The following is a 111,141-nucleotide window of genomic DNA, read 5'->3' as shown; positions in this document are numbered from 1 at the left end:
GGCGGTCGAAGCCGCGGAAGGAATCGGTACCGACGGTCTCACTCCCGCGGTGCTGGCATCGGTCGGCTCGGTCGCACTCGCACTGTACTTCTACTACGTGCGCGGCGACAAGCAGCGCGGCCAGTTCGTCGGCTTCTGGCCCGTCACGATACTCGGACTGGCGTCCTACTTCAAGCTGGAGGAGATCCGGCAGATGCTGGCGGACGACGAGTAGTTTCGCACTCAGGCCCGTCCCGATCGGCGTCGGGACCGAAACGGAGTATAAAAGCGGCGAACCGACGGCGTCGGACCCCGGCTCCGACCCGCGGACGCGAGCGGCTTTTTCTGACAACGCCTCAGCGAAGACGCGGCCGCGCGGCGCGGGCGGAACCGGTCCGACCCGGGCGTTCTTTGCGCTCCGCTTCGAACGTGAGACATGGATCCGACCGACATCGACGCGGTCCTCGTCGCGGGCGCCACCGGGGGAACGGGCCGAGAGGTGCTGCGGCGAGTCGGACGGCGAGTGGACACCGTTCGCGCGCTCACGCGGTCCGCGGGCGCCACCGCCGACCTCCGGGCGGCCGGCGCGGACGAGGTCGCGGTGGACGACCTCCTCGACCCGTCCGACCTGGCCGCGGCCGTCGAGGGGGTCGACGCCGTCATCAGCGCCGTCGGGAGCACCAGCTCGACCGTCCGGAGCGGCCCGCCGTTCGTCGACGGGGCCGGGAACCGAGCGCTGGTGGAGGCGGCGGTCGACGCCGGCGTCGACGCGCTCGTGATGGAGTCGGCGATCGGCGTCGGCCCCGAGCCGTCGAGCCCGCTCGCGTCCGCCTTCGACGCGTTCATCGGTCCGTTACAGGAGGCCAAGGGCGAGGCGGAGGCCGCGCTCCGCGACGCGCCGATCCGACACACGGTCCTCCGCCCCGGAATCCTAACGAACGGCCGGCGGACGGGGCTCGTCACGACGGCCGAGCCGGGGGCGAGGCTGTGGGGAACCGTCTCGCGTGCCGACGTGGCGTGGCTCATGGCCGCGGCGCCGACGACCGAGGGCGCGGCGGACCGGACGTTCGAGGTCGTCTCCACGCCCCGGTTCCCCGACCGCGGCGTCGACGTGAACTGGACGTTACCGCGGTGACTCCGGGCCTCGCTGCCGTCACGGCGCACCGGGGCGGCGGTAACGATTATAACCCGGCCGTGAGTAGTGACAACGTATGACACACGACGTGCCGACCGAAGAGACCCGGGGGCGTCGGTGGTGTGAGACCTGCCGTATCAGCGTCGAGCCGGTCGCGGGCGACCGCGGTCTCGAGTGTCCGAGCTGCGGCGAGTCGCTCTGAGGGCGCCGACCCGCCGCGGGCCGCTCGGAGAAGACACGCAGAGACGTCTCACGCCTCCTCGCTGGCGTCGAAGTAGCCGTTGAGCAGTTGCGGGACGACGACTCCGACCGTCAACAGCGCTCCGATCAGGACGGTGTCGCTCAGTTCCGTGAGGACGCGGCCGCCGTAGGCCAGCGCCAGTCCGGCGGCCATACACAGGAGGATGACGGCGTTCTCGCGGGAGAGCATGCGGTCGGCCTTCGGCGTCCGGGTAAAAATCCCCTGTGACCGCTACTTGCCCCAGAAGGGGTCCCGCTTCCGCTTCGTGTCGAGATACGCCGAGAGCGCCTCGCGCTCGTCGGCGGTGATCTCCTCTTTCAGCTCCTGTTCGAGGATCTTCGCGTGCTTCTCGGGGACCTCGGTCCAGAGGGTGTCGCCCTCCTCGATTCCGCGCCCGACCGTGGGCCCGTCGATAGCGATGCTGACGCGCTCGCCGGCGCGCGCCTCGTCGACGTCGTCGCCCTGCTTCTGGATCCCGGAGAGCTGCCCGACGCGATCGAACTCGTTGCCCTCGAACATCCCGACGTTGCGGTTGTTCTGGACCGTGCCGGAAATGACCTCGACGCCGACGACCGCGGGGTCGTTCTGGCGGAACGTGTGGTCGGGGAGAATGCGGAAACGCGCGGGCCGGACGACCTTGTCCAGCACCGTCTCCTGTTGGGCGCGCTGGCGCTCCTCGACGAACGTCTCGTAGTCCTCGATCAGCTGGTAGATGACGTCGTTCGTGAACAGCTTCACGTCGGCGTTCTCCAGCTCCGTCTCGGCGTTCGCCAGCAGGTCGACGTTGAAGCCGAGGATCGCCTTGTGCTCGTCCTGGTTCGCGGTCTCGGCCACGGCGATGTCGCGGGGCGCGATGTCGCCGACCTCGGCGCGCAGGATTGGCACCTCCGCCTCGCGGAGCGCGTTCGCCATCGCCTCCAGCGAGCCGAGCGTGTCGGCCTTGACGACGACGCCGTCCTCGGCGGTCTCTACCTCGATCTCCGCGAGCTCGGCTTTCACCTCCTCGACGACCTCCGCCTCCGGTCGGTCGCGGACGACCCGGACCGGCGCGCCGGCCATCGCCCGGTCGAGGTCCGGCGCCGCGATCTTCACCCCGGCCGCGGCGCCGACCTCGGCCACCTTCTCGAACTGCTTCTCGGTGCGGATCTCCTCTAAGGGCCGCGGCTGCAACAGCGCGCGGATCTCGGTGACGATCGGCTCGTCCTGCCCGCCGACGACGATCCGGTCGCCGTTGCGCACGACGCCGTCGTACACCACCGTGTCGATGGTGGCGCCGAAGCCGCGCTCGTCTTTCACTTCGAGGACCGTCCCCTCGCCGGCCCCAAAGACGTCGATCGCCATCTCCTCTTTCATGAAGCGCTGGGAGAGACCCATCAGCACCGTGAGGAGGTCGGGGACCCCCTCGCCCGTGATCGCCGAGAGGGGGACGACGCCGATGTTCTTCTGGAAGTCCTGCACGCGCCAGTAGAGGTCCGCGGAGAAGCCGGCGTCGGAGAGCTGGCCGATGATCTCGTAGAGGTTCTCGTTGAGCATCGACTCGGCGCGCTCCGACTGCGCCTCCAGGCTCTTCTGGATCGGCTGGCCGTCCTGCGGGTTCCACCCCGGCGTCGTGTCCACCTTGTTGGCGGCGACGACGAAGGGAGTGCCGGTGCGTCTGAGGATGTCGATCGCCTCCTCCGTCTGCGGCTGGAAGCCGTCGTTGACGTCGACGACGAGCACCGCGATGTCGGCGAGCGCGCCCCCGCGGGCGCGCAGCGTCGAGAAGGAATGGTGGCCCGGCGTGTCGATGAACAGGAGACCGGGGAGGTCGAAGTCGGTCGGGTCGATGAGCTCGCCCGCCATCCCGGAGATGGTGTCGAGCGGGATGTCCGTCGCCCCGATGTGTTGGGTGATCGCGCCGGCCTCGCCCTCGCTGACGGCGGAGCCGCGAATCGTGTCGAGCAGGCTCGTCTTGCCGTGGTCGACGTGACCCAACACGGCGACGATCGGCGTCCGAAGGGTGTCCGCGTTTGTGTGGTCGGTCATAGGTGATCGCCCCGAGAAGGTCGGTTACCCGGTATTCCGCCCGGGCGTCAGTTAAGCCTTTCAAAATGCGACCGGCCGTTTCGCCCCGATCCGGGCCCGTCCCGCGTCGGCGTCCGCCGCCCGGCGACCGCCGTCCAGTGTCAGGCGATCGATGTCCGCCGGTCAATGGCCGTCGCCCGATGTCCGCCGGTCAGCGTCCGTCGCCCGTCGGACGCCCCCGTGGCGTTTAATACCGTTGCCACGGACGGTGAGGACATGGTAGACATCCTCGCGGAGAACCTCTCCGGGAAGGCGGTGATGAGCTCGGACGGGACCGAACTGGGCGACCTGTACAACATCACGATGGACCTGAAGTCCGGGGAGCTGAACGACCTGCTCGTCAGCCCGCACGAGCACCTCAGCCCCGAGCGCTCCGGGTTCGACGTCGACGAGATGGGCCGACTGAAAGTGCCGGTCGGGAACGTGAAGGCGGTGAAGGACTACATCGTCGTCGCCCGCTGATGGAGGTCCTCGACACCTCGGCGTTCATCCACGAGTACACCACCGACGACGACGTCGTCTCGGTGCCCGAAGTGCACGAGGAGCTCAATGGCGAAGGGGCGCTCCGCTTCGACGCGATGGAGGGGTCGGGGATGACGATCCACGTCCCGGCCCCGGAGGTCATCGACAACGTCCGGCGCGCCGCGCGCGGCTCGGGCGACGACGCGGAGCTGTCCGACACCGACACGCGGCTGATCGCGACCGCGCTCGAACTGAGCGCGACGCTGGTCACCGACGACTACGCGATGCAGAACGTCGCCGAGCGGCTCGACCTCGACGTCGAACCCATCGCCAGAGACGGGATCACGGAGGAGCGCGAGTGGCGCTTCCAGTGCGTCGGCTGCAACCGCACGTTCGACGAGAACAAGGAGCGGTGCCCGATCTGCGGGAGCGACCTGACCCGAAAGAACCCGGCGTGACCGGGCTCGGCCGACCGATAGAGGGTGCTATTCTCTCGCATTCGACCGACCGATTGAACAGGCGGCCCGCCGACCTCCCGACGTGAACGCATTCGAGACGATCTCGTCGGACGCGCTCCGGGCCGGCCGGGCCGACGCGCTCGACGACGCGGTCGCGAGCGCGCTGACCGCTCACCCGCTGGACGGAATCGAGACCGAGTACCCGCACTACCAGGGAGCGGTGGAGGGGCCGGACGCGCCGCCGCGCCCCTCTGAGAAGCACCCGGCCTTCTACGGCTGCTTCGACTGGCACTCGGCGGTCCACAGCCACTGGGCGCTCGTCCGGCTGCTGCGGGTCGCCTCGGACCACCCGGACGAAGGTGAGATCGCGACCGTCGTCGACGGGCGGCTGACACCCGAACACGTCGCGGGCGAGGTGGAGTACCTCGACGCGAATCCGAGCTTCGAGGAGCCGTACGGCTGGTCGTGGCTGCTGCGGCTCGCCGCCGAGTTGCGCCTGTGGGACGACTCCCGCGCCGACGCGTGGCGCGAGACCCTCCGCCCCCTCGAAGACCGGGTTCGCCGGGGGACCCTGGAGTCGTTCCTCGGCGTCGACCGCCCGCACCGCGTCGGCACCCACGGCAACACGGCGTTCGCGCTCGCCGGAGTCCTCGACTACGCGCGGGTCGTCGGCGACGCGGAGCTCGAACGCGAGGCCGAGACGACGGCGAGCCGACTGTACGCGGACGATTCGGCCGGCGTCGTGGGCGCGGAGCCCGTCGGGTGGGACTTCGTCTCGCCCGCCTTGACCGAGGCGGACCTCATGCGCCGGGTCCTCGCCCCCGACCCGTTCGCGGCGTGGCTCGACGGGTTCCTCCCGGACCTCACGGGGGCGCCGCACGACGCGCTGCTGACGCCCGTCGACGTCGAACCGGACGAGGGCGACGGCGCCGCGATGCACCTGATCGGGCTCAACGTCTCCCGCGCGTGGTGTCTCGCGGGACTGGCCGACGCGCTTTCGGGGCGGGAGGGGCCGGCGGCGACCCGACTGCGGGAGCCGCTGGACGCGGCGGCGCGCCGGCACGCCGAGGCGGGGGCCGCGGACGTGCTCACCGACGACTACGCGGGCTCGCACTGGCTCTCCTCGTTCGCGGTGTACCTGCTGACGCGGAACGAGGGCGGGATCGCGCCGGGGACGGCTTAGTTCGCGCCCTTCGACTCTTGGGGGTCGCCGTCGACCGGTCCGGCCGACTCGCTCTCGGCGATTCCGAGGGCGTCGTCGGAGAGCTCGTTGCCGTCGAGCCGAGGGACGCGCCCCCGAAGCCGTCGGGCGACGGCCCGGGCCTCGGCGATCTCCACTTCGGCGACCGCCCGGACCAGCGCGACGGCGCGCTCGGCGCGGGCGCGCTGCCACGACTCCTCGCGGGACTGGTAGGTCCGGATAGCGCGGAGGAACTCGCGCTGCGAGAAATCCGGCCAGTACGGCGCACAGAAGTAGACGGCGGCCTCGTTGCCGTTCGCGTGCCACGGCAGGAAGTTCGAGGTGCGCTCGTCGCCGCCGGTTCTGACGATGAGGTCGACGTCGCGGACCGGGCGGTCGTACAGTCGGTCCTCGACGGTCTCGACGTCGACGTCGGCCGGGTCGAGGGCCCCGGCGTCGACGTCCGCGGCGATCGTCCGCGCGGCGTCGAGCAGTTCCGTTCGCCCGCCGTACGCCAACGCGATGTTCAACCTGAACCGGTCGTTGTCGGCGGTACGGCGCTCGGCGTAGTCGACCGCGTCGCGGACGCGCGGCGGGAGCTGGGCGACGTCGCCGATGGCGCGGACCCGAACCCCCTGTTCGTGGACGCGGTCGGCGTCGGCGAACTCCCGGAGCTTGCGCTCCAGCAGGTCGAACAGCGGCGCCAGCTCCTCGTCGGGGCGCTCGAAGTTCTCCGTGGAGAAGGCGTACAGCGTCAGTTCCGCGACGCCGAGGTCGGCGCACCAGTCGAGCACCCGCTCGGTGGTGTCGGCGCCGGCGCGGTGCCCGTCGGGGGCGTCGGCGCCGCGCTCGCGGGCGTACCGCCGGTTCCCGTCTTGGATGATCGCGACGTGAGCCGGCACGTCCTCGATCTCGCGGCGGAGGTGGCGCCGGTAGGCGCGCTCGCCGAGGCCGCGGAGACGGTCCAGCATACGTTCTGATAAATTCGACCGAGGGATATGTACTTTTACCTTCCGATCCCGGATATCGACGTCTATGGACGCCGCCTACGTGTTCGCCGTCGCGTTCCGGCTCGACCCGGACGGAGCGACGGTGGACCCCGATCGGTTCGAGGCGACGATGGAGATACCCGCGAGCGAGCCCGGCACGGACGGGTGGCTGTTCTTCCGCGACCGGCTCTGGCGCGGCGAGATCGGGGACGACCCCTCGTTCCGAGGCCTCGCGAGCGACCGCCTCGGCGTCGAGGTCACCGAGGCGTCCTTCCGGGAGCTCCGGACCGACGAGGCGTACCTCGAGGCGCTGAAACGCGAGGTCGCCGCGGATCTCTCCCGGTTCAACGCCGACTCGGTCGACGCCGCCCTCGGCAAGTACCTCGGCTCGTCGATCCACGTGCGGGGAGAGTGAGAGCCTGACGGCGGGCGACCGGCGTGGCGCGGCACCGTCACCCGCGGCCCCGCAACGCACTTATCGGTCCGGGTTCTACTGACGCGCCCATGGCCGTCGTCGACTACGACTTCCACCTGTTCGACCTCGACGGCACGCTCGTCGACGCGGAGTGGTCGTACACCCGCGCGGTGTTCGACCGGGTCGGCGACCGGCTCGGCCGGCGCTTCTCCGACCGCGAGGCGCACGTCCTCTGGCACGGGTTGGGCGGGCCGCGCGGCGACACCCTCCGCGAGCTCGGCGTCGACCCGGGCGACTTCTGGCCCGCGTTCCACGCGGTCGAGGACCCGACGGCCCGCGCGGAGGCGACGTACCTCCACGACGACGCCGCTCGACTGCTCGACCGCGTCGACGACGCGGGCGGACCGACCGGGCTCGTCACCCACTGCCAGCGGTTCCTCGCCGAGCCCGTCCTCGACAGGGTCGACTTGGAGGGTCGGTTCGACGCGGTGGTCTGCTGTACCGACGAGACGGGGTGGAAGCCGGACCCCGCGCCGATCGAGCTGGCGATGCGCGAGCTCGGCGTCGACCCGCGAGGGGACCGCGGCTACTACGTCGGCGACGGCGAGAGCGACGTGGGCGCGGCGTGGAACGCCGGACTCGACGCGGTTCACGTCGAGCGGGTCGGCCACGCGGACCGCGGGCGGTGCGTGCTCGGCGACCGGCGCGTCGACCGGCTCGACGAGCTGGTCGAGCGGACGTGACCTCAAGAGCCGGCGATCCGTCGAACGCGTTCCGTACCGCACTTCGCACACGCCTCCACGACCTCGTCGGGATCGATGATTATCGCTTTGCGTTCGTATCGGTGGCGACAGATCAGTCGGTCGAGGTTCATCGTGTGTCACGGTGGCAGCATTCGCTCATAAGTAATTTCCGTGAACACACACTAATACACATAATATAGTGGCACATAATAAGTGAATCGCTGTTAGAAAATGTGAATGTCTTAATATAGCCGCGTATTTGAGTGTACGGTCAGTTTACTATGGCTACCAGCTGTATAACGCGCTGGAACCGTCCGCCCGCGACCGAAACGGTCGTGAGTCGCCGCACGCTAGCCGACCCATGACGAAGTGGTTCCACAGCGGTCGCCGTCGCGACCTCTGCGCGCTGCTGTACGACGCCGGCGAGCTGCGGGCGCAGTCGCTGAAGAACCGGTTGGAGAACCACTACGACGAACGCATCGATCCCGGCTCCTTCTACGCGACGCTCCGTTCGCTGGTGGAGTCGGGCTTCCTCGACCGCCGCACCGAGGGGATCGCCGACGTGTACGCCCTGACCGACGCGGGGGAGCGTGCGCTCCTCGACCACTACGAGTGGCTCTCCGAGCGCGTCGGCGTCCCGAGAGCGACAGAGCGGGCGAGACCGGAATCGGCCCAGGGGGAGAGACCGGAATCGGTCGCGGGGGCGGCCCCGGACGACGACGCCGACCTCAAGGATTAACAACATCGGCGGCGTGGGTTAATACATGACTGTCGTCAGCGTCTCGATGCCGGAGGAGTTGCTCGATCGGATCGACGGGTTCGCGGACGAACACGGCTACACGGGGCGCAGCGAGGTCGTTCGCGAGGCTTCGCGGAACCTCCTCGGCGAGTTCGAGGACGCCAAGCTGGAGGACAGGGAGCTGATGGCGGTGGTGACGGTCCTGTTCGACTACGAGACCACGAGCGTCGAAGAGCGGATGATGCGGCTCCGCCACGAGCACGAGGGGCTCGTCGCCTCCAACTTCCACAACCACGTCGGCTCTCGCTACTGCATGGAGCTGTTCGTGCTGGAGGGTCGCTTAGACGAGATATCCGCGTTCGTCGGGAAGATCCGGGCGACGAAGGACACGCTCACCGTCGACTACAGCGTGACGCCGGTGGACGAGTTCGGCGCCGACGCCGTCGCCGAGGCGACCCCCGACGACGTCGGTCGCGAGCGCGGCGAGGGATCGGGGCACGGCCACGGCGAGGGATCGGGGCACGGCCACGGCGACGAGTAGTCGGCGTCCGCGCGCGAGCGCGACTCACCCGTCGAGGACGACGCCGACGAGCGGGACCGCCACCCCGACGGCGTAGCCGGCGAGGTGCGCGAACACGTTGCTGCCGAACGGGACGATGACCAGCGACCCGATCACCCCGGCGGCGGCGACGCTCGCGCCGGTGACGTACAGCAGCTCCCGCTCGGGGGGCAGGTCGAGCCCGACCACCCGCGGGCGGCCGACGCCGACGTAGAGCCCGGCGGCGACGAGGGCCGCGCAGAGCGCGAACAGGGACCCGACGGCCGGTAGGGACGGGAAGTAGCCGACGCCGCTCGGGGCGAGGTACGCGAGCGCGAGCGACCCGAGCGCGGCGACGACCGCCCAGCGGGCGTCGACGCCGACCGCCGGGGCGGCGGACCCGTCGCCGTCGGCCTCGGTCGGTCCGTCGCTCTCGTCGCCGGTCGCCTCCGTCGCCAGCGCGGCGAACCAGACGACGACCACATAGCCGAGGAGCGCGCTGTTCAGGTCCGAGAAGCCGGCTGTCGGGGCGTTCGTCAGGCCGCCGAGCGCGACGATAGTCGCCCACGCGGACGCGAGCGGGACGACCGCCAGGTAGACCGCGGCGATCCCGAGCAGCCGCCCGCGCCACCCCGCGACGACCGAGAGGGGGTACGCGACTGCGACGAGCAGCCAGTAGTTGACGAGGTTGTCGAGGAGGTGCCCGGGGCTCGCGTGGACGAAGCTCGACGCGAACGCGGTCCAGAGCGCCCACCGGCTCTCGAAGACGCCGCCGGTCGCGAGCGAGAGCCGCCAGGCGTCGGTCCCCGGCGTGAGGCTCACGGCGACGAGCAGCGCCGGCAACGGGACGGCGAGGAGGAAGAGGTCCCGCGGGGGCTGCGTCCGGACCGCCGCGCGGACGCTGGCGAGGAGTTCGCGGAGAGTGGGCGGTTCGGGCGCGGAGTCGCCGTCGCTCGCCGGACCGCCGCCGTCCGAGCGCCCCGGGCCCCTCTCGGCGCTCATCGCTCAGGGCGTCGCGGGCCGCACCGTCTCCAGCGCCGCCGCGAAGTCGTCGCTCGTGATCCCGACCTCGTCGGCGTGGTCGTTCGCGGCCGCGCCGTGCTCGTCGGCGACGCGCTCGATGGCGACCAGCGCGGCCTCGCGGCACAGCGAGGCGATCTCGGCGCCCGAGTACCCCTCGGTCTCGTCGGCGAGGTGCTCCAGGTCGACCCCCTCCACGAGCGGCTTCTCGCGGGTGTGGACGTCGAGGATCTTCCGGCGCGCCTCGCGGTCGGGCTCGGGCACCTCGATGTGGGTCTCCAGTCGCCCCGGCCTGAGCAGGGCCGGATCGAGCGCGTTCCGCCGGTTCGTCGCCGCGAGCACGACGAGGTTCGGGTTGTCGCTGGCGCGGTCGAGCTCCGTCAGGAGCTGGGAGACGACGCGCTCGCCGACGCCGGAGCCGTCCCCGCCGGCACCGTCGCGGTCGGCCGCGATGGCGTCGATCTCGTCGAAGAAGACGATCACGGGGGCCGCCTGCCGGGCGCGGTCGAACAGGTCGCGGACCGCCTTCTCGGACTCGCCGACGTACCGGTCGAGCAGCTCCGGGCCGGCGACCTGTATGAAGTTGACGCCGCTCTCGCCGGCGATCGCCCGTGCGAGCAGCGTCTTCCCGGTGCCCGGGGGGCCGTGCAGCAGGACGCCCGTCGGCGGGTCGGCGTCGGCGGCGTCGAACAGCGGGCCGTACGTCAGCGGCCACGTGACGGCGCGCTCTAACTTCTCTTTGGCCTCCGGCAACCCCCCGACGTCGGTAAAGTCGGTGGTCGGCTGCTCGGCGACGTACTCCCGCATCGCGCTCGGTTCGACGTTAGCGTGAGCGGCCTCGAAGTCGGCCTTCGAGACGGTCACGTCGTCGAGCGCCCGCTCGTCCGACTCGCGGGCGCGGCGCAGCGCCGTCATCGCCGCCTCCTGCGCGAGCCCCTCGATGTCGGCGCCGACGAAGCCGTGCGTCCGGCTCGCGATCTGGTCTAACTCAACGTCGTCGGCGAGGGGCATCCGGCGCGTGTGGACGTCGAGGATCTGTCGCCGGCCGGCCTCGCCGGGGACGCCGATCTCGATCTCGCGGTCGAACCGGCCGCCGCGTCGGAGCGCGGGATCGAGGGTGTCGACCCGGTTCGTCGCCCCGATGACGATCACGTCGCCGCGGGCGTCGAGCCCGTCCATCAGCGAGAGCAGCTGGCCGACGACGCGGTTCTCCACGTCGCCGCCGTCGTCGCGCTTGCCCGCGATCGAGTCGATCTCGTCGAAGAAAATGATCGCGGGAGCGGTCTCGCTCGCGCGCTCGAACACGTCCCGGAGACGCTCCTCCGACTCGCCCTTGTACTTCGACATGATCTCCGGCCCGTCGACGGTGATGAACTCGGCGTCGACCTCGTTGGCGACGGCGCGGGCGATCAGCGTCTTTCCGGTGCCGGGCGGGCCGTGCAGCAGGACGCCCTTCGGCGGGTCGATGCCGAGCCGAGTGAACACCTCGGGCTCGGAGAGGGGGAGCTCGATCGTCTCGCGCACCAGCTCCAGCTCCTCGTCCAACCCGCCGATGTCCTCGTAGGTCGCGCCCGCGGTGTGCTCGGCGGGCGGGCCGCTCTCGCCGCCGGCGGGGGGCGTCCGGGAGCCCGGCGTCGCGCCGCCCGAGCCGACCGACCCGCCGGTCTGTCGGCGGTCCGGGTCACTCCGGTCGCCCCGGTCGGCGTCGGTTCGGCCGCGAGCGCCGTCGCGGCCCTCGGAGCGCGCGGGACCGTCGCCCTCGCCGTCCCCGTACGTCACCGAGACGTCGGTCCGGTTCGTCACGCGCACCGTGCCGGCCGGGCTCGTCTCGGCGACGACGAACCGGAGCCCGCCGAGCCGCTCGACGTGGACCGCCTCGCCCTCGGTGACGGGGCGGTCGCGGAGGTCGCGGGAGAGCGCGCGCTCGACCACCTCGCGGCTCACGTCGACGTCGGCGAGCCGCTCGGGCGCGGCGAGGGCGACGCGGTCGGCGTCCTCGACGGTGACTGGCGCGACGGTGACGGCGTCGCCGACCTTCACGCCGGCGTTCGCGCGGGTGTCGGCGTCGATGAGGACTGAGCCGTCCGTCGCGTCGGGGCCGCCGGGCCACACCTTCGCGACCGCGACGCGGTCGCCGCGGATCTCGACGGTGTCGCCGCTGAGGAGGCCGAGCCGCTTCCGGGCGGGTTCGGGGAGCCTGGCTATCCCCCGGCCCGCGTCCCGCTTCTCGGCGGCACGCACCGTGAGCCGGAGGCCTGCGGTGTCGTTCATGGGTCCCGTACTCGCCGATCGCCCTTTACCCTTGTCCGGGCGGTGGCGACGAGCGCCGTCGCCGACCGGATCGCCCCGCCGTCGACCCGTCCGCCGACCGCAACCCCCTTACCTCGTCCGGGCCCGCCTTCGGGTATGCAACCGACAGGGCACCTGCGCGGCGACGCGGTCCGGGTCGCCGGCGACGCCCGCCAGCGGTTCTACGACTCCCGGGGGTACGGCCGGCCGCTCGACGGGAACGAGATCGCGCTCTCGCGCGTCGAGGCGGCCCACCTCCTCTTCCGCGGCGACCTCTCCGGCGTCGCCCTCGCCCCCGACGCCGACCCGGTCGGATTCGAGCGGTTCTTCGTCGAGAGCGCGGCCGCCGCCGACCGGTTCGCGGTGCGCTACCTCGTCTACTCGGACCTCCGCGACCGCGGCTTCTACCTCTCGCCCGCCCGGGACCCCTGGCCCGGCGGGACCGCGGCCGTGCCCGACGCGGTCGACTTCGTCGCCTACGAGCGCGGCTCGACGCCCGACACGGGGAACGTGGAGTACCCGGTGCAGGTCGTCGGCGAGCGCGAGTCCCTGCCCGCCGCCGGGCTCGCCGGCCGCACCCTCGCGGTCGTCGACGAGGAGTCCGACATCACCTACTTCGCGGCGACCGCGGGCCGGATCGAGGGCGCGACCGACTACGAGCCCCCGGAGCGCCTCGACGGGGTCCTCCTCTCGGACCGCGTCGTCGTCTGGGACGCCCCCGATCCCCTCTACGAGCGCGGCTTCTACGGCCAGCCGCTCACCGGCCGCGCGGCGGCGGTCGAGGGGGCGCTCCAGCTCTCCCTGGTCGAGGCCGCGTCGCTCGCCGCCGACGGCGTCCTGTCGCTGTCGGCGTCGGTGGGGGCGGCGGGAGCGAGCTCCGGCGGCGGCACCGCGGACGGGACGGCGCCGGACGGCCCCGCGGCCGCGGTCGTCGCCCGCGGCCGCGACGTCGAGGGCGAGCGGTTCGACCGCCGGCTCGCCGTGTACAGGCGCCTCCGCGCGGCCGACGCCGTCCCGAAGACCGGCTTCAAGTTCGGCGCCGACTTCCGGACGTACCTCGACGTGGAGACGGTCGAGGACCTGCCGCACTCCGAGCACCTCGTGCGGGTCGTCGACGCCGACCACCGGTTCTCGCCCCGCGAGCTCTCGCTCGACGTGCGGCTCGCGGGCGGCGTCCGCAAGGAGATGGTGTTCGCGCTGACGGCGGCGGGCAACGAGGACCGGGTGGCGGCCGGCGACGCGAGCGAGGCCGCGGCCGCCGCCGAAGTGGAGTGGCTCTCGATCGTCCGTCTGACTCCCTGAGCGCCCCCCGGGAACCGGTGTCGCGTCGATCTCTGGCGTCCGTCCGGGTCCTCCTCGACCGGACCCACGCACCGAGCCGGGACCGCCGACCGGCCCGAAAGCCGACGCCGATCACCGGAGGATTAACACCGAAACGTCACGCTCGTCGACGATGTACTCGCCGATGGGGCCGAAGATCCGGTCGCCGAGGTCGCGCTCCGTTTCGCCCAAGACGATGAGGTCGTACCCCCGAGCCGCCTGACTCAGTTCGAAGGCCACGTCGGTTCCCGTCCGGACGGTCCGGTTGATCCGCATCTCCGGAACGCCGGCGTCGGCGAGCGCCGACGCCGTTTGCTTCAGGATCCGCTGGCCCTCCGATTCGCCATCCGGGTCGTCGGGGTCGGCGATGTGGACGAGATCGACCGACAGCAGTTCGTCCTCCGCGACGATGTCGAGCATCGTGGCCTTCCGCTCCGCGTTCGGCAGACTGCGGGCCGCTATCAGCACTTTCCCGAGCGTGTTCGCCGCTCCGGGGAGGAGGATCGCGTCGACGGCGTCTCGCTCGACGATCTGTTGTCGCGCCGCCACTCGGTCGTGACCGAACACGAGGTCGTGGTCGGCGCGGACGCCCTCCCGCTCGAACCGCTCGGCTATCTCTTCGAGCTCCGACGTGAATTCGTCCCCGCGTTCGGCCCGCGCCTCCTCGGGCGATTCCCCGTCGTCGAGGTGGTAGAAGCCGACCACCTCGGCGTCCGGATATTTGAAGCCCTTGAGGAAGCCCGTCGTCGGGACGTCGGGGTCGGGGAATTCGACGAACACGAGAACGTTCGGGTGCTCCATATTTGGCCATACAGATTCGATCCGGTAATAATTTTGTGTGAAAAAACGAGAAGGTCGTTGTGTTTGTCCTTCAAAAGAACTCTTAACCGTATTAGATGAGCGTTCGGATCGCATGGCTGGATGGGGCCAGGTCGGCCGGGACGGCGCAGGCGACCGGCTCCGTCCGAGCGAACCGAGCGGAACCGTTTTCCGACGCCTGACTCTCTTGCCGCCCATGAGCGAGTACTCCGTGTTCCCCTCCGACTCGGACGCCTACGACATCTCCACCGTCGACCTCAGCGACGACCGCTACGAGGTGAAGCAGTCGGCGATCCGGAACAAGTACACCGTTCGCGACGGGGCCGGAAACGTCGTCTTACGCGGGAAACAGAAGATGTTCAAGCTGAAAGAGGAGTTCCCGTTCGTCACCGGCGACGGCGACGACGCCTTCTCGGTGAAGGCGGGCGGCGTCATCGACATCGGCGGCAGCTACGCGATCGTCGACTCCGGCACCGGCGAGGAGGTCGTCGTCCTCGACGAGGACTACTCGCTGTTCGTCGAGAACTGGACGATCCGCGACCCCGAGACGGGGGAGGCGCTGGCGACCATCAAGTCGAAGAGCAAGCCGATGGCGGCGCTCCGGCATCTGATCTCGGTCGCGAACCTCGTCCCGAACAAGTACGAGATATTCGACGCCGACGGCGGCCACGTCGGCGACATCGAAGGGAAGTTCTCGCTGCGGGACGCCTACACGGTCACCATCGACGACGCGAGCGACGTGCCGAAGGAGGCGGTCGTCGCCGCCGCGTGCATCCTCGACGCCTTAGAGAACCAGTAGCCGCCCGGCGACCGGGGTCGCTCGGGCGGTCGTGCGAACCGCGCCGGAACCGTCGTCACCACGCCGTCCGGAGAGGAAAGAGCTATACTCGGATGCGCCGAGCGTCAGCCCATGCAGCTGCCCGAGTCGTTCGACCGGTCGCTGGCCCTCCGGCAGTCGACCGTGTACGTCGCGGCGTTCTGTGCGGTCTTCGCCGCCGTATCGTACGTCGCCGAGGGGAGTATTCCGCTCGGCGTGGCGACCGGGTTCGTGATGGCGGCCGTCACGATCGGCTACTACGCGTGGAACGGGGAGCTCGGCGTCCCCCCACAGCGAGGCTGAGTCCGCCCCGGCGCCCCTTCCGCGGCGACCGAGACGCGACGCGCCGCCTACTCCCCGCCCAGCTTCGACTCGCCGACCGCGTCGTGGCCCTCGATGACCTCGGTGCCGCCCATGTACGGGCGGAGCGCCTCGGGGACGGTGACGGTGCCGTCGTCGTTCTGGTAGTACTCCAGGATGGCGACAACGATCCGCGGGACCGCGAGCCCGGAGCCGTTCAACGTGTGGAGGTGCTCCGCCGACTCGTGGTGCTCCTCGCGGTAGCGGATCCCGGCGCGGCGCGCCTGGAAGTCCTCGAAGTTGGAGACCGAGGAGACCTCCAGCCAGCGGCCGCCCTCGGCGGGGCCCTCGTCCATGTCGTCGGCGGGCGCCCACACCTCGATGTCGTACTTCTTCGCCTGCGTGAACCCGAGGTCGCCGGTGCACATCTCCAAGATGCGGTAGGGGAGTTCGAGGCGGCGCAGCACCTCCTCGGCCTCGTCGACGAGGCCGTCGAAGCGCTCGTCGCTCTCCTCGGGCCGGACGAAGTTCACCATCTCCACCTTGTTGAACTGGTGGACGCGGACGATCCCGCGCGTCTCGGTGCCGTGCTCGCCCGCCTCCTGCCGGAAGTTCGGCGTGTACGCCTGGTACTTCAGCGGGAGGTCCTCACCGAGCAGGATCTCGTCGCGGTGGAGGTTCGTGACGGGCACCTCCGCCGTCGGGAGCAGCCAGAGGTCGTCGTCGTCGTACGCCTCCTCGTTCGACCCCTCGACCCGGTAGGCGTCCTCGGTGAACTTCGGGAGCTGTCCGGTGCCGCGCATCGACGCCGAATTGACGGGAATCGGCGGGAACACGTCCTCGTACCCCTGCTCGCGGTGGACGTCCAGCATGAACTGGATCAGCGCGTGCTCCAGCCGGGCGCCGTCGCCCTTCGCGACGTAGAAGCCGGCGCCGGCGACCTTCGCGCCGCGCTCGAAGTCGAGGATCTCCAGCTCCTCGCCGAGGTCGTAGTGAGGTTCCACGTCGTCGGGGAGCTCCCGGAGGTCGTCGAACCCCTCGCGGCGGCGCTCGACGTTCTCAGACTCGTCGGCGCCGACGGGGACGGAGTCCTGCGGGACCTGCGGGAGTTCGAGCAGCGACGCCTCCAGTTCCGTCTCCAGCTCTTCGGCGCGCTCCTCGACGTCCTGGAGTTCGGCCTTCAGCTCCTGGGAGCGCTCTATCGCCTCTTGGGCCGCCTCCTCCTCGCCGCGCTGTTTGAGCTCGCCGATCGTCGAGGAGACCTCGTTGCGCTCGTGGCGCAGGTCGTCCCCGCGCTGTTTCAGCTCCCGCCACTCCTCGTCGACGTCGAGTATCCGGTCGAGGTCCACGTCGACGCCCTTGTTGGCTAGCGCCTCGCGGACGACCTCTGGGTTCTCCCGGACGAACTGTCGAGACAGCATTTGTCGGGAATTCCGCGGGACGACCCAAAACCGTATCGGAGCGTCGGCATCGGTTGGCACGGATCGCGGGAGCGGTCTCGACGGAGGGTCCCCGAGGGCGGAGCTCGCGGGGGCGAACGGCGGCGGTCGGCGTCTCAGGGGATGAACGCGAAGTTCGCGACCACCATGAGGAGCGCGAGTCCGGCGACGACGACGCCCATGATCCGCATCAGCAAAATCCGCGTCTCGCTCGGCTCGATCCGCGTCGTCCCGTCGGGACCGTTGGCCTGCCAGCTCGTCATCCGGCGGGGAAACGCGGCCATCGCCAGCGCGCCGACGGCGACGAGGAGGGGGACGGCGACGAAGAACAGTCGGAAGGGTGCGGGGAACATGTCGAAGTACTGTCCCACGGCTCATCAAAATCTTACGGTTTCGACGGACGCGCCGTCAGTACCCGCCCGGCAGCGCCATGCCGACCGCGAGCGCGACCAGCGGCACCGCGGCGACGACCGCGTACCACAGCCCGGCGGCGACGAGGAGCGCCCACGTGGAGGGGCCGTACCCGGTCGGGTCCCAGTCCACGCCGAGCCGCGGGAGCCCGGCCGCGGCGACCGCCGGGGCGACGAAGCCGACGACGATCCCGCCGAACAGCGCGGTGTCGAGGAACCCCTCGCTCCAGCCGGGACCGGCCTCGCCGACGAGCGCGACGGTGAGGACGACGCCGGCGAGGTACGGGACCGAGAGCGCGAGCGCGACGCCGACGTACGAGGGGACCGGCCGCCCCGCCGGCGGGAGCGTGCGGAACAGCGCCCGGAACCGCGCCGAGAGCAGGAAGGGGGTCCAGCAGACGGCGGCGACGAGTCCGGGGAGGGCGAACAGCGCGATCAGTGAGAGCCAGGCGATCAGCGTGTCGACGACCGCGGGGACGCCGGCGACGCCGAGGGGACCGAGGGCCATGAGCGGACTCTCGGCGGACGTGTCAAACGCTTTGTGGTGGCGCGGATCACCACGGTTTAATCGTCGGGCCGCGAGCGCGTACCCATGCTCATCTCCGGTGCGGAGCTCGCCGACGGGCGGGTCCGCGACGTCCGTGTTCGAGACGGAACCGTCGACGCGGTCGAGCCGACGACCGCGGGGCTCGACCCGGACCCCGGCGAGCGCGTCGTCGACGCGCGCGGGCGACACCTCCTGCCCGGCGCCGTCGACGCCCACGTCCACTTCCGCGAGCCGGGCGGGAGCCACAAGGAGACGTGGGCCTCCGGCTCGCGGAGCGCGGCCGCGGGCGGCGTGACCACCGTCGTCGACCAGCCGAACACCTCGCCGCCGACCGTCGACGGCGACGCCTTCGACGGGAAGGCCGACCTCGCCGCCGACTCGCTCGTCGACTACGGGATCAACGGCGGCGTCACCGCCGACTGGGACCCGGAGAGCCTCTTCGAACGGCCCCTGTTCGCGCTCGGCGAGGTGTTCCTCGCGGACTCGACCGGCGACATGGGGATCGCCGTCGACCTGTTCGAGGAGGCGCTCGCCGAGGCGGCCGCCCGCGACGTCCCCGTCACGGTCCACGCGGAGGACGAGACGCTGTTCGACGACGGCGCGCTCGCCGGCGACCTCGGCGGCGTCGGCACCGCGGCCGACGCCGACGCGTGGTCCGCCTACCGGACCGCCGAGGCGGAGGTCGCCGCGGTCGAGCGCGCCCTCGGCGCGGCCGCCGAGAGCGACGCGCAGGTGCATATCGCCCACACGTCGACGCCGGAGGGGATCGACGCGGTCGTCGCGGCCCGGGAGTCCGAGACGGGCGACGACGCGGACGCGACGGCGGGCGCCGCTCCGCCCACCTGCGAGGTCACCCCGCACCACCTGTTCCTCTCGCGCGAGAACGCCGGCCGACTCGGCACGTTCGGCCGCATGAACCCGCCGCTCCGCTCCGAGGAGCGTCGGGCCGGGGTGTTCGAGCGCCTCCGCGACGGCGACGTCGACGTCGTCGCCACCGACCACGCGCCCCACACCGTCGCGGAGAAGCGGCAGGGCCTCGCGGAGGCGGCGAGCGGCGTCCCGGGCGTGGAGACGCTGTACCCGCTCCTCTTGGAGTCCGTGCGCAAGGGGGAGCTGACGCTGGAACGCGTCCGCGACGTCGTCGCCGCCAACCCAGCGTCGATCTTCGGGGTCGAGGCCAAGGGGCGAGTCGCCGAGGGCGCCGACGCCGACCTCGTCCTCGTCGACCTGACGAACCCGCGCGAGATCGAGGCGGGAGCGCTTCACAGCGCCTGCGGCTGGACGCCGTTCGAGGGGTTGCAGGGCGTCTTCCCGGAGCTGACGCTCGTCCGCGGCGAGGTCGTCTACGAGCGCGACCCCGTGACGGGCGCGGAGTCGTTCGGCGAGGCGGCCGGGCGGAACGTCCGAGTGTCGTAGTTCGGCCAGTCGCGGTTCGGACAGCCGCAGTCCGGGAGTCGCAGTTCGGACAGCCGCAGTCCGGGAGTCGTCGTCCGAGAGACGCGGTCCGAACGGGCGCCGGACCGACCGGGACCGGACGTGTACGGCCGGTGCCGCCCGGCGGAACGCATATGCCGTTGCTATCCTAAGCGGGGCCATATCGATGGTCGTGGGTAGCCTTGGCACGGGAGGCGATAGCGAGACCGGCGTACCGACGGATGATATCGGACGACTCGGTCGGGGCGCCGCGGAAGGGACCCCGACATGACTGACGCCGCGGAGACCGGTCCGGCAGGCGTCGACGCCGACGGAACGGGAGAGCCTGAGCGTCCCCCGATGGCGCTCGACGAGGTCGCCGCGCTCGCGGAGCGCGTCGTCGACAACGTCGAGGCGGTGATCGTCGGGAAGCGGGCGGCGATCGAGCACGTCGTGGTCACGGTCCTCGCCCGCGGGCACCTCCTCGTGGAGGACGTGCCTGGCGTCGGGAAGACGACGCTCGCGAAGGCGGTGTCGCGCTCGATCGACGGCTCGTTCAAGCGCGTCCAGTTCACCCCGGACCTCCTCCCCGCCGACGTCACCGGCGTCAACGTGTTCAACCAGCGCACGGACGAGTTCGAGTTCCAGCCCGGACCCGTGTTCGCCAACGTCGTCCTCGGCGACGAGATCAACCGGGCGCCGCCGAAGACGCAGTCGGCCCTGCTGGAGGCGATGGAGGAGGGACAGGTGACGACCGACGGGGAGACGCGGGCCCTCCCGGACCCGTTCTGCGTGATCGCCACCCAGAACGACGTCGAGCCCGGGCAGACGTACGAGCTCCCGGTGGCGGAGGTCGACCGGTTCACGAAGAAGATCCGGCTCGGCTACCCGAGCACCGAGGAGGAGGCCGAGATCATCGGCCGGATGGCGGGCGACCACCCCGTCGACGCCGTGGAGCCGGTCGCGTCGATCGAGGAGGTCCGGCGCGCCCGGGTCGCCGTCGCCGACGTCGACGCGACAGAACCCGTCCGCGAGTACGTCGCGCGGCTGGCGACGTACACGCGGCAGAACGCCCGGCTCGGGGTCAGTCCGCGGGGGAGCCTCGCGCTGCTCCGGACCGCGCAGGCGCGGGCCGCGCTCGACGGCCGCGGGTACGTGATTCCCGACGACGTCCAGACCGAGGCGCCGACCGTGTTCGCGCACCGCGTCCGCTCCGACTCCGGGACCGACGGGGAACAGGTGGTCGAAGACGCGCTGAACCGGACGAGCGTGGAGTGATCTCTCGTGCCGTCGCCGACCCTCACCCGACGGGGCCGCGTCGTCGTCGCGGTCTGCGTCGTCGGCGTCGGCATGGCGCTGGCCGCGAGCGGGCGGTCGATCGAGGCGGTCGTCCTGCCGAGCGCCGTCGCGCTCGCGGCCGGGTACGTCCAGCTCGCCCGGATCGAGGAGCCGGCGGCCAGGCGGAGCCTCCCGCCGGAAGGGTTCGTCGGCGAGACCGGCGAGGTGCGGCTCTCGTTCCACTCCCGGGGGGCGGGCGAGCTGTCGCCGACGTACGTCGCCGACGTCGCCGACGCGCTCGACGACGGGCTGGAGGGGCCGACGGAGCCGGTCCGCACCTCCGTCGGCGACGCGCCGGCGACGTACCGCGTCCGCTACCTGCGCCGAGGCGAGCGGGAGTTCGGCCCCGTCACGGTGACCGCGAGCGACGTCTTCGGGCTCTTCGAGCGGCAGGCGGTGATCGAGTCGTTCGACGCGACCCTCGCGTACCCGGCGTGCCGCGAGATCCCGACGTGGTTCCGCCGGGCGCTGTACGCCGACGACGCCGTCGGAGCGAGCCGGCGGCGAGAGGAGTTCGACCGCCTGCGCGAGTACGCGCGGGGCGACCCCCTCCGCGACGTCCACTGGCCCGCGACCGCGAAGCACGGCGAGATCGTGGTGAAGGCGTTCGCCGCGGAGACCGAGCGCGGCCGCGTGGCGATCGCCGGCGAGGCCGGAGGCGAAGGCGCGGGGACGGCGAGGGAAACCGAACGCGGGAGCGACCGAAATCCCGCCGACGACCTCGCGAGCGCGGCCGCCAGCCTCGCGCTCGCGCTGCTTGACGACGGCGTGCCGGTGGACCTGACGCTCCCCAACGGCGAGGTCTCGGCGGACCCGGGCGCGCGGGGGCGACGGGCGGTGCTCGAACTGGCCGCGCGGACGCGTCCCGGCACGGTCGGCGACGACGAGGCTGACGTGCGCGTCGTCGCCGACGAGCGCGGCGCCCGGTACCGCGTCGGCGACCGGGCGGTCGCGTTCGACGAAGTGGCCGGGGCGACGGTCCGCGGGGCGGGCGACGGCGAGACGAGCGTCGACGAGGCGGCGACCGGTCCCCCGGACGACGGCTCCGGCGCTGCGGTCGCCGACGACGGCGGGGCCGGAGAGACCGCGCCCGGCGGGGCGCCGTCCGCGGACCGGAGCGAGGTGATCGGCCGATGAGGGGCCGCCCGCTCGGCGGCGGGAGCGGGTCGGACGACGGGGAGAGCCCCGGCGACGGCGACCTCCGCGGGCGGCTGCGGGCGGTCGTCGACCCGCCGGTCCTCGGCGTCGCGGTCGTCACCGCCGCGTACCTCTCGGTGTTCCTCGCCGCGACCGACGTCGTCGGCGGGTCGACGCGGGCCGCGGTCGCGGTCGCGGTCGCCGGCGCCGCGGGCTTCCTCCTCGCGCGGTACGTCGGCGAGCGCGCGGCGCTCCGCCTGACGGTCGTCTTGTTCGCCGCGACGCTGGCGGGGTACTACTTCGCGATCCCCGAGAGTCAGCGCGCGCTGTTCTCGGTCCGGCGCGTCGCGATCGACGTGGTCTCGCTGTTGACCGGGCTCTCCATCCTCCGCCTCGCGCTCGCCGACGTCTGGGTCCTCGCGGTCGCGCCGGTCCCGACGTTCCTCGTCGGCTACCTCGTCGGCCGCGGGCGACACGTCGCGGCCGCCGGCGCCGCGGGCGGCACGCTGGCCTTCCTCGTGCTCACCGGCGACGCGGGCGGGACGACCACGCTCGTCGGCGTCGTCGGCGTCGCGCTCGCCGCCGGCCTCTCGACGCTGTCGATGCCGGGCGGGATCCGGGACCACGGCGACACCCTCGCCGCGGTCTTGGCGGCGATGGTCCTCGTGAGCGCGACGCTCACCCTGCTGCCGGCCGGCGCGGCCCAGCCCTGGGGGATCGACCGCGGCACCCCGACGCTGGAGTCGTCGATCGAGGCGGACGACGAGGTCGAGGTCGTCGGCCCGACGCGGCTCTCGCCCGAGGTGCGCTACACGATCGAGAGTCCGGTGGCGGCGAACTGGCACGCCGGCGCCTACGACACCTACACCGGGGACGGCTGGGTGCGGTCCGGCGAGCAGTCGCCGCTCGACGGACCGCTCGACGGGCCCCCGGGCAACGCGACGCGCGTGAACGTCACGATCACCGCCGAGACGGAGTCGCCGTCGCTGCCGGCGCCGTGGCAGGCGGTCGACGTGCGGGGGCCCGCCGCCCAGACCGCACGGGTGGACGAGCACGGGACGCTCCGGCTCGCCGAGCCGCTGGGAGCGGGCGAGTCGGTCACGGTCGAGAGCCGGGTGCCCGACGCCGACCCCGCCGCGCTCCGGAGCGCGGGCACCGACTACGACCCCGCGATCGAGGAGCGGTACACCCAGCTCCCCGAGAGCACCCCCGACCGCGTCGGAGAGCGCACCGAGGAGATCATCGCGGCGTCGAACGCGGAGACCCCGTACGACCGGGCCGTCGCGGTCGAGCGCTACCTGCGCGAGGAGTACGAGTACTCGCTGACCGTCCGGAAGCCCGACGGCGACGTGGCCGACGCGTTCCTCTTCGAGATGGACGCCGGCTACTGCGTCTACTTCGCGACGACGATGACCGCGATGCTGCGATCGCAGGGGATCCCGGCGCAGTTCGTCACCGGCTACTCGGAGGGCGAGCGGATCGGCGAGGACCGGTACGTCGTCCGCGGCCAGGACGCCCACGCGTGGGTCAAGGCGTACTTCCCGGGCCACGGCTGGGTCACCTTCGACCCGACGCCCGCGGCCGAGCGCGAGGAGACCCGGACCGCGCGCCTCGCCGACGCGCGCGCCGCGGGCGACGAGGACGTGGACGTCCCGGCCTCCGAACCCGCTCGGGGCGCGCCGTCGATCGTCCCCGAGGCCGGCGTCAATGACCCGTCGTCGACGACGGCCGACGTGCCGAACGACAGCAACGGGACGGCGGCGACCGGCGGCGACGCGGCCGACGCCGCCGCGCCCGGCGACACCGCGGTCGGAGCGAGACAGGAGGGACTCACCCGCGGCGCCGTCGGCGGCGAGGCGCGGCCGAGCGGGGACGGCTCCCCGATCCCGTCGCGCGAGACCGTCGCCTACTGGCTGGTCGCGGCCGTCATCGGCGTCACCGCCGCCCGCCGTTTCGGCGTCGGCAGGCGCGCGCGCCGCGCCGCGCGCCTCCGCCTTCCGTGGGTCAGTTCCGATCCGGCCACGGACGCCCGGCGCGCGTTCGCCGACCTCGAGTACCTGCTCGGCCGTCGCTACCGCGAGCGGCGCGCCGGGGAGACCCCGCGGGCCTACCTCGACGCGCTCCGGCTCCGCGGCCTCGACGAGCGGGCGCTCGCCGTCGGGGAGACGTACGAGCGGGCGACGTACGCCGGGACGGTGACGCGCGCGGAGGCGGACGAGGCACGCCGGACCGTTCGGCGGCTCGCGTTGGAGGCGACGCCGGTTCTCGGGCGGCTGTTCGACTGAGGCGGCCGAGCGGCGCCGACCCCCATTCGCGTGCTCGATCCGGTCGCTGGCCCGAAAGAACGGGCGATGGACGTCCGACGCGGCCGCACTCCCGACACTATTTAATACGGTCACCCTGTAAGTTCGGCTGTAATGTCGGAAGTCTGCTCGACGTGCGGACTGCCCCAGGAACTCTGCGTCTGCGAGGACGTCGCGAAGGAGTCCCAGCAGATCAGCATCCGCATCGACGAGCGCAGGTACGGTAAGGAGGTAACGGTCATCGAAGGATTCGACCCGAAAGACGTCGACCTGAGTTCCCTCTCGTCGGATCTCAAGTCGAAGTTCGCCTGCGGCGGCACCGTCGAGGACGGCGCCATCGAGCTGCAGGGGAACCACTCGGGCCGCGTGGAGGACTTCCTCCGCGACAAGGGCTTCAACGTCGCGTGACCGTCACCTGACCGTCCGCCGTCGAGCGATACACGGATTCGGTTCTTCGAACGACCCCGTCCGGCGAGCCGCGGCGCCGTGAGCCGAGGCGCTCTACGACCGGCCTTTTAAACGAGGAGCGCCGCCCGGCCGACGACGAACGCGGCCGCCGCGAGGAAGGTGCCGTACTTGAATCGCCGTTGCGCGCTCGTCGGGTCGGCGAACCCCTCGTAGCAGGCGTACAGCATGACCGCGTCGGCGACGGCGACGAGCAGGAGGTAGACGCCGCCGAAGGTGCCCGTGAAGTACGGGACCGGGCTCGCCGCGACGGCGACGAGGAGCGCGCCGGTGCCGATCCAGAGGGCGCGGTCCTCGCCGACCGCGATCGGGAGCGTGCGGAGCCCCTCCTCGCGGTCGCCGGCCACGTCCTCGACGTCTTTGATCACCTCGCGGGTGAACGTCGAGAGCCCGGCCAGGAGCGCGAGGACGGCGACGGCCGCCGGCTCCCCGACCGCGGCGCCGCCGAACAGGAACGTCGAGCCGACGAGGTAGGAGACGAGGGCGTTGCCGAGCCCCGGTGTCCCCTTAAATATCGTCGTGTAGGTGACGAGCGCGACGAGGTTGACCGCGGCGATGGCGATCGCCAGCGGCGGCAGGAGGGCCGCGAACGCGACGGCGACGAGGAACCAGACGGCGGCGACGCCGAGCGCCCCCCGCGCCGAGACGGCGCCGCGCGGGATCGGGCGGTCGGGCCGATTGACGGCGTCGATGTCGCGGTCGAAGTAGTCGTTGATCGCGTTGCCCGCGGCGACCGCGAACGCGGTGACGACCGCGGCGACGGCCGTGGGGACGACGGCGCCCGCGGCGCCGGCGACGAACGCGCCCGTCCCCGTGAGGACCGCGGCGGCGACGCAGTTCGCCGGCCGCGCCAGCTCCGCGACCCCGCGCGCTGTGTCGTTCACGTCGTCTCGCATCACCGCGGCGCGGCACATAAACGACCCGGGATTCGAGTCGGGGGTCGCGGCGGCCGGAGGCCGTAGCGGGCTCGGGCCACCGAGGGTGCCCGCGGCGCGGCCGCGATTCTCTCGGCTCGGAATCGGCCACGAACGTTTATGAAGTGTGCAATGATACGGACGTGTATGGCTAAAGGCCTGGACGTCGGCACGATGAACATCCTCTCCGGACGACAGGAAGGCGCGGAGACGGTGTTCGTACAGCAGCGGAACTCGTTCGTCGAGATCGAGTACAGCGACATGGCAGAGCAGATGCTCTCTCGCAGCGACGTCCTCCACATCCGCAAGGACGACAAGGTGTACGTCGTCGGCGACGACGCGCTCAACTTCGCGAACATCTTCAACAAGGAGACGCGTCGCCCGATGCAACACGGAATCTTATCCAGCGACGAGGCCTCCGCGATCCCGATGATCAAGCTCATCACCGAGCAGGTGGTCGGCGAGCCCTCGAAGCCGAACGAGCGCCTCTTCTACTCCAGCCCGGCCGACCCGATCGACTCCGGGCTCACGACGCTGTACCACGAGAAGACGCTGGAGTCGATGCTCGGCGACATGGGGTACGACCCCGAGCCGATCAACGAGGGGATGGCGGTCATCTACTCCGAGCTCGCGGACAACAACTTCACCGGGCTCGGGATCAGCTTCGGCGCGGGGATGACCAACGTCTGTCTCGCCTACTACGCGGTGCCCGTCATGAAGTTCTCCATCGCCCGCGGTGGCGACTGGATCGACGAGCAGACGTCGCAGGCCACGGGGACGCCCGTCGACAAGGTGACGAGCATCAAGGAGGACGACTTCGAGCTCGACTTCCGCACCGACGTCGGCGGCGTCGAGGGCGCGCTCGCCATCTACTACGAGAACCTGCTCGACTACGTCATCGAGAACATCAGCCGCGAGGTCGACGAGGAGGACGTCGAGGAGGGGCTCGACGTCCCCGTCGTCGTCACCGGCGGCACCTCCAGCCCGAACGGGTTCAAGGACCTGTTCGCCGACCACCTCGAGGACGCGAGCATCCCGTTCTCGATCAGCGGCGTGCGCTCGGCCGAGGAGCCGATGTACAGCGTCGCCAGCGGCGCGCTGGTCGCGGCCCGCTCCGAGGAGGGCGAGGCGGCCGACGAGAGCGCAGGGGAGCCCGCGGCGGAGGAAGCCGCGCCCGAGTCGGAGGACTGACCGGACGGTCCCCGGCTCCAAGAACTGACCGGACGGTCCCCGGCTCCAAGAACTGACCGGACGGTCCCCGGCTCCAAGAACTGACCGGACGGTCCCCGGCTCCAAGAACTGACCGGACGGTCCCCGGCTCCGAGAACTGACCGGACCGTCCCGGCTCCGAGCTACCCTCGCCGTCCGCCCCCGCCGCGCGGTCCCGCTTTTTTGATCCGTGAGGACGCGCCGAACGCCTAAGCCGACGGCCGACCGATCGACCGCATGGTCGAAGTCGCGGGTGACGACGGCGACCGACGGCTCCGCGTCGACCTCGAGGTCGACCCGTCCGACGAGTGGGACTGCCCGATCGTCTCGCAGTCGGAGCGCGCGTCCGACGTCACCGTCAACGCGGTCGGCGACGAGTGTACGGTCGAAGTGCAACCGCCGGGCGAGGAGGGGATCCGCCGCGCGCGCGGCCAGATCAGCGAGGACTGCCTCTGTCGCGTCTTCCAGGAGTTCGGCTACGTCCCCCGCGTGCGACGGGTCGACGAGGGGACGGTGTCGGTCACGACGTACGTCGACGACCGCGACGCCGTCCGCGAAGTGGTCGCGACGCTCAGGGAGACGCTCGACCGCGTGCGGCTGCTCCGGCTCGCCGTGGTCGCGGGTCCCGAACCGACCGAGCAGGCGACCGTCGACCTCTCCGCGCTCACCCCGAAGCAGCGCGAGGGGATGGAGCTCGCCGTCGTCCGCGGCTACTTCGACGACGCCGCCGACGTCTCCCTCGGCGAGCTCGCCGGCGAGCTGGAGATCAGCAAGTCGGCGCTCTCGCAGCGGCTCCGGTCCGCGCAGGCGAAGCTCGTCACGGACGCCTTCGAGGGAGTCGACGACTGACCGCCGATCACCGAGGGGTTCCCGAGTCCCGTCGGGTCAGTCCGCCGCCGATTCGCCGCGGATCCGCCGTAACGCCTCCGCGCCGTCGCGCTCCGCCTCCGTGAGGTAACACTTCGGATCGGGCGCGAACGGGTCGCCGTGCGCCGAGAGGGCGCGGAGCCGCGAGCCGCCCCGACAGACCTCCTTGTACGCGCAGTCCGCGCACCGCCCGGTGAGCCGTTCCTCGCGGTCGCGGAGCCCGGCGAGGAGCGGGTTCGACTCGTCCGACCAGATCGCGCCGAACGAGCGGTCCCGGACGTTGCCGGGGGAGTACCCCTGCCAGAACTGCGTGAGGTGGACGTTGCCGACGGGGTCGACGTCGGCGACGCGCTCGCCGGTCGGGTCGCCGCCGTTGCGCCGCAGGTGCTCGTGGATGAGCCGGGCGCGGTCCGTGCCGATCTCCCGGTCGGCGTACTCGACGAGGTGACCGGCGTCGGCGTAGTTGCCGACGAGCAGCGTCTCGATCTCCTCGCCCGCGGCGTGGTACTCGCGGGTGAGGTCACAGAGGTCCGTGACCGCCTTCCGGGTCGCCTCCGGGCTCAGGTCCACGTCCGCGATCTCGGCGCCCCGCCCGCCGTAGTCGAGGTGGTAGAAGCAGAAGCGGTCGACGCCGACGTCGACGAGGAGGTCGACGACGCCCGCGAGGTCGTCGACGTTGTGCTCGGTGATCGTGTAGCGAAGCCCGGTCTTGAGCCCGACGTCGAGACAGGCCTCTATCCCGCGGACGGCGGCGTCGAACGCCCCCTCCTCTCCCCGGATCCGGTCGTTGCGCTCGGGGAGCCCGTCGACGGAGACGCCGGCGTACTTGAGTCCCGCCGCCTTCAGCTCTCGGGCGTTCTCGCGGGTGAGCAGGGTCCCGTTCGTCGAGAGGACCGGACGGATCCCGGCGTCGTCGGCGTACGAGACGAGCTCCGGGAGGTCCTCGCGGACGAGCGGTTCGCCGCCGGAGAAGAGGAGCACCGGGACGCCGAACTCGGCGAGGTCGTCGATGAGCGCCTTCCCCTCCGCCGTCGACAGCTCGTTCGGCGCCCCCTCCCGATCGGCCGCGGCGTAGCAGTGTTCGCAGTAGAGGTTACACCGCTTCGTCGTGTTCCAGACGACGACCGGGCGGCGCTGCTTGTCATCGGTTATCTGCGGCTTCTTCGAGTCCCCCGCGGCGTCGTACCGGAGCCCGTCGCTCTCGGCGTCGAGCCCGCAGAGGAGCTTGCTGACGGAGATCATCGGTCTCCCTCCGGGGCCGTCTCGTCCTCGCGTGCGGGGTCCGAGTCGTTCTCGACCGGTGCGCTGCCGCAGGCGACGGTGGGCGTCCCCTCGGTCTCCTCGTACACGCGCGGTTCGTCGCTCGCGTCGTCACGTGAGGCCGACTCGTCGCCGGACCGCTCGTCTGCCGCCAGCGACTCGGCGGAGTAGCGGTGCGTCTCCTCGGCGGGGCAGACCCACACGTCGCGGGCGTACCAGGCGAAGAGCTTGCTCGCCTCCTCGTGAGCGACATCCGGCGTCGGCGCCGCGACGGTGCCGACGTGACGGAGCGGATCCGCCTCTTCCTCCCGGACGAACACCTCGAAGCGCCGGCCGTCCGCCGAGCGTGGGCCCCCCGCTCCGGCGGTTCGGTCCGTCTTCTCGACCATACTCGGCGTACGAACGACCCCCCGAACTCGGTTTCGCGCGTTCTCACGGGGGCGAAACCCGCCCGAACACGTTCGGACACCAGAAGAATAAACCGCATGAAGATATAGCAAACCGCGATTTGCGGTCGACTCCGCGAGCGCGGCGCGCACAGATTCACCCGCGATCGCTGGATTCGGCCGCGAAGCTCGAAATCGAGCGCAGACGCGTCGCGGCGGCGGAGCGCTGGGGCCGAGGCCACCTGTTATGTCCGACAGTCACCTACGGGCCCCCATGCGCGAACTCGTCTTCGCCCTCGAGTACGAACCGGGGCGCAACAGGGTGGCCGACGCGCTCGCCGCCCACCCCGGGGCGCGGGTGCGGTCGCTGTCGCTGCACGCCACCGACGACCACCTCTGGCGGGTCGACCACGCCACGGGCGCGCCGGACGCGCTCGCGGCCGTCGAGGCCGCCTTCACCGACGGCGACTACTACGCCGACTGCCTCGCGACGGAGGACTGCGGCGCGACCCAGACCACCCGGGTCCTCGACCGCACCGACGACACGCTCGTGCTGTACACCGACTGGGAGCCGACGCCGGTCTGCGCGTCCGTCCCGCACATCGCTCGGGATCACCTCGGCGACGGCGTGCTGTTCGAGACCCGCCACGAGGGACGCCACTACACGTGGCGGCTCATCCACTCCGGCGAGGGCGACGTGGGCGCGTTCTTCGACGCGCTCCGCGCGGCCGTCGGCGACGCCGCCCGCACGGAGCTGCTCAGGACGGCGCACGCCGCTGCGGGCGACGAGACGCGGGCCGACGCGGACGGCGTCGGGCTCTCCCCGGAGCAGGAGGCCGCGCTCAGGGCCGCGGTCGAGCACGGCTACTACGAGTCGCCGCGGGCGGTCGACGCCGGGGAGCTCGCGGCCCACCTCGACGTGCCGCGCTCGACGCTCACCTACCGGCTCCGTCGGGCCGAGGAGCGCCTGGCGAAGGCGCACGTCGCCCGGTCGGTCGCGGGCGACGCCGCCCCCGCGTCGTTCGATTGACCGTGCCGCCGCCGTCGATCGGCGCCAGTTGGAAATATCCAAACAAGGCTTATCGATATGAGGGCCCTCTCTCGACGTAATGAGTGACGAGCCGGACGGACGCGGAGACGCACGCGGGGACGAGGCCGCCGATACCGGCGCGGACGGCGGACGACGCGAGCTGACCGCCGGCCTCGCGGTCCCCGAGATGGACTGCCCGTCGTGCGCCGGGAAGGTCGACAGCGCACTGGGGCGCGTCGACGGCGTGACCGACGTCGCGCTCAACCCCACCGCCGGGACCGCGACGGTCGCCTACGACCCCGATCGCGCGGACGAGAGCGATGTCGTCGCGGCGATCGAAGGAGCCGGTTACGAGGTCACCGGCGGCCGATCGGGCGGCGAGGGGAGCGCCGACGGCGACCGCGGTGGGACCGCCGACGGGGCGTCCGGCGACGTCGCCGTCGCGCCCCCGTCGGCGGTCTGGACGACGCCGCGCGCGAAGAAGACGTGGCTGGGCGCGGTCCTCGTGGTCGCCGGGCTCCTGTTCGAGTTCGTCCTGACGGGGCGGAACCCCGCGGTGGCGAGCGTGCTCGGCGTCCCGCTCGCGCTCGCGGACGTCCTGTTCGTCGGCGCCGTCGCGGCCAGCGGGATCCCCGTCGTCCGCGGCGGCTACTACTCCGCGCTGAACCGGAGCCTCGACATCGACCTGCTGATGGGGACGGCCATCGTCGCCGCGACCGGGATCGGTTACTTCGTCGAGGCCGCCACGCTCGCGGTCCTCTTCAGCGTCGCCGAGCTGCTGGAGGACTACGCGATGGACCGCGCCCGCGACTCCCTGCGCGAGCTGATGGAGCTGTCCCCGGACGAGGCCACCGTCAGGCGAGAGGGCGGCGAGACGACCGTCCCGACCGACGACGTCGCGGTCGGCGAGACCGTGATCGTCCGCCCGGGCGAGAAGGTCCCGCTCGACGGGACGGTGATCGAGGGGGAGAGCGCGGTCGACGAGTCCCCGATCACCGGCGAGAGCGTCCCCGTCGACAAGGCCCCGGGCGACGAGGCGTTCGCGGGCGCGATCAACGAGGAGGGGTACCTGGAGATCGAGGTGACCTCGACCGCGGGCGACTCCACCCTCTCGCGGATCATCGAACTGGTGCAGGGCGCGCAGGCGGAGAAGACGGAGACGGAGCGGTTCGTCGACCGCTTCGCGGGCTACTACACGCCGGTCGTAGTCGTCTTAGCGATTCTGACGGCCGCGGTGCCGCCACTGGTGATCGGCGAGCCGGTGACCGTCGACCTCGCCGGCTACCCGTTCGTCTTCGCCGCGGACTGGGGGACGTGGTTCGTCCGCGGGCTCACGCTGCTCGTGATCGCCTGCCCCTGCGCGTTCGTCATCTCGACGCCGGTCTCGGTCGTCTCCGGGATCACCAGCGCGGCGAAGAACGGCGTCCTGATCAAGGGCGGCAACCACCTGGAGGCGATGGGCCAAGTCGACGCCGTCGCGCTCGACAAGACCGGGACGCTCACCCGGGGCGAACTCGCCGTCACCGATCTCGTCCCGCTCGGCGGCGCCGACGAGGAGACGCTGCTCCGTCGGGCCGCCGCGCTGGAGCGCCGGAGCGAACACCCGATCGCCGCCGCGATCCTCGGCCGCGCCGAGCGCGCGGGCGTGGGAGCCCTCGCGGAGCCGGCCGGGTTCGAGAGCCTGACCGGGAAGGGCGTCCGCGCGGATATCGACGGCGAGACGTACTACGCCGGGAAGCCGGCGCTGTTCGAGGGGCTCGGCTTCGACCTCTCGCGGGCCCGTGCAAAGACCGACGGCGGGGTCGCGGACGGCGGGGTCGTGACCGAGGGCGACGACGGCGGGCCCGGAGGAGCCGGCGACGGCGCGTTCGCCGAGGGGTCGCTCGCCGCGTTAGAGAGCGAGGGGAAGACCGTCGTGCTCGTCGGGACGGCGACGGAGCTGACCGGGGCGATCGCCGTCGCGGACGAGGTTCGCCCCGACTCGAAGCGGGCCGTCGAGCGCCTCCGCGAGCTCGGCGTGGAGCGCGTCGTGATGCTGACCGGCGACAACGAGGGGACGGCGCGGGCGATAGCCGAGTCGGTCGGCGTCGACGAGTACCGCGCCGAGCTCCTGCCGGAGGAGAAGGTCGCGGCGGTGGAGTCGCTGCGGGCCGAGTACGGCGAGGTCGCGATGGTGGGCGACGGGATCAACGACGCCCCCGCGCTGGCGACGGCCGACGTCGGCGTCGCGATGGGCGCCGCGGGGACGGACACGGCCCTGGAGACCGCCGACATCGCGCTGATGGGCGACGACGTGGCGAAGCTCCCGTACCTCTACGCGCTCTCGCACACGGCCAACGGGGTCATCCGCCAGAACGTCTGGGCGAGCCTCGGGGTGAAGGCGCTGCTCGCGCTCGGCGTGCCGCTGGGGCTGGTGAGCGTCGCCGTCGCGGTCGTCGTCGGCGACATGGGAATGAGCCTCGGCGTCACCGGCAACGCGATGCGGCTCTCCGGGATCGAGCCCGAGTCGTACGAGTAGTCGGGGGCGCGAGGCCGACGCTCGCGGCGCGACAAACAAACATGAACTATTATTAAGGATGCCCGTCTCGGGAGAATCGTGCCACCCGTAGTACACGACTGACGCAGGCTCGGAATCGGCGGCGACGCACCCCGAGGGTCCGAGTACGCGCGAGACGAGCATCGAAGCGGAGACGCCGGACCGCGACGACGAACTGCCGACCGCGGAGGAAGCGATCGCGCAGTGCGCGGCGGCGTTCGACGCGACGGACGACGGGCGACTCCCCAACGGGATCGACCGATGGAACGCGTACGCGGGGTCCTGTCACGGCGGCGACTGACCGCCCGCCGACCGCGTTTTTCCAGATGCCGACGACGACCGAGCGGCGACGCCGCGAACCCGTTCGAGCGGGGCCTCAGGTCGCGGGAACGAGGCGGCCCATTCAAACCCGCGGCGCTCGTCATCAGCGGGCATGTGCCCGAGCGAACGCGGAGGCGATCCGCCGTGGAAGTGAGCGACCGGGACCCCGACGCGTCGGCGCCCGTAGCGGCGTCGGTCGAGGTCGAGCTGTCCGGGCTCGCGGACGGGGTCGTCGCGTGCGACGAGTTCGACGACGGGGCGCTCGAATCGGTCGCCGAGGAGTTCCTGTGCGCCAGCGGCGAGCGGTGGGGCGGCGCGTGGCGCGGGGTCGCCGTCGGGTCGCTGCTGGACCGTCCGGACGTGACGGTCGCCCCAGACGCGACCCACGTCCGCGTCGCCGCCGACGGCTACGCCGTCTGCGTCCCGCTGAAAACGGCGCTCGACGCGGTGCTGGCCGTCGAGCGCGGCGGCGACCCGCTGCCGGCCGCCCGCGCGCCGCGGTTCGTCGCCCCCGTCGACGCCGGCCGGACGGTGAAGAGAGTGCGGGAGCTCCGGTTCCTGCGGCTGGCCCCGGGAGAAGACCCCCAGGAGTACGAGGATCTCGGGTATTGACCGCGGCGACTCCGACCCGGTTAGCCCCGCCGCCGACCCGTCGGCTTTAGTCCGCGAGGCGACTACCGTCGAGCGGCCGATGACGACGCACCGCTCCGAGCTGCCTCGGCACCAGCGATGACGAGCCCTATGAGTGCCGAGGCCACCGATTTACGTCGACAATACATTCAGACTCATACACGACCCCACAACTGAGTGCTATTGCCTCGTGTTTCGGCCCTAGCGAGATCCACGGTTATCGATCCGAGACTGCTGTCCCATATTCGAGTTCCAGTCCACTACAGCTCACCCATGTCGGTGATGTCGACGACCGTCTCGTTTGCGAGATCGATTTCCGCGCGGTATCTGGCGTCTTCCCTGCCGGCGCGCCCGATCCGGACGACTGCCCGGTCCTCGACGTAAGACGGTTCTCTGTCGACTGTCACGGTGTCGTCCGATTTCTCGACTGTGAGGTTCCTGATCTTTACCGTCTCCCCGGCGGAGAGGGTGCTGTTTGTCTCTTCGACGTCGAATGTGAACGTCGCGGTCTGTGCCTCCCCGGAGTCCAGCTTTCTTATAGGTTCGACCGTGAGTTCCTCGTTTTCGACAGTTTCGAGGTACGACGCGACGGTCCGGTTGGCCCGGACAATCTCGACAGCGCGTCCCCGTTCGTGCCGAGTAAACCGGTCGTTCTCTCGCGTCGTGATCAAAATATCGCCTCCGTCTTCGGTGAGTTCGATATCACTCGTCTCCGAGACATTCGTCACCACCGCGGTGTCACTCCTGTCGCTGGAGGCGGTCACGTTGGTACCAGCGATGCTGACTTCTCCCACCTGGTCCCTGTCGGCGATGGGGTCCCCGACCCCGAGCGCGGCGAGTGTGCCCGCGAGACCGACGCCGACGCTCGCGAGCACGAGGAGGACGACGAGGCCAGTCCGGGCGTCCTCATTCATACGTGACCGTTGGGTGAAAGAGCTCATGAGTACTGGGATGAAACGCGTTCGAAACGCGTTTCGCAGGCGTTTCAACCCGGTTTCGGGCCGAATTTTGCCAGTCGATATCGACGGAGATTAGGGAAGGGATTCGAAGTATCAACCTATGGATTTGCAGGCCCTCCACGGTAAGCAGCTCCTCGCTGCGGTCGTCTTCGTCGCCGCCACAGTCGTTCTCGCGGTACAGCTGATAACCCCCACACCAGTCGTCGTCTCTGTCGGTGAAGGCGGTACGGAGGTCGCGGAACTGGGCGGGTACTTCCAGTACCGTGATGTAGCGGTCATCACCGTCTCTGCGGTCCTGCTCGGTTCGAGCGGGACGTACCTCGTTACAACGGATTGGTCGGGTAGAGATGCCAAATCACCGGCTATCGACCGGAGACCGCCGGATTCCGCCGGCGGCGCGGTGCGGACGGATGGGAACGACGGGCTCGCACCGAGCGGGGACCTCCTCGACGCGCGCCGCGAGGAGTGGGAGGAAACCGCCGAGCGCCTGGCGAAAAACGAGCGTGAGATCTACGAGACGATCCTCGACGAGGACGGCGTGATGGCCCAAAGCGACATCGTCGACGCGACGGATCTCTCGAAGGCGACGGTCAGCCGCACGCTCGACAGCCTGGAGACGAAAAACCTCGTCGAGCGCAGACGCCGCGGGATGGGTAACATGGTTTTGCTCCTGTAGCCGAAACCCGTTTCGAAACCGTTTCAAACGCCTTCTCAACGGGTCTCTAAGGGGTTTTTCTTACAAGGTCCAGGTGGAGCGATCCTTCGAACGGATCACTCCGATACACAATGCGAACGAAGCTAATCGCGCTCGCCCTCGCGGCGATGCTCACCGTTGGAGCCGGTGGCGTCGTCGCAGCCGGAGCGAGCTCTGGTGACGCATCCGGAGAACAGCTTTCAGATGACTACACGGTCGAGATAACCGATCCGTTTGACGAACTGTCCTCGGACGAGGTCGACGAGGCCATCGAGACAGCCTGGTCCGACGAGCAGGTCCAGAGCAGCCTCGATGCCGGTGACGGCGTCCACTTCGACGTCGTCGCGGGCACGGAGAAGGTGCAGGTCGCCGTCGCACCCGGCTCCGACGCCGAGGATCAGGTCGTCGCCAGGATCGATTCCGATGGAACCGTGACGGACGTCTTCGAGCCGTCGCTGACGGCCGAAGATTCCGAGACGCTCGATATCGCTGAACCGGTCGACGCCTCCGGGGACGGCACTATCCGTGTCGAGGACGAGGACCACGAGTACGACGAGAAACTATCCGCAGACCAGGCGATACAGGTCGAAGTGAAGAACATGAGTCTCCTCGAGGATGGCGAGAGTGTCAGCGTCGAGGTTGCCGATGAGTAGTCGGTGAGGACAGCCGTCCAGCCCGTGGCGGAAATCGCGATCCGCGGCCTGGTCCCCACGCCGTAGGAACCGACGCCCGACGCGGAAACGTCACTGCTGGACACTCCGCGACACGCTCCGTACAGGGTGTCCCTCCGATTCGGCACCACGACCCACGAACAGTATTTCCCCGCAGTCTGTCACCCCGCGGACATTCTTTCAGACCCCTGGGAGCACCGTCATCAACCAAGTTCCGCGTACCGACGCTCGATATCGATCACCGGCCGCGGGTAGTCGACGCCGAGTTCGACGCCGTAGCTGGCCTGCTCGTCGTCGCTCAGCCGCCACGGGCGGTGAGCGTACTCGGCCGGCAGACCGTCGAGTTCGGGGAGCCAGGTCCTGATGTACGCGGCCGCGTCGTCGTGGTACTCGCCCTGCGAGAGCACCTCGAAGCGGTTGTCCCGCGAGTCGTTGCCGACGCCGGTCTGGTAGACCCAGTTCCCCCAGTTCGAGACGATGTCGTAGCCGACGAGTTTCGGTCCGCAGAGTCCGCACAGGCATGAGGCCGTAGTACTGTGACGAGAGTATCTGGTTTCCTGTCGCAGATTGGCTCCATCGTCGTGGCTGGACAGTGTATACCGCTCGCGGCGAAGACCGATTCGGTGACCCGGATACAGAACATCTCGCCTCCCGCGATAAGAATGATAGAAGTATTCAGCACTGCTAGATAATCGCAGGCCGAAGTCGGTTGGTACTGGTAAGTCGTCGGGGTTCGAGCGTCGAGGCCACGTTTTCGCGTTCGCCCTGACGCACTCCGGCGACCGCCCGGTCGCCGCCGGCGAGTGACGCACCGATACGCGGCAGACGCGACCCGTGCGTCGGACGCGGCCATAGAGTTATGATACCGGGGAACACGCCTCCTGTATGCCAGTTGTCTCGTTGCTGTCGGAGACGTACTTCGGAAGCACGATCCAGCAGTACTTCCTGTTTTTCGCCGTGCTGTGCCTCGGTGCAGTGGTCGGCCGGTCGCTGAGCTTCTTTTACCGGCGTAGACTGCGGCGGAAAGTCGAAGCGACGGAGACGGAGGTCGACGACATCGTCGTCTACGCGCTCGGGCGGCCCGTCGTCCTCCTCGGCGTCGTGTTCGGTGCGGTCGCGGGACGACGCATCCTCTCGCCGGTCGAGCCGCTGGAGTCGGTGTTGAACGCCTCGGTCGAGATTCCCGTCATCGTGGCTATCGCGTGGATCGCAGTCCGGTTGACGGACGGGTTCGTCGAGACCTACCTCATGAGGTACGTCGAACGCACAGAGTCCAAGCTCGACGACGAGCTCGTTCCGATTGTCAGCCGGATCGCCAACATCGCCATCGTCTCCGTCGCGGGCATCGTCGTGCTGGACTCGCTGGGGTACGACGTCGTGGCCGTCATCGCCTCACTCGGCGTGGCCGGGGTCGCAGTCGCCTTCGCTTCCCGCGAGACCATGGCCGACATCTTCGGCGGCGCGCACATCCTCTCGACGAAGCCCTTCCTCGTCGACGACATCGTCGATATCGAGGGGACGACCGGTACCGTCGAAGAGATCGGGCTCCGGACGACGCGCATCCGAGATTTCGACGGGCGGGTTGTGACGCTCCCGAACGCGTCGATCGCGAAGGCCGAGGTGCGAAATATTTCCGCAGAGCCGACCCGACGGGTGAAGACCTTCCTCGGGCTGTCGTACGACACGACGCCGGCGGAGATGGAATCCGCCGTCGAACTGGTCGTCGACACGACGAACGAGGTCGACGGCGTCGACGCCGAGCGGACTGGCGCGTGGTTCTGGGACTACGGGGACTCGGCGATGCGGATCAGGCTCGAGTACCACATCGAGGCCCTCGACCGCTGGAAGGAGGTCAGAGGGGCCGTGAACGGCGAGATTCAACGGGCGTTCGCGGACGCCGGGTTCGACATGGCGTTCCCGACCAGGACGGTCCGGGTCGAACGCTCAGACGGGGACGAGGAACCGATCCGTCTCGGGAAGGTCGACGACGGGGGTTGAGCCCGGACGCGGCGCCGATTGCCGACCGGTCGGACCGACCGATCGACTGGCTTTCGACCGCAATCGGCCTTCTCGTCGGAATCGGCGGAGTGCACTATTCACCGCCGGTAGCTCGAGAGTCACGAGCGCCGAGGCGGTTTCTCTGACGGACGCGTTCGCCCCAAAGTCCGGGCTGCGGGAGAGACGTTCCGACGCTCTGCCGCGGTCAGAACTCGATCGGTGACCGGTCCGCCCTCGCCACGTTCCGGTCGCGCACGGGGAACGTCCCCTCAGAGCGGGATCGAAGTTAGGGCCGGCACGAGGGAGGCGATGACGAGCCCTATGAGTGCCGAGGCCAGCTTTCTATCCATACATTTTCGAGGAGAAGTGCACGAACGTCTGAGAATCGCGTCTGCTGCCCTCTAAGAGGGGACAGTCGTCATTTGAGGTCGAATAGAGTACAATTTGAGCGGTTAGAGACGACGTGAGGCAATGGTCCGTACGACTCTGTCTCAAGAGCTATACGAATTAGCACAGAGACAGAGAATATGTCCGACGATGGATTCAGAATCTCCGAAAAGAGTGAGAACGATTAGTTGCAGAGGAGGTTGATGAACTCCCGATTAACACTCCACAGAGACAGGTTGTAGTTTTTGAACGTACAGGCCGTATTTTCTCGAACAGATGATAGCCTCGAGGGAGATTCCGGCGGAGCGTGGCTTAGAGGTTCCACTCCGGGTTGACTACGTTGCAGACGACCCGGCCGAACCCACGTCCATGGTATACTGTACCGATATCGAGGGGACGGAGCTACGGGTGGCAGTCCAAGAGCCATCGGCTACTGAATCGTCGTTGGAGACGGGCAAATGGTACCGGTTCGACCGGGTCGTCCGGTCGAGGTCACTCGGGGCCCAGCTCCTGTTTCCATCCGGTAACAGTGGCGTGGAACGTATCGAGGCACCGGAGCCTCAGACACACCCGCCACTGGCTGAACTTGACACCCCGTGGCTGGTCCAGCTAGGGGCAAGCGACGAACGTATCGCTGTGACCGTCCAACCCCGGCCGACGGATGAGACGGGGGGTATCCGGGTGGAAGACCCGGAGACGTACGAAATCGCCGCCGTTTGTTTCGCATACTGTGACCGGTCCAGTGATGCGACGGTATATCATCGCGAGGAACCCGACACGCGAGACGAACAGCTCCTGCTCGAGCACGTCGTCGAAGACCTTTCAGAGGCAGAAGGCGCAACGCTTGTGACGCGTGGATACGACCGCTTTCCGCTCGAAATGCTCTATCAACGTCTCGCGCAAGCATCGGGGGGCGATGTCGTTGGGACCGGAGCAGAGCGGGTGCTGAACGGGTGTTTCCACGCAACCCCGGAGAGCGTCCCGGTCAGATCGGAGGCTGACACGGTTGTCGAAGCGGCTCGTCAACTTGGCATCGAGGTCGATCCGGTTCTACTCAGCGACTACGACATCGGGATCGACCGGGCAGACTGGCGCGGCGAGGTCGACACCATGCCGCTCTCGGACGTATCCGACCCACGGATGACCGACGGTGACTATGCGACGCTCGTCGAGCGGTATCTCGGTCCCGAGGACGGATCGGTCGATTCGGCACAACTCGCTCACTGCCTGAAAGCGTACGCGAGCGCAGATCTTGGTCTACTCCGTGAACTCGTAGCGCACGGCACGATGGACCGACTCGGCTGTCCGCGGCTCTCCGAGCGCCGTCTCAAACGATAGTCAAGCCGGGCCTACCGGGATACCGTACCAGGAGTCGAACCCGGGACGGTCAGATCAAGCGAACCGACTGCGAACGGTCCTTGCACTGACCGAATACCGTCACTCCTCGTTAGTCGTCTGCGACGACGCTGTCTTCCCAGCCTTCGCTGTGAATTCGCTCGTCGGGCGCTCCAAGCTCGGCCAGTCGGTTTTTCGCCTGGACGACCATCGGCGGGACCCCGCACACGTAGAAGTCCCGCTCGGTGAACTCGTCGAACAGGTCTTCGAGGTGTTCCTGTGCGTATCCGATCCGCCCGGTCCATTCCCAGTTGGGGTCCGAGAGCACGAAGGTCAGGTTGAGATTGGGATTGTTCGCCGCCAGTTCATTGAGCGTCTCTCGGTGAATGATGGTCTCCTCTCGCTTCTCGCCGAGGAGGATGTGCGCGTGGCCAGTGCCTTCGCGCAGATACTGCCGGAGCATCGCCATCATCGGTGTGAGGCCCGTGCCGGACGCGAGGAAAGCGACGTCTCGGCTCGTGTCGACGAGTGATAACGCGCCCTCTATCGAGCCGATCTCGACCGTGTCACCCGGTCGCTTCTGGTGCATGTACGACGACGCCAGTCCGTCGTCGTAGCGTTTGATCGTCAGTGCCAGCTCTTCGCTACCGGGCAGATTCGTCGGCGTGTACGGGCGGACGATTCGCTCGTTGCCCGATTCGAACCGGATCGTCGTGTGCTGTCCCGGGTCGTACTCGAACTCGTGACCGGGTACTCGCAGACGGAACCCTTTCACTCGGGGCGTGATCTGATACGTGTCAACAACTTTTGCTTCGTGTGTCATGGTGAACGAGAGCGCTGTGTGGTGCAGCCAGGCGTGCGCTGCTCCGCTGAGGCGGTTCGGCCGTGTCGAAACATGATATGTCGGTGATCTATTAGTTTCGTCAAACGGTGTTTTGCCAGTCTCCGCGATGCGTTCCGGCAGGAACCGAGCGAAACGGTTCGATAAGGGGGTTGGCGCCGGAATCGGGCAACGCTGATGTATTGATTTTTGTTTATATATGTATGGTAGAAATACACAGGCATAAACAGCGCGGCTGGTCAGTAGTATCGAGAAGCCGTACGGCATGTCCGAGCTTCCACGTAGGGTCGACCGCCCGAAGAGTGGTAATCGAAAGTGAACAGATAATTGACTGAGCGGCGTCTATAACTGTGTTAAGTACATTCACTATGGATAGGTTGTGAGTCGTGAGTGCCGAGGCCACCGTTTCTTCCGATGCCGCCCGTCTCCCGGTCACCCGTCGGGACGCTCGCCGGCGTCGATGTCGACGCTCCCCGTCAGAACGGCGTTCAGGGCCGCCCCGGCGAGGAGCGTCAGGCCGCCGACGTACAGCCACGTCAACACCAGAAGGACGCCGCCGGCGACGCCGTACAGTCTGACGCTCTGTGAGGTCGAGATGTACAGCCGGAGCCCGACGGCGCAGAGCGCCCACGCGACCGCGGCGAGCGCCGCGCCCGGAAACGCCTGCGAGAGCGTCGTCTCCGGGGCCGAGAACCGGTAGTACATCGGCAGAAACCCGGCGAAGAGCGCGACGCACAGCAGCGGAGCACTGACCGCCCTAACGACGGAGACGTCCGTCGCGACCGTCAGCGCCACCACGAGCAGCGACCCGACGGGAACGAGGACGATGATCGTCGCGAACACGATCAGACTGTCCAACACGGTCTCGACCACCGAGTGCTCGTGGCGCACGCCGTGTATCGTCTGAAACGACACGTTGATCGCCTGCACCAATCGCAGCGAGCTCCACAACAGGATCAGACCGGCGATGACGACCGCCCGTCGTCGGTCCGCGTCGTCGCCGACGATCGAATCCAACGAGGCGGCGAGCGCGCCGGCGTCGATCCCGGCCACGGCTCCGAAGAGGCCGACGGCGGGGCCGAGCCACCCGGCCGCCGAGAGCCCGATAAACGCGAACAACAGCAGCGGCACGAGGGAGTTGAACAGGTAAAACGCGACGCCCGAAGCGACGACGCCGATATCGTTTTTCCGGGCGAGTGCGACGACCGCCGCCGCGAGTTGCCTTACCGACGCGCGGGAGGGGCCCCTCGCGTCGTCGGATCCCGACGGCCTCATGCGCCGACGGAGGCTCCGTCTTCAGTCATCGAGGGCGTCGAACGGGGGTCGAGGCCTCACGGTCGACGGCGGGCGTCGGTCGACCGGTGTCGCGAGTGACGCGGTGTCCATGCGGGTAGTGGCGGAGACGATTCATTAGTTATACTGTCGCAAAACCGGCGAGGTGTCAGCGGTTCACGAGTAGAGGGCCCTGGCCTCGTCGCTACGCGGGTCGCGAGCGTCCGGACCGGTTTCTCACGTGTCGTGAGTCGGTTTTAACTCCGATAGCGTCGAGCGTTGCGCTCGATGTCGGACCGCTCGGTCGAATATGTTCTCCGTTACTGATCCGTAGCAGGTGATTAGTAAAACGCATCTGCCGCGACTGGCCGGTGTGAGACTCGTTCAGGTTTTCGTCCCGAAAGACGACCGCGACGCCGTCCGAGAGGCGCTCTCGGAGATGGAGGTGGAGTTCGTCTTCACCGACGCGAACGGTGGTCGAGAGGGGAGTCTGGCGGAGATACCGGTGCCGTCAGGCGCCGTGGGCGTGGTCCTCGACCGGCTGTACGAGGCCGGACTCGACGAGGACACGTACACCGTCGTCACGGACGTCGAGGAGGCGACGGTGCCGAACGCGGACGAGTTGGAAGACCGGTACGTCGAGGGGCCGAAGGGTAAAAGAGGCGCTCCGAACGTCGAAATCCGGGCGCGCGCGGAGGATCTGACGCCGGACACGGCGACCTACCTCGCGTTCGCCGTCGCGAGCGCCGTCGTCGCGGTCGGCGGCCTCCTCCTGGACTCCGCGATCGTCATCGTCGGCGCCATGGTGATCGCGCCGTTCGCCGGATCGACGCTCTCCGCGAGCGTCGGCGCCGTCATCAGCGACCACGAGATGGTCGTCGACAGCGCCACCTCGCAGGTGACGGGACTCGTCGTCGCGTACCTCGGCGCGGTCGCGATGAGCGTGTTCCTGCAGCGGAGCGGATTCGTCCCGTCGACGCTGGACGTCGCGACCATCGGGCAGGTGGGCGCGTTCGTCACCCCGAACCTCCTGACGTTCGCCATCGCCGTCTCCGCCGGGTTCGCCGGCGCGCTCGCGATTGCGACCGACCTCCCCGTCTCCATCGCCGGCGTCGCCGTCGCGGCGGCCATCGTCCCCGCGGCGGCGGTGGCCGGCATCGGCACGGCCTGGGGCCAGCCGCTCGTCGTCGCGGGCGGAACCGTCCTGCTCTTGATGAACATCGTCTTCATCAACCTCACCGCGTACCTCACGCTCGTCGCGCTCGGCTACCGTTCGTCGGTCATTCCCGCCGTCCGCGAGAGCGCCGACGTCTCGCTGCGGTCGGGCGCGTACGCCGTGATCGTCCTGTTGTTCGTCGTCGTCGTCGCGGTGACCGCCCTCGGCACGTACCAGCACCTCGTCTTCGAGCAGGAGGCGAACGACGGGGTCCAAACGGTCCTCGACGGCGAGGAGTACAGCGAGCTGGAGCTCGCCGGCGTCGCGACCGAGTACAACGACGCGGGCGCGTTCAGCGACGAGGTCTCGGTGACGGTAACTGTGGGGCGCTCCGGCGACAGCGAACACGAGCGGCTCGCGACCGATCTCCAGGCCGAGATCGACAACCGGACGGCTCGATCGGTCCGCGTCGACGTTCGGTTCGTCGACTACCAGCGCGCGCCGGCCACCGGCGACGGCGAGCGGGGCGTGCGGTGGCCGTTCGATGAGTGGAGACCGTCGCTCGACGAATGGATTCCGACCTCGGCGAGGACCTCAGTCGCGTAAGCGTCGCCACAAGCTCCGACACTTGCGGCGGAGCTTTGTCAGGAGCGACCCGATCCGACGCGATCCGGTGAGGAGCCGTAACGCGCGCACCGAGCGACCGACGCGGAGGAGTCGGAACGGACGGAACCACGGGACCGCGGTGAGGACGAGAACCCAGTTCGAACGGACGAATTCCCTCGGGCCGCTGTCCGACCACCGATAGAGGAGCACGAGGTCGAGGAGGAAGACGACGAGGAGCCACTGCAGCGCGCCGCGGACCGCCTTCTCGGTCCCCGCGGAGGCGACGAGCAGATCGACGCCGATCGCGAGGTCGGCGAGGAACAGCGCGATCCAAGCGATCGCCGCGAGCTCGACGAGCGGCGGCCACCAGCGTTGGGCGTCCATCTATCGGAGACCCGGACGCCGCGATTCGAACCGCGTCACCGGGTCGATCGCGGACCTCACGGAGCCGAGGCCCGCGTTCGCGCGCTCTCTGCTCTCGGCGACCACGGTCGGGACCCCCTCAGAGCAGCACCGAGATGATCGCCAGCACGACGAAGACGATGACGAGCCACTTCGCGGCCGCCATCGAGACCCCGGCGACCCCGCGCGCGCCGAAGATCGCCGCCACGATCGCGATGAGGAAAAACACCACCGCCAGTTCGAGGAAGTCGCCCGAAAACTGGAGCGGCGGGGCGCCGATTCCCGACGACGGGGAGAGGTCGAACGACGGTGTGAGCGGAGTAACGGCCATACGGTGGATGGCAGTCCCGATCGGTTAGTTATGGGGTTGCAAAGGCGGTACGACCGGCTTACTCCGAAGAGGGGGCGAGAGCGCGCGACCGAGGTCGAGACCCCGGCGGCGAGCGCCGAGCGGCGTCGGACCGGAGCGACGCGTGAGTCCGCGGCGATCCGTGACGACCCGTTATTGATATCGCGGATGCGGGTTTACGAACGCGACACGGCGGCGTTTTGGATGGGCCGATCGACGGCCGCCGGTGAGTCCGACGGGGTCGCTTCGGCGAACCCACCGCCCAGTGAAATTCGGGAGCCCGCGGTCTCCCTCCGCCGGTCAGAGGGGAGCGTCGACGGCGGCGTCGACCCGCTCGATCCCCGCGAGCGCCTTCGGGGCCATCGCCGCGACCGCCGCGTCGTCGTATCCGCTCCGGTCCTCGCCGGCGAGGAGCTCTCGGAACTCCGAAAGCGCGGACCCGACGTCGAACAGCCGATCGTCGGCCGGTTCCTCCTCGCCGTCCTCCGCGGCCGCGACCGCGCCGTCGGCCGCGCGCCGGGCGCGGCTGAGCCGGTCGAGCGCCGGGTCGTGTTCGCCGTCGGAGTCGTCGCGGGCGGACTCCGAGAGCGACTCCGCGAGCCCGTACAGCTCGGCGACCTCGTCGCGGAGGGTCCGCGCGAGCGCGAGCTTCCCGGTCCGGACCTCCTCGCGGACCGCCTCCCCGTTCGCGTCGAACGAGTCCGCCGTCACCCGGTAGGCCCCGAGGCGACCGTCGCGGTCGACCACCTCGACCGTGTACTTGCCCTCGCGGTGAACCGCGACCGCGAACCGGTCCGTCTCCGCCGGCGCTCCCTCGTAGATCACGCCCGCGTAGTCCTCGACGACTCGGACCCGGTCGATTCCCCCCGTCTCTCGCCCGTCGCCGCGGATCCACCCGGCGTCCTCGGTCGCCACCGCGACGAGTTCGCCGTCGCCGCCGGCGCGGACGAGTCCGCCCTCGTGGACGAACCGTTCCGCGATCGGGGCGAACCCGGGGCCGTTGACCACGAGGAGGTGCGGCCCGGGCTCGACGCGGAGGAAGCCGAACGCCCCGCCGCGGGTCGCCGTCGCCGTGGGATCCTCGCTCGCCAGTCGGACGGCGAGCTCCGTCTGGGGCGCGAACAGCGAGACGCCGGCGACGCCGGCGACCGCGTCGCGCGCCGCGTCCGAGACGCCGTCGAGTGCGCCCTCGGTGCCCGCGCGGAGCTGTCGCACCCGTCCGACGACCCGATCCGTGAGCCCCGTCGGTTCGGCGCCGTCGACCCGCCGTCGGTGGGCCGGGTCGGTCACGTCCGAGAGCGGATCCGCGAACCGGTCCTGCTCCCACGGGACCCCGACCGAGGTTATGTGACTCGCGATCGCGTCCTCGGCGAACCCTGGGACCGCGAACTCGAAGCTCAGCTGAGGGCCGACGAAGTCGTCGATCGCCTCCCGAAGCGGCGCGATCGGTTCGAGCGCGTAGGTGGCGTCGGCCGCGGCGTCGCCGTCGCCCTCGCCGGTCGCGAGGCGGCTCTCGGGGTGCGCGAGCACGAGTCCCGGCTCGCGAAGCGGAAGGTCGCCGGGCGGGACTGGGAGCCCTCCCCACGATCCGACCGTCACCCGCTCGTCGATGAGGTCCGTCCGGTCGATCGAGAGCGACGGGTGCTCGTGGAGGGGGACGCCGTCGAGTTCGGGAAGCACGAACGGGAGCCGCGCCCCCTCGTCGCGGGGAAGCCCGTACGCGAATGGCGCGCGGAGCGACGCCGAGACGTCGACCACGTCGTTGGTCACGTCGGAGAGCAGGTCGGCCGTCGGGAGCCGCTCGAAGGTCGGCACGAGGCCGTTGACCTCGCTCGCGCTCGAGTGCGAGCCGACTTCGGAGAGGATCCCGGGACGGGCCCCGTCCGGGATCTCCGGCTCGAGGAACTCGTTGTTCGGGCTCGCGCGGGAGTGAGCGCTCGCCGAGAGCAGCAGCGGCTCGCCGGTCTCGCGCTCGACGAACACCTGCAACAGCTCCCAGTCGTGCCAGTGGAAGTTGACCGCGAACTGGTCGAACGCGGAGTAGAGCCAGTACTGCAGGGCGTCGACTCCCTCGGCGGCCTCGACGACGCTGTAGAACACGGTCGGCGCTGGCGGCGCCCCCGCCTCGCGGAACGCCGCCGCGTAACCGTCGAGCGCGGTGAATCCGTCGACGACCGAGCCCGCAGCGGTCTCGACGACGTACGGACGCGGGTCCGTGGGGTACCACTTCTCGAGGGCCCCGAAGTAGAGGTCCGGCGCGTACCGCCGGACGATCGACGGGGCCGTCTCGCCGTCGTGGTCGACCTCGTCCGGCGCTCCCGTCTCCTCCGGTTCCCCGTCGTCGGGCTCCTGCGGCGGCGCCGGATCGTCGCGTGAGACGTACCACGCGCCGGCGGTGCCCGTGCCCGCGAGCGCGGCGAGTCCACCGTACACCAGCGCGCGGCGCCGGCGGTCGTCGACCGACCGGTCCGGGGCGTCCGCCGTCGCGTCGTCGTCACCCGTCATGCGATCTACCGACCGGACGACACCGGCCACGTTAAACGTTCCCACAGTAATCGCCACCGCGGCCGGCTCAGATCCCCGCCACCGAGGACCGCGGATTCCGAAGCCGTCATCCCGCTCGCTCGTGAACGACGGGCATGGACGAGCAATCGACCGAGGAGTACACGCGACTCGTCGAGGAGAACGGGCTCGCGCTCCTGTTCGCGAATCGGGTGCGGGCTCGGATCGTCGCGACGCTGTTCTACGCCTCCGAACCCCTGTCAGTCGAGCGGATCGCCGCGGGCGCCGGCGTCGATCAGACCGTCGTCCACGAGGGGCTCGACGGGCTCGAACCGTTCGGACTCCTGGCGATCGACCGCACCGAGGGCCGCGAGCCGAACCGGTACGCGCTCGACGAGTCGGACGAGCTCGTCGAGTCGCTCCGGACGGTCGCGGAGCTCGCGACCGAGCGGTATCATCAGGAGGAGATCGACATCCCGAGCGACGCCGACGAGTAGGCCGGCGGCCGCTGGCCCACGGCCCCGGTCACTCGATACGCACTGTCGTCTCGTCGTACACGCCCTTTCCGGCCGGGTCGTCCACGGCGAGCCCGGCTCCGATGGTGTGTTCGCCGCGTTCGGCCGGCTCCCAGTCCCTCTTCGAGACCCGGAAGCTCTGCTCCCACCGCCGGGTGAACCGACGGCGTTCGCCGCGGTCGAGCGTGAACCGAGTCTCCGACTCCGGGAGCGGTTCGGGAACGTGCGAGGCGTCGCGGTGGCCGTCGACGTGCCACGTCCACGGGACCGGCGACGTAGTCCGCACCGTCACCGGGACCGGCAGCGGGTTCCGGAGTTCGATCGCGACCGGAACCGGTTCGCCCCGCTCGTACGCCGCCGCCGGCGTGTCGACGCTGACGGAGACCGCCCAGCGGTGGAGCCGCGCCGGGAGCAGCCACCGGGTCAGCGTCGCCGCCGGAAGCGTTCTGGCGGCCTGAGGGCGGTGGCGCTCGGCGGACTCGTTCGGTCGGAACGGGTCGTCGTCGGAACGGTCGACCCCGTCACGCCCGCGTGATCGACGCATGAGTGAGGGTACCCGTCGGGAGGAATAAGCGTGTCGTCGGGGCGGGCGAGGTCGACGCCGAGCCGAACGGGCTCAGTCGTCGCCGCTCGCCGCCGCCCCGTCCCCGGTCACTGCCCCGTCGTCGGTCCTCGTCCCGTCGGTCGGTCCGCTCTCGTAGGCCGGGTCGAAGAGGTGGCACGCGACCCGTCCGGCGTCGGTCCGGCGGAGCGCCGGCTCGTCCGTCGTGCAGGGGGTCTCGAACGTCTCTCTCAGGACGCTCTCCGCGGCGGCGAACTCCTCGTCCGCGACCGACCGGAGCGCCTCCTCGACCACCCGCTCCGCCTCCGGGTCAGTCAGCGACGACGGCAGGTCGAGCTCGTCGCGGAGCGCCTCGGTGAGCGCATCGTCGTCGTCGCCGAACGTCTCGACAGCGATGTCCTCCTCGCGGGCGCGGTGGCGGAAGGACATGACGGCGCGCCACTCCTCCTGTTCGAACTCGTAGTCCGACGGCGGAATGACGCGCGGACACCGCGTGTGGAACTTGCACCCGGAGGGCGGGTCGATCGGCGAGGGGACCGACCCCTCCAGGAGTATCCTGTCGCCCTCCCACAACGGGTCCGGCTCCGGAATCGCCGACAGCAACGCCTCGGTGTAGGGGTGTTGCGGCGGCACGAACAGCTCCTCGGGGGTGCCGATCTCGGCGATCTTCCCGAGGTACATCACGGCGATCTCGTCGGCGATGTGCTCGACGACCGAGAGGTCGTGCGCGATGAACAGGTAGGCGATCCCCAGCTCGTCTTGGAGGTCCTCCAGCAGGTTGAGGATCTGCGCCTGCACGGACACGTCGAGCGCCGAGACGGGCTCGTCGCAGACGATGAAGTCCGGGTCCACGGCGAGCGCGCGGGCGATCCCGATCCGCTGGAGCTGCCCGCCCGAGAACTCGTGCGGGTAGCGGTTGGCGTGGCTCGCGTTGAGCCCCACCCGTTCGAGCAGATCCTTGATGCGGGCGTCGCGGGTGACGTCGCCCTCGATCCCGTGTATGTCGAGCGCCTCGCCGATGATGTCGTTCACCGTCAGGCGCGGGTTGAGGCTCGACTGTGGGTTCTGGAAGATGATCTGCATCTCCTTCCGGAGGTCGCGGAGCTCGCTGTCGGAGAGGGTCGTGATATCCTGCCCTTTGAAGTACACCGATCCGGCGGTCGGCTCCCGGAGCTGGAGGATCGACCGACCGATGGTACTCTTTCCACAGCCGCTCTCGCCGACCAGCCCCAGCGTCTCGCCCTCGTTGATCTCGAAGGAGACGCCGTCGACCGCCTTCACCTTCTTCTGGCGGCCGAGGAGTCGGTCGATGAAGTCGCTCTCGGACTCGTAGTACTTCTCGAGCCCCTCGACGCGGAGGAGCGGCTCGGAGCCGCTCATCGGTCGGTCACCTCCGCGGAGCTCGACGCGCCGTCCGGCCCGGGGAAGTCGTCCTCGCCGCGGACGGTCACCTCGTACTCCAGCTCCCCCGTGAGCTCGCCGGTGTGCGCGAGGCACGCGGCGGTCTGCGCGTCGCTGTTGATCGGGTCCGCGGGATCGCCGGTCTCGACGTCGACGAGCTGCGGATCCACGCGCGTGCACGACTCCTCGGCGTACGGACACCGGGGATGGAAGTTACACCCCGGCGGCATCTCTATCAGGTCCGGCATCCGCCCGGGGATCGTCTGTAGCCGATCGCGGTCGTCGCCGATCCGCGGGATCGAGCTCATCAGTCCGACGGTGTAGGGGTGTTGCGGGTTGTAGTACACGTCCTCGACAGGCGCCATCTCCACCGGGTGGCCCGCGTACATCACCATCACGCGGTCGCAGAACTCGGCGACGACGCCGAGGTCGTGGGTGATGAGCTGGATCGCGGTGTCGAACTCGGTCGCGACCTCCTCTAACAGCTCGAGGATCTGCGCCTCGATGGTGACGTCGAGCGCCGTGGTCGGCTCGTCGGCGATGATGAGGTCGGGGTCACACGACAGCGCGATCGCGATCACGACGCGCTGTTGCATCCCGCCGGAGAACTCGTGCGGGTAGTCGCTGTACCGCTCGGCCGCCGACGGGATCCCGACCGACTCCAGCGTCTCGATCGCGCGCTCGCGGGCCGCCGCCTCGTCGAGGTCGAGATGGTACCGGATCGCCTCCGATATCTGCTCGCCGACCGTGTACGAGGGGTTCAGCGCGGTCTCGGCGTCTTGGAAGATCATCGCGATCTCGTTGCCGCGGAGCGAGCGCATCTCCTCTTCGTTCATCTCGAGGAGGTTCTGCCCCTTGAAACGGATCTCCCCGCTCTCGATGACGCCCGGCTCGTCGATGAGGCGCATCAGCGCGAGGCTCGTGACGCTCTTGCCGGCCCCGCTCTCGCCGACGACGCCGAACCGCTCGCCGGCCTCGATCCGGTACGAGAGGTCGTTCGTCGCCTTGACGACGCCGTCGTCGGTGTAAAAGCGCACGTTGAGGTCCTCGACTTCGAGCATCGCCATCAGCGGAGCCCCCCGGTGTCGGAGTCCGTCTGATCGCCCTGCGGGTCGAACGCGTCGCGGACGCCGTCGCCGACGAGGTTGATCGCCATCACGAAGACGAAGATGGCGAGGCCCGGGAACAGCCCGGCCCACCAGCGACCGCGGGCGATCGCGTCCTGCTCGACGTTGAGCATGACGCCCCACTCCGCGCTCGCCGGCGACAGGCCGAGCCCGATGAACCCGAGCGCCGCGGCGACGAGCACCGTGGTGCCGATGCTGAGCGTCGCCTGCACGATCACCGGCGCCATCGCGTTCGGCAGGATGTGGCGGACGATGATCGACCGGTCGCGGGAGCCGAGCGCCTTCGCGGCGGTGACGTACTCGTTTTCTTTGACGCTTAAGATCTCGCCGCGGATGATGCGGGCGTACGGGAGCCAGCCGACGACGACCAAGGCGAGGATCATCTCCCAGTAGCCGCGCCCCAGCACCGCGATGACCGCGATCGCGAGCACGATGAACGGGAACGCGTACAGCATGTCGACGATCCGCATGATGAGCTCGTCGACCTTGCCGCCGTAGTAGCCCGCGACCGAGCCGAGCGGGATCCCGACGAGCAGCGCCATGGCGACCGCGATAAAGCCGATAGAGAGGCTCCAGCGGCCGCCGTACATCACCCGCGAGAGGATGTCGCGGCCGGCCCAGTCGGCGCCGAACAGGTAGAGGCCCGTGGGGGGCCACGTGAGGACGTTTTCGAGCGTCGGCTCCCGGTAGCCGGTGATAACGTCCTGATTCGCGGGGTCGGCCGGCGCGAGCGAGAACGGCTGTACCGTCTGGCCGGCCAGCACCGGGAAGCTACTCGGGAGCTGGATGGGTCGGGAGAACACCGCGAGCAGGATCATGAAGCCGATGGTGGCCGCGCCGAACAGCGCGAGGCGGTTGCGTCTGAACCGCTTCCACGCGTACTCGAGGCGACCGCGTCCCTCCTCCGACTGGAGGTCCGGCTCCCACGAGGAGAGCGGGTCCCGGGACTCGACGCGGTCGACGTCGAAGCCGGTGACCCGTATTCGTCCGCGTTCCGTCGTCCGCTGTGAGGTTTCGCTTGACATTATTTAGTATCGGATTCGGGGGTCGAGGTACGCGTAGAGCACGTCCGCGACGAAGTTCGCGAGTATCACGGCGACACCGATCAGGAGGACGATCGCCTGGATCACCGGGAAGTCGCGGTTCCCCACTCGATTGACGAGGAGGCGGCCGATGCCCGGATACGAGAAGACGATCTCGACGACGACGGAGCCGCTGATGATGAACGCGACCTGGATGGCGGCCACGGTGACGACCGAGATCAGCGAGTTCCGGAGGACGTGTTTCTGCACGACCGTCCGCTCCGGGAGGCCCTTCGCGCGCGCCGTCCGGACGTAGTCCTTGTCGAGCTCTTCCACCATCGAGGACCGCATCAGTCGCATCAACAGGGCGGTGGAGCCGGTGCCGATGGTGATCGCGGGCAACAGCGTGTACACCAGCATGTCGTAGCTGAGTATCCCCTGCGAGGTCGGCGGGAGGATCGGGAACAGGTCGAGCCAGCTCGCGAAGATCAGGAGCAGCAGCAGGCCGAGCAGGAAGTTCGGGATCGCGATCCCGAGCAGCGCGAAGACGCGGCTGGCCTGATCGATCTTGGTGTTGCGGTAGTACGCCGCGATCACGCCGGTGGGAATCGCCGTGACGAGGGTGACGCCGAACGCCATGATCCCCATCACGAGCGTGTACGGGAGCCGAGTCATGATCTCGTCGATGACCGGGTCGCGGGTGATGATCGACCGGCCGAAGTCGCCGGTCGCAGCGCTGGTGACCCAGTCGATATACTGGATGTACACCGGCTGATCGAGACCGTATTCGGCTCGTATCTCCATCTCCGTCTGCGGATCGAGGTCCGTGAACAGCGTGATGAAGTCGATCGGATCACCGGGGATGGCGTGGACCATCCCGAAGGTGAGCAGGGAGATCCCTAACAGTAGCGGGATGGTTATCAGGCCGCGTTTGAGTACGAATCGTTGAAGGCTCATCGAGGTGAAATGAGAGGGCTATCGGGTGTTCGGGACCGTTACTCCGCCGGGTAGACGATCTCGTCGAGGTGGGGCTTGTACAGCGTGTTGTACCGGTTGCTCGCGTTCGGGTGCGGGCTCCACTGGTCGAGCGACTCGATGTTCTCCGGGTTGAGAACGTCGATCACGTCGCCGGTCCACATGTTCGCCATCGGCACGTCCTGCGCGACGAGCTCCTGCAGGTCTTGGTAGATCGGGAGCCGCTCCTCGGCGCCGAGGGTCGTCTGCCCCTCGGTGATGAGCTGGTCCATCTCCTCGTTCTCGTAGAGGTTCCAATTGAACCCGTCGGGGACGTGCTGACTGGAGTGGAGCAGCTGGTTCACGTGGCCGTCGGGGTCGGAGCCGCCGGTCCAACCGATTCCGACGACGTCCGTGCTGGCCGCTGCGCCCTCGGGGTCGAGCAGGAACGGGACGAGGTCGTCGAACGCGCGGACGTCGAGCTCCGCGTTGAAGTACTCGGTCTCGTCCATCGTCTGCTGGATGATCTCCATCCACCGCTCGCGGGTCCGGTTGACGTTGGTGATGAAGGAGACGTCGAACGGCGCCTCGATGTCCTCCTCCTCGAACGCCTCGCCGATGAGTCTGAGCCCCTCCTCCTCGTCCTGGCCGACGTACTCGTCGAGGAGGTTCTGCTCGTGTTCGGGGTCCCAGAACGCGCCGAGACCGGGGCTGATCGGGGCCGCGAGCTCGGTCGCGTAGCCGCCGAAGACGGCCTCGATGACGTCCGACTTCGGGAGGAGACGGGTCATCCCGCGCCGGAGCTTCTCGTTCGTGAACGGGCTCTGGTTGACCGGGTACGAGATGAAGTCGAACCCGACGGCGCTGCCGGTGACGACCTCGCCGGTCTGGTTCTCCCACTGGTCGAGCTCGAACGGGGCCGCGTTGTCGATCATGTCGAGCTCGCCGGCGGCCATCGCCTCCTCCTGAGAGACCTGCTCCGGGATGACCCGGAACGTGACCTGGTCCCACGGCGCCGTGCCGGGGTACTCGTCGCCGTCGTACCAGTAGTCCTCGTAGGGGACGAGGACGGCGCGGTCCTCGGCCGAGAACTCCTCTAGCTCCCACGGGCCGGTCCCGAGGGTCTGCTCGGTGAAGTCGTGCTCGTCCTGCTCCGGGTTCTCGCTGATCGCGTCCGTCTTGCTCGTGAGGATCGGGACCGCGGCGAGGTCGTTCAAGAAGGGCGCGTGCGGGTCGCTCGACGTGATCTCGACCTCGTAGTCGCCGAGGATCTCGACGTTCTCGATGAACGAGACGTCGGCGTCGTTGGTCGTGCCGCTCGTCCGGTTGATGGAGAACGCGACGTCCTCCGCGGTGAACTCGTCGCCGTTGTGGAACGTGACGCCCTCGCGGAGCTGGAACCGGAAGGTGGTGTCGTCGACCTGCTCGTACTCGGAGGCGAGCTCGCCGCGGATCTCGGAGTAGTCGAAGGTCAGTGCGACCAGTCGCTCGTACGCCATCGTTCCGACGACGGAGTTGGAGGTCGCGTCGGTGATGATCGTCGGGTCGAACGTGCCCGGATTCGCGGCGGCCGAGGCGACGAACTCGTTCGTGCCGTCGCCGCCGTCACCGCCGTCGGATCCGTCGCCGCCGTCGCCGCCGTCGCCGCCGACGCAGCCCGCCAGACCGACGACGCTCGCGCCGCCCATCGCGGCGAGAACTCGTCGGCGAGTCGTTGCCGATCGCGTCTGTCCGTTGTCGGAATGAGACATACCCACACGTACGCGTCGTCTGTTAAAAACCATTCTATTCTTTATCGCAAACCACCGTCCGTTCAGTAATCCGCCGGTTCTGTTTCGATAAGCGGTATTGACACGAACGATCATCGAGGGTGTGAGGGACGTGTGACAGCGAAACGGACCCTCGTCCGGGAGGAAAACATAGGGGACGCCCCGCGAGGACGAGGGAGCCAGGTGCGGAATCGCGTGGCTGGTGGCGATTCGACCGAATAGATCCGGTCCGACGTTTATAATGTGGGGCGCCGGATCGAGGGTGTGGAACCAGACTTGGACCGGTTCACTTCTCGCCGATCGACGGTGTACGGTCAGCGCGGCGTCGTCGCCACCAGCCAGCCCCTCGCCAGCCAGGCCGGGATCGAAACGCTTCGCGAGGGCGGGAACGCGTTCGACGCGGCGGTGGCGACGGCGGCCGCGCTCAACGTCGTCGAGCCGACGTCGACGGGGCTCGGCGGCGACGTCTTCGCGCTGTACCGAACGGCCGACGGCGAGGTGGGATCGATGCGCGCCTGCGGCGGCGCGCCCGCCGACGCGACGATCGAGAACGTCCGCGACTCGCTGCGGGAGACCGACGACGTCTCCTCGTACTACCCCGACGACGGCGGCTACGCGGTCGACGACACCGACGAGGCCGGCATGCCGTTCTACGGTCCCCACGCGGTCACGGTTCCGGGCACGGCCCGGGGCTGGGAGGCGACGATCGAGGAGCTCGGGCGGCTCACCCTCGCCGACGCCCTCGAACCGGCCATCCGATACGCCACCGAGGGGTACCCCGTCTCCGAGGTCATCGCGTCCTACTGGGCCGGCGCCGAGGAGCTGTTCACCGACGACCACGCCCGGGAGGCGTTCCTGTTCGACGGCGAGGCGCCCGCGGTCGGCGAGACGGTCACGCTCCCGCGGCTCGGCGAGTCGATGGAGAAGGTCGCGGAGCACGGCGCAGACGTGGTGTACGAGGGGGAGATCGCCGAGGAGATCGCCGGGGAGATCCAGTCGCAGGGCGGGTTCATGACCGTGGACGACCTCGCCGACTTCGAGGTCGAGTGGCCCGACCCGATCTCGACGACGTACAACGGCGCCGAGGTGTACGAGCTCCCGCCGAACAACCAGGGGCTCATCGCGTTGGAGGCGCTCAACATCGCGAGCGAGCTCGGCGCCGGCGAGCACGGCTACGACACCGCCGACCGCGTCCACTACTTCGCCGAGGCGTTGAAGCTGGCCTTTCACGACGGCCACCGTTACATCGCCGACCCCGAGTACGAGGAGATCCCGCCGCTCGGGTCGGCCGACTGGGCGGCGGAGCGGGCGGCCGGCGTCGGGCCCACGGCCGACCACGACGTCTCGTTCGGCGTACCGAACGCCGACGCCGAGGACGCCGACACGGTGCTGCTCACCGTCGCCGACGACGAGGGGAACGTCGTCTCCTACATCAACTCGCGGTTCGCCGGCTTCGGCTCCGGGCTCGTCGCGGGCGAGACGGGGATCGCCCTCCAGAACCGCGGCGCGTCCTTCTCGCTCGACCCCGAGCACCCGAACAGCCTCGAACCCGGTAAGCGCCCGTTCCACACGCTGGTCCCCGCGATCGTTCGCCTCGGCGAGGACGACTGGGCCGCCTTCGGCGTGATGGGCGGGTATATGCAGCCACAGGGGCACGTGCAGGTGATATCGAACGTCGTCGACTACGACATGCCGCTCCAGCGCGCCCTCGACGAGCCGCGGTGGCGGTACCGCGAGAGCGGCGAGTTGGGCGTCGAGCCGCACTTCGACGACGACGTCACCGCGAAGCTGGTTCGGAAGGACCACGACGTCAGAACGCTCTCGCCGGTCCAGTTCGGCGGCGCGCAGATCGTCCGCAACGAGGACGGGGTCCTCTCGGCCGCCACCGAGCCCCGGAAGGACGGCAATGCGCAGGGGTACTGACTCAGGGCGCATCGGGCGACGAGCCGAGAGGAAGCCCGCGGTCGAGAGGCGGCCCCTTCGACCATCGGGTCGGCCTCGCCGCGTTGACACCGTCTTTCTCGCCGCGTTCACACCGTTTTTCGCTTCGCGTTCACACCGTCTTTCTCGCCGCGTTCACACCGTTTTCCGTCGCTGCCTCGACTATCGGTGACCGATGGGCCCGCGGTGACCGGTCGAGGGGGCCGCGTCTGCGGGAGTCGATCGTGCACGTGGTTATATTCCTCAGACACTACTTATGTGTCTAAACACGGCATACGTCGGCCGGTTTTGGGTAGAAAACGTCTTATAGGTTGATTCATACGCTATGATGAGGAGTGTTATCACGTGAGTGTCTCTGAAACGTACGTCCGATACCGCCGAACCCTCAGCGAGGAACCGCTCGCCATCGGGGTCCTGCTCGTGGCCCTGTGGATGGCGTGGTCGCTCGTGTCCGGGCTCCTGACTGGGGGGATCCAGATCAGCAGCCTCGCGTCCCTGATCTGGGACGGGTTACTCCGGGGGCTGATCATCGGTCTGGCGGGTATCGGACTCTCGATGACGTACAGCATTCTCAACTTCGCGAACTTCGCGCACGGCGACTACCTGACCAGCGGGGCGTTCGCCGGGATGGCGACCAGCTACCTCATCGCCGGGATCGGCGAGAACAGCGTCGGCGCGCTCCTGCTCGTCGGCGCGGGCGGGTCGGTGTTCGGCGGTGCGCTCGGCATCGGGGTCACGACCGCGCCGGTCGCCGTCGTCGTCGGGGCCCTCGTCGCCGGCGTCGCCACGATCGCGCTCGCGCTGCTGATCGACCGGTTCGTCTACCGGCCGATCCGCGACGAGAGCGGTATCGCGCTGCTGATCACCAGCATCGGCGTCGCGTTCGCGCTCCGGTACCTGCTCCAGTTCGTTTTCGGGGCCGGCGTCCGGGGAACGACGGCGGCGGGGTCGGTCCCGCGCGTGAGCGTGCCGGCGATCGACGGGACGTTCCGGGTGACGGCCCACGACGCCGCGCTCGTGGTCGTCGCGGGCGGCCTCATGCTGGGGGTTCACCTGCTGCTCCAGCGGACGAAGCTCGGGAAGGCGATGCGCGCGATGTCCGACAACGAGGACCTCGCGCGGATCACCGGGATCCCGACCGAACAGGTCATCCGCACGACGTGGATCGTCGGCGCCGGGCTCACGGGCGTCGCGGGGTACATGTTCATCCTCTGGAAGGGGACGCTCGGCTTCAACGACGGATGGCTGCTGCTGCTGCTCGTGTTCGCCGCGGTCATCCTCGGCGGAATCGGATCGATCTACGGCGCGATCGGCGGCGGGATCATCATCGGACTGACCGCTTCCGTCTCCGTGATCTGGATACCATCGGCGTTCGGCCGTGCGGCCGCGTTCCTGGTGATGATCGTGATCCTACTGTTCAAGCCTGAAGGCATCTTCAGCGGGAGGACGACGGCATGAGTGTCAACGACCTCCGCGGGCGGTTCGAGGGGCTCTTCGAGCGGGACGTGACGCTCGTCCTCGCCGTCCTCGGCGCCCTCTACCTGGCGTACATCGTCGCCGGAGTCGCGTTCGGATACGGGCTCCGGGGACAGCTGAATTCGATCGCGAACCTCACGTTCTACATCGGCGTGTTCGGCATGCTCGCGCTGGCGTTGAACCTCCACTGGGGGTACACCGGACTGTTCAACATCGGTATCGTCGGCTTCATGGGAATCGGTATCTACACGACTGCGCTGGTCTCGAAGCCGCCGGTGGCGGGGGGCGCCGCGCAGGTCGGCGGGTTCGGACTCCCGCTGTTCGTCGGCGTCACCGCCGGCGTGGTGATGGCGGGCCTGTTCGGGCTTCTCGTGGCGCTGCCCGCGCTCCGACTCCGAGCCGACTACCTCGCGATCGTCACGGTGGCGTTCTCGGAGATCATCCGGTTCACGATGATGTCGCGGACGTTCCAGACGTTCACGGTACCGGACACCATCGATCTCTGGCTGTTCACCTTCGACCCGACGGCCGACACGGTCGGCCTCGGCGGCGGAGGCGGACTCATCTTGAACTACACGAACCCGCTCGAGGCACTGCTTCGGGGCCTGTTCCTCTGGGAGCCGTACCTCGGCTTCGTCTCGTTCGTTCAGGCGAAATTCATTTCGAACAACCCCAAGCCGGTGCTCGACGGACTCCTCTACGGGATCCTGCTTCTCATCGGCGTCGGGCTGTTTTACCTACTGCTCTCCCGCACCGGGAAGTCGCCGTTCGGACGCGTTTTGAAGGCGATCCGCGAGGACGAGGACGTCGCGAACGCGCTGGGGAAAGACACCGACCGGTTCAAGCTCACGGCGTTCGTACTCGGGACCGCGCTGATGGGGCTCGGCGGGATCCTCTGGTACTCTGCCCGCGGGAGTGTCACGCCGCCGTCGTTCCGACCGAACATCACCTTCTTTATCTGGATCGCACTGATCATCGGCGGCGCGGGATCGAACACCGGGAGCTTCCTCGGCGGCGCGATCTTCGCCGGCGTGTTGTACCAAGGCCCCCGGTACGTCAAGAATCTCGTGGAGACGGCATTCGAACTGGGCAACGCCCCGCGGAACTTCGGCGAGGCGATGGCGGGGTTCGCCTCGCTCGACCCGATGCCGTTCGTCCTGTACACGCTCGACAGCGTCAGCCAGCTGCGGCTGGTGATCATGGGCGTGGTGCTGATCTGGCTGATGCACAACCGGCCGGAGGGGCTGCTCGGCCACCGCAAGGAGACCGCGTCGAGCGTCGACCTCGCCCGGCCGGGAAGCGGCACCCCGAGCGAGAAGCCGGCGGCCGCCGACGGGGGTGAGGAGCGATGAGCGAGACCGACGAATCCGCCGCGAGCGAGTCGAATTCGGTCGAAGAAGCGGGGGCAATGGACAGAGCGGAGTCGTCCGAGGCGGGCGACCCCGCCGGCGACGGGTCGTCGCCGGACGCCGATCTGACCGAGGTGATGGGCAGCGAGGCCGACGTCCCGAGCGGGGACGACGGCGGCCGGTACGCGCCCCTCGAAGTCGAAGGGCTCCGGAAGGAATTCGGCGGGATCACCGCCGTCGACGACGTCAGCTTCGACGTGGAGGAGGGGACGCTCACCGGACTCATCGGACCGAACGGCGCCGGAAAGTCGACGACGTTCAACCTCATCACGGGGATGCTCGACCCCACCGAGGGAACGGTCCTGTTCAACGGCGAGGACATCACGGGCCTGCAGCCGCACGAGATCGCGAACCGCGGGCTCGCGCGGACGTTCCAGATCGCCCGTGAGCTGGAGGAGATGACGGTCCTCGAGAACATGATGCTCGCGCCGAAGGGACAGGTCGGCGAGTCGCTGTGGCGGTCGGTCATGCCGGTCACTCGCGGCTCGGTACGCGAGCAGGAGACCGAGCAGCTCGAACGCGTCTGGGAGGTGCTCGACTTCTTCGAGATCGACCACCTCGCACAGGAGTACGCCGGCAACCTCTCCGGCGGCCAGCGGAAGCTGCTGGAGATGGCGCGGGCGCTCCTGACCGACCCCGACGTGCTGCTCCTCGACGAGCCGTTCGCGGGCGTCAACCCGACGCTCGAGAAGCGGCTGCTCGAGCACATCCACGAGCTGCGCGATCGCGGGTACACCTTCCTCATCGTGGAACACGACATGGACCTCATCATGAACAACTGCGAGCGGGTCATCGTCATGCACCAGGGGCGGATCCTGAAAGACGGGACGCCGACGGAGATCAAAGAGAGCGAGGAGGTCATCGAGGCGTACCTCGGGGGAGAGGTATGAGCTTGCTCGAGGTCCGCGAGTTGGACGCCGGCTACGGCGACCTCCAGATCCTCACCGACGTCGACCTCGACGTCGACGGCGAGGAGTACGTCACCATCGTCGGCCCGAACGGGGCCGGCAAGTCGACCGTGATGAAGTCGGTGTTCGGACTGACGACGCATATGGGCGGCACGGTGACGTTCGACGACGAGGACATCAGCGGGACGAAGCCCGAGGACGTGATCCACAAGGGGTTGGGGTACGTTCCCCAGAGCGAGAACGTCTTCGCGGAGCTCGATGTCGAGGAGAACTTAGAGATGGGCGCGTACATCCTCGACGAGGTCCCCCAAGAAGAGCTCAGGATGGTGTACGACCGGTTCCCGATCCTCGAAGAGCGGAAACACCAGCGGGCCGGAACGCTGAGCGGCGGTCAGCGACAGATGCTCGCGATGGGGCGGGCGCTGATGCTCGACCCCGAGCTCCTGCTGCTCGACGAGCCGAGCGCGGGGCTCGCGCCCGACCTCGTCGACGAGATGTTCGACAAGATCGACGAGATCAACGAGACGGGCACGGCGGTCCTGATGGTCGAGCAGAACGCCAAGGAGGCGCTCCGACGCTGCGACCGCGGCTACGTGCTCGCGAACGGGCAGAACCGGTTCGAGGACGAGGGGACCGCGCTGCTGAACGACGAGGAGGTCCGCCGGGAGTTCCTTGGCGGGTAGTCGGTCCCGTCGCGTCCCGACCGTCGGTCCGCGGACTGTTTTTTCTGAGACGGATCGGAAGGCGCGGAAGCGTCGCGTCGCTCGCGAGAGCGTTGCGCGTGCGAACCGCGCCGCTTCTCGGTCGGGTCGTCTGAAAAAACGAGAGCGCTCGGCCGGCCACTCGGTGACGCGTCGGTTCCGATCGCGGTCAGTTCCCGCTGGTGAGCGCCTGTTCGACGACGTTGGAGTACGACGACGATCCGATGTTGAAGCTGATCTGGTCGTACACCTCGCCGTCGAAGGTGTCCTCGAACACGCTGCTGAACCGGTTGGAGAGCTGCTGGCCGTAGTCGTTGTTGACGTACAGCGTCGCGGCGGTCGAGGCGCCGATCCGCTCGGAGGCGACCTGCGCCATGACCCGGCCCTGGAGCTGGTCGCTCGGAGCGGTCCGGAAGATGTAGTCGTCGTCCTCGAGGTTCGTCACCGACAGCGCGGTACTGGACGGCGAGCAGCCGACGACCTCGTTCGGGATGAGCGTCTCCGTACAGACCGGGACGTTCACGCCGGAAGAGGCGGTTCCGCACACGGCGGGAACCCCCGAACTGATCAGTGACTCGGCTCCGGTGATCCCCTGGTCAGGGGAGGTGTTCGTGTCCTCGAACTGGGCGTTCACGGTGAGGTCGAGATCGGACTCGTTCACCTGCTGGGCCGGGATCTCGGCCGCGCGGATCATCGGCTGACCCGTCGACGCCAGGTCGCCGGTCTCGGGCAGCAGGATTCCGACGCTCACTTCGCGACCGAACCCGCCCGGCGACGAGTCGGCGGAGGGACCCGCCCCGTCGGGGTTCTCGCCCTCGAAGTTCTGCGTCTCCTGGACGTCGACGGAGTCAGCGCCCTGTCCGGCGAACTCCCAGATCTGGTAGGCCGCCGACGCCGGGTCGCCGTTCTGATCGAAGTTGACCGCGCTCGACGCGCCCTGGTAGTTGATGTTCTCGCCGTTCGCGGCCGCCTCGACGGCGGCGATGAACTCCCCGGGCCCGTACGCGGTGCCGTCGGGGTTGGCGATGCGACGGAGCTGGTCGCGGATCGCGGTCCCGTTGTTCTCCCCCGCCGCGACGTTCGCCAGGATCAGCGCCGCCGCGGAGTCGTACGACTGCGAGGTGAACACGCCGGGCGTCTCGTCGTACGTGTCCTGATACAGGCTCGCGAACGCCTCCTGGTTCGGCCCGCCGGCCGCCGGCGCGGTCCCGGTGACGTTGTTCATGTCGTTGCCGACCTGCCCGGGTAACGATGGGTCCTGAAGCCCGTCGGGGATGAGGATGTCCTCCGCCCCGTCGGACGCGGCGTAATAGTCGCGGAACAGCTGAATTCCGCTCTCCGGGTACCCGATGACGACGAGCAGATCCGGACTGCCGCTGCCACCGTCGCCCCCGTCTCCGCCATCGCTGCCATCGCTGCCATCGTCGCCGTCCATCCCGTCGTCGCCGTCGTCGCCGTCGCCGCCGTCTCCGCCGTCGCTCCCGTCGCCGCCGTCCCCGCCCGCACAGCCGGCGAGTCCGACCGCGCCAGCGACACCGACAGTCTTCAACACGTCACGCCGTCGTTTGTGGTATGACATACCCACTCATATAGACCCCTCTCTGATAAGTATATCCCTGTCAACTCCTACACAAGTCCTGTCAATAACTCTCATATAAGGTATATAACTTCTACCGGCGCTCGGGGCGCGTTTCGCGTCGATCGTGCCGAATTTTAGACAGTATCGCTATCGGGGACCTCTGGCCTCGCAGGCCGGCCGGTTCAGAGGGAGACGGGCGCGGCTCGCTCGGGGGTCGTTCCGGAGCGAAGAACCGGTCGTTCGGGTGCGTCCGTCGGTCGGGTCGTCTCGATCAGTCGCCACCGGCGGCGCGCGCGTGCCGCCGGGCGTCCTCGGGCGAGCGGCCCTCGCGGAGCAGCGCCTCGACGAACAGCTCGCCGGCCTTGTACGACGAGCGGACCATCGGCCCCGAGGCGCAGTAGAGGAAGTCGAACTCCTCCTCCGCGACCGCGCGCCACGTCTCGAAGGCGTCCGGGTGGACGTAGTCGAACACGTCGAGGTGCGAGCGCGACGGCCGGAGGTACTGCCCGAAGGTGACGACGTCGACGCCGACCTCGCTGAGGTCGCCGAGCGTCCGGTACACCTCGTGGGCGTACTCGCCGACCCCGAGCATGAGGCTCGTCTTCGTGTGCACGTCGGACGTTCGGTCGACGCGGTCGAGCACCGCGAGCGACTGCTCGTAGTCGGCGCGGCGGTCGCGAACGGGCCACTGGAGGCGCTCGACCGTCTCGACGTTGTGCGCGAGCACGTCCGGCCCCGCGTCGACGATCCGGTCGATCGCCGCCGGGTCCCCCTGGAAGTCGGGGATCAGCGTCTCGACGAGGACCTCCGGATCCCGTCGCTTGATCTGGCGGATCGTCTCGGCGAAGTGCGCCGAGCCGCCGTCCGCTAAGTCGTCGCGGTCGACGGAGGTCAAGACGACGTAGTCGAGCCCGATCTCGGTGACGGCCTCGGCGACGTTCTCCGGCTCCTCGGGGTCTAGCGGCTCCATCCCGCCCGTCGCGACGTCACAGAAGTTACAGCCCCGCGAGCAGCGGTCGCCCATGAGCATGAACGTCGCGGTGCCGGGGCCGTCGCGGCCGGACCAGCACTCGCCCATGTTCGGGCAGTTGGCCTCCTCGCAGACGGTGTGGAGGTCGCGCTCGCGGAGGCGCTCCTTGATCTCCGTGAACCGGGACCCGGACGGTGGCCGCGACTTCAGCCAGTCCGGCTTTCGACGGCCGCGTTGCATACCCGAACCACGGCGGCCGAGTGCAAAAACGTGAGGATCACACCGACGAGTTCACCACCGCTCACCCGGGGACAAAACGTATCGTATCCGACACCAATAGCGTTTTATTAGAGGCCCCAGATACGGAACTATCCGATGTTCGACGTCGACAATGAGGCGATCACCGACGGGCCGGTGGGGCGGGTGCTCCTGCTGCTCGCGGCCCCGCTCGTCGCGCAGAACCTCGTTTACGTCGCCAACGCCCTCGTCGACACGTTCTGGCTCGGCCGCGTGAGCGAGGACGCGGTCGCGGCTGTCGGGCTCAGCCTCCCGATCCAGTCGCTCCTCGGCGCGGTCGTCGTCGTCGCCGCGGTCGGCACGCAGCTCCTCGTCGCACAGCGGGCCGGCGGCGGTGACGACGCGGGGGCCCGTCGCGTCGCGGTCAACGGCGGCCTCGTCGCCCTCGCGGTCACGGCGGCCGTCGCGGTCCCCGTCGCCCTCTACGCCGAGGAGCTGGTGCGGTTCCTCGGGGCCGACCCAGCGCTCGCCGGCACCACGGCCGCCTACCTCGCGATAATCGCCGCGGTCCTCCCGGTCGGCGCGGTGGGCGACACCGTCGAGAACTGCTTCACCGCCTACGGCGACACACGGGCCGTCCTCAACGTGAGCGTCGCGAGCGTCCTCGTCAACCTCGTCGCGGCGCCGACGCTGATATTCGGGCTCGGCCCACTCCCCGCGCTCGGCGTCGAGGGCGCGGCGCTCGGAACGGTGCTCGCGGGCGTCGCCGGGCTGGTTCACGTCCTCGCGTACGCGGCCGGGATCGGTCGCGACACGTTCCGGCTCACCCGAGACGCCCTCGCCGTCGACGCCGGCGACCTCCGCGAGATCGTTTCCGTCGGGCTCCTGCTGGGCGGCCAGCGCGGCGCGACCGAACTGGTGCGCGTGCTGGTCGTGAGCCTCGTCGCGGTCGCCGGCGGCGCGGCCGGGGTCGCGGCGTACACGGTCGGCGCGCGCGTCGCGACCCTCGCGGTCGTCCCCGCGCTCGGGACCCAACAGGCCGCTCAGTCGATGATCGGCCAGAACCTCGGCGCGGACGCCCCGCGCCGCGCCCGACGCACCGCGACGGTCGGAACCGGGATAATCGTCGGCGCGTTCCTCGCGCTCGGCGCCGTCCAGTTCGCGGTCGCCGGCGGGGTCGTCGACCTCCTCGCCCCCGACCTCACGCCGGGTGGACGGTCGCTCGCAGTGCTGTACCTGCGGCTGCTCGCGGTCTCCTACTGGGCGCTCGGCGGGACCTACACGCTGCTCGCCGGATTCAACGGCGCCTCGCGCACCCGGACCTCGCTCGCCGCCGACGTTCTCAAGTACTGGGGGATCCGGTTCCCGATCGCGGTCGCCGCCGTGCCCGCGACGGCGACGTTCGGGGCGTTCGGCGTCGCCGTCGCGCCGGGACTCGGCTGGGGCGTCGAGGCCGTGTTCTGGGCGGTCGCCGTCTCGAACGTCGTCGGGTTCCTCGGGCTGGGCGCGTACTTCGCGTACACGACGCGGCGGGGGATGTTCGCGAACGCCGCGGACCGCGCGAGAGACGACGGCGAGGGCGGGGCCGCGGGGACCGCGGACGACTGACCGGATCGGAACCGACCGGAAACTGACGGGGCGGAGCCTATCGGAGGTCCTCGGCCTCGACGACGGTCGCGAACTCCCCGTCGAGATGCGCGAGCGCGACGCGGTGGGACGTGTCGGCGCCGATCGCCTCTCCGTCGTACCCCTCGCGGGCGTGGGTCGCCGTCGCGTCGGCGACGACGCGCACGTCGTAGCCGCGGTTCTCGGCCTCGCGGGTCGTCGTCGAGACGCAGTGGTCGGTGGTGAGCCCGCAGACGACGAGCGACTCGTGGTCCGTCTCGCGGAGCCACGCGTCGAGCCCCGAGTCGAGGAACGCGCCGTTGACCGACTTCTCGAAGGTCGGTTCGCCCTCGGCGGGCGCCGTCTCTGACTTCCACGCGAACCCCGGGGCGTCGGGGCGGAGCGGCGAGTCCGGCTCCGTCGAGGCGTGTCGGACGTGCGCGACCGGGCGGTCGGCCGCGCGCCACCGGTCGAGGAGCGCGCCCGCGACCGCCTCCGCGTCGGGGTTGTTGCGCTCGCCCCACCCCGGCTCGTCGAAGCCGACCTGGAAGTCGATCAGCAGGAGGACCGCGTCGTCGGGGGGCGCGGAGCCGCCCTCCGAGCGGGCCGAGTCGGCGACGTCCGCCTCAGTCATCGTCGAGCCCCGAGGTGACGGCCGCGTCCGCGTCGGACCCGGAGGCGCTCTCCGAGGGCGGCGACTCCGCGAACCGGCGCCAGGCGCCCGGTTCCAGCAGCGCCTCGGGCGCTTTCGGGTGCTCCCGGGTCGGCGTCAGCGGACAGGCGTCGGGGCTCGCCGCGTCGTCCTCGCGGAACAGGTACTGCGTCCACTCGCGGTCGCCCTCGACGCCCCAGTCGCCGAGGTCGGCGTGGGGACAGACGCCGTCGTACTCCTCCATGCGCCCGCGGATCGCCTCCCGCGCCTGTTCGCCGGCCTCCGTGTCGGCGGTGATCCCCTCGAAGACGGCGCGCGGCTGGACGGTGATCTCCAGCCCGACGGGCGAGTAGCGGCTCTTCCGCTCGTCGTAGAAGGGCGCTCGGGAGGTCGGAAACAGCGGCTCGCCGCCGAAACAGAACTCCCAGCGCGGGGTGTCAGGGTCCGTCGGGATCTCCTCCGGCCACGGCTCCGGGTCGTGGACGTGGAGGAACTCGAGGACGTGCCACAGCCGCTCGTGGTAGTGCGCCTCGCCCCGGTCGCCGTCGGGCGGTCGGAAGAAGACGGCGAGGGGAGCGCGGTCGGCGTGGTCCTCGTAGGTGTCGAGGTACTCCAAGAGGACGTCGCGGAACCGGAGGAGCGCGGCGGGGTCGGTCGTCGACTCGCAGGCGGCGTACAGCAGGTCGCCCTCGCGCTCGACTTCGATGCCGAAGTAGCAGGGGAACGGCGAGCCGTCGCGCTCGCCGAGCATCGACTCGCGGAAGGTCCGGTAGTGCTCCCGCAGCCACCCGGGCGCGTCGTCGAGCCGATCGTGGAGCGCTTCCTGGTCCAACAGCGCGCCCTCGGTGCCGGGCTCGTTCATACCCGCAGTCGGTGGCAAACGGTCTTTTGACTTTCGGCGACCGGTATCACCGGCTCTCGCCGTCGATCGGGAGTGTGTAAGTGACCAGTGCCGTGATCGCGCGCCGGAGTCGTTCGGTGACGGCCTGGTCGGAGATGCCCAGCTCGTCGGCGAGTTCCTTCGTCGTACAGCCGCGCGGGATGTCGTAATACCCCATCTCGATCGCGAGCGTGAGCGCTTCGAGCTGCGGCTTGGTGAGTCCGTACCACGGCTGCACGTCCGGATCCGACGGGTTGTAGACGCGGGTGACCTCCGGATCGATCCCGGCGTCCCCGCAGCTGGTCGAGAAGGCGCTGAGCGCCTCGTGGGTCGGGAACCGAACCTCGAACGTCCACGACGCCGCCGACCCGACGGCGCTCAACATCTGTCCGTCGTTCGCCTGCACGGCGCTGACGAGGCGGTCCTGGTTCGCGTTCCAGTCGAGGGTGAACAGCGTCCGGTCCTCGAACGCGTCGACCGGCGTGGCCTCCTCGACCGACGAGTGCCGCTGGACGCTCTCGACGAACGACTCGCGGGTGGAGTTGCGGACCCAGAACAGCGGGACCGAGGTCTCGCCGAGCGGGACGAGCGTCTCGAGCTCGACGGTGGAGTCCTCTTCGACGGAGAGGATCTGACCGAGTTCGAAATCGCCGGACGGGACGCGGAACTCCACGATTACACTCATCAGTTGGCTCCGGTGATCCGTTCTTGATTGCCCCTTAAAGAAGGAGAGCTTGGTATATCAGGGTTCGGGTGATCGCGGGACGCGTCTGCGAGCCCCACGCCGCGCCGCCGACGGCCCGTCATTATAAATAGCTACTGTACTATCAGTAGTGTAGTTGAACCGACTCGGGCGGTTCGATCCACGCATGTATGTTAGTGAAAGCGGCGCTACCCTCGATCCGTTTGTTTTCGGTCCGGAACCGGGAACGCCTCTGACGCGATCCGATCGGGCGACGGCCTCGCCCGTCGAACGCGACGGGGCGCGACCCGCATGAGCACCGGCGACGACGCGCCGACGGCTGAGGCGGAGTTCCGCGACGAACTGCAGACGCTGCTCCGCGAGGCGCACGACGAGGGCGTCGACGTCGAAGGCGGGTGGGACTGCCGGAACGGGCCCGACCACCCCGACTGGGACGTCGTCGTCTCAAAGGTGCAGAAGTCGGAGGCGTCCGAGTAGCCGGCCGCCGCGCGCTCTTTCTCCCCGATCGGACTCAGTCCCCGGCGACCGCGAACCGCGAGGCGTCGCCCTCCGCGCTGGGCGCGGTGAGGAGCGAGACGCCGACGGTGAGGAGCGCCGAGAGCGCCATCAGCCCGAGCGCGACGTCCCACCCGCCGGCGACTGTGCGGGGGAGCGTCGGGACGAAGCCGACGACCGCCGACAGCACCACCGCGAGGTACGCGAGCTGCGGGACGAGCACGCCGACGATCATCCCGGTGCGGGTGGTCCGCTCCCAGTAGAGCGCGCAGATAACCGGGAGGGCGAGCAGCGCGAACCCGGAGAAGGCGGTGCTGCCGACCTCGATCAGGGTGCCGGGCCGGAAGAGGCTCGCGGCGAACGCCAGCAGCGCGAAGGCGGCGACGCCGATCCGGGCGACCCACGCCTCGCGTCGCTCGGAGGCGTCGGCGTTGACGACGGGCCGGTAGAGGTCCCGGGTGAAGTACGACGACCCCGAGAGGAGCATCGAGTCCGACGAGGACATCATCGCGGCCATCGCGCCGGCGATCACGAGCGCCGCGAACCACGCCGGCGTGTACTCGTTCAGCACGACCGGGAGCACGTTCGCGCCCTCCGGCACGTCGACCGGCATCCCGGCCGCCCACGCGCCGAGCATGAACGCGGGGACGAACAGCAGGAGGACGAGCACGGGCCACAGCGCGAACGACCGCTTCAGCGTCTCGCCCGACTTCGCGACGAAGAACCGCTGGTTGATCTGCGGGAACATCGTCACGCCGAACGCGATGGTGATCGCCGTGGAGACGATGAACCCGACGGAGTAGGTCCCGCCGCCGAACGACCCGAAGTCGGGCCGAGCGTCGAGCATCGCGCCGGTGGCCGCGCCGACGCCGCCGACGGCGGATACCACCCAGACCGCGGCGACCCAGACGACGGAGAGCATGAACAGCCCCTGAATCGTGTCCGTCCACGCGACCCCGCGCATCCCGGCGAGGACGACGTAGAGGATCATGAACGCCGTGATGAGCGCCGCGCCGCCCCAGTAGGGGACGACGCCGTTCGTGAGCCCGACGAGCGCCTCGCCGGCGCCCATCTGCTGGAGCATGACGTACGGGAACAGCCAGAGGAGGCTCACGCCGGCGACGAGCGCGCGGAGGCCCGTCGAGCCGAAGCGGTCGCCGAGCATCTCCCCGAGCGTCACGTAGCCGTTGCGGTTCCCGATCAGCCACTGCTTGTAGCCGATCGCGTACCACAGCACCGCGAACAGCACGCCGTCCAGCGTCCCCATCACGATCAGCCACTCCGGGCCGGCGGCGAACGCGAGGTTCGGGCCGCCGAAGAAGGTGAACGCCGACAGCAGCGTGGCGAAGGTGGTGAAAAGCAGGACCACCGTCCCGATCGACCGGCTGGCCAGGTAGTAGTCCTCGGCCGTCGTCTCGGAGACGCGGTAGGCGACGAGGCCCACCGCGAGCGCGAGGAAGAGGTAGCCGACGACGATCCCGAGCGAGAGCCCGAGCGTCACGGCCGCTCACCCCCGGCGGCGGGGGCCCCCGCGTCGCCGCCCGCGGCCCGGTCGTCGCCGTCTCCGCCGGGGCGGAGCCCCATCCCGCGCTCCCACGCGCCGCTCCGAGCGAACCGGGAGAACAGGACCGTACACAGGCCGAGCCACGCGACGTGCCACCAGATCCACACCGGCAGCCCGGCGACGACGCGGTCGACGCCCCACAGCGGCCACGGCACCGCGAACGCGACGAGCAGTGCGAACGTCGGAATCCACACGATATCTCTCCGAGGTCTCCTCATGTCGAACTATAACTACTTTGAACGGATAAATCTTACCAAAAGAGTTCGATATTGGCTTTTGTAGAATATATTTCTTCAAAGGGCCTCGACGGAGGCGGGTGCGATAACTATTTTCGGCGACGCGCACAACAGCGCACGGGCGGCGACGCCGCCCGATCATCACCATTCACCATCATGAAAGACACAGAGAAATACCTGATACACGCCACCATCGCGGCGGACGGCGTCGTCGAGCGCAGCGACGTCGTCGGCGCGGTGTTCGGCCAGACGGAGGGGCTCCTCGGCGAGGAGCTGGACCTCCGCGACCTCCAGGAGTCGTCGCGGGTCGGCCGGATCGACGTCTCCGTCCAGTCCGAGAACGGGCAGTCGTTCGGCGAGGTCACCGTCGCGTCGAGCCTCGACAAAGTCGAGACGGCGATCCTCGCGGCGGCCTTGGAGACGATCGACCGCATCGGTCCCTGCCAGGCCTCCGTGGAGGTGACGAGCATCGAGGACGTGCGGGCGGCGAAGCGCCGCGAGGTCGTCGAGCGCGCCAAGGAGCTGATCGCCGGCGGCTTCGAGGAGACGAGCCTCGCGAGCGACGACATCCTCGAGGAGGTCCGCGAGGCCGCCCGCGTCGAGGGGATCGTCGACTACGAGGGGCTCCCGGCCGGCCCCCGCGTCGGCGACTCCGACGCCGTCATCGTCGTCGAGGGGCGCGCGGACGTGCTCACGCTGCTCGAGTGCGGAATTAAGAACGCGGTCGCCGTCGAGGGGACGAACGTCCCGGACGCGGTGGCCGAGCTCACCGCCGACCGGACCGTCACCGCCTTCCTCGACGGCGACCGCGGGGGCGAGCTCATCCTCCGCGAACTCGCGCAGGTGGGCGACGTCGACTACGTCGCGTTCGCGCCGCCCGGCGAGTCGGTCGAGGACCTCGACCGCAACGCCGTCTTCGAGTCGCTCCGCGGGAAGGTCCCGTACGACACCCTCGCCGACGAGCCCAACCTCCGCGAGGCGGCCGCGGACGACGAGGGTCCCGGGGACGTGGAACGCGAGAACGCCGGCGGTGCCGGGCGAGAGGGCGTCGGGGAGGACGACGCGGGTCGAGGGACCGGCGGCGACGCGGAGGACGGCGGGTCCGAGACGCCGGGCCCCGACGCCTCCGACCCCGGTTCGCCCGACCCCGAGGGTCCGGAGACCGACGGCGTCGTGGCCGGTGCGGCCAACGACGAGACGGAGAGCGCCCTGGTCGAGGCCGTCGAGAAGCACCCCGCGACCGCGGGGGACGACGGGGGCGCCGACTCTGTCGAGGTCGACGTCGTCGACGCCGAGGCGACGGCCACCGAACCGGCGGACGACGGGTCCGCGGAGACGGCCGAAGCGGAGTCGGGGGCGGAGACCAGCGAGGGGTCGGGGACGAAACCCGGCGAGGAGCCGATGACGGAGACCGACGAGGAGCCGATGACGGAGACCGACGAGGGGTCGGGGACGGAGACCGACGAGGAGCCGGCCGAACCGTCAGACGACGCCCCCGTCGACGACGAGCCGCGATCGATCGAGGAGCACGTACAGGAGGTCGTCGACTCGGGGAGCGACCGCGCCCGCTTGCTCGGCGACGACCGCGGCGTCCTCGCGGAGGTCGACGCCGCCGACGCCTTCGACGCGGTCGAGGCGGCCGAGACGGCGCCGCACACGGTCGTCGTCGACGGCCGGATCGATCAGCGCCTCCTCGACGTGTCGGCCCAGCGCGGGGTCAGCGAACTGCTCGGCCGAGAGATCGGCGAGTTCGTGAAACGGCCCGTCGGGACCCGCGTGCTCACGGTCGGGGACCTCCGGGCCGGGAGCTGACAGCGCCGGGAGCTGGCGGCGCCGCGCGACGACCGTCCCGCGGGGTTCTCTCAGACCAGTCCGACGACGCCGAGCAGCGCGAACAGCGCGTCGCCGTGCGTCAGCGCGACGACCAGCCCGACCGCCATCGGGACGACGAACGGCATGCCGGGCGACACCAGCACGCGGTCCTTCCGGGCGACGACCGCCAGTCCGCCGCGGAGCGTCTCGGCGTCGGTGCCGTACGCGCCGTGGTCGATCTCGGCGAGGAACCGCTCGGCGGCCCACGGGTCGTCGAACGCCGCCGGTCCGAGACCCGACTGCGAGGCGGCCTCGACGTCCGAGTCGGCCGCGGTCCCACCGTCGGTCAGGGGGCCGACGTGCGTCCCGCCGTCGGTCGGCTCGAACGTCTCGCCCACGCTCTCCGGGTCGCGGAGGCGGCCCGGGTCGGCGCGGACGTCGGCGAGCCGCAGTCCGCGCCACCGGAGGTACATCCGGAGCGCGTCCAGGTCCAGCCCGCTCCGGGTCTCCCCGTCGTCGTCCTCGAAGAGCCGACCGTGGCGGTCCGACAGCGACTCCGTCGCCACCGGGCGGGCGAGGAACATGTTCGCGGAGCGCTCGCCGCGCGCGAGGTTCACCGCGGCGAGGCCGAGGGGGTACGCGAGCCCGAGCAGCACCGTGTTCGTGAGGACCGTGAGCGAGAACACGCCGATCTGGGTCTCGACGAGCGGGAGTTCCGCGCCGGCGACGGCGTACTCCGGGAAGGTGGGAAAGAGAATCGCGAGCGCGATCAGCGCCTTCGCGTCCGCCCCGCCGAACGCGCCGAGGAACCAGAACGCGTAGCCCAGCGGCGCGACGAACAGGAGGCTGATCGCGACCTGGACGGCGAACCGCGTCTCTTCTATCCCGGCGATCGGCCATATCGACGCCACCTCCCAGACCAACAGCAGCGCCCCGAACGCGTACAGCGGCGGCCAGATCCGGTTCGGGAGGCGTCGGGTCCGGACGTCCCGCAGCGCCGCCCACGCGAAGACGGGGACGACGAGCAGTCGCAGGAGGTCCGGCAGCGTGGCGACCATGTCCCCACGGCCGCCGCGGGCGTAATTAGGCGTTCGGGTTCGGGTATCGATATCGATAGCGGACCCGAGGGCGACGCGAAGTCAGTCGTCCGGTCGATCGGCGCGCCGATCGAACACCGCGAGCACCGTGTCCGGGTCCGACAGCCCCGGGACCCGGTGCTCCTCGTCGCGGAGTTCGATCACGACCGTCTCGGTGCCGAGCCGGCGGTCGAGCCACGTCCGTTCCACGCGCAAGCCAGTCTCATCCCACGACTCGACGCGCCACAGCGTCGCACCGAACAGGCGGTCGCGGGCGACGAGCGCGTCGTCGCCGGCGCGGTACGCAACGAGACCGTGCCGGAGCTCGTGGTCGACCGCGGCGAGAGAGAGCGGGACTGCGACGGCGACGACCGAGAGGACGGTGACGGTCGTCCAGTCGCCGCCGATCGCGAACAGCGCCGCGACGAACGCGGGGACAGCGGCGAGCCACCACAGCCCCGGGTGGACGGAGACCGTCGCGAGCGCCCCGGCGAACCGCGAGCGCCGGGGGAGACGGACCGCATCGACCGGACCGTCGAGGGAGCTGTGGACCGAGTCGGTGGTCGGCGGGTCGTACGAGAACCCGAGGTCCAACGCCTGCGACTCGTCGAACGCGTCGAGCCGGTCGCGGTACAGCCCCGCGAGGTCGACGGCGGCCTTCAACCCGATCACGCCGAGCAGGAGGGGGAGGCCGACCGCGCCGGGATCGAGCGCCGATATCGGCGCGTCCCCGTCGAGCGTCGCCGCACCGACGAGCGCGACGGTGAACAGCGCGGCGAAGAACACGGCTCCGGCGTGGACGAACACGCCGCGAACGGCCGTCTGCGCGCTGTGGTCGCGGTACTCGCCGCCGGCGAAGTACTCGGCGAGCGTCGTCGCTCCCTCGCCGACGAAGACGGCGAGGACCGCGAGGGTCACGGTGTCGAGCGCGTCCGGCGAGAGGCCGCCGTCGGCGACGACGCCCACCGTGAGTCCCCCGACGAACAGCCAGACGGCACAGAGTATCGGAGCGATGACCGGGAGCACGAGCAGCGATGAGAGACGGATCTGAACTCCCGTGCGAGGGACGGAGAGCGCGGCGCGGCGGCTCGCGAGCGGCCCGGCGATCAGCGCGGTGCGCTCGATCTCGGACGGTCGGCCGGCGAACAGCGCGCGGACGAGGGCCCAGAGCGAGGCGATTCCGAGTTCGAACCAGTACAGCGTCATCAGCGCGGCCGCGTTCCAGCCGAGCGCGACGACGCCCGCGAGCGGGAGGAGATTCGAGACGAAGAGCGCGAGCGCCCTGAAGCGGCGACCCCGAGCGAGCGCGCTCAACGGACCGGAGCGAGCGGTGGAGGGCATTCCGATCGTCGATCTGTGTCCCGAGCCTAAAAACGGTCCGCGACGCTCACCGCGCCGGGCCGGCGTCGCGGTGGAGGTAGAGGTACGCGAGCACGGGGACGATGGTGAACGCGAGGGTCGCGACCGCCCAGAGGGGCGCGTAGCGGCTCCCGCGCTCCCTCGCGTCGCGGTAGATCCACGCCGCGGCGGCGACGACGACCCCGTAGACCACGAGCGTGAGCGGGAGCGACCACGGGAGGGCGACCCCGGAGAGGAGCGTCATGATACCCTGTTCGGCGGGCGACGCTTATAGTTCGCCCGTGAGGTCGGCCCGCATGACGAAGTCGGGCTCGCCGGCGACCGGCACCCGGTTCGCGCCGGTGTCGCTCACGTGCTCCACCGTCTCGGGGATCAGCACGCGCGCGGCGTCGGCGTCGACCGCGGCCGCGTCCGCGGCGATCGATTTATAAAGCGCGCCCGCCGCGTCGACGTCTCGCCAGGCGGCGGCGCCGTACACGGCGACGCGCTCGGGGGCGTCGTCCCCGTCGTCGCCCGGCCGCTCCGAGACGCGGGCCCGGACCGCGAACCCGGCGAGCGCGTCGGCGCCGGCGACCGCCAGGAGGCGGTCGTCGTCGGCCGCGACCCGGAGCCGCTCGCGAGTGAGTTCGGAACAGGCCCACGGCTCGCCGTCGTCGAGCGCGAGCCCGCCGAGGTGGTCGCGGGCGTCGCTGTCGGCCCAGAACGCCCACGCGGCGTTCGGGTCCGGACCGTCGAGGACGCGGAGCCCGTCGGAGTCGGAGGCAGTCGCCGCGGTCTCCGGATCGCCGACGTCCGCCGCCGGCTCGGGCTCCGCGAACCGGAACTCCGTCGCCGGCTCGAAGCCGACCGCGCGCGACTGGCCGAGCCCGGCGATGTTCCACGAGAACACCATATTCCGGCAGACCGTCGCGCCGCGGTCGCGCGCCCAGTCGAGCGCGCCGGTCGAGAGGGCGGTCCCGACGCCGAAGCCGCGGGCGGCGGGGTCGACGCGGATCCCCTGTCCCCACGCCTCCCACTCGGTGAGCAGGGCGCCCCGGATGCAGCCGACGACGGCCTCCGGCTCGCCGGGGGCGGCGGCGCCCGCGCCGTCGCCCTCGATCACGGTGTCACCCGGATCGCGGTCGTCGTTCCCCGCGACCGCGTCGCTTCCGTCGATCGCCTCGGGCGGAAGCGTCGCGACGAAGGTGCCGCGGTCCGGGTCGTCGGCGGCGACCCACTCGGGGAACACCCGCGGGAGGTAGTCCTCGTGCCGCTCGCCCCACGTGTCCCGCGTGAACGCCGCGACCGCGTCGGCGTCGGCGGGGCGGGCCTCGCGGACGACGACGGTCGGTCCGGCGGGCGTCGAGCCGGGGGCGCGCGGCGGCTCCCCGTCCGACTCCGTCATCGCCAGGGCTGCGACTCCTCGGTGAGCTCGCCGGCGAGGTCGCGGGCCATCGCCTCGGCGGGGTCCGACAGGTTCGCGAGCGCCCACATGAGCTTCACCTTCGCGGTGCCGGGGAGGGTGTCGCCCGCCTCGACGACGCCCGCGTCGAGCAGGTCGCGGCCGGTGTCGTACACGCGGTCGCAGACGCGGCCGTCGAGGCACTGGCTCGTCATCGCGACGACGGTGCCGTCCTCGACCAGCTCCGCGATCCGCGGGACGAGGTCGGTGTGGACGTGGCCGAGACCAGTCCCCTCGATCACGACGCCGTCCTTGCCGTCGAGGTAGTCCCACGCGGCCGGGTCCATGCCCGGCGTGAACTTCGCGAGCTCCACGTCGCCGTCGAGGTCGGGCGCGAGGCCGGCCTCCGCGTCTCCGTCGCCCTCGCTCGCCTCACTCCCCCGCGGGAGCGGCTCTCGGTTCCACTCGATGGCGGCGTCGGCCGCGTCGCCCTCGGCGCCCGCCTCGGCCGCGGCCTCGTAGTCGATGACGCCGAGCGATCGGGCGCCGACCGTCTCGAAGGCGTCGCGGCGGGAGGTGTGGTTCTTCCGGACGCGGGTGCCGCGGTGGAGCGCGCAGGCGTCGTCGGAGGGGCTCGCGTGCATGCAGACGAGCGTCTCCGCGTGGTCGGCCTTCGCGGCCTCGACCGCGCACACCGCGTTCATCACGTTGTCCGAGGAGGGGCGGTCCGCGGAGCGCTGGCTCCCGGTGAACACGACCGGAACGGGCGAGTCGAGCATGAAGGAGAGCGCGGAGGCGGAGTACTGCATCGTGTCGGTGCCGTGCATCACGACGACGCCGTCGGCGCCGGCCGCGACCTCCTCCGCGACCGCCTCGGCGAGCTCCCGCCAGATGGACGGCTCCATGTTCTCGGAGAGGATGTTGGCGACGACGCGCCCGCGGTAGTTCGCGCGGCCGGCCAGGTCGGGCACGGCCCGAAGCACGTCCTCGGCGTCGAACTGCGCGGTGACCGCGCCGGTCCGGTAGTCGACCGTAGAAGCGATCGTCCCGCCGGTCGAGATGAGCGACACCGTCGGCAGGTCGTCGTCGAAGGTGATCTCGGAGGCCTCGCCGCCGCCCGCGTCGGCCCCGTCGTCGACGTCGCGGGCGCCCGATTCGAGCACTTCGACGTCGGCCTCGTCGCGGTCGACGCCGACGTTGTACCCCCCGTCGAGCTTGACGACGAGGTGGTCGCGAGTCGTCGAGGGGAGCAGTACGCCCTCGTTCGTGACGTCCCCGCGCTCGACGCGGACGCGATCTCCCGGTTGCATACCACCCGCTTCCCCTGCGGCGGACTTGAATCCAACCGTTCGGCCGCGGCGACCGCTTCCGGGCGGCGACCGTTCCCAGGCCGGCGACGGCTCGCCCGCTTTTCACTCCCTCAGCCCCCTCCGCTCCCTCCGCTCCCTTAGCCCCAGGCTATAGTATTGCAAACAATCCACATGATTCAAAACATTCATATAGAATCGCTACCCTATAATTAACTGCATTCGAGGTGATGAGCAATGGCTCTGCCGACGCCGACCAGTTCGTGGACGCAGGGGTTCGACTTCCCGAACCGACTGTTCGAAACCGGTGGTAACGACTACGAACTGTACGAGGAGGAGGACGAGTTCGTCCTCTCCATAGAGCTCCCCGGGTTCGATCCCGAGGAGATCACGGCCTCGTGGGACGACGGCGTCCTCAACGTCGCCGCCGAACGCGAGGACGAACAGCGCGGCATGCGCCGGACCTACCACCGTCGGTTCCGCTTCCCGAAGACCGTCGACGAGGAGGCCATCGATGCCTCGTATCAGAACGGCATCCTCAGCGTTCGGCTGCCCGTCGTCGTCGACGCCGCGATGACCGGAACGGAGATCGAGATCGAGAGCTGACGCGGGCGTCTCGCCCGCTGGGACCGCTCGCGAATCGGTTCCCGTCCGGGGTCGGTACGCCTTTTACCGGTCGCGCAGACCGTGACGGCATGGACCGCGACGCGTTCGCCGCCAGCATCGACCACACCGTGCTCGGCCCGGAGACGACTTGGAGAGACGTCGAGGCAGTCCTCGCCGAGGCGGCCGACCACGGGATGAACGCCTGCATTCCCCCCTGCTACGTCGCAGAGGCGGCCGACTACGGGAACGCCCCGTCGACGATCGCGACCGTCGCGGGGTTCCCCCACGGTCAGCACGCGCCGGAGGCGAAGCGGGACGAGGCGGTCGGCGCGTGGGAGGACGGCGCCGACGAGATCGACCTGGTGATCAACGTCGGCCGCCTGAAGGCCGGCGAGGACGACGTCGTCGCCGCCGAGATCTCCGACGTGGTCGCCGCGGTGCCGGTCCCGGTGAAGGTGATCATCGAGACCGCGCTCCTGACCGACGACGAGAAGCGCCGCGCCTGCGAGGCCGCCGTCGAGGCCGACGCCGACATGGTGAAGACGTCGACGGGCTTCGCCGACGGCGGCGCGACCGTCGCCGACGTGGAACTGATGAGCGAGTACCTCCCGGTGAAGGCCTCCGGCGGCGTCGGCTCATACGAGGAGGCGAAAGCGATGCTCGACGCGGGCGCGGCGCGGATCGGCGCCTCCTCCGGCGTTGCGATCGTCGAAGGCCACCCCGAGAGCGGGGACTAGCGTTCGTCGGCCGACCGGTCTCGTCCGTCGCCGTCGGCGGCGAGGCCGTGTCCGGTTCGGTCGTCGCCGCCGACCCCGCCCTGCCCGGCGTTCTCGCCGTCCGTCTCGCTCTCGATATCGTCCGGGTCCACGTCGACCTCGAAGGCCGAGACGGACTCCGAGAGCGCCTCGGCCTGCTCCCGGAGCCGGTCGGCGTTTTCGGCGATCGTGGTGACGGTCGCCGTCTGCTGCTCGGCGGCGGCGGACACCTGCTCGGAGCCGGTGGCGACCTCCCCGCTCACCTCGGCGACGTCCTCCACCCCCTCGACCGCGCGCTGGGTCGACCGGGCCTGGTCCTCGGCGGCCTCGCTTATCTCCTGGACACCGTGATTCGTCTCCTCGACCGCGTCGACGACGGCCTCGAGGGACGACGACGCCTCGCGAACGGTGTCGGACCCCTCGTCGATCCGCGCGTTCGTCTCGCGGATGTCGTCGACTGTCTCGTCCGCCTCCCCGCGGACGGCGTCGATCTGCGACTCGATCTCGGCGGCCGCCTCCTGCGTCTCCTCCGCGAGGTCCTTGACCTCGTCGGCGACGACCGCGAAGCCCTCGCCGGCCTCGCCGGCGCGGGCGGCCTCGATGGAGGCGTTCAACGCGAGGATATTCGTCTGCTCGGCCACGTCGGTGATGAACTCGACGACCTCGTCGATCTCGTCCATGCGGTCGTCGAGCGACTCCATCTGCTCGACCGCGGCCGCGGAGCGCTCCTCGATCGCGTCCATCTCGTCGAGCGCCTCCGCGGCGGCCTCGCGCCCGGTCGCGCCGCGTTCCGAGGCGGCCTCCGCGGTCTCCGCGACGGACGCGGCCGACGACGCGACCTCCTCGATGCTCGCGGAGAGGTCGCTCATTTCGCCGCTCACCGCGTCGAGCCGCTCGTCCTGTCTGACCGCCCCGTCGGCGATCTCCTGGATCTGCTCGCTGACGGTCCCGCTCGCGGTCTCGACCTCGTCGGCGCCGGTCGCGAGTTCCGCGCTCGCGTCGTCGACCTCGGCGGCGAAGGCGGCGACCCGCGCGGTGGTCCGTTCCAGCTGGGACACCATGTCGTTGAACTCCTCGGCGATCTCCCGCATCGCGTCGCGGTCCGCGTCGGGGTCCATCCGCCGGGTGAGATCGCCGTCCGCGACCGCTCCCATCACCTCGCTGTAGTCGGCCGCGCGGGTTTCCATGTCCCGGGTGACGGCCTCGGCCTCCTCGCGCGCCGCCTCCGCCTCGTCTGCCGCGGTCTCGGCCTCGGCGATCCGCTCGCGGAGCGCGTCCCGCATCTCGCCGAAGCTCGTGAACAGGCGACCGATCTCGTCGATCCGGCCGGTCGTCAGGTCGACGTCGAGGTCGCCCGACTCGATGCGCTCGGCGCGGTCTCGCAGCCGCGCGAGGGGGACGACCGTCCGGCTACCGAGCACGGCCCCGACGATACCCAGCGACGCGAGCGTGAGGAGGAGCAGCAGCAGCACCGAGTCTCCCACGTCGTTCCGGACGGCGAAGGCCGTCGACTGGTCGACGCTCGTGACCGCCACCCAGTCCGTGTCGGGGACCGACGCGTACGCGTGGACCTGGCCGTCGCCGATCCGCGTCGCGGTCGTTGCGTTCCCCTCTCGGACCGTCTCGACGGCGTCGGCGTGTTCGCCCTCGTCGACCGTGCCGTCGATGTCGAGGACTGTCTGCCCGGCGGCGTTGAGGATCATCGTCTCCTCGCCGGTGTCGGTGTTCTGGATCCGTTCGAGCTGCGGCTGGATGCGAGTCACCACGACGAGGTACCGACCGTCGGCCCGCGGCACGGAGCTGGCGAACGCCATCACCGGCCGGTCGTTGAGCACGGGCGACCGGTACGAGCGAGCCGACCGCCAGACGCGGTCGTCGCTCCCGACGCCCTCCGGGACGTCGGCGTCGCTCCACGGCGCGTCGAGGTCGCTCGGGGCGCGGCCCTCCAACGGCTGTTCCGTGCTTGCGACGACCCGGTCTTCCCCCGAGTCGACGAGGTGGATGCTGACGATGTCGTCGGAGAGCAGCTCGTCTTTCAACAGGATGTACGCCGGCGCGCGCCGGTCCGACCGGAGCGCGTCGGCCGCCGACATCGATCGGGTCTCCGTGCTCATCCGCTCGGTCCACGAGCCGATCGCGTCGGCCTGTAGGCCGCCGGTCTCGGCCAGTTGGGTCGTCGCGTCGGCCTCCACGGTCTCTCCGGTCTGGAGGTAAGTGAACGCGCCGCCCGCGACGACGACCGCCGCCACGACGAGGAACGCGAGCGCGAACTTGGCGGCGTACCGTCGCCGGACCGCGTCGGGAAGGACCCGACTCGCCGCCCGCGCCAGCCGGTCGATGACTCCGGGAGCCATCAGTTCAACTCCTCCGGGTCCGAGGGGACCGACAGGTCGCCGGCGACGATCCGGTCGCCGGACGCGGCGATCGCGGCGCGCACGTCGTCCGGGATCACCGGCCCGAGCGACGTGCCGTACACGAGCGCGACGCCGTCCTCGGCGAGGCCGAGCGCGGCCGTCTCACCCGTGCCGAGGTCGCCGTCGATGGTCCGTTCGGCGGCGTCGTAAACGGCGGTACCGACGCGTTTCACCATCGACGCGAGGATCACGTCCGCGTACCGCGGGTTGCTCCGCGACTGGTCGGAGTCGACGCCGATCGCGTACCGGCCGTACTCCTGTGCGGCCTGAAACACGCCGAGGCCGCTCCCGCCGGCCGCGTGATACACCACGTCGGCGCCCTGATCGTACATCTCCGCTGCGGCGGCGTACCCGCTCTCGGGGTCGTCGAATGCGCCGACGTACGTGGCGAGCGTCGACGCGTCCGCGGCCGCGTGGTCGACGCCGGCGCGGTAGCCGGCCTCGAACTTGCGCACGAGGTCCGACTCGACGCCGCCGACGAAGCCGACGGTCCGTTCGTCGGGAACGGTGGATCCCGCCCCGACCGACACGTCGCGGCCCGTCACCAGCCCGGCGAGGTGACCCGCCTGAAACGACCCCTCGTGTTCGCGGAACACGTAGCTCGCCACGTTGTCGCGGTCGACGGCGGAGTCGATGATCGCGTACCGCTGGTCCGGATGCTCGCTCGCGACCGCCGAGAGGCCGTCCGCCTGGAGGAACCCGACACAACAGATCAGGTCGTAATCGGGGTCGTCCGACTCCGACAGCGACGCCTGCGTGCTCCGAAGCTCCGGGAACGCGCTCGGCTCCTCGTTCGCGAACGCCACGTCGTGGTCGAGGCGCGCGCGCTGGATCCCCCTGTTGGCGGCGTCGTTGAACGATCGGTCGTCGAGTCCGCCGAGCGCGTAGATCATGCCGACCGTCGCGCTGGCGTCGCTCGCGTCGCCGATCGCCGATTCGTCGGCCGTCGTCGCCGCGTTCGTTCCGTCTCCGGCCGAAGTCGAACCGTCGCCGGGGTCGCCGCCCAGACACCCGGCGAGGCCGCCGGCCGCCGCGGCGCCGACTCCGGCGACGACCCGGCGACGTGTGACTGTCGTCAGCGATCGCGTATGCGTCATCTGATCTGGCGTCGACGGATCGGAGGGAAAACAGCTGCGCGTAAATTATCGACGATGATAGTAACTATTGACGAGGGATCGCGAGTCCGTCCGACGCGCCGCGACCCGAATCCGGCCCGTCCACGCATTCTCCGGGCGTGGGAACGCCCTCGTACCCATTTACCTATCGAGTCAGTATCAGGTGGTATGAGTCATTCGACCGGACCCGAATCGCGTGGTTTAGACCTCGACACGGCCTTCAAGGCGTTTGGCGCGGTGGGGATCCTCATCGCTATCGCCCTCACCGTCCTGGTATTCGCGCTGACGAACCCGTTCGGCGGCTACGTCGACGTCTCGCCGGCCGTGTACGGGAGCCTGCTTTCGACGGGCCTGCTCGCCGCCGTCGGCTACGCGACCTACGCGCTGCGGCGTCGCTGAGCGGTCGCCGAACGCTCCGGCCGAGAGGCCGACCGAGGCGGATCGTATCGACGCCCGTGCGGATCCGGCACGGGGCGGTCGGTCGCACGGCACGCTCCTGAGACGTAGTTGTGCGCGTACTATACAACAGCATTCAGCACCCGCCGCGGACGCGGCCGACGGCTCGTCCGCGGCGTGCGGCGCGCGGCGAGGTCACACCGACCGCGGCGGCGGCACGAGGAAGACGTTGCCCGTCGCCCGGGCGACCACTTCCTCGGAGACGCTGCCGAGCAGCAGTCGGCGCAGCCGGCTGCGACCCCGTGAGCCGATCATCAGCGTGCTCGGGTCGTGCTCCGCCTCTGCGGCGAGGATCTCGTCCGCGGGGTCGCCGCGGCGGATCTCCGTGCGGGCGTCGAGCTCCAGCTCGTCCAGCCGGTCGGCGAGGTCGTTGAGGCGGTCCTGCGGGTCGGCGCCCTCGCCCGTGTCGTCTTTCGGTGACTCGACGTGGACCAGCGTGACCTCCTTCGTCGCGTGCCGGAGGTACTCGAACGACCGAAACGCGCGCTCGGCGTTCTCAGAGAAGTCCGTCGCGAACAGCGTTCGCTTGAACAGGTGTCGGCGGACCGTCTCGGGCTCCTCGACGCCGCGCTCGATGCGGTCGACGATGAGCGGCACGACCGTCGTGCGGGCGAGGTTGCGCGCGGTCGACCCGATCACGCGGTTCTCGAGCGGGCTCTTCCCGCGCGAACCGACCATTATCAGGTCGGCGTTCACGGAGCCCGCGACCCCGTTGATCCGTCGGTGCGGCGTCCCGCGGACGACGTGCGTCTCGACGTCGAACCCGGCGTCTTCGACCGTCGAACTGTAGCGGCGAAGCGCCTCCTTCCGGCGCTTCTCGAACCCCATCCCGGGCATCCCCGAGTGGACGTTGGAGGGCACGACCGTCACGAGGTGGATCCGGTCGACGCCGATCTGTTCGAGGCAGTTCAGCCCGGTCTCCGACTGGATCATCGACTCGCTCGCCGTCGAGAGGTCCGTCGCGAGCACCGCCGACTTCCCGGTCATCGTCCCCACCCCGGCAGAACCGTCGCGCGACGGTTATCAATATTTCTCATACTGTACAATACTGTTGCTCGCATTATAAAACGCTCGGTCGGTTCCGATCCGGGCGATCCGGCGCGAACGGCGTGCGGTGCGCCCAGAGTCCTGAAGTATAACGGCCCGGAGAGCGAACCGGTGTCCATGAGCGACGAGTCGATCGAGGCCGCGGTCGAGCGGTTCCTCGACGAGACCGAGTCCGCGCTGAACGACTACGATCAGGGGTACGCCGACGCCGACGCGACGCTGTCGGTGGTCCGGACCCGCATCGACGAACTGGCCGCCGCCGCCGACGAGTCCGACGGAGCGGAGCCGCCCGAAGGTGGAGAGTAGCCGACGAGGGAGGGGAGAGGAGCCGACGAGGGAGGGGAGAGGAGCCGACGAGGGAGGGAAGAGGAGAGAAGAGCCGCCGGGACGAGGAGCGACCGACTACGGTCGCGCGCCGATCAGCTCCCGGACGCGGGCCACGTGCTCCCCGAAGGCCGGGTCGCCGCGCTCTCGGGGCCGATCGACGCCGACGTCGACGACCTCGGCGACGCGGCCCGGCTCGGCGGCCATCACGACGATCCGGTCGGCGAGCGTCACCGCCTCGGCGACGTCGTGAGTGACGAACAGGACCGTCTTTCCGGTCGAGGCCCACACGTCGAGCAGTTCCCGCTGGAGCATCTCCCGCGTCTGCGCGTCCACCGCGCCGAACGGCTCGTCCATCAGGAGCAGTTCCGGGTCCACGGCGAGCGCCCGCGCGATGGCGACGCGCTGTTTCATGCCGCCCGAGAGCGACTTCGGGTACGACTCCCGGAACTCCGAGAGCCCGACGAGTTCGAGCATCTCGTCGACCCGACTCGCGCGCTCCGCCTCGGACCGGTCGCTCCGTTCGAGCCCGTAGCCGACGTTCTCCTCGACCGTGAGCCACGGGAACAGGTGGTACTCCTGGAAGACGACCCCCATGTCCGTCGTCGGCCCGGTGACCGGGGCGCCGGCGAGGCGGACCTGCCCGTCGGTGGCCCCGGTGAGCCCGGCGATGATCCGGAACAGCGTCGTCTTCCCGCAGCCGGACGGGCCGACGAGACAGACGAACTCGCCGCCGTCGACCCCGAAGGAGACGTCGTCGAGCGCCCGGACCGGGTTCCCGTCGCCGTCGTACGTCTTGCCGACGCCGTCGACGACGACGCCGGACTCTCCGGCGATCGCGCCCGTGCTGTCGTCGCCCGTGGTCGGCCCCTCGTTCACGCCCGCCACACTAACACCCTCCGTTGGACCGCGCGGAACGCCACGTCGACGAGGAGGTACATCAGGCTCAACACGAGGATGTACGCGATCACGGTGTCGACGAGCAGGTTGTTGCTCGCGCGCAGGATCTCGCGGCCGACGCCCGGCACGCCGAATATCTCGGAGGCCACCACGAGCATCCAGCAGCGTCCGAGCCCGGTCCGGATCCCGGTGAGGATCCCGGGCAGCGAGGCCGGGAGGACGATCGACCGGACCATGTCGAGGTCGCCGCGGACCCCGAGCGTGCGGCCCACGTCGAGCAGGTCCTCCGAGACCCCCTCGACGGCCTCGTACGCCGCGTAGTAGTTGATCCAGAACGCGCCGACCGCGATGATGAAGGCCGCGCCGGCGTCGTTGATCCCGAACCACGCGATCGCGAAGCCGATCAGCGCGAGCGGCGGGACCGGCCGGAGCGTCCTGACGAGCGGGGCGGTCACGTCGTCGAGGAGCCCGTTCCACGAGAACGCGACGCCGGCGGCGACGCCGAGTCCGGTGCCGACTATCGTCCCCGGGATCCAGTGTCGGACACTCGACCACAGCGCGGTCGTCATCGTGCCGGAGGCGAGCTCCTCGGCGAACGCGTCCCCGACCGCCGCCGGCGACGGCAGCACGTACGCCGGCTGGGTGAGCGAGACGAGGTGCCAGACGACCAGGAACCCGACGACGCCGGCCGCGCCGCGGAGAAGCCGGCGCGGGTCGTCGAGGCCGAGGCCGATGCGCAGTTCGTTCCCGTCGAACCGGCTGCCGGTGTCGGTCGCCATCAGAGCGAGTCGTAGACGTCGAAGTCGAAGATCGTCTCGTTCGACAGCTGTTCGTCGATCTGCCCGTTGTTCGCGGCGAACTCGGAGAACACCGGGGTCGCCTCGACGATCTCGCGGGGGTCGGTGACGAAGTTCGACAGCGGCGAGTCGAGCGCGCGCCGGGCGCGGTCGGCCGGCATCCCGATCCCCGACTCGACGTGTCCGGCGGTCGCGTCCGGGTTCTCACCGATGAACTCGGTGGCGCGGACGTGCTGCTCGACGAACTGCGCGGCCAGCGGCGACTCGCGGACGGCGTCGCTCATCAGCGTGACCGCCGCGGGCTGGCCGGGGAGGATCTGCGCGGCCGTCCGGAGCATCGTCACGGACGACCCCTCCGCCTGCGCGATCGTCGGCACCGGCTCCATGATGGAGGTACCGTCGATCTCGCCGTTGGCGATCGCCTGCCAGACCGCGCTGGCCCCGTTGATCTCGATGATCTCGACGTGCTCGTTCGACTCGGGATCGACGCCGTTCTCTTGGAGCCAGTAGCGGAGCAGCACGTCCGGGACGCTCCCCTGCGGGAAGGTGCCGAAGCGGAAGGGGCCGCCGTTCTCCTCGGCCCAGGTCGCGAACGCGTCGCCGCCCTCCGCCTCGAAGGGCTCGTGGAACGACTCCGCGGTCATGATCCCCATCGGCTCGCGGATGTTCGCGGCCGTCACCTGCGCGGGGATGTCGCGGTCGATGACGATCATCGCCGGCACGATCCCGAACATGGCGACGTCGATGTCGCCGCCGCCGAACGCCTGCACGATCGCCGGGCCGTCGGTGAACTCCTTCCCGGTGACCTCGGCGTCGATCTCGGAGAAGTACCCCTCGCCCTCCATCACGTACCACTGGAGGTCGGGGTATATCGGCATGTGTGCGACCGTCAGCTCGTCGAGTCCGCCGCCGCCGCCGAGACAGCCGGCGAGCCCGAGCGTCGCGGAGGAGCCCGCGGCGGCGAGGAAGGACCGACGCGAGGTCGGCGCGCGTGTTCCGTGCATACGGTATAAACGGGCTCCCCGGGCAACACCCCCGCGTCACCAGCAACGAAGGCGTATTCCGATGACGGTCGAGAGTCGGTCGAAACGGAGAATATGGACGTTTGATGAGTTCTGACACGCACATAGTCGAAAGAGACCTCTCACAGGTCGACGCAATATTTACTGCGGGGGCGGCCACGCGGCGCATCCGCCGCCGTTTATGCGGTCGGCCGTCAATTGCGGCGCATGGTCTCGGAGATATTCGACCCCGACGCGTGGGAGCGGGTGACCGACGAGTTCGACGACGTCACCTATCACCGCGGCGTCGACGTCCCGGTCGTCCGGATCGCGTTCGACCGCCCCGGGGTCCGGAACGCGTTCCGACCGGGCACCGTCGACGAACTGTACGCCGCGCTCGACCACGCGCGCAAGCAGGCGGACGTCGGCTGCGTCCTGCTCACCGGCAACGGCCCATCGGAGGAGGACGGCGGCTGGGCGTTCTGCTCCGGCGGCGACCAGTCGGTACGGGGCGGCTCCGGCTACGAGTACCGCGACGGCGACGAGGCCGGCGACGAGGACGACCCGCTCGTCAAGGAGGCGCGCGCCGGGCGACTCCACATCCTGGAGGTCCAGCGGCTGATCCGGTTCATGCCGAAGCCGGTCGTCGCGGTCGTCCCCGGCTGGGCGGTCGGCGGCGGGCACTCGCTACACGTCGTCTGCGACCTGACGCTCGCCAGCGACGAGCACGCGAAGTTCCTCCAGACCGACCCCGACGTGGCCTCCTTCGACGGCGGGTTCGGCTCCGCCTACCTCGCGAAGCAGATCGGCCAGAAGAAGGCCCGCGAGGTGTTCTTCCGCGGGAAGACCTACTCCGCCGAGGAGGCCGCGGACATGGGGATGGTCAACGAGGCGATCCCGCACGAGGAGCTGGAGGAGGTGGCGCTGGAGTGGGCCGACGAGATGACGAGGAAGTCGCCGACCGCGATGCGCATGCTGAAGTACGCGTTCAACATGACCGACGACGGCATGGTCGGCCAGCAGGTGTTCGCCGGCGAGGCGACCCGGCTGGCGTACATGACCGACGAGGCCCAGGAGGGCAGAGACGCCTTCCTCGAGAAGCGCGAGCCCGAGTTCCGCGACCACCCCTGGCACTACTGAAGCCCGCCGCGGTCGTTTATAAGCGTGAAGCGCCCACGAGGGCGCATGGAGAAGGTAAGCCTCGCGGACGCGTTCGAGTCCATCGACGAGCGGTGGAACCCGCACCTCGCCGGCGAGCTGAACGGACAGGCGGTGAAGCTGGCGAAGGCCGAGGGCGAGTTCGTCTGGCACAGCCACGCCGACGCCGACGAGCTGTTCCTCGTCACGGAGGGGCGGCTCCGGATCGAGTTCCGCGGCGACGACGACGCGGTCCTAGAGGCCGGCGAACTGATCGTCGTCCCCCGCGGGACCGAACACCGCCCGGTCGCCGAGCCGGAGGCGCACATACTGCTTTTCGAGCCGGCCGGCACGCGGAACACGGGCGACGTGGAGAGCGAACTGACCAGAGAGGAGCCGGAGCGCGTCGATGGCTGACGCGGGCGCTACTCCTCGGGCAGCCACGCCGGTCGAGTCACTGTCGCGTTCCCGAACTCGGTGACCTCGTACGCGGTCCGGAGGGAGAAATCGTCGTTCCCCCTCGTGACGTCGTACGCCGCGATGTACCCCGCCTCGGTGACGACGACGTGCCCGCTCGCGTCGTCCGCCGGAACGTCGCCTGGGTCTTCGATACCGGTCACGTTGTACCTGACGGCCGTCCGCCCCTCGACGGTGACCGTCTCGGTGGCGTCGAGTTCGAGCGCCGTCAGCGGCCGTCGGACCCCGTCGTGAAAAGCCACCTCGGCCGGGGTCCAGTTCTCGCCGGGGTTCCGAGTCAGCTCCTCCGTCGCCGGGTCGTACGCGAACACGCCCTCGGCGCTGAGGTAGTGGCGCAGGGTGCGGCCGAACTCCGTGTCCGACCACCGTATCGAGACGGTGTCGTTCCCGGCGTCGAAGGTCCGCACGACCGTTCGGTTGGCGTCACCGTCGGCGGTGACCATGCGACTGCGGCGGGAGGTGTTGCGAAGCGTCTCGTCGTGCGTTCGCAGCGCGACGGAGAGGTCCGCGATCCCATCCTGTGACCACCCGGACGGGTACGAGAAGCTCTCCACCGTCGATTCCGGGCCCGACGCCTGTCCGTCCGTGACGGGCAGGGCCGTACAGCCGGCCGCGAGGACGAGCGCGACCAGTGCCATCGCTCGGAGGGAGCGTCGAGGCGGGGAGGCCATACCGACAGTGGCCGGCGTTCGGTGAAGACGTTTGTGGCCGCTTCGCGCCGGACGAGGGCTCGGGCCCGCCGGACTCAGTGGAAGCCGCGGTCGACGTCGTCCTCGTCGATCAGATCCTCCAGCTCCGAGGAGAGGAGCTCCTCGGCCTCGTCGAACGTGTCGGAGAGCTCATCGAGCTCGTCCGGTCGGCCGTCGAACCGGTAGTCCATCGGCCCGAACGCCGGCGAGTCGATCGCCTCCATCACGTCCTCGAACAGGTGGTCGGGGTCCGTCGGCGCCTCGGCGTGGACCTTCAGCGTCTCGCGCAGCCGCGTCGCGACGTCCTTCGCCGCCTCCTCGTCCTCCGGCGGCGACCGGACCGCGAACCGGCCGTCAGACCCCTCGTTCGGGAGGAGGGGGTCGAGCTCGTCGTCGACCTTGCGGGCCACCCGCGCGCCGACGCCGCGGAGGTCGCGCGGGTTCTTCGCGTACGTCTTGAGGTGGTAGACGCCGACGGTCGGGTGGCCGAAGTAGAGGTCCTCGCCGAGCCCCTCGCGCCGGGAGCCGGCGACGGCCCGCCAGCCGTCCGGATCGGTCGAGTCGCTCGCGACGTCGGCGAGGATGTCGTCCCAGTCTCGTACGCGCATGTCGGCGTAACGTAGCGGGGAGAGCCGCATGAGCGTGTCGGTCGCGACGGAGACGACCGCGACGGCGCCGACCGCGACGGCACCGATACCCTCACCGACAGCGTTTTTCCGGGGCGCCGCCGATGGCGGCCGTGAACGTTCGGGGGCCGATCCTCTCCGTCGGGGAGGCGCGGACGGTGTCGACGTCGTACGGGGACCGAGAGCTCCGCGAGCTCCGGATCCGGCCCGAGCGCGGCGCGGGCGACCCGGTCGACGTGACGCTGTGGGGGAAGTGGGCGGAGACCGCGGAACACGCCGAGACGGGCATGGAACTGCTCGTCACCGACGCCGAGGAGGACGAGTTCGGCGGCGAGGTCGGGTACGCGACCACGGGCGACTCGTGGGTCGTGCTCGAACCCGACTTCCTCGTCGACGTGACCGGGATCCGCTCGTGGGTGCAGTGCCCGCGGATGTACTATTTAAATAAGCTCTCGGGGATCCCGCTCAACTACCCCGTGGTCAAGGGGACCGTCGTCCACGAGGTGTTCGGCGACCTGCTGCGCGGGATGGACCTGGAGGCGTCGGTCGCGGACCGCGTCGAGGAGGCCGGCCTCGAACTCGGGCTGTTGGGCTACGAGCCCGAGGAGGTCGCCGACGAGGTGCGCCGGAACGCGGCGGCGATCGAGGGGTGGCTCGCGCAGGGGACGCTCTCGGACGAGGACACGTGGCGGTCGGAGTTCACCCTCATCTCGTCGACGTTCGGCCTGAAGGGGCGCGCCGACGCGCTCCGCCGCGGGACCCCCGTGGAGCTGAAGACCGGGAAGAACACCAAGCGCGAGCCCCGCTTCCACGACAAGATCCAGGCGGCCTGCTACGCCCTCATGCTGGAGGAGCGCGGCGTCGACCCCGACATCGGGACCCTCCTGTACACGAAGAACACCGCCCTCGACCGCAACGAGGAGTCTGGCGACCTCGCGCCCGCCAAGGAGTTCTCGGTGGGGCGGGGCCTGCTGGAGTTCGTCGTCCGCGAGCGCAACGCCCTCGCGGCGATGGAGTGGCGCGCGCTCAACGACCCCGGCGAGCGCCCGACCGTTCCCACGGGGTACGAGGCCGACGCCAAGTGCCAGTACTGCTTCGAGCAGGACACCTGCATGGTCGTCTCCGGCCGCCTCGACCAAGAGTCGAAGGCGGGGTCGGTCGGGAATCCGGTCCCCGACGAGGAGCGCGACTACTTCGACCGCTTCTACGTCGCCTTGGAGGAGGAGCGCCGCGAGACCCACGCCGAGTACCGGAAGCTGTGGGAGCAGACGCCCGCGGAGCGCGCCGCCGACGACCGCGCGCTCATCGATCTGGAGCCGGTCTCGCAGACGGAGATCGACGACGCCCGGTGGGAGCTCCGCGCTCGGAAGCCCGGCGACGCCGTCTCGAAGCTCCGCGAGGGCGACGTGGCGCTCGCGAGCGACGGCGACCCGGTCGGGGGACACGCCGAGCTCGGCCGCATCACCGAACTGGGCGACGAGGTCGTCGTCGAGACCGACGAGCCGGTGGAGCTCCGGCGGCTCGACGTCTACCCCTCCGAGATCTCGGTCGACCGCTCGCTCACCGCGCTCCACGACGCGATCTTAAAAGGGAGCGATCGGCGGAAAGACGTCCTGTTCGAGCGGCGCGAGCCCGAGTTCCGGGCGGAGAGCGAGCGACCGGCCGGAACGCCCGGAGGCGACGACCCGAACGCCCCCGACGCCTACATCGGAAACAACGCGGCCCAGAACGAGGCCGTCGAGCTCGCCGTCGACGCCGAGGACTGCGCGCTGATCCACGGCCCGCCGGGCACCGGGAAGACGTACACCATCGCCCGGACGATCCGCGCGCTCGTCGAGGAGGGCAACCGGGTGCTGCTCTCGGCGTTCACCAACCGCGCGGTCGACAACGCGCTGGAGGCGCTCCGCGATCAGGGGTTCGGCGACGTGCTCCGCGTCGGCACCGAGACCGGCGTCCGCGGCGACATGCAGGACGTGCGCCTCGTCCAGCGCGGCGACCCGAACGCGAAGGCCGCCGAGCTGCGGGACGCGCCCGTCGTCGCCGCCACCACCGCGGCCTGCGGCTCCCGCGTGATGCGCGAGTGCGAGTTCGACGTCGCCCTCGTCGACGAGGCCTCCCAGCTCACGGAGCCGGGAACCCACGCCGCGATCAACCTCGCGGACCGGTTCGTCCTCGTCGGCGACCACGAGCAGCTCCCGCCCGTCGTCCGCGCCGAGAACGACCTCCGGACGTCGCTCTTCCAGCGTCTCATCGAGGCGTACCCCGACGCGAGCGTCATGCTCGACCGCCAGTACCGGATGAGCCAGCGCATTCAGGCGTTCGCCTCCGCGGAGTTCTACGACGGCGCGCTCCGCCCGGCGACCCCCGAAGTCGCGGGTCAGACCCTCCGCGACCTCGGCGTCGACCCCGCGGTACTCCCGGACGGGCTCGCGGGGGGCGTCGCCTTCGTCGACCCCGACGGGACCCGCGACGGCAACCGGAACGTCCGGGAGGCCGAGCGCGTCGCCGAGGTCGTCGACGCCTACCTCGCCGCCGGCGTCGCCCCCGACGAGATCGGCGTCATCGCCCCCTTCCGCGCGCAGGTCGCTGAGATCGGCAAGCGGACCCCCGTCACGGTCGACACTGTCGACCGCTTCCAGGGCTCCTCGAAGGAGGTGATCGTCGTCTCGCTGGTCGCGACGGGCGACCTCGACGGGCCGATATTCGAGGACCACCGCCGCATGAACGTCGCGCTCACGCGGGCCAAAAAGCAGCTGACCTTGGTCGGCGACGCCGGCGCGCTCGCCTCGGAGCCGTTCTACGAGCGCATGCTGGCGTGGGCGCGGCGGTAGGCGGTCGCCGGCTCGGCCGCATTTATAAGCCTACTCCTCGCTCGCGTCGGGCTCCGACTCCGTGACGATGCCCGGCTCCTTGCTGGCGATGACGACGATCCGGTCGGTGAGGTCCTCGATCGTGTTCGCCAGCTCGTCCAGCAGGATCGCCAGCTCGCGGTAGACGAGCGGGTCCTCGATCGCGTCGTCGGCGAAGGCGGTCGCGACGGCGTCGTTGCGAAGCTCGTCGCATTCGCTCTCGAGCCCGCGGATCGCCTCGACCCCCTCCGTGAGCGTCGCGGTGGCGTCGCTCCGGGCGAGCCCGCGGACGAACCCCTCCACCACGTCGCCGAGCACCACGGTCATCTCGGCGATGCGACTCGCCATCTCGCGCATGTCCCGGAAGGGGTCGACGTCCGCCGCCGGTTGCATCATGACGACCTCCTGGACGATCCGCTCGGTGTGGTTCGCGACGACGTCGAGCTCGTTGTAGAAGTCGAGCAGCGCCGACTCGTTGAAGTTGATCCGCGTGTTGAGCAGTCCGACGTCGTCCGGGCCGGCGTTCGTGATGATCCCGGTGATCTCGCGGACCAGCTCGTCGCACTCGCTCTCGATGGCGGCGATCTCGCCGACCGTCGCGCGGTACGGACCGTCGTTCGCGTACTCGTCGAGGGCGCGCGGGAGGAGCGCGACGCAGTCGTCGATCCGGTCGAGATACGTCCCGGTGCGTGACTCCAACCGTTCCCCGAAGTCGGCGTCGGTGGGCATGCCTCGACCCACGCGCGTCGGGAGTAAAGAGGTTCCCTCGCGTTTCGTCGATCGTGAGGATTTCGTCGGCGGTTCCCGGGAGTCGACCGTCCAGTTCTCCCTACAGCCCATCGACCGCGTCGAGCGCGGCCTCGATGTCCGGGACGTCGAACCACTCCCGGTCGGTGTAGGCGTTCGTCCCGGCCGCGTACAGCTCGGAGACCGCGTCGACGACGGCCGAGGGGAGGGGTTCGGGGTCGCGCTCGCAGAGCTCGCGCCAGTCGTCGATCTCGCGGCCCGCGACCGCCGCCTTCGCCTCCTTCACGGCCTCGACCCACTCCGGGTCGTTCGCCCGGTACCACTGCCGGACGACCTCCTTCGAGACCCCGCGGCCCCCGTACGAGAAGCGGTTCTCGTCGAACGTGCCGACCACGTCGGCGACGCGGAGCTCGCCGTCGGCGTAGAGGCACTCGATCTTCCCGTCCTCGTGGGCGAAGCCGACGGCGTCGGCGCGCTCGGTGACGACGCGGTTCACGTCGAGCGCGAGCGACTCGAGGGCGTCGACGTCGGCGGCGCCCGCGATCCGGTCGGCCTCGGCGCGGCTCAGGTAGCGGTCCTGCTCCTCGTACTTCGTGGAGAACTCCACGACCGGCTCCGGCAGGTCGACCGGCTCGTCGGGCCACTCGTCGGCGGCGATATCGGGGTCCGCGTCGAGGCCGAAGTCGGCGGGGTCGGCGCGCCGTCGCAGGCTGGAGCCGATCGGGACGCGGTTCCGGAAGACGACCTCCAGCGGGACGAGGTAGTTCCCGCCGCCCGCGGCGCGGAAGGCGTCGTAGTCGTAGCCGGCCTCGGGCCCTTCGTACGGCAGGTCGGGGACCTGCGTCAGGTCGATCGCCATCTCCGTCGGCGGGGCGGTCGCGTCGGCGAGGGCGACGGTCTCGCCCGTCTCGGCGTCCGCGACCCCGCGGTAGTGAGTCGGGAGGCCCTCGGCCTCCAGCAGCTCGAAGTTGAACGCGCCCATCGCGCAGAGGCTCGCGCCCTTCCGCGGGATCGCGTCGGGCATCTGGCCCCAGTCGAACACCGAGTACGCGTCCGTGAAGACGAACCGACCCCGCCCGAGCGAGTCGGCGGTCGCGGGCTCGTCGACGCGGAACTCCTTGACGCTCGTCATACCACACTCGGCGACCGCCTCCGCAATGAATCTTTCACTTACGTGGTCACCTCCCGGGTTCGATCGGATAAACGATCCACGACTGTGCTATGTTCCCGGACGACTGCGCGGTCCCCTCCGGCGGCGACTCGGACCGGTCCGACCGCCGCGACCGCATCGAAAGGACCGGTCCGACCGCCGCGACCGCATCGAAAGGACCACACCCGTCGCGGGCGCATCGCCGTTCATGCACGAGGCGCGCGAGGTCGCCGTCCTCCGCTACGGCCACCGGCCCGGACGCGACGACCGCATGACGACGCACGTCGGGCTCACCGCCCGGGCGCTCGGCGCTGACCGCGTGGTCTTCCCCGACAACGCCGGCCAGTCCGCGGAGACGGTGCGGGACATCACCGACCGGTTCGGCGGCCCCTTCGCGGTCGAGCTCCGCGGGGACCAGAAGGCGATCGTTCGAGGCTGGGAGGGCGTCGTCGTCCACCTCACGATGTACGGCGAGCGCGTGCAGGACGTCGAAGAGGAGATCCGGGAGGCGGTCGGGCTCCCGGACGCGGCCGAGAGCCCGACGACGCCTCGCGACCTCCTCGTCGTCGTCGGCGGCGAGAAGGTGCCGTGGGCGCTGTACGAGCGCGCCGACTTCAACGTGGGCGTGACGAACCAACCGCATTCCGAGGTCGCCGGGCTCGCAGTGTTCTTAGACCGGCTGTTCGAGGGCACCGAGCTGGACCGCGAGTGGGACGACGCAGATCGGAAGGTGATCCCGGAACCGACCGGGAAGACGGTCGTCGACGCCGACGAGGGCGACGACGGGCCGGACTGACTCGGGGCTCTCGTCGCGCTCCTACCGGGGCGGGATCACTCCTCGTCGATGCCCGCCAACTCCGACGCGTCGTCGACGACCTCCGGCGTCCCGCTCAGGATGCCGCGGAGCCCCGTCATCGGCTCGCCGACCGAGACGCCGTCCTCGGTGATCCGGAACTCGCGGATCGTCCGCTCGAAGTCGCTCGTCCGCTTCTTCAGGACGCCGATCGCCTTCCGCATCTCGCCTTGGACCTCCAAGTGCCGGAGGAAGACGATGTTGTCCGCGAGGTAGCTGATGTTCTCGACGGTCGCCTGAAACTGACCGGTGATGTTGCGCGTCTCGTCGATGAAGATGGCGGTCGCACCCATGTTCTTGAGGTACCGCCCCAGAGCGTGCATCTGCTGGAGCATCATCCCTTCCTCGCCGCGGAGCGTGAGCCGGTACCCCGCGATGCCGTCGACCATCACGATGTCCGCCCCGCGCTCCTCGACCTCCTCGCGGACCATCCGGGCGAACTCCTGTGGCGACCGTTCGAGGGCCTCCACCTCGTTCACCTGGAGCGTCCCCCGCTCGATCATCTCGTCGGCCGGGATGTCGACGGCGCGGGAGCGCGTGAGGAACGTCTCGCGGTTCTCCTCGAACAGGTAGATGACCGAGCGCTCGCCGCGCTCGGCGGCCTCCTTCATGAACTGCGTGCTCAGCGTCGTCTTCCCGACCCCGGTCGGCCCGCTGACGATGCTGACCGTGCCGCGTTCGAGCCCGCCGTGGAGCAGCTCGTCGACCCCCTCGATCCCCGAGGAGATCTGCTCGAAGTCGAAGTCGCCGTCGTGCTTCCCGGGCTGCAGCGCCGGGTATACCTCGATGCCGTGGTCGGTCACCCGGTAGGCGTGGTCGCCGTTCAGCGTCGACGACCCGCGGAACTTCGGCACCTCGATCGTCTTCCCGTACTCCTCCGTGCCCAGCCGGATCGACCCGTCGGTGATGAACTCCAGGTCGTCGGTCGGCAGCGAGGGGGTGTTCTGGACCGTGAACGCCACGGTCGCGCCCTGGTCCTTCAGGAACCGCATGAACCCGACCACCTGCTTGCGGAACTGGTAGTCGTCCGACAGCAGGAACCGGAGCTGGGTCAACGGGTCGACGACGACGCGGTCGGGGTCGACCGCGGTGACGCCGTCCACGATCTGCTCGGTGAGCGGCTCGCTCTCGACCTCCGACGGCGCGAACACCTCGTACGACTGCTCCTCGGTGAACACGTCGGCGCCCGGGCTCAGGTCGAGGAACTCGATCGCGTCCGTGTCGAAGCCGAGGGCCGCCGCGTTCGACTCGAGGTCGCGGATGTCCTCCTCCAAGTTGATGAACAGCGACGTCTCTCCCTCGTCGACGCCCCGCTGGAGGAAGTGAAGGCTGAGGATCGTCTTCCCGCTGCCCGCCTGACCCCGTATCATGTAGCTTCGATCCGGGATCAGTCCCCCGGACAGGATCTCGTCGAGGCCCGGGATGCCGGTCGACACGCGCTCGGGCAGTGACTCGGACATACCGATCCCTCCGCACGCGGGGTAGTTAATGAATGGGTAACTCTTTGTGGCCGTGTACTCACCGTCCACGAGAGATGGACACGGGTCCAGAGGGGCTCGCCGACGGTGCGCCCTCCCGAGGCGGCGGCGTCGACAAGCCCGCCGAGGAGGCCGCCGACAGCGGACCCGCGGACCGGACCGACGACGCCCCGAACGGAGGCGCGCCTGAGTCCGACCGGGACCCGCGAGTACTGCTTTTCATGCGGCCGGGACGCGACCGAGAGCTGGTGTCCGAGGCCCTGAGCGATCGGTTCCGGACCGACGCGACGACCGACGTGGAGTCGCTCGACTCGACGTTCGACTGCTGCGTCTTCGACGCCCGCGAGTTCAACCGCGTCGCCGGGTCGATCCAGCGGCGGCGAGAGCTGGCCGCTCCCGTCTTCCTCCCGTTCGTCCTCCTCGTGAGCGACGGCGCGGGCGCCCCGGCTGAGAAGACGTGGGACTACGTCGACGACGTCATCCGGCTGCCGGTTCGGAAGCGGGCCCTCCGCATCCGGGTCGGCAACCTCGTCGAGCGGCGTCGCACCTCGCTCCGGCTCGCGGCCCGGGAGCGGAAGCTCGAAGAGACCGTCGAGGACCTCCGACTGAAGGAGCGCGCGATGGACGAGGCGCCGGTCGGGATCACGATCGCCGACGTCGACGAGAGCGGCGACGGGGACAACCCGCTCGTGTACACGAACGACGAGTTCGAGGCGCTCACCGGCTACGGCACCGAGGTGTTCGGCGCGGACTGCCGGTTCCTTCAGGGCGAGGACACCGACCCGGAGACGACCGCGGCGATCCGAGAGGCGATCGACGAGGAGCGGCCGGTCGGGGTCGACGTCCTGAACTACCGCCGCAACGGCCAGAAGTTCTGGAACCGACTCACGGTCGCTCCCATCCGCGACGAGGCGGGGACGGTCACCCACTACGTCGGGTTTCAGACGGACATCACCGACCGGAAGATCCGGGAGCGCCGGATGGAGGTGATGAACCGCGTGCTCAGCCACAACCTCCGGAACAAGATGAACCTCATCTCGGGGTACACGGAACTGCTGCGGCAGGCCGTCGACGACGACGAGGCGCTCGGTTCGCTGGAGGTGATCGACGAGACGACGGACGACCTGATGGGGCTCGCCACCGCGGTCCAGAAGCTCGACCGGACGCTCTCGGGGCCCTCGACGGCCGGGACCGCCGTCGCGCTCCGCGATCGCCTGATCGAGGTGCGATCGAGGGTTCGAGACAGGTATCCCGAGGCGTCGGTGACCCTCTCGCTGCCGCCCGACGACCCGCTCGAAACGACGGTCTCCGGACTGGTGACGGCGATCGAGGAGGGAATGGAGAACGCCGTCAAGCACAACGACGGTCGGAGCCCGTCGGTCGAAGTCGACGTCGAGTGGGAGTCGGGGGAGTGGCTCGCGATCGAGATCGCGGACGACGGTCCGGGCATCCCGGACCACGAGACGCGCGTGCTCGAACTCGGCGAGACGTCGCTGAACCACGCGGACCGGCTGGGGATCTGGCTGATCTACTGGGTCGTGGCCAAGGCCGGCGGGGAGTTCTCGGTCGACACGTCGAGCGAGGGGACCACGCTCCGGCTGGCCGTGCCCGCGCACCCCTAGACGGAGACTCCGAGCGAGACCCCGCGGGGGACACGGGAACGGGCGGGAGACGCGGGACCGGGTCGAGCTGGCGGGAACGTCCGCGGAGCGGCGACTCTCAGAGCGACCGCTTCGACCGCAGCAGCGCGAGCCGGAGGCGCGCCTCCTGTCGGCTCGTCCCGCGCACGCGGCCCGTCTCGGCGTCCGCCATCGAGGCGAGCGACAGCCGGTCGAGCAGGGGCGGCCAGTCGGCGGCGCCCGCCGCCTCGCCCGCGAACGCGACCGCGTTCCCGAGCCCGTCGCGCTCGGCGCTCCCGAGCCGCGCCACCGCGGCGTCGGCGTCCCGGCGGCCGCCACCGACGTAGAGCCGGTCGCCGAGGGCCGCGGGCGCCCACGCCGGCAGCAGGAGCAGCCACAGCAGGGCGCCGGCGACGGTGTACGCCCGCGGCGGGATCCGGTTCCCCTCGGGCTCGTACCCGTGGATCCGGTTGACGCGCCGGTCCGCCGCGGTCCGGTCGGCGCGGCGGCCGACGAGCAGCGTCGCCAGCAGCGCCACCGTCTCGACGAGCGCCAGCGCCGGCAGCAGGGCCGTGGTGACCGCCGCCTCGCGGGTCCGAAGCCGCACGAGCGCGTGGCGGAGCGCGGCGTCTCGGTCGGCCGCCGGGAGGGAGAGCAGCCGCGTCGAGACGACGAGCCGCGCGCCCCGGTGACCGTCCGCGACGGCGACGTTGGCGGCGTCGGCGCGGACGACCGTCACCGCCGGGACGTCGACGCCGACCTCCCCGGCGAGTGTCGCGACGCGGTCGGCGACGAAGTCGGCCGGCCGGTCGTCGAGCTCGGCCTCAGGGAGGCGCGCGATCCGCCGGTCGACGAGCACCGGGCCCACGAGCGCCGACCCCCCGAGGCCGAGGACGACCGCGGCGAGCGCGGCGGCGGCGACCGGCGGGACCCCGCCGAGCGCGGCCGGGCCGACGACGCCGAGGCCGGCGGGGCCGAGAGCGACGGCGAGGAGGAGAAGCGGCGCCGCGGCGAGCAGCGCGGGGACCGTCGCGAGCGCGAACGCTCCGGTGGCTCGCCTGACGCGCGTTCGTCCGCTCCGTCCGTCGGACTCGCTCATTACGAACGAGTGGTGCGACGGGCGGCGTAAAGCTTTGCCGGAGCCCGCGGCGGTCGGTCTCGCGACGGCGGTCATCCGGGCCGTCGGCGGTCGGTCTCACGAGGGCGGTCGTCTGGGCCGTCGGCGGTCGGTCTCACGAGGGCGGTCGTCTGGGCCGTCGGCGGTCGGATCCCAGGGCGTGCCGACGCCCGACGACGGTGGCCATTTCGGAGCTTTTAACCCGATTCCACCACCAATTCCGGGTAATGGCTTTTGAGGATCTACTGAACGACCCCGTCATCCAGAAGTACCTCCACGAGCTGGTGGGGCCGACGGGGATGCCGGTCGCGGCCGCGCCGCCCGACGGCGAGGTCACCGACGAGGAGCTGGCGGAGGAGCTCGGGTTGGAGCTCAACGACGTCCGACGCGCGCTGTTCATCCTGTACGAGAACGACCTCGCGACGTACCGCCGGGTGCGCGACGAGGACTCGGGGTGGCTCACGTACCTCTGGACGTTCCACTACGACAACATCCCGGAGAACCTCGAAGAGGAGATGTACCGTCTCCTCGAGGCCCTCGAAGAGCGCGAGGAGTACGAGCGCACCCACGAGTTCTACCTCTGTGAGGTGTGTTCGATCCGCTTCGAGTTCGGCGAGGCGATGGACTTCGGCTTCGAGTGTCCCGAGTGCGGCTCGCCGCTCGAAGCGATGGAAAACGACCGGCTCCGCGAGGCGATGGACCGGCGCGTCGATGAGCTCCGTGACGAGCTCAACGTGGACGTGACGGGCTGATGGTCGTCCTCGCAACAAAGTGCTACGTCGACGGGGACGCCCGCGACCGCGCGCTCGACGGGATGGGATCGCTCGTCGCCAACGACGTCGGCGAACTGAGCGTCGACTGGCAGGTCGGCGTCCGCGACGACGGCTTCGTGCAGGTGGACGTGACCGGCGAGGACGCCGAGGTCGCCCGGAACGTGCTCGCGGAGACGTGGGGCGAGATCGTCGCCCACGACGGCGGCCTGACCGCCGGCGAGGAGTACGTCGGCGCCCTCGAGTCGTGGGACGACGACGGGTTCGTCCTCGACGCGGGCGTCGACGTCCGGGTCCCCGCCGACGAGATCGGGCTCGGACGGGGGTCGCCGGCGCAGGTCGTCGAGCGGTTCGGGCTCGTCCAGCACCTCTCGGTCCGGTTCGTCTACGGCGGCGACGTCGGCGACCCGGACGCCGAGCCGAGCCGCCTCGCCGACGACGAGCGCGACCGCCTCTACGACTGGCAGCGCGGGAACGGCCGGGTCAACGTCAACTCGGCGACACGCGGCGAGGTGCGCGCGACGGTGAACCGCGCGGGCCACGCACAGGACATCGTCACCGTGGAGCGGCTCGGGCTCTTAGAACAGAGCATCGTCTGCACCGAGAACACCGACCCGCCGGGGCTGCTCGCCGCGATCGGCTCGTACCTCCCGGCGGAGATGCGCTGCGTCGTCTGAACCCGTGAACCGACGATTCGCCCTCGCGGTCGCCGTCGTCGCGCTGCTCGCCGTCAGCGCCGGCTGTCTCACCTACGTCAACGACGGCGGCGAGATCGCGAACGAGACGCTCGACGCGGAGCCGCCGACCGAGTACGAGTTCGACACCGACCGCGACGCCGCGTTCAACCTCTCGACCGGGAGCCAGTACACCGTCGTGTACGACGTCTCCGACGTCGAGGAGCTCCGGCTGTACAGGCAGACGCCGTACGCCGGCGACCAGCCGCTGGAGTTCGAGGCGTTCCGGTACCGCACCGCCGACGGCGAGGTGCTGAACGGCAGCGAGTTCCGGGCCCGCGGCGGCGAGGTCGACCGGACGCCCGACGAGACGTGGGTCCGCTTCCCCGAGGGGACGGGCGAGGGACAGGTCGCCTTCTCGGCGGCCGGCTCGCCCCGCCGGTTCACCACGCTGGCGTACGTCGACGGGTCGTACGCGGTGACGCTCCCGCCCGGGTTCAGCACGGACTTCCCGGTCGTGGGACACGTCGCCCCGCGGGACCACGAGATCGAGACGGTCGACGGCCGCGACCGGATCACCTGGGAGTCGGTGGAAGGCGGGTCGGTCGTGGTCCAGTCGTACCGCGAGACCGACCTGCTCGTCTTCGGCGTGATCCTCGCGGTCGCGCTCGTCGCGGCCGTCGTCGGCGTCGCCTACTTCCGGCGCCAGCTGGAGGCGCTCAAAGAGCAGCGCCGGGATCTGGGGCTCGGCGTGTACGACGACGAGGAGTAGCCGGTCGCCGGCCGCTCCCCGGGTCGCTGAGGACCGCGCGCCGAACTCGGGTGCTTTTGAGTGCGCGCCGCCTTGGCAGGGGTATGAACGCCGCCGTCGTCACCGTCGGGGACGAACTCCTCGTCGGTGACACCGAGAACACGAACGCGACGTGGCTCTGCGACCGGCTCGACGAGCGCGGGGTCGTCGTCCGCCGGGTGACCGTCGTCCCCGACGAGGTCGGCGAGATCGCGCGGGTCGTCAACGAGTACCACGCCGAGTACGACGCGGTGATCGTCACCGGCGGGCTCGGCCCGACGCACGACGACGTGACGATGGACGGGGTCGCGGCCGCCTTCGGCCGCGGGCTCGAACGGAACGATGAGGCCGCGTCGTGGCTCGCAGAACGCGGGTACAGCGCCGACGACCTCGCCGCGGAGACGACGCACCTGCCGGCCGACTGCCGGCCGCTCGCCAACGAGACCGGCGTCGCGCCGGGCGCCGTCGTCGAGTCGGTGTACGTCCTCCCAGGGGTCCCGACCGAGATGAAGGCGATGTTCGAGTCGGTCGCCGACGAGTTCGAGGGGACGCCGACGCACACCGTCACGGTCGACGTCGACGAGCCGGAGAGCGCCCTGCTCGAGCGCTTCACGGAACTGCAAGAGGAGTTCGACGTGAGCGTCGGCTCGTACCCCGGCGAGAGCGTCCGCGTGAAGATCACGGCGACGGACGCGGCCGAGGCCGAACGCGCCGCCGAATGGGTGCGAGAGCGGTCGACGCTGGTCGAGACGCGGTGAGCGGGGCGCGGCGCGGAGAGGAGAAGAGAGGCGGTCGGACGCGGCGGACCGGTTCCCGGACGATTACCGGTACAGGTACGCGAGCCACACGGCGGTGACGCCGAGGCTCGCGAGGAGCACGGCGATCGCGGTCGCGTCGATCGGGAGCGGCTCGGTCACGGCGGCTTCGAGGAGCATGCGTGGCGGTTGCTCCGGGGGCGTCTTAAGTATTGAACTTCCGGACTCCGCGGCGCCCGGAAACGCTCGCGGCCCGCGGACGCCGGACGGACGCGGCGGGCGAGACGCGCCCGCTTAAGTTTCCGCCGCCGTAGGTCAGACCATGCACGTCGGCTTCGTGATGAACCCGGTGGCCGGGATGGGCGGCCGAGTCGGTCTCAAGGGCACCGACGGGAAGGTCGCCGAGGCGGTCGCTCGCGGCGCCGAGCCCCGGGCCCCCGACCGCGCGCGGCGGGCGCTAGAGCGGCTCGCGGCCGTCGCGCCGGAGGCGACGGTCTCGACCGCGGCCGACCCGATGGGCGAGCGACTGGTCAGGGAGACCGGCTTCGACCCGGTCCGCGTCGTTGATCCGTTCGACGGGGACCGGGCCGGGAACGGCGACCCGCCGGGCCCCACGGAGACGACCGCCGCGCACACCGCGCGCGTGGTCGAGGCGTTCGCTGAGGGCGGCACCGCCGACGGCGAGGGCGACGACCCGGTCGACCTCGTCCTGTTCGTCGGCGGCGACGGCACCGCGGCCGACGTGGCGGCGGCGCTGGAGGCGGGGAGCAGCGAGGTCCCCATGCTCGGCGTCCCCGCCGGGGTGAAGGTGTACTCTTCCGTCTTCGCCGTCTCGCCGGAGGACGCGGCCGAGGTCGCGGCGGCGTTCTCGCGCACCGAGCGCCGCGAGGTGATGGACATCGACGAGGACGCCTACCGCGAGGGTGAGGTCCACCCGGAGCTCCGCGCGGTCGCTCGGGTCCCCGTCGCCGACGACCTCCAGTCCTCGAAACAGACCGCCAGCGGGACCGTGGAGTCGCTCGCCGAGGGCGTCGCCGACGACATCCGGGAGCGCGACGGCGAGGGCGTCACCTTCGTGCTCGGGCCGGGGTCGACCGTCGGCGCGATCAAGGCGGAGCTGGGGTTCGACCCGTCCCCGATCGGCGTCGACGTGTGGCGCGACGGCGAGGTGGTGGTCCGGGACGGGACCGAACGGGAGATCCTCGACGCGCTCGGCGAGGAGAACGTGATCGTCGTCTCGCCGATCGGCGGGCAGGGGTTCGTCTTCGGCCGCGGGAACCCGCAGCTGTCGCCGGCCGTGATCCGGCGCTGCGACCTGCGGATCGTCGCCTCGCGGGCGAAGCTCGACGAGGTCCGCGCCCTGCGCGTCGACACCGATGACCCCGATCTCGACGACGAGCTCGCCGGCTGGGTCCGCGTCCGCGTCGGGAAGTTCGAGACGCGGATGATGAAGATCGCGTGAGCGGGGCCGGTCGAACGCGGGTGAAGCGAGTGCGCCCGGAGCGAATCACGCTGGAGCCGACCGCGAGCGAGACGAACGCGGGGGAATCGACCGCAAGCGAGACGACCACGGGCGGAGACCACTGGGCCCCGTCCGCCGCGGAAGGTACAAACCGCTCGTCGTCCAATAGTGTCATATGCCATCATCGCTCGCGGACGAGCCGGTCGAACCGTCGGGAGAGGGAGACGAGCCGCTGACCGACGACGAGTACGACGAGTACTTCGCCGAGCTCGGAGACGCGTGGGAGGTCGTCGACGACCACCACCTGGAGGCGACGTACGACTTCGAGGACTTCGCGACCGCGCTGGCGTTCACGAACGACGTCGGCGAACTCGCGGAGGAGGAGTGGCACCACCCGGATCTGCACCTCTCGTGGGGCGAGGTGGGCGTCGAGATGTGGAGCCACGACATTGGCGGGCTCCACGAGTCCGACTTCGTGATGGCCGCGCGGATGGACCGGATCTACCGGGAGTACGGCGACGACTGAGCCCTCGCCCGCCGGGAGACGCTCGCCGCTACTCCGTTCCCGAGGCCGGCGCGGCAACGAACGGGTTTAAAACCCTCCCGGCGAAAGTGCAGGCAATGAGCGCGAACGTCTTCCTGGTCCCGATAGACCCGGAGAACTTCGACCGAACGGTCCGTTCCGCGGTCGATCTCACCGAGTACGACGACCGTCCGGAACCCCTCGCGGACCTCGACGAGGCCCGCCTGTGGGCGGTCGACGACGAGAGCGGCAACGGCTCTACCTTCGAGCGGATGGCCGACGGCGACCTCCTGCTGTTCTACCACGACGGCGAGTACCTCGCGACCGGTCGCATCGGGACGACGTTCGAGGACGAGGACCGCTGGGTCTCCAGCACCTTCTGGACCGCGTTCCCGACGACCCGCGTGTACACGGTCACCGACTTCGCGGCCGTCTCCGCGCCGAAGCGCGCCGTCAACGCCATCTTCGACTACTCCGCCTCCTACACCCCCGGCTTCATGCGCGTCGCCGACTCGCGGGTGAACGCCGACCTCTCCTCGATCGAGTCCGCGATCGAGCACTACACGAAGCGGAACGCCTAAATCCGTTTCCTCTCGGAGTGCAGTGTAGAGTGCGTCGCGGACCTGTCGCTTGTTGGTCTTGCATTCGGTGTACGAGGTGTCGGACCAACAGTAGTCGGCAGTTCGGTTCGCGCAGTACAGGTATTGTTCGGCTGTTCGACGCACGTCCATACTTCAAAGAGTGTTCTACGTCCCCGACCTACTCCTCACTACGTTCGCTCCTAGAGGTCGAGGGCGCCACCTCGAATTTGCTGAATACCGCCGCCTTTTAAATAGCCGCGGAGACGCGTCTCCCGCCCGTCCCCAGAACAGTCAGACCGCCTCGAACAGCGCCTCGTACGCGGTCCCGTAGCGCTCCGCGACCCGTTCCGGATCCCCCCGTTCGTCGCCGCCGAGCGCCGGCAGGGCGACCGTCGTCAGCGGTTCGATCATGTCGGTCACGGTCCCGGTGTGCTCCTCCATCGTCCCCTCGCGGGGGCTCCCGGAGGCGACCGCGCGGGCCCTCGCGTACCGGTCCCCCGCGTAGATCCGCGCCCGGCCGGGGTCGACGACGGCGACCGCGTCGGGCGTCACGGGTCCGTCTCGCGGGAGCGGGCCGGCGACGTCCGCGTACGACTCGACGACGACGGGGACCGCCGTCGCCGCGATCCGCTCCGCGAGCCGGTCGAACGCCGGGAGGTAGTCGGCGGCCATCACGTCGTTGAACCCCGCGACGTCGTCCACGCGGGTCGCGTCCGCGATCGGGAGCCGGTCCGCGAGCCCCTCCGGGAGGAGTCCCGCCGCTTCGGCCGCGCCGTTGACGACGAATCGGGTGCCGTCCGGCCCGGTGACGCGGTCGCAGAGGAACGTGCGGTCCGCGTCGCCGAGCATCCCGGTCCGCCCGGGCGTCGGCCGCCAGAGCCGGTGGACGGGGTTGATCGACTCGGGCGCGACCGCCTCGGGGCGACGCCGTCCGCCGACCGCGGCGAGCGGTCGCGTGCTCGCGGCCGCGAGCCGCCGCGCGTCCTTGCCGTAGAGCCGTCCGCCGTCGGTCGCGATCCGGTAGTCGTCGTGGTCGAACCAGTGGTCGTTGCCGGCGCGGGGCTTGACGCCGACCGCGTCGCCGCGTCGCTCGGCGAGGCTCGCCGCCAGGCCCGTCGAGAACGTCGTCTTGCCGGCGTCGACGCGGGCGCCGCCCGCGACGAGCAGGACCGGCGCGTCGGGGGGTCGGTCCCCGCTCACGCGTCCCCGTCGCCCGCGTCGGCGCCGGCGGCCGCCTCGCCGTTCGCGTCGCCCTCGTCGACGGCGTGCTCGGCGACCCCGTAGTAGCCGGGACCGTCCTCCGACAGCGGCTCCGCGATGACCATGTCCTCGGCGTGGCTCATCACCCACGGGATCGCCCAGTCGATCAGCACCGCCTCGGTGTCGGCGTCGACCTGCGCGTCCGGCTCCAACCCCTGCAGGAGCCGGGCGATCTCGGGGACGGTGTACATCAGGTCCGGCTCGAACAGCTCCGCCGGCTCGTAGAACTCGCACGGGTAGGTCGCGTCGAACGTCGACTTCGGCTCGGGCATGGCCGGCGGTACGGCGGCGACTCCGTAAACGCTGCCGATACGGTAGTCCACGGCCTCGCGGCTCTCGGCGCGCAGCGGGTCGAAAAAACGTCGGGATTCGACGCGCGTCTCGGAGCGCGTCCGGCGTGGACCGTTACTCGAAGAGCTCGACGGCCTGCTCGTAGCGGGCCGCGGGCTCGGACCAGTCGACGACCTCGAAGAAGTTGTCGACGAACTCGCCGCGGGCCGGGCCGTAGTCGTGGTAGTAGGAGTGCTCCCAGACGTCCAGCGCGAGGACCGGGTGGCCGCCCCAGACCGCGCCCTGGTCGTGCTTGTCGACCACGACGTTGCGGAGCTGGTTCGAGAACGTGTCGTACACCAGGAGCGCCCAGCCGGACGCGTCGCCGGCGGCCGCCTCGAACTCGCCCTTCCACGCCTCGTATGAGCCGAAGTCTTCCTCGATCCGGTCTGCCAGGTCACCGGAGGGCTCGTCGCCGCCCTCGGGGGACATGTTCTGCCAGAACAGGTCGTGGAGGATGTGGCCCGACGAGTTGTGGGTCACGTTCCGGATGGCGCCGGCCGACGAGGAGAAGTCGTGCTCCTCGCGGTTGGCTTCGAGCGTCTCCTCGGCTGCGTTCCAGCCGTTCACGTACCCCTGGTGATGGGTGTCGTGGTGCCATTCGAGCACCTGCTCGGAGATGTGCGGTTCAAGCGCGTCGTAATCGTACGGAAGCGGATCGAGTTCGTAGCTCATTGTTGTATCACCTAGCCTGAACATGTGCCGGAAACCTGTTAAAGATAATGCGGTCCATGATACCACACGACACTGGACGCGGGTGTTATCGGGTGGCCCGGATCGAGAACCGTAGGCTTGCGGTTCAGGCCGAAACGGCGACGGCGTGGGGCGTCGGACGGTCCCGTCTGCCCTCGGCCGAACGTAACTAAAATAGGTTTCTCGGTGCTGCGGACTGGCGCAAAATCGCGCGACGCGGCGTGCGCCGGACGCGTTACGGTGGGACTGGGATTCGAACCCAGGAAGCCGTGAGGCTACCGGTTTTCAAGACCGGCGCAATGGGCCACTCTGCCATCCCACCACGTCCGGACGCTCGGGGTCGTTCGACTAAGTGGTGTCGGTGTCGTCCGACTCGGTCTGAGGGCCGTAGACCGAACCGGTCTCCGATCAGTCGAACGCCGCGACGAACGCCCCCTCCTCGATCGAGTCGCGGCGTTCTGATTCGAACTCCTCGTGACCGGGTTCGAGCGGACGGTCAAACGCGACCCGCGCCGCACCCGTCTCGTCAACCGCGTACGAGACCGCGGTGAAGCCGATATCGGCCTCCCACATTCCCCCGTCGTCCACGCCCGCAGTGGCACCGCCGGCGTATCGCAGGTAGACGACGGTTACGTCGCCGGAGCCGTCGAGGACCTCGGTTAGATCGGTGCGGTAGTCGACCCGCAGAATATGAGCCGAACCGCTCCGCTCACAGAGCACGTCGCGGCTCAGGTACGCCTCCTCGAATGACGGAACCCACTCGACGACGTCGCGCTCGGTGACTGCGGTCGGCGGATCCGGGTACGGGACCGTCGCCGCGGTCTCGTACTCGCGCGTCTCGTTCGAGACGGTGACCTCGATCGACCGGCTATCGACCGCGCAGTCGGGGCGGTCCGGACCGCCGTCGAAGGAGTCAGCGACGGTCGCAGCGCCGTCGGCGGCGGTGGGGTCGGTGGGGAGTCGCTCGGCGCATCCGGCGAGCCCGCCGAGCGCGCTTCCGAGGACGACGGTCGCGGAACGACGTTTCATACGTTCCGTTCGCCGCGGCGTCGATTTATAGGTATCAGAGGGACAAGCGAGCGTTTCAGTCCCGCACCACCCGCTCCTCGCCGTCCTCGACGACCACGTCCAGCCCGTGTTCGTGGACGAACGCGGCGGTGTAGTCCGGGACGACGCGTTCCGCGGCGAACCGCGCGCGCAGCAGCGGGACGGCGTCGAGGAGGTCGTCGCCGTCGACCATCGACGGCGACGACTCCAGGAACTCGACGTCGCGGTCGGCGTCGCGGCCGCGCGCCGCCAGCGTCGGGAGGCTCGGCGCCTCGAACGCGCCGTCGAAGTCGATGGGCGCGGTGAAGCCGGCGTAGTAGGTGCGCCCGCGGGTGGAGGGGCCGAGCACGACCTCGTTCGTCCTGAGCTTCATCGCGGCCGAGTCGATGACGGTGCGCGAGAGCAGCGGCGCCTGCGGGGTGACGACGGCGACGGAGTCGGCGTTCTCCTCGCGGAGCAGATGCGTGACGGTGTTGCCGGCGCGCGCGCCGAACGACGAGCCGACCTGCCGCTCGAAGCGCGCGTCCCCGGTGCCGCCGAGGGTGTCGGCGACGAGCGTGCGCAGCTCCGCCTCGGGGGCGGTGTCGGTGCGGTGCTCGGCGGGGAGGTCGTCGTCGACCGGGTAGTTGACGAGGAGCTCGCCGCCGGAGCGGTCGACCGCGAGGACGGCGTCGCGGAACAGGGCCTCGTACAGGTCGGCGGCCTCTGCGGTCGAAAGCGGCGTCGACTCCGCGATCCCGGTCGCGACGAGCCCCTCGCGGGGCGGCTGCGCCATGACGACGACGACAGTCATATCGGATCGAGTCGTCCGCGCGTCTTCAAGTCGCCGTTTTGTGCCGCAACCGACGGGCCGCTCGGGAGCACTCCGGCGGGCCGCTCAGGAGAAGTCGCGCCGCATCGCGATCTCGAACCACGGACAGAGCCGGAGCTGACGGTACAGCGCCGGGTTCTCGTGGAGGTGCTCGTAGTCGGCCCACAGCATGCCGCCGATCTCCGCGTCGTCGGGGTCGAGCGACGTGTCGTCGAGGGTGACCTTCAGCACCGAGCAGACCTCCCACTCGACGCCCGCGTTGGGGTAGTAGCGCTTGTACTCGAACTTGTCCGTCACGCGGAGGTCGTCGTACTGGTCCGGCGTGATCCCCAGCTCCTCATCGAGCCGCTGTTCCGTCGCGTCCTCCTGCGTCTGCCCCTCGACCGGGTGAGAGGCGACGGTGCCGTCCCAGTGGCCGTCCCAGAGCCGCTTCGTCGGCGCGCGCTGAGCCAGCAGGATCCGGCCCTCGGCGTCGTAGACGAGGCAGGTGAACGCGCGGTGGCGGATCCCGTCGCCCGTGTGTGCGTCGAGGCGGTTTACCGTCCCCTGCTCGGTGTCGTCGGGGTCGACGGCGATCACGTCCTGAAGCGCGTTCTCGTGGTCCGCGTCGGCGTCAGCCTCCCCGGAGGGGTCACCAGGGGCGGTCGCATCCTCTGAGCTCATGGGAACTAGGTCGATCACCAGGGCTAATAAGCGTTCGATACGTCGGCAGCGGTTCGTCGCCTCCCTCGCCGCGAGGCGGGACGCGCCCCGACGACGGGCGCGGTTCGACGCGCTTAACCGCGTCCCGCGGCTACGTCGCGCGGATGAGTAACCCGGCGCTCGACGTCGTCGAGTTCGTGCTGACGACGCACCTCTACACCGAGAACCGCGACCTCGACGAGAACGATCTGCCCCCGCGCTTCCGGCAGGTGTTCTGGTCGGACGACGCCGCCGACGACGCTCCGGGCGGCGTCGAGCGGCCGCTCAAAGCGACCAGCGAGACCACTCGCACCGCCACGGGCGTCGATCACCCCTGGGAGGCCGTCTCGGACCTCCTCTTCACCCAACGCACCGAGTTCTCGGGCGAGATTTCCCTCACCCAGCCGGCGATGGCGCTGGAGTGGTACCGGGACCACGCGGGCGACGATCGACTCGCCGAGAACCCGACCGTCGTCGCCGCGCTCGAGCTCGCCGAGGACCTCGACGCGCCCGTGACCCACGAGGAGGCGCGCGACAGCGTCCGGCCGATTCAGGCGGACCGCGTCTGGATCGACGCCCTCCTCGAGGAGTACTTCGACGAGGACGAGGACGGCGAGATGCTCGACCTCGTCAGCGTGCAGGCCCCCGAAGAGATCGAGACGACGCTCGCGGACCTCGTCCTCACGGGCGACCAGGAGGGCGAGATACAGAAGATCGTGAAGGCGATCGAGCACCGCGAGTACCTCGCGAGCATCGGCCTCCGCGAGATCGGGAAGCTGCTGTTCGTCGGCCCGCCGGGGACCGGGAAGACCACCGTCTCGCGGGCGCTCGCGCACGAGCTCGGCATCCCGCTCGTCGAGGTGAAAATGTCGATGATCACGAGCCAGTACCTCGGCGAGACGGCCAAGAACGTCGAGAAGACGTTCGAGGTCGCCAAGCGGCTCTCGCCGTGTATCCTCTTCATCGACGAGTTCGACTCGGTGGCGAAGACCCGCCGCTCCGACGAGCACGCCGCGCTGAAGCGCGCGGTCAACACCCTGCTCAAGTCGATCGACGAGGTGTCGCTCGTCCGCGACGAGGTCCTCCTCATCGGCGCGACGAACCACCCCGACCAGCTCGACGCGGCCGCGTGGCGCCGCTTCGACGAGATCGTCAACTTCCCCAAGCCGGACCGAGACATGCGCTCGGACATCCTGCGAGTCGTCACCCGCGAGATGCAGATCGCCGACTTCGACCCCGAGGAGGTCGCCGACCGCACGAGCGGGCTCACGGGCTCCGACCTCCGGATGGTGTTGCGCGAGGCCGTCCTCGGCGCGCTCACGGAGGACCGGATGACGATCACCCAAGAGGACGTGATGGAGGCCGTCGAGGACTTCGAGGAGCGCGACAACCTCAAGAACATGGACATGATCGACGGCGAGGGCGCGGAGGTGCTCGGCGAGACGGACTCCGGCGAACAGGACCACACCCACGACGACTCGGCCGGCGGAGACGCGACCCACGACCACGGCGCGCACAGCCACTCGCACGACTAGTTCGCGTTCGCTTGCACGGCTGGTTCGCGTTCGTTTGTCGGGCCCTCCGGCCGACCCCTTCTCACTCTCCCCGTTTGACTCCAGCCACCGTGTAGCCGAAGCCGCGGTCGACGATCCGGGGGTCGAGCCCGACATCGTCGAACGCGGCCGCGAGGTCCGACGGCGTCCGGAACCGCGACGCCATCCCGATGGCGTGCTCGGCCGCGACGAGGGCGCGTCCCAGCGGGTGCGCGGGGTCGAACTCTCGGATCACGAGCGCGCCGCCCGGCGCGAGCACCCGCGCGACCTCCCGGAGAGCGGCGTCCTGATCCGGCAGGTGGTGGAAGGCGTCGACGATCGCGACCGCGTCGACCGCGTCGTCTCGGAACGGGAGCCGGCCCGCGTCGCCGGCGACCCCGGCGAGCCCGCGGCCGTCCCGGGCGCGGGCGAGCATTCCGAGTGAGGCGTCGACGAGCACGGCCACCATCGACCACGCGACGATGGCGTTCGTCCGGCCGCTCTGAAACAGCCGCGCCAACCGGTCTTCGATGGCGTCCCCCTCCGGGC

General features: G+C 70.0%; 110 protein-coding genes, 1 tRNA gene and 2 pseudogenes (1 of these 113 only partly in view). 54 read left to right on the top strand and 59 right to left on the bottom strand.

The window, feature by feature from the left end:
• The 3 genes from DJ75_RS06480 to DJ75_RS19015 all read left to right on the top strand — a co-directional run.
• Nucleotides 1–214, top strand: the 3' portion of a protein-coding gene (locus DJ75_RS06480) for a hypothetical protein (RefSeq protein WP_094523640.1). It extends 23 nt beyond the left edge of the window; 214 of the gene's 237 nt are visible here — the last part of the coding sequence; its start codon lies off the left edge, out of view; the stop codon is at nt 212–214.
• A gap of 201 nt (nt 215–415) precedes the next feature.
• Nucleotides 416–1,114, top strand: a complete 699-nt coding sequence (locus tag DJ75_RS06475; RefSeq protein WP_094523638.1) for an NAD(P)H-binding protein — start codon at nt 416–418, stop codon at nt 1,112–1,114.
• Between the two features lie 76 nt (nt 1,115–1,190).
• On the top strand, nt 1,191–1,316 hold the full coding sequence (locus tag DJ75_RS19015; protein WP_254921645.1) for a hypothetical protein: 126 nt from the start codon (nt 1,191–1,193) through the stop codon (nt 1,314–1,316).
• A 48-nt stretch (nt 1,317–1,364) separates the two neighbouring features.
• Here the strand turns inward: DJ75_RS19015 and DJ75_RS06470 are convergent, their stop codons facing one another.
• The gene (locus tag DJ75_RS06470; RefSeq protein ID WP_094523636.1) at nt 1,365–1,544 is read right to left on the bottom strand and encodes a hypothetical protein; all 180 of its coding nucleotides are present in this window, start codon (nt 1,542–1,544) and stop codon (nt 1,365–1,367) included.
• 42 nt (nt 1,545–1,586) lie between these two features.
• Nucleotides 1,587–3,380: a translation initiation factor IF-2 gene (gene infB, locus DJ75_RS06465; protein ID WP_094523634.1), complete on the bottom strand. Its 1,794-nt coding sequence runs from the start codon at nt 3,378–3,380 to the stop codon at nt 1,587–1,589.
• 255 nt (nt 3,381–3,635) lie between these two features.
• Here infB and DJ75_RS06460 point away from each other — a divergent pair, with 255 nt between their 5' ends.
• The 3 genes from DJ75_RS06460 to DJ75_RS06450 all read left to right on the top strand — a co-directional run bounded on the left by DJ75_RS06460 (nt 3,636) and on the right by DJ75_RS06450 (nt 5,522).
• A complete protein-coding gene (locus tag DJ75_RS06460; protein ID WP_094523632.1) occupies nt 3,636–3,881 on the top strand; it encodes a PRC-barrel domain-containing protein in 246 nt (81 codons plus the stop codon).
• The gene (locus DJ75_RS06455) at nt 3,881–4,339 is read left to right on the top strand and encodes an NOB1 family endonuclease (protein ID WP_094523630.1); all 459 of its coding nucleotides are present in this window, start codon (nt 3,881–3,883) and stop codon (nt 4,337–4,339) included. The genes DJ75_RS06460 and DJ75_RS06455 overlap by 1 nt, the downstream gene beginning before the upstream one ends.
• Before the next feature lie 82 nt (nt 4,340–4,421).
• A complete protein-coding gene (locus DJ75_RS06450) occupies nt 4,422–5,522 on the top strand; it encodes a DUF2891 domain-containing protein (protein WP_094523628.1) in 1,101 nt (366 codons plus the stop codon).
• On the opposite strand, the gene uppS is transcribed toward DJ75_RS06450, so the two are convergent.
• Complete coding sequence (gene uppS, locus DJ75_RS06445) at nt 5,519–6,490, bottom strand: polyprenyl diphosphate synthase (RefSeq protein ID WP_094523626.1); 972 nt, start codon at nt 6,488–6,490, stop codon at nt 5,519–5,521. The genes DJ75_RS06450 and uppS overlap by 4 nt on opposite strands.
• Nucleotides 6,491–6,554: 64 nt before the next feature.
• Here uppS and lwrS point away from each other — a divergent pair, with 64 nt between their 5' ends.
• Nucleotides 6,555–6,923: an LWR-salt protein gene (gene lwrS, locus DJ75_RS06440; protein WP_094523624.1), complete on the top strand. Its 369-nt coding sequence runs from the start codon at nt 6,555–6,557 to the stop codon at nt 6,921–6,923.
• Between the two features lie 89 nt (nt 6,924–7,012).
• A complete protein-coding gene (locus DJ75_RS06435; RefSeq protein ID WP_094523622.1) occupies nt 7,013–7,666 on the top strand; it encodes an HAD family hydrolase in 654 nt (217 codons plus the stop codon).
• A gap of 2 nt (nt 7,667–7,668) precedes the next feature.
• Here DJ75_RS06435 and DJ75_RS19010 read toward each other — a convergent pair whose 3' ends face one another.
• Nucleotides 7,669–7,797, bottom strand: a complete 129-nt coding sequence (locus tag DJ75_RS19010; RefSeq protein WP_254921890.1) for a hypothetical protein — start codon at nt 7,795–7,797, stop codon at nt 7,669–7,671.
• Nucleotides 7,798–8,027: 230 nt separating this feature from the next.
• Here DJ75_RS19010 and DJ75_RS06430 point away from each other — a divergent pair, with 230 nt between their 5' ends.
• Together DJ75_RS06430 and DJ75_RS06425 are read left to right on the top strand one after the other, a co-directional pair.
• On the top strand, nt 8,028–8,405 hold the full coding sequence (locus tag DJ75_RS06430) for a PadR family transcriptional regulator (protein ID WP_241881414.1): 378 nt from the start codon (nt 8,028–8,030) through the stop codon (nt 8,403–8,405).
• 25 nt (nt 8,406–8,430) lie between these two features.
• Nucleotides 8,431–8,946, top strand: a complete 516-nt coding sequence (locus DJ75_RS06425) for a CopG family ribbon-helix-helix protein (protein ID WP_241881415.1) — start codon at nt 8,431–8,433, stop codon at nt 8,944–8,946.
• 24 nt (nt 8,947–8,970) lie between these two features.
• On the opposite strand, the gene DJ75_RS06420 is transcribed toward DJ75_RS06425, so the two are convergent.
• Nucleotides 8,971–9,945 (bottom strand): rhomboid family intramembrane serine protease, encoded by a 975-nt coding sequence (locus DJ75_RS06420; protein ID WP_094523620.1) that lies wholly within the window; start codon nt 9,943–9,945, stop codon nt 8,971–8,973.
• A gap of 3 nt (nt 9,946–9,948) precedes the next feature.
• Nucleotides 9,949–12,234: an AAA family ATPase gene (locus DJ75_RS06415; RefSeq protein ID WP_094523618.1), complete on the bottom strand. Its 2,286-nt coding sequence runs from the start codon at nt 12,232–12,234 to the stop codon at nt 9,949–9,951.
• A gap of 135 nt (nt 12,235–12,369) precedes the next feature.
• Between DJ75_RS06415 and endA the strand changes: the two genes are divergently transcribed.
• Nucleotides 12,370–13,554 carry a tRNA-intron lyase gene (endA, locus tag DJ75_RS06410; RefSeq protein ID WP_094523616.1) on the top strand — a complete coding sequence of 395 codons (1,185 nt, stop codon included), beginning with the start codon at nt 12,370–12,372 and terminating at the stop codon, nt 13,552–13,554.
• Nucleotides 13,555–13,665: 111 nt separating this feature from the next.
• Here the strand turns inward: endA and DJ75_RS06405 are convergent, their stop codons facing one another.
• Nucleotides 13,666–14,373: a universal stress protein gene (locus tag DJ75_RS06405; protein ID WP_094523614.1), complete on the bottom strand. Its 708-nt coding sequence runs from the start codon at nt 14,371–14,373 to the stop codon at nt 13,666–13,668.
• Between the two features lie 214 nt (nt 14,374–14,587).
• On the opposite strand from DJ75_RS06405, the gene DJ75_RS06400 reads away from it, so the two are divergent.
• Both DJ75_RS06400 and DJ75_RS06395 read left to right on the top strand, forming a co-directional pair.
• Entirely contained in the window at nt 14,588–15,190 is a 603-nt protein-coding gene (locus tag DJ75_RS06400; RefSeq protein WP_094523612.1) for an LURP-one-related/scramblase family protein, read from the top strand.
• Nucleotides 15,191–15,301: 111 nt separating this feature from the next.
• The gene (locus DJ75_RS06395; RefSeq protein ID WP_094523610.1) at nt 15,302–15,511 is read left to right on the top strand and encodes a hypothetical protein; all 210 of its coding nucleotides are present in this window, start codon (nt 15,302–15,304) and stop codon (nt 15,509–15,511) included.
• A 47-nt stretch (nt 15,512–15,558) separates the two neighbouring features.
• On the opposite strand, the gene serS is transcribed toward DJ75_RS06395, so the two are convergent.
• From serS to DJ75_RS06380, 3 genes are all read right to left on the bottom strand, one after another.
• A complete protein-coding gene (serS, locus tag DJ75_RS06390; protein ID WP_094523608.1) occupies nt 15,559–16,929 on the bottom strand; it encodes a serine--tRNA ligase in 1,371 nt (456 codons plus the stop codon).
• Between the two features lie 134 nt (nt 16,930–17,063).
• Nucleotides 17,064–17,300, bottom strand: coding sequence for a hypothetical protein (locus DJ75_RS06385; protein ID WP_094523606.1), 237 nt, complete (start codon nt 17,298–17,300; stop codon nt 17,064–17,066).
• Nucleotides 17,301–17,355: 55 nt separating this feature from the next.
• Nucleotides 17,356–17,865 (bottom strand): hypothetical protein, encoded by a 510-nt coding sequence (locus DJ75_RS06380; protein ID WP_094523604.1) that lies wholly within the window; start codon nt 17,863–17,865, stop codon nt 17,356–17,358.
• An 84-nt stretch (nt 17,866–17,949) separates the two neighbouring features.
• Here DJ75_RS06380 and DJ75_RS06375 point away from each other — a divergent pair, with 84 nt between their 5' ends.
• The 5 genes from DJ75_RS06375 (at nt 17,950) to yciH (ending at nt 24,503) form a co-directional block, all read left to right on the top strand.
• The gene (locus DJ75_RS06375; RefSeq protein ID WP_094523602.1) at nt 17,950–19,320 is read left to right on the top strand and encodes a dihydroorotase; all 1,371 of its coding nucleotides are present in this window, start codon (nt 17,950–17,952) and stop codon (nt 19,318–19,320) included.
• Nucleotides 19,321–19,605: 285 nt separating this feature from the next.
• The gene (locus tag DJ75_RS06365) at nt 19,606–20,595 is read left to right on the top strand and encodes a MoxR family ATPase (protein WP_094523598.1); all 990 of its coding nucleotides are present in this window, start codon (nt 19,606–19,608) and stop codon (nt 20,593–20,595) included.
• A 6-nt stretch (nt 20,596–20,601) separates the two neighbouring features.
• A complete protein-coding gene (locus DJ75_RS06360; RefSeq protein ID WP_249269154.1) occupies nt 20,602–21,792 on the top strand; it encodes a DUF58 domain-containing protein in 1,191 nt (396 codons plus the stop codon).
• On the top strand, nt 21,789–24,077 hold the full coding sequence (locus tag DJ75_RS06355; protein WP_094523596.1) for a DUF3488 and DUF4129 domain-containing transglutaminase family protein: 2,289 nt from the start codon (nt 21,789–21,791) through the stop codon (nt 24,075–24,077). The genes DJ75_RS06360 and DJ75_RS06355 overlap by 4 nt, the downstream gene beginning before the upstream one ends.
• 132 nt (nt 24,078–24,209) lie before the next feature.
• Nucleotides 24,210–24,503, top strand: a complete 294-nt coding sequence (gene yciH, locus DJ75_RS06350) for a stress response translation initiation inhibitor YciH (RefSeq protein ID WP_004596695.1) — start codon at nt 24,210–24,212, stop codon at nt 24,501–24,503.
• A gap of 107 nt (nt 24,504–24,610) precedes the next feature.
• Here the strand turns inward: yciH and DJ75_RS06345 are convergent, their stop codons facing one another.
• A complete protein-coding gene (locus DJ75_RS06345) occupies nt 24,611–25,444 on the bottom strand; it encodes a geranylgeranylglycerol-phosphate geranylgeranyltransferase (protein WP_094523704.1) in 834 nt (277 codons plus the stop codon).
• Nucleotides 25,445–25,621: 177 nt separating this feature from the next.
• On the opposite strand from DJ75_RS06345, the gene DJ75_RS06340 reads away from it, so the two are divergent.
• Together DJ75_RS06340 and DJ75_RS06335 are read left to right on the top strand one after the other, a co-directional pair.
• A complete protein-coding gene (locus tag DJ75_RS06340) occupies nt 25,622–26,665 on the top strand; it encodes a cell division protein FtsA (RefSeq protein WP_176451163.1) in 1,044 nt (347 codons plus the stop codon).
• Nucleotides 26,666–26,920: 255 nt separating this feature from the next.
• Nucleotides 26,921–27,532, top strand: coding sequence for a helix-turn-helix domain-containing protein (locus tag DJ75_RS06335; protein ID WP_094523592.1), 612 nt, complete (start codon nt 26,921–26,923; stop codon nt 27,530–27,532).
• A gap of 36 nt (nt 27,533–27,568) precedes the next feature.
• Here the strand turns inward: DJ75_RS06335 and DJ75_RS06330 are convergent, their stop codons facing one another.
• The gene (locus DJ75_RS06330; protein ID WP_094523590.1) at nt 27,569–28,792 is read right to left on the bottom strand and encodes a TIGR04347 family pseudo-SAM/SPASM protein; all 1,224 of its coding nucleotides are present in this window, start codon (nt 28,790–28,792) and stop codon (nt 27,569–27,571) included.
• Complete coding sequence (locus DJ75_RS06325) at nt 28,789–29,199, bottom strand: Htur_1727 family rSAM-partnered candidate RiPP (RefSeq protein ID WP_094523588.1); 411 nt, start codon at nt 29,197–29,199, stop codon at nt 28,789–28,791. Before DJ75_RS06325 ends, DJ75_RS06330 begins: the two co-directional genes overlap by 4 nt.
• A gap of 271 nt (nt 29,200–29,470) precedes the next feature.
• Between DJ75_RS06325 and DJ75_RS06320 the strand changes: the two genes are divergently transcribed.
• The 3 genes from DJ75_RS06320 to DJ75_RS06310 all read left to right on the top strand — a co-directional run bounded on the left by DJ75_RS06320 (nt 29,471) and on the right by DJ75_RS06310 (nt 33,695).
• Nucleotides 29,471–30,226: a helix-turn-helix domain-containing protein gene (locus tag DJ75_RS06320; RefSeq protein ID WP_094523586.1), complete on the top strand. Its 756-nt coding sequence runs from the start codon at nt 29,471–29,473 to the stop codon at nt 30,224–30,226.
• 79 nt (nt 30,227–30,305) lie between these two features.
• Entirely contained in the window at nt 30,306–32,744 is a 2,439-nt protein-coding gene (locus DJ75_RS06315) for a cation-translocating P-type ATPase (protein WP_094523584.1), read from the top strand.
• A gap of 483 nt (nt 32,745–33,227) precedes the next feature.
• Nucleotides 33,228–33,695: a molybdopterin-dependent oxidoreductase gene (locus DJ75_RS06310; RefSeq protein WP_241881416.1), complete on the top strand. Its 468-nt coding sequence runs from the start codon at nt 33,228–33,230 to the stop codon at nt 33,693–33,695.
• A 278-nt stretch (nt 33,696–33,973) separates the two neighbouring features.
• Here DJ75_RS06310 and DJ75_RS06305 read toward each other — a convergent pair whose 3' ends face one another.
• On the bottom strand, nt 33,974–34,627 hold the full coding sequence (locus DJ75_RS06305; RefSeq protein ID WP_094523582.1) for a hypothetical protein: 654 nt from the start codon (nt 34,625–34,627) through the stop codon (nt 33,974–33,976).
• Between the two features lie 145 nt (nt 34,628–34,772).
• On the opposite strand from DJ75_RS06305, the gene DJ75_RS06300 reads away from it, so the two are divergent.
• Both DJ75_RS06300 and DJ75_RS06295 read left to right on the top strand, forming a co-directional pair.
• A complete protein-coding gene (locus tag DJ75_RS06300) occupies nt 34,773–35,348 on the top strand; it encodes a MarR family transcriptional regulator (RefSeq protein ID WP_094523580.1) in 576 nt (191 codons plus the stop codon).
• Nucleotides 35,349–35,458: 110 nt separating this feature from the next.
• Nucleotides 35,459–36,019 carry a hypothetical protein gene (locus tag DJ75_RS06295; protein WP_094523578.1) on the top strand — a complete coding sequence of 187 codons (561 nt, stop codon included), beginning with the start codon at nt 35,459–35,461 and terminating at the stop codon, nt 36,017–36,019.
• Nucleotides 36,020–36,240: 221 nt separating this feature from the next.
• Here the strand turns inward: DJ75_RS06295 and DJ75_RS19365 are convergent.
• Nucleotides 36,241–36,534, bottom strand: a pseudogene (locus DJ75_RS19365) (FAD-binding domain-containing protein); the annotation flags it as partial.
• A gap of 388 nt (nt 36,535–36,922) precedes the next feature.
• On the opposite strand from DJ75_RS19365, the gene DJ75_RS06285 reads away from it, so the two are divergent.
• Both DJ75_RS06285 and DJ75_RS06280 read left to right on the top strand, forming a co-directional pair.
• The gene (locus DJ75_RS06285) at nt 36,923–38,035 is read left to right on the top strand and encodes a mechanosensitive ion channel family protein (protein WP_094523574.1); all 1,113 of its coding nucleotides are present in this window, start codon (nt 36,923–36,925) and stop codon (nt 38,033–38,035) included.
• Between the two features lie 663 nt (nt 38,036–38,698).
• Nucleotides 38,699–39,760: a hypothetical protein gene (locus tag DJ75_RS06280; RefSeq protein ID WP_094523572.1), complete on the top strand. Its 1,062-nt coding sequence runs from the start codon at nt 38,699–38,701 to the stop codon at nt 39,758–39,760.
• 109 nt (nt 39,761–39,869) lie between these two features.
• Here DJ75_RS06280 and DJ75_RS06275 read toward each other — a convergent pair whose 3' ends face one another.
• Both DJ75_RS06275 and DJ75_RS06270 read right to left on the bottom strand, forming a co-directional pair.
• The gene (locus DJ75_RS06275) at nt 39,870–40,580 is read right to left on the bottom strand and encodes a ferredoxin--NADP reductase (protein WP_094523570.1); all 711 of its coding nucleotides are present in this window, start codon (nt 40,578–40,580) and stop codon (nt 39,870–39,872) included.
• 450 nt (nt 40,581–41,030) lie between these two features.
• Nucleotides 41,031–41,873 (bottom strand): YihY/virulence factor BrkB family protein, encoded by an 843-nt coding sequence (locus DJ75_RS06270; RefSeq protein ID WP_094523568.1) that lies wholly within the window; start codon nt 41,871–41,873, stop codon nt 41,031–41,033.
• Between the two features lie 370 nt (nt 41,874–42,243).
• On the opposite strand from DJ75_RS06270, the gene DJ75_RS06265 reads away from it, so the two are divergent.
• Nucleotides 42,244–43,632: a DUF389 domain-containing protein gene (locus tag DJ75_RS06265; RefSeq protein ID WP_094523566.1), complete on the top strand. Its 1,389-nt coding sequence runs from the start codon at nt 42,244–42,246 to the stop codon at nt 43,630–43,632.
• On the opposite strand, the gene DJ75_RS06260 is transcribed toward DJ75_RS06265, so the two are convergent.
• The 3 genes from DJ75_RS06260 to DJ75_RS06250 form a co-directional block, all read right to left on the bottom strand.
• The gene (locus DJ75_RS06260) at nt 43,621–44,016 is read right to left on the bottom strand and encodes a hypothetical protein (RefSeq protein WP_094523564.1); all 396 of its coding nucleotides are present in this window, start codon (nt 44,014–44,016) and stop codon (nt 43,621–43,623) included. The two genes, DJ75_RS06265 and DJ75_RS06260, sit on opposite strands and share 12 nt — an antisense overlap.
• Before the next feature lie 118 nt (nt 44,017–44,134).
• Entirely contained in the window at nt 44,135–44,365 is a 231-nt protein-coding gene (locus tag DJ75_RS06255) for a DUF1328 family protein (RefSeq protein WP_094523562.1), read from the bottom strand.
• Nucleotides 44,366–44,683: 318 nt separating this feature from the next.
• Nucleotides 44,684–46,888, bottom strand: a complete 2,205-nt coding sequence (locus tag DJ75_RS06250) for a hypothetical protein (RefSeq protein WP_254921889.1) — start codon at nt 46,886–46,888, stop codon at nt 44,684–44,686.
• A gap of 134 nt (nt 46,889–47,022) precedes the next feature.
• On the opposite strand from DJ75_RS06250, the gene DJ75_RS06245 reads away from it, so the two are divergent.
• A complete protein-coding gene (locus tag DJ75_RS06245; RefSeq protein ID WP_094523560.1) occupies nt 47,023–47,382 on the top strand; it encodes a hypothetical protein in 360 nt (119 codons plus the stop codon).
• A 28-nt stretch (nt 47,383–47,410) separates the two neighbouring features.
• Here DJ75_RS06245 and DJ75_RS06240 read toward each other — a convergent pair whose 3' ends face one another.
• The 6 genes from DJ75_RS06240 to DJ75_RS06215 form a co-directional block, all read right to left on the bottom strand.
• Nucleotides 47,411–47,944: a hypothetical protein gene (locus DJ75_RS06240; RefSeq protein ID WP_094523558.1), complete on the bottom strand. Its 534-nt coding sequence runs from the start codon at nt 47,942–47,944 to the stop codon at nt 47,411–47,413.
• A gap of 72 nt (nt 47,945–48,016) precedes the next feature.
• Nucleotides 48,017–49,342, bottom strand: a complete 1,326-nt coding sequence (locus DJ75_RS06235) for an ABC transporter ATP-binding protein (RefSeq protein WP_094523556.1) — start codon at nt 49,340–49,342, stop codon at nt 48,017–48,019.
• Entirely contained in the window at nt 49,339–50,430 is a 1,092-nt protein-coding gene (locus DJ75_RS06230) for an ABC transporter ATP-binding protein (protein WP_094523554.1), read from the bottom strand. Before DJ75_RS06230 ends, DJ75_RS06235 begins: the two co-directional genes overlap by 4 nt.
• Entirely contained in the window at nt 50,430–51,515 is a 1,086-nt protein-coding gene (locus DJ75_RS06225; protein ID WP_094523552.1) for an ABC transporter permease, read from the bottom strand. Before DJ75_RS06225 ends, DJ75_RS06230 begins: the two co-directional genes overlap by 1 nt.
• A gap of 3 nt (nt 51,516–51,518) precedes the next feature.
• Complete coding sequence (locus DJ75_RS06220) at nt 51,519–52,469, bottom strand: ABC transporter permease (protein WP_094523550.1); 951 nt, start codon at nt 52,467–52,469, stop codon at nt 51,519–51,521.
• A gap of 38 nt (nt 52,470–52,507) precedes the next feature.
• Nucleotides 52,508–54,217, bottom strand: coding sequence for an ABC transporter substrate-binding protein (locus DJ75_RS06215; RefSeq protein ID WP_141211987.1), 1,710 nt, complete (start codon nt 54,215–54,217; stop codon nt 52,508–52,510).
• A gap of 282 nt (nt 54,218–54,499) precedes the next feature.
• Between DJ75_RS06215 and ggt the strand changes: the two genes are divergently transcribed.
• From ggt to DJ75_RS06190, 5 genes are all read left to right on the top strand, one after another.
• Nucleotides 54,500–56,158: a gamma-glutamyltransferase gene (ggt, locus tag DJ75_RS06210; RefSeq protein ID WP_094523546.1), complete on the top strand. Its 1,659-nt coding sequence runs from the start codon at nt 54,500–54,502 to the stop codon at nt 56,156–56,158.
• A gap of 363 nt (nt 56,159–56,521) precedes the next feature.
• Complete coding sequence (locus DJ75_RS06205) at nt 56,522–57,634, top strand: branched-chain amino acid ABC transporter permease (protein WP_094523544.1); 1,113 nt, start codon at nt 56,522–56,524, stop codon at nt 57,632–57,634.
• Nucleotides 57,631–59,004, top strand: a complete 1,374-nt coding sequence (locus tag DJ75_RS06200; RefSeq protein ID WP_094523542.1) for a branched-chain amino acid ABC transporter permease — start codon at nt 57,631–57,633, stop codon at nt 59,002–59,004. The genes DJ75_RS06205 and DJ75_RS06200 overlap by 4 nt, the downstream gene beginning before the upstream one ends.
• A gap of 134 nt (nt 59,005–59,138) precedes the next feature.
• Nucleotides 59,139–59,951 (top strand): ABC transporter ATP-binding protein, encoded by an 813-nt coding sequence (locus tag DJ75_RS06195; protein WP_094523700.1) that lies wholly within the window; start codon nt 59,139–59,141, stop codon nt 59,949–59,951.
• Entirely contained in the window at nt 59,948–60,652 is a 705-nt protein-coding gene (locus tag DJ75_RS06190) for an ABC transporter ATP-binding protein (protein ID WP_094523540.1), read from the top strand. The genes DJ75_RS06195 and DJ75_RS06190 overlap by 4 nt, the downstream gene beginning before the upstream one ends.
• A gap of 187 nt (nt 60,653–60,839) precedes the next feature.
• Here the strand turns inward: DJ75_RS06190 and DJ75_RS06185 are convergent, their stop codons facing one another.
• Nucleotides 60,840–62,249, bottom strand: a complete 1,410-nt coding sequence (locus tag DJ75_RS06185) for an ABC transporter substrate-binding protein (RefSeq protein ID WP_094523538.1) — start codon at nt 62,247–62,249, stop codon at nt 60,840–60,842.
• Between the two features lie 271 nt (nt 62,250–62,520).
• Entirely contained in the window at nt 62,521–63,459 is a 939-nt protein-coding gene (gene lipA / locus DJ75_RS06180) for a lipoyl synthase (protein WP_094523536.1), read from the bottom strand.
• 135 nt (nt 63,460–63,594) lie between these two features.
• On the opposite strand from lipA, the gene DJ75_RS06175 reads away from it, so the two are divergent.
• Nucleotides 63,595–65,064, top strand: coding sequence for an MATE family efflux transporter (locus DJ75_RS06175; RefSeq protein WP_094523535.1), 1,470 nt, complete (start codon nt 63,595–63,597; stop codon nt 65,062–65,064).
• 37 nt (nt 65,065–65,101) lie between these two features.
• Here DJ75_RS06175 and DJ75_RS06170 read toward each other — a convergent pair whose 3' ends face one another.
• The 3 genes from DJ75_RS06170 to DJ75_RS06160 are packed head-to-tail and all read right to left on the bottom strand — an operon-like array spanning nt 65,102 to nt 67,278.
• The gene (locus DJ75_RS06170; protein WP_094523533.1) at nt 65,102–65,695 is read right to left on the bottom strand and encodes a cysteine hydrolase family protein; all 594 of its coding nucleotides are present in this window, start codon (nt 65,693–65,695) and stop codon (nt 65,102–65,104) included.
• The gene (locus tag DJ75_RS06165) at nt 65,688–66,575 is read right to left on the bottom strand and encodes a YqcI/YcgG family protein (protein ID WP_094523531.1); all 888 of its coding nucleotides are present in this window, start codon (nt 66,573–66,575) and stop codon (nt 65,688–65,690) included. The genes DJ75_RS06170 and DJ75_RS06165 overlap by 8 nt, the downstream gene beginning before the upstream one ends.
• A gap of 46 nt (nt 66,576–66,621) precedes the next feature.
• Nucleotides 66,622–67,278, bottom strand: coding sequence for a helix-turn-helix domain-containing protein (locus DJ75_RS06160; RefSeq protein WP_094523529.1), 657 nt, complete (start codon nt 67,276–67,278; stop codon nt 66,622–66,624).
• Nucleotides 67,279–67,587: 309 nt separating this feature from the next.
• On the opposite strand from DJ75_RS06160, the gene DJ75_RS06155 reads away from it, so the two are divergent.
• Entirely contained in the window at nt 67,588–67,773 is a 186-nt protein-coding gene (locus DJ75_RS06155) for a hypothetical protein (protein ID WP_094523527.1), read from the top strand.
• A gap of 34 nt (nt 67,774–67,807) precedes the next feature.
• Here DJ75_RS06155 and DJ75_RS06150 read toward each other — a convergent pair whose 3' ends face one another.
• Together DJ75_RS06150 and DJ75_RS06145 are read right to left on the bottom strand one after the other, a co-directional pair.
• Nucleotides 67,808–69,292, bottom strand: a complete 1,485-nt coding sequence (locus tag DJ75_RS06150; RefSeq protein ID WP_094523525.1) for a sodium:solute symporter — start codon at nt 69,290–69,292, stop codon at nt 67,808–67,810.
• Complete coding sequence (locus tag DJ75_RS06145) at nt 69,289–69,573, bottom strand: hypothetical protein (protein ID WP_094523523.1); 285 nt, start codon at nt 69,571–69,573, stop codon at nt 69,289–69,291. Before DJ75_RS06145 ends, DJ75_RS06150 begins: the two co-directional genes overlap by 4 nt.
• Before the next feature lie 174 nt (nt 69,574–69,747).
• On the opposite strand from DJ75_RS06145, the gene dnaG reads away from it, so the two are divergent.
• Nucleotides 69,748–71,403: a DNA primase DnaG gene (dnaG, locus tag DJ75_RS06140; RefSeq protein WP_094523521.1), complete on the top strand. Its 1,656-nt coding sequence runs from the start codon at nt 69,748–69,750 to the stop codon at nt 71,401–71,403.
• A 50-nt stretch (nt 71,404–71,453) separates the two neighbouring features.
• Here dnaG and DJ75_RS06135 read toward each other — a convergent pair whose 3' ends face one another.
• From DJ75_RS06135 to gatD, 5 genes are all read right to left on the bottom strand, one after another.
• On the bottom strand, nt 71,454–72,461 hold the full coding sequence (locus tag DJ75_RS06135; protein WP_094523519.1) for an A24 family peptidase: 1,008 nt from the start codon (nt 72,459–72,461) through the stop codon (nt 71,454–71,456).
• Nucleotides 72,462–72,542: 81 nt separating this feature from the next.
• The gene (locus DJ75_RS06130) at nt 72,543–73,820 is read right to left on the bottom strand and encodes a DUF6498-containing protein (protein ID WP_094523517.1); all 1,278 of its coding nucleotides are present in this window, start codon (nt 73,818–73,820) and stop codon (nt 72,543–72,545) included.
• Between the two features lie 46 nt (nt 73,821–73,866).
• Nucleotides 73,867–74,082, bottom strand: coding sequence for a hypothetical protein (locus tag DJ75_RS06125; protein WP_094523515.1), 216 nt, complete (start codon nt 74,080–74,082; stop codon nt 73,867–73,869).
• 24 nt (nt 74,083–74,106) lie between these two features.
• Nucleotides 74,107–75,222 carry a GNAT family N-acetyltransferase gene (locus tag DJ75_RS06120; RefSeq protein ID WP_094523513.1) on the bottom strand — a complete coding sequence of 372 codons (1,116 nt, stop codon included), beginning with the start codon at nt 75,220–75,222 and terminating at the stop codon, nt 74,107–74,109.
• On the bottom strand, nt 75,219–76,529 hold the full coding sequence (gene gatD / locus DJ75_RS06115) for a Glu-tRNA(Gln) amidotransferase subunit GatD (RefSeq protein WP_094523511.1): 1,311 nt from the start codon (nt 76,527–76,529) through the stop codon (nt 75,219–75,221). Before gatD ends, DJ75_RS06120 begins: the two co-directional genes overlap by 4 nt.
• A 234-nt stretch (nt 76,530–76,763) precedes the next feature.
• Between gatD and DJ75_RS06110 the strand changes: the two genes are divergently transcribed.
• Together DJ75_RS06110 and deoC are read left to right on the top strand one after the other, a co-directional pair.
• On the top strand, nt 76,764–77,132 hold the full coding sequence (locus DJ75_RS06110) for an Hsp20/alpha crystallin family protein (RefSeq protein ID WP_170938243.1): 369 nt from the start codon (nt 76,764–76,766) through the stop codon (nt 77,130–77,132).
• 89 nt (nt 77,133–77,221) lie between these two features.
• Nucleotides 77,222–77,869, top strand: a complete 648-nt coding sequence (gene deoC, locus DJ75_RS06105) for a deoxyribose-phosphate aldolase (protein WP_094523509.1) — start codon at nt 77,222–77,224, stop codon at nt 77,867–77,869.
• Here deoC and DJ75_RS06100 read toward each other — a convergent pair.
• A complete protein-coding gene (locus DJ75_RS06100; protein ID WP_094523507.1) occupies nt 77,866–80,241 on the bottom strand; it encodes a methyl-accepting chemotaxis protein in 2,376 nt (791 codons plus the stop codon). The two genes, deoC and DJ75_RS06100, sit on opposite strands and share 4 nt — an antisense overlap.
• Nucleotides 80,241–81,398, bottom strand: a complete 1,158-nt coding sequence (locus DJ75_RS06095) for a BMP family protein (RefSeq protein WP_094523505.1) — start codon at nt 81,396–81,398, stop codon at nt 80,241–80,243. The genes DJ75_RS06100 and DJ75_RS06095 overlap by 1 nt, the downstream gene beginning before the upstream one ends.
• 186 nt (nt 81,399–81,584) lie before the next feature.
• Between DJ75_RS06095 and DJ75_RS06090 the strand changes: the two genes are divergently transcribed.
• The gene (locus DJ75_RS06090) at nt 81,585–81,815 is read left to right on the top strand and encodes a hypothetical protein (RefSeq protein WP_094523503.1); all 231 of its coding nucleotides are present in this window, start codon (nt 81,585–81,587) and stop codon (nt 81,813–81,815) included.
• Nucleotides 81,816–82,007: 192 nt separating this feature from the next.
• Here the strand turns inward: DJ75_RS06090 and DJ75_RS06085 are convergent, their stop codons facing one another.
• Nucleotides 82,008–82,859: a universal stress protein gene (locus tag DJ75_RS06085; protein WP_094523696.1), complete on the bottom strand. Its 852-nt coding sequence runs from the start codon at nt 82,857–82,859 to the stop codon at nt 82,008–82,010.
• 177 nt (nt 82,860–83,036) lie between these two features.
• Between DJ75_RS06085 and DJ75_RS06080 the strand changes: the two genes are divergently transcribed.
• The gene (locus tag DJ75_RS06080) at nt 83,037–83,225 is read left to right on the top strand and encodes a hypothetical protein (protein ID WP_094523501.1); all 189 of its coding nucleotides are present in this window, start codon (nt 83,037–83,039) and stop codon (nt 83,223–83,225) included.
• Between the two features lie 96 nt (nt 83,226–83,321).
• Here DJ75_RS06080 and DJ75_RS06075 read toward each other — a convergent pair whose 3' ends face one another.
• From DJ75_RS06075 to DJ75_RS06065, 3 genes are read right to left on the bottom strand one after another with little or no spacing between them, the layout of a single operon-like run.
• Nucleotides 83,322–84,131 carry an ABC transporter ATP-binding protein gene (locus tag DJ75_RS06075; RefSeq protein WP_094523499.1) on the bottom strand — a complete coding sequence of 270 codons (810 nt, stop codon included), beginning with the start codon at nt 84,129–84,131 and terminating at the stop codon, nt 83,322–83,324.
• Nucleotides 84,119–84,922, bottom strand: a complete 804-nt coding sequence (locus DJ75_RS06070; protein ID WP_094523497.1) for an ABC transporter permease — start codon at nt 84,920–84,922, stop codon at nt 84,119–84,121. The genes DJ75_RS06075 and DJ75_RS06070 overlap by 13 nt, the downstream gene beginning before the upstream one ends.
• Complete coding sequence (locus DJ75_RS06065; protein ID WP_094523495.1) at nt 84,922–85,944, bottom strand: ABC transporter substrate-binding protein; 1,023 nt, start codon at nt 85,942–85,944, stop codon at nt 84,922–84,924. Before DJ75_RS06065 ends, DJ75_RS06070 begins: the two co-directional genes overlap by 1 nt.
• A gap of 225 nt (nt 85,945–86,169) precedes the next feature.
• On the opposite strand from DJ75_RS06065, the gene DJ75_RS06060 reads away from it, so the two are divergent.
• Together DJ75_RS06060 and DJ75_RS06055 are read left to right on the top strand one after the other, a co-directional pair.
• Entirely contained in the window at nt 86,170–87,081 is a 912-nt protein-coding gene (locus DJ75_RS06060) for a 1,4-dihydroxy-2-naphthoyl-CoA synthase (RefSeq protein WP_094523493.1), read from the top strand.
• A gap of 45 nt (nt 87,082–87,126) precedes the next feature.
• A complete protein-coding gene (locus DJ75_RS06055) occupies nt 87,127–87,495 on the top strand; it encodes a cupin domain-containing protein (protein ID WP_094523491.1) in 369 nt (122 codons plus the stop codon).
• An 8-nt stretch (nt 87,496–87,503) separates the two neighbouring features.
• On the opposite strand, the gene DJ75_RS06050 is transcribed toward DJ75_RS06055, so the two are convergent.
• Nucleotides 87,504–88,193 carry a hypothetical protein gene (locus tag DJ75_RS06050; RefSeq protein ID WP_249269076.1) on the bottom strand — a complete coding sequence of 230 codons (690 nt, stop codon included), beginning with the start codon at nt 88,191–88,193 and terminating at the stop codon, nt 87,504–87,506.
• Nucleotides 88,194–88,300: 107 nt separating this feature from the next.
• Nucleotides 88,301–88,852 carry a hypothetical protein gene (locus DJ75_RS06045; RefSeq protein ID WP_094523487.1) on the bottom strand — a complete coding sequence of 184 codons (552 nt, stop codon included), beginning with the start codon at nt 88,850–88,852 and terminating at the stop codon, nt 88,301–88,303.
• Between the two features lie 131 nt (nt 88,853–88,983).
• On the opposite strand from DJ75_RS06045, the gene DJ75_RS06040 reads away from it, so the two are divergent.
• Nucleotides 88,984–91,701, top strand: a complete 2,718-nt coding sequence (locus DJ75_RS06040) for an AAA domain-containing protein (protein WP_094523694.1) — start codon at nt 88,984–88,986, stop codon at nt 91,699–91,701.
• A 30-nt stretch (nt 91,702–91,731) separates the two neighbouring features.
• On the opposite strand, the gene DJ75_RS06035 is transcribed toward DJ75_RS06040, so the two are convergent.
• Complete coding sequence (locus DJ75_RS06035; RefSeq protein ID WP_094523485.1) at nt 91,732–92,448, bottom strand: DUF47 domain-containing protein; 717 nt, start codon at nt 92,446–92,448, stop codon at nt 91,732–91,734.
• Between the two features lie 100 nt (nt 92,449–92,548).
• The gene (locus tag DJ75_RS06030) at nt 92,549–93,598 is read right to left on the bottom strand and encodes a phosphoribosylaminoimidazolesuccinocarboxamide synthase (RefSeq protein WP_094523483.1); all 1,050 of its coding nucleotides are present in this window, start codon (nt 93,596–93,598) and stop codon (nt 92,549–92,551) included.
• Between the two features lie 226 nt (nt 93,599–93,824).
• On the opposite strand from DJ75_RS06030, the gene DJ75_RS06025 reads away from it, so the two are divergent.
• Nucleotides 93,825–94,412 (top strand): tRNA (cytidine(56)-2'-O)-methyltransferase, encoded by a 588-nt coding sequence (locus DJ75_RS06025; protein WP_094523481.1) that lies wholly within the window; start codon nt 93,825–93,827, stop codon nt 94,410–94,412.
• A 35-nt stretch (nt 94,413–94,447) separates the two neighbouring features.
• On the opposite strand, the gene DJ75_RS06020 is transcribed toward DJ75_RS06025, so the two are convergent.
• Nucleotides 94,448–95,929, bottom strand: coding sequence for an ATPase domain-containing protein (locus DJ75_RS06020; protein ID WP_094523479.1), 1,482 nt, complete (start codon nt 95,927–95,929; stop codon nt 94,448–94,450).
• Between the two features lie 74 nt (nt 95,930–96,003).
• On the opposite strand from DJ75_RS06020, the gene DJ75_RS06015 reads away from it, so the two are divergent.
• Nucleotides 96,004–97,569 (top strand): PAS domain-containing protein, encoded by a 1,566-nt coding sequence (locus DJ75_RS06015; RefSeq protein WP_094523477.1) that lies wholly within the window; start codon nt 96,004–96,006, stop codon nt 97,567–97,569.
• A gap of 97 nt (nt 97,570–97,666) precedes the next feature.
• Here the strand turns inward: DJ75_RS06015 and DJ75_RS06010 are convergent, their stop codons facing one another.
• Nucleotides 97,667–98,665, bottom strand: coding sequence for a hypothetical protein (locus tag DJ75_RS06010; protein ID WP_094523475.1), 999 nt, complete (start codon nt 98,663–98,665; stop codon nt 97,667–97,669).
• Nucleotides 98,666–98,910: 245 nt separating this feature from the next.
• On the opposite strand from DJ75_RS06010, the gene DJ75_RS06005 reads away from it, so the two are divergent.
• The 7 genes from DJ75_RS06005 (at nt 98,911) to DJ75_RS05975 (ending at nt 104,238) form a co-directional block, all read left to right on the top strand.
• Nucleotides 98,911–99,435, top strand: coding sequence for a transcription factor (locus tag DJ75_RS06005; protein ID WP_094523473.1), 525 nt, complete (start codon nt 98,911–98,913; stop codon nt 99,433–99,435).
• Nucleotides 99,435–100,130: a DUF2110 family protein gene (locus tag DJ75_RS06000; protein ID WP_094523471.1), complete on the top strand. Its 696-nt coding sequence runs from the start codon at nt 99,435–99,437 to the stop codon at nt 100,128–100,130. The genes DJ75_RS06005 and DJ75_RS06000 overlap by 1 nt, the downstream gene beginning before the upstream one ends.
• A gap of 4 nt (nt 100,131–100,134) precedes the next feature.
• The gene (locus DJ75_RS05995; protein ID WP_094523469.1) at nt 100,135–100,899 is read left to right on the top strand and encodes a DUF5803 family protein; all 765 of its coding nucleotides are present in this window, start codon (nt 100,135–100,137) and stop codon (nt 100,897–100,899) included.
• 83 nt (nt 100,900–100,982) lie between these two features.
• Nucleotides 100,983–101,675, top strand: a complete 693-nt coding sequence (locus DJ75_RS05990; RefSeq protein ID WP_094523467.1) for a molybdopterin-binding protein — start codon at nt 100,983–100,985, stop codon at nt 101,673–101,675.
• A 319-nt stretch (nt 101,676–101,994) separates the two neighbouring features.
• Nucleotides 101,995–103,134, top strand: a complete 1,140-nt coding sequence (locus DJ75_RS05985) for an ATP-NAD kinase family protein (RefSeq protein ID WP_094523465.1) — start codon at nt 101,995–101,997, stop codon at nt 103,132–103,134.
• A gap of 175 nt (nt 103,135–103,309) precedes the next feature.
• Entirely contained in the window at nt 103,310–103,660 is a 351-nt protein-coding gene (locus tag DJ75_RS05980) for a 4a-hydroxytetrahydrobiopterin dehydratase (protein WP_094523463.1), read from the top strand.
• Nucleotides 103,661–103,755: 95 nt separating this feature from the next.
• A complete protein-coding gene (locus DJ75_RS05975; RefSeq protein ID WP_094523461.1) occupies nt 103,756–104,238 on the top strand; it encodes a hypothetical protein in 483 nt (160 codons plus the stop codon).
• Here the strand turns inward: DJ75_RS05975 and DJ75_RS19000 are convergent.
• The 8 genes and pseudogenes from DJ75_RS19000 to DJ75_RS05935 all read right to left on the bottom strand — a co-directional run.
• Nucleotides 104,224–104,388: pseudogene (locus DJ75_RS19000) on the bottom strand (RNA-guided endonuclease TnpB family protein); the annotation flags it as partial. The gene DJ75_RS05975 and the pseudogene DJ75_RS19000 overlap by 15 nt on opposite strands.
• Nucleotides 104,389–104,529: 141 nt before the next feature.
• A complete protein-coding gene (locus tag DJ75_RS05965; RefSeq protein WP_094523459.1) occupies nt 104,530–105,438 on the bottom strand; it encodes an ATPase in 909 nt (302 codons plus the stop codon).
• A complete protein-coding gene (locus DJ75_RS05960) occupies nt 105,435–105,770 on the bottom strand; it encodes a DUF5827 family protein (protein WP_094523457.1) in 336 nt (111 codons plus the stop codon). The genes DJ75_RS05965 and DJ75_RS05960 overlap by 4 nt, the downstream gene beginning before the upstream one ends.
• Nucleotides 105,771–105,903: 133 nt before the next feature.
• Entirely contained in the window at nt 105,904–106,503 is a 600-nt protein-coding gene (gene sod, locus DJ75_RS05955) for a superoxide dismutase (RefSeq protein WP_094523456.1), read from the bottom strand.
• A 256-nt stretch (nt 106,504–106,759) separates the two neighbouring features.
• Nucleotides 106,760–106,843 (bottom strand) — tRNA-Ser (locus DJ75_RS05950).
• Between the two features lie 86 nt (nt 106,844–106,929).
• Nucleotides 106,930–107,550, bottom strand: coding sequence for a hypothetical protein (locus tag DJ75_RS05945; protein ID WP_094523454.1), 621 nt, complete (start codon nt 107,548–107,550; stop codon nt 106,930–106,932).
• A gap of 55 nt (nt 107,551–107,605) precedes the next feature.
• Nucleotides 107,606–108,361, bottom strand: coding sequence for a DUF2064 domain-containing protein (locus DJ75_RS05940; RefSeq protein WP_094523453.1), 756 nt, complete (start codon nt 108,359–108,361; stop codon nt 107,606–107,608).
• A gap of 84 nt (nt 108,362–108,445) precedes the next feature.
• Entirely contained in the window at nt 108,446–109,042 is a 597-nt protein-coding gene (locus DJ75_RS05935; RefSeq protein WP_094523451.1) for an NUDIX domain-containing protein, read from the bottom strand.
• A 143-nt stretch (nt 109,043–109,185) separates the two neighbouring features.
• On the opposite strand from DJ75_RS05935, the gene DJ75_RS05930 reads away from it, so the two are divergent.
• Complete coding sequence (locus tag DJ75_RS05930) at nt 109,186–110,595, top strand: ATP-binding protein (RefSeq protein ID WP_094523449.1); 1,410 nt, start codon at nt 109,186–109,188, stop codon at nt 110,593–110,595.
• Between the two features lie 61 nt (nt 110,596–110,656).
• Here DJ75_RS05930 and DJ75_RS05925 read toward each other — a convergent pair.
• Nucleotides 110,657–111,141, bottom strand: a 485-nt coding sequence (locus DJ75_RS05925; RefSeq protein ID WP_141211986.1) for a class I SAM-dependent methyltransferase, incomplete at its 5' end; no start/stop codon positions are given.

This window comes from Halorubrum sp. Eb13 (genome assembly GCF_002252895.1).
GTDB lineage: Archaea > Halobacteriota > Halobacteria > Halobacteriales > Haloferacaceae > Halorubrum.
Note: the sequence above shows the minus strand (reverse complement) of the source record. Positions and strands in the feature narration are given on the sequence as shown.

Bases quoted from the DNA above. Each gene is read 5' to 3' on its own strand.
- DJ75_RS06230 (WP_094523554.1), bottom strand. From the start codon at position 50,430: ATGGCGATGCTCGAAGTCGAGGACCTCAACGTGCGCTTTTACACCGAC.
- DJ75_RS06095 (WP_094523505.1), bottom strand. From the start codon at position 81,398: ATGACGCATACGCGATCGCTGACGACAGTCACACGTCGCCGGGTCGTC.
- DJ75_RS06195 (WP_094523700.1), top strand. From the start codon at position 59,139: ATGGGCAGCGAGGCCGACGTCCCGAGCGGGGACGACGGCGGCCGGTAC.
- DJ75_RS05930 (WP_094523449.1), top strand. From the start codon at position 109,186: ATGAGTAACCCGGCGCTCGACGTCGTCGAGTTCGTGCTGACGACGCAC.
- DJ75_RS06415 (WP_094523618.1), bottom strand. From the start codon at position 12,234: ATGAACGACACCGCAGGCCTCCGGCTCACGGTGCGTGCCGCCGAGAAG.
- DJ75_RS19015 (WP_254921645.1), top strand. From the start codon at position 1,191: ATGACACACGACGTGCCGACCGAAGAGACCCGGGGGCGTCGGTGGTGT.
- DJ75_RS06250 (WP_254921889.1), bottom strand. From the start codon at position 46,888: ATGACGGGTGACGACGACGCGACGGCGGACGCCCCGGACCGGTCGGTC.
- DJ75_RS06420 (WP_094523620.1), bottom strand. From the start codon at position 9,945: ATGAGCGCCGAGAGGGGCCCGGGGCGCTCGGACGGCGGCGGTCCGGCG.
- DJ75_RS06160 (WP_094523529.1), bottom strand. From the start codon at position 67,278: ATGAGTGTAATCGTGGAGTTCCGCGTCCCGTCCGGCGATTTCGAACTC.
- DJ75_RS06340 (WP_176451163.1), top strand. From the start codon at position 25,622: ATGGCTAAAGGCCTGGACGTCGGCACGATGAACATCCTCTCCGGACGA.
- DJ75_RS06425 (WP_241881415.1), top strand. From the start codon at position 8,431: ATGACTGTCGTCAGCGTCTCGATGCCGGAGGAGTTGCTCGATCGGATC.
- DJ75_RS06125 (WP_094523515.1), bottom strand. From the start codon at position 74,082: ATGACGCTCCTCTCCGGGGTCGCCCTCCCGTGGTCGCTCCCGCTCACG.
- DJ75_RS05980 (WP_094523463.1), top strand. From the start codon at position 103,310: ATGCCATCATCGCTCGCGGACGAGCCGGTCGAACCGTCGGGAGAGGGA.
- DJ75_RS06215 (WP_141211987.1), bottom strand. From the start codon at position 54,217: ATGTCTCATTCCGACAACGGACAGACGCGATCGGCAACGACTCGCCGA.
- DJ75_RS06065 (WP_094523495.1), bottom strand. From the start codon at position 85,944: ATGCACGGAACACGCGCGCCGACCTCGCGTCGGTCCTTCCTCGCCGCC.
- DJ75_RS06315 (WP_094523584.1), top strand. From the start codon at position 30,306: ATGAGTGACGAGCCGGACGGACGCGGAGACGCACGCGGGGACGAGGCC.
- lipA (WP_094523536.1), bottom strand. From the start codon at position 63,459: ATGCAACGCGGCCGTCGAAAGCCGGACTGGCTGAAGTCGCGGCCACCG.
- DJ75_RS06190 (WP_094523540.1), top strand. From the start codon at position 59,948: ATGAGCTTGCTCGAGGTCCGCGAGTTGGACGCCGGCTACGGCGACCTC.
- DJ75_RS06325 (WP_094523588.1), bottom strand. From the start codon at position 29,199: ATGGTCGAGAAGACGGACCGAACCGCCGGAGCGGGGGGCCCACGCTCG.
- DJ75_RS06100 (WP_094523507.1), bottom strand. From the start codon at position 80,241: ATGGCTCCCGGAGTCATCGACCGGCTGGCGCGGGCGGCGAGTCGGGTC.
- DJ75_RS06035 (WP_094523485.1), bottom strand. From the start codon at position 92,448: ATGCCCACCGACGCCGACTTCGGGGAACGGTTGGAGTCACGCACCGGG.
- dnaG (WP_094523521.1), top strand. From the start codon at position 69,748: ATGAAAGACACAGAGAAATACCTGATACACGCCACCATCGCGGCGGAC.
- DJ75_RS06080 (WP_094523501.1), top strand. From the start codon at position 83,037: ATGAGCGACGAGTCGATCGAGGCCGCGGTCGAGCGGTTCCTCGACGAG.
- DJ75_RS06010 (WP_094523475.1), bottom strand. From the start codon at position 98,665: ATGAGCGAGTCCGACGGACGGAGCGGACGAACGCGCGTCAGGCGAGCC.
- deoC (WP_094523509.1), top strand. From the start codon at position 77,222: ATGGACCGCGACGCGTTCGCCGCCAGCATCGACCACACCGTGCTCGGC.
- DJ75_RS05935 (WP_094523451.1), bottom strand. From the start codon at position 109,042: ATGAGCTCAGAGGATGCGACCGCCCCTGGTGACCCCTCCGGGGAGGCT.
- DJ75_RS06275 (WP_094523570.1), bottom strand. From the start codon at position 40,580: ATGACACACGAAGCAAAAGTTGTTGACACGTATCAGATCACGCCCCGA.
- DJ75_RS05940 (WP_094523453.1), bottom strand. From the start codon at position 108,361: ATGACTGTCGTCGTCGTCATGGCGCAGCCGCCCCGCGAGGGGCTCGTC.
- DJ75_RS06300 (WP_094523580.1), top strand. From the start codon at position 34,773: ATGGATTTGCAGGCCCTCCACGGTAAGCAGCTCCTCGCTGCGGTCGTC.
- DJ75_RS06430 (WP_241881414.1), top strand. From the start codon at position 8,028: ATGACGAAGTGGTTCCACAGCGGTCGCCGTCGCGACCTCTGCGCGCTG.
- DJ75_RS06380 (WP_094523604.1), bottom strand. From the start codon at position 17,865: ATGGCCCTCGGTCCCCTCGGCGTCGCCGGCGTCCCCGCGGTCGTCGAC.
- DJ75_RS06235 (WP_094523556.1), bottom strand. From the start codon at position 49,342: ATGAGCGGCTCCGAGCCGCTCCTCCGCGTCGAGGGGCTCGAGAAGTAC.
- DJ75_RS06120 (WP_094523513.1), bottom strand. From the start codon at position 75,222: ATGACGGAGTCGGACGGGGAGCCGCCGCGCGCCCCCGGCTCGACGCCC.
- DJ75_RS06470 (WP_094523636.1), bottom strand. From the start codon at position 1,544: ATGCTCTCCCGCGAGAACGCCGTCATCCTCCTGTGTATGGCCGCCGGA.
- DJ75_RS06200 (WP_094523542.1), top strand. From the start codon at position 57,631: ATGAGTGTCAACGACCTCCGCGGGCGGTTCGAGGGGCTCTTCGAGCGG.
- DJ75_RS06270 (WP_094523568.1), bottom strand. From the start codon at position 41,873: ATGAGGCCGTCGGGATCCGACGACGCGAGGGGCCCCTCCCGCGCGTCG.
- DJ75_RS06285 (WP_094523574.1), top strand. From the start codon at position 36,923: ATGCCAGTTGTCTCGTTGCTGTCGGAGACGTACTTCGGAAGCACGATC.
- DJ75_RS06400 (WP_094523612.1), top strand. From the start codon at position 14,588: ATGAGCGAGTACTCCGTGTTCCCCTCCGACTCGGACGCCTACGACATC.
- DJ75_RS06405 (WP_094523614.1), bottom strand. From the start codon at position 14,373: ATGGAGCACCCGAACGTTCTCGTGTTCGTCGAATTCCCCGACCCCGAC.
- DJ75_RS06395 (WP_094523610.1), top strand. From the start codon at position 15,302: ATGCAGCTGCCCGAGTCGTTCGACCGGTCGCTGGCCCTCCGGCAGTCG.
- DJ75_RS06005 (WP_094523473.1), top strand. From the start codon at position 98,911: ATGGCTTTTGAGGATCTACTGAACGACCCCGTCATCCAGAAGTACCTC.
- DJ75_RS06455 (WP_094523630.1), top strand. From the start codon at position 3,881: ATGGAGGTCCTCGACACCTCGGCGTTCATCCACGAGTACACCACCGAC.
- DJ75_RS05945 (WP_094523454.1), bottom strand. From the start codon at position 107,550: ATGAAACGTCGTTCCGCGACCGTCGTCCTCGGAAGCGCGCTCGGCGGG.
- DJ75_RS06025 (WP_094523481.1), top strand. From the start codon at position 93,825: ATGCACGAGGCGCGCGAGGTCGCCGTCCTCCGCTACGGCCACCGGCCC.
- DJ75_RS06295 (WP_094523578.1), top strand. From the start codon at position 35,459: ATGCGAACGAAGCTAATCGCGCTCGCCCTCGCGGCGATGCTCACCGTT.
- sod (WP_094523456.1), bottom strand. From the start codon at position 106,503: ATGAGCTACGAACTCGATCCGCTTCCGTACGATTACGACGCGCTTGAA.
- DJ75_RS05975 (WP_094523461.1), top strand. From the start codon at position 103,756: ATGAGCGCGAACGTCTTCCTGGTCCCGATAGACCCGGAGAACTTCGAC.
- DJ75_RS06055 (WP_094523491.1), top strand. From the start codon at position 87,127: ATGGAGAAGGTAAGCCTCGCGGACGCGTTCGAGTCCATCGACGAGCGG.
- DJ75_RS06110 (WP_170938243.1), top strand. From the start codon at position 76,764: ATGGCTCTGCCGACGCCGACCAGTTCGTGGACGCAGGGGTTCGACTTC.
- DJ75_RS06240 (WP_094523558.1), bottom strand. From the start codon at position 47,944: ATGCGTCGATCACGCGGGCGTGACGGGGTCGACCGTTCCGACGACGAC.
- DJ75_RS06030 (WP_094523483.1), bottom strand. From the start codon at position 93,598: ATGACGAGCGTCAAGGAGTTCCGCGTCGACGAGCCCGCGACCGCCGAC.
- DJ75_RS06070 (WP_094523497.1), bottom strand. From the start codon at position 84,922: ATGGCGACCGACACCGGCAGCCGGTTCGACGGGAACGAACTGCGCATC.
- DJ75_RS06435 (WP_094523622.1), top strand. From the start codon at position 7,013: ATGGCCGTCGTCGACTACGACTTCCACCTGTTCGACCTCGACGGCACG.
- DJ75_RS05960 (WP_094523457.1), bottom strand. From the start codon at position 105,770: ATGCCCGAGCCGAAGTCGACGTTCGACGCGACCTACCCGTGCGAGTTC.
- DJ75_RS06060 (WP_094523493.1), top strand. From the start codon at position 86,170: ATGGTCTCGGAGATATTCGACCCCGACGCGTGGGAGCGGGTGACCGAC.
- DJ75_RS06015 (WP_094523477.1), top strand. From the start codon at position 96,004: ATGGACACGGGTCCAGAGGGGCTCGCCGACGGTGCGCCCTCCCGAGGC.
- DJ75_RS06335 (WP_094523592.1), top strand. From the start codon at position 26,921: ATGGTCGAAGTCGCGGGTGACGACGGCGACCGACGGCTCCGCGTCGAC.
- infB (WP_094523634.1), bottom strand. From the start codon at position 3,380: ATGACCGACCACACAAACGCGGACACCCTTCGGACGCCGATCGTCGCC.
- DJ75_RS06085 (WP_094523696.1), bottom strand. From the start codon at position 82,859: ATGACCGGGAAGTCGGCGGTGCTCGCGACGGACCTCTCGACGGCGAGC.
- DJ75_RS06355 (WP_094523596.1), top strand. From the start codon at position 21,789: ATGAGGGGCCGCCCGCTCGGCGGCGGGAGCGGGTCGGACGACGGGGAG.
- DJ75_RS06145 (WP_094523523.1), bottom strand. From the start codon at position 69,573: ATGAGGAGACCTCGGAGAGATATCGTGTGGATTCCGACGTTCGCACTG.
- DJ75_RS06045 (WP_094523487.1), bottom strand. From the start codon at position 88,852: ATGCGCGTACGAGACTGGGACGACATCCTCGCCGACGTCGCGAGCGAC.
- DJ75_RS06020 (WP_094523479.1), bottom strand. From the start codon at position 95,929: ATGTCCGAGTCACTGCCCGAGCGCGTGTCGACCGGCATCCCGGGCCTC.
- yciH (WP_004596695.1), top strand. From the start codon at position 24,210: ATGTCGGAAGTCTGCTCGACGTGCGGACTGCCCCAGGAACTCTGCGTC.
- DJ75_RS06320 (WP_094523586.1), top strand. From the start codon at position 29,471: ATGCGCGAACTCGTCTTCGCCCTCGAGTACGAACCGGGGCGCAACAGG.
- DJ75_RS06305 (WP_094523582.1), bottom strand. From the start codon at position 34,627: ATGAATGAGGACGCCCGGACTGGCCTCGTCGTCCTCCTCGTGCTCGCG.
- DJ75_RS06175 (WP_094523535.1), top strand. From the start codon at position 63,595: ATGTTCGACGTCGACAATGAGGCGATCACCGACGGGCCGGTGGGGCGG.
- DJ75_RS06280 (WP_094523572.1), top strand. From the start codon at position 38,699: ATGATAGCCTCGAGGGAGATTCCGGCGGAGCGTGGCTTAGAGGTTCCA.
- DJ75_RS06330 (WP_094523590.1), bottom strand. From the start codon at position 28,792: ATGATCTCCGTCAGCAAGCTCCTCTGCGGGCTCGACGCCGAGAGCGAC.
- DJ75_RS06260 (WP_094523564.1), bottom strand. From the start codon at position 44,016: ATGGACGCCCAACGCTGGTGGCCGCCGCTCGTCGAGCTCGCGGCGATC.
- DJ75_RS05985 (WP_094523465.1), top strand. From the start codon at position 101,995: ATGCACGTCGGCTTCGTGATGAACCCGGTGGCCGGGATGGGCGGCCGA.
- gatD (WP_094523511.1), bottom strand. From the start codon at position 76,529: ATGCAACCGGGAGATCGCGTCCGCGTCGAGCGCGGGGACGTCACGAAC.
- DJ75_RS06170 (WP_094523533.1), bottom strand. From the start codon at position 65,695: ATGACTGAGGCGGACGTCGCCGACTCGGCCCGCTCGGAGGGCGGCTCC.
- DJ75_RS06130 (WP_094523517.1), bottom strand. From the start codon at position 73,820: ATGCCCTCCACCGCTCGCTCCGGTCCGTTGAGCGCGCTCGCTCGGGGT.
- DJ75_RS06090 (WP_094523503.1), top strand. From the start codon at position 81,585: ATGAGTCATTCGACCGGACCCGAATCGCGTGGTTTAGACCTCGACACG.
- DJ75_RS06050 (WP_249269076.1), bottom strand. From the start codon at position 88,193: ATGGCACTGGTCGCGCTCGTCCTCGCGGCCGGCTGTACGGCCCTGCCC.
- DJ75_RS06475 (WP_094523638.1), top strand. From the start codon at position 416: ATGGATCCGACCGACATCGACGCGGTCCTCGTCGCGGGCGCCACCGGG.
- DJ75_RS06375 (WP_094523602.1), top strand. From the start codon at position 17,950: ATGCTCATCTCCGGTGCGGAGCTCGCCGACGGGCGGGTCCGCGACGTC.
- uppS (WP_094523626.1), bottom strand. From the start codon at position 6,490: ATGCTGGACCGTCTCCGCGGCCTCGGCGAGCGCGCCTACCGGCGCCAC.
- DJ75_RS06365 (WP_094523598.1), top strand. From the start codon at position 19,606: ATGACTGACGCCGCGGAGACCGGTCCGGCAGGCGTCGACGCCGACGGA.
- DJ75_RS06460 (WP_094523632.1), top strand. From the start codon at position 3,636: ATGGTAGACATCCTCGCGGAGAACCTCTCCGGGAAGGCGGTGATGAGC.
- DJ75_RS06000 (WP_094523471.1), top strand. From the start codon at position 99,435: ATGGTCGTCCTCGCAACAAAGTGCTACGTCGACGGGGACGCCCGCGAC.
- DJ75_RS19010 (WP_254921890.1), bottom strand. From the start codon at position 7,797: ATGAACCTCGACCGACTGATCTGTCGCCACCGATACGAACGCAAAGCG.
- DJ75_RS05990 (WP_094523467.1), top strand. From the start codon at position 100,983: ATGAACGCCGCCGTCGTCACCGTCGGGGACGAACTCCTCGTCGGTGAC.
- DJ75_RS06385 (WP_094523606.1), bottom strand. From the start codon at position 17,300: ATGTTCCCCGCACCCTTCCGACTGTTCTTCGTCGCCGTCCCCCTCCTC.
- DJ75_RS06220 (WP_094523550.1), bottom strand. From the start codon at position 52,469: ATGAGCCTTCAACGATTCGTACTCAAACGCGGCCTGATAACCATCCCG.
- DJ75_RS06165 (WP_094523531.1), bottom strand. From the start codon at position 66,575: ATGAACGAGCCCGGCACCGAGGGCGCGCTGTTGGACCAGGAAGCGCTC.
- lwrS (WP_094523624.1), top strand. From the start codon at position 6,555: ATGGACGCCGCCTACGTGTTCGCCGTCGCGTTCCGGCTCGACCCGGAC.
- DJ75_RS06245 (WP_094523560.1), top strand. From the start codon at position 47,023: ATGGACGAGCAATCGACCGAGGAGTACACGCGACTCGTCGAGGAGAAC.
- DJ75_RS06185 (WP_094523538.1), bottom strand. From the start codon at position 62,249: ATGTCATACCACAAACGACGGCGTGACGTGTTGAAGACTGTCGGTGTC.
- DJ75_RS06225 (WP_094523552.1), bottom strand. From the start codon at position 51,515: ATGTCAAGCGAAACCTCACAGCGGACGACGGAACGCGGACGAATACGG.
- DJ75_RS06155 (WP_094523527.1), top strand. From the start codon at position 67,588: ATGAGCACCGGCGACGACGCGCCGACGGCTGAGGCGGAGTTCCGCGAC.
- serS (WP_094523608.1), bottom strand. From the start codon at position 16,929: ATGCTGTCTCGACAGTTCGTCCGGGAGAACCCAGAGGTCGTCCGCGAG.
- DJ75_RS06135 (WP_094523519.1), bottom strand. From the start codon at position 72,461: ATGGTCGCCACGCTGCCGGACCTCCTGCGACTGCTCGTCGTCCCCGTC.
- DJ75_RS06255 (WP_094523562.1), bottom strand. From the start codon at position 44,365: ATGGCCGTTACTCCGCTCACACCGTCGTTCGACCTCTCCCCGTCGTCG.
- endA (WP_094523616.1), top strand. From the start codon at position 12,370: ATGCAACCGACAGGGCACCTGCGCGGCGACGCGGTCCGGGTCGCCGGC.